Annotated in this window: 92 protein-coding genes and 1 pseudogene (2 of these 93 cut by a window edge); 57 read left to right on the top strand and 36 right to left on the bottom strand. The window is 69.3% G+C overall.

All coding sequences use genetic code 11. From position 1 onward, the window contains the following. The 10 genes and pseudogenes from ON41_RS22895 to ON41_RS22840 all read left to right on the top strand — a co-directional run. Nucleotides 1-341, top strand: the final stretch of a protein-coding gene (locus ON41_RS22895) for an ATP-binding cassette domain-containing protein (protein ID WP_218003544.1). It extends 676 nt beyond the left edge of the window; 341 of the gene's 1,017 nt are visible here — the last part of the coding sequence; its start codon lies off the left edge, out of view; the stop codon is at nucleotides 339-341. Continuing rightward, nucleotides 338-1,099, top strand: coding sequence for an ABC transporter permease (locus ON41_RS22890; RefSeq protein WP_040749738.1), 762 nt, complete (start codon nucleotides 338-340; stop codon nucleotides 1,097-1,099). Before ON41_RS22895 ends, ON41_RS22890 begins: the two co-directional genes overlap by 4 nt. Before the next feature lie 388 nt (nucleotides 1,100-1,487). Beyond that, a complete protein-coding gene (locus tag ON41_RS22885; protein ID WP_040749737.1) occupies nucleotides 1,488-2,312 on the top strand; it encodes a GNAT family N-acetyltransferase in 825 nt (274 codons plus the stop codon). 5 nt (nucleotides 2,313-2,317) lie between these two features. Then, nucleotides 2,318-3,280 carry a lysophospholipid acyltransferase family protein gene (locus ON41_RS22880; RefSeq protein ID WP_246460852.1) on the top strand — a complete coding sequence of 321 codons (963 nt, stop codon included), beginning with the start codon at nucleotides 2,318-2,320 and terminating at the stop codon, nucleotides 3,278-3,280. A 554-nt stretch (nucleotides 3,281-3,834) separates the two neighbouring features. Then, nucleotides 3,835-22,689, top strand: a pseudogene (locus ON41_RS43960) (SDR family NAD(P)-dependent oxidoreductase); the annotation flags it as partial. A gap of 85 nt (nucleotides 22,690-22,774) precedes the next feature. Further along, nucleotides 22,775-25,591, top strand: a complete 2,817-nt coding sequence (locus ON41_RS22860) for a thioester reductase domain-containing protein (protein ID WP_221332792.1) — start codon at nucleotides 22,775-22,777, stop codon at nucleotides 25,589-25,591. Further along, nucleotides 25,588-26,676 (top strand): alpha/beta hydrolase, encoded by a 1,089-nt coding sequence (locus ON41_RS22855; protein ID WP_051162208.1) that lies wholly within the window; start codon nucleotides 25,588-25,590, stop codon nucleotides 26,674-26,676. Before ON41_RS22860 ends, ON41_RS22855 begins: the two co-directional genes overlap by 4 nt. Next, nucleotides 26,673-27,581: an SDR family NAD(P)-dependent oxidoreductase gene (locus tag ON41_RS22850; RefSeq protein WP_040749735.1), complete on the top strand. Its 909-nt coding sequence runs from the start codon at nucleotides 26,673-26,675 to the stop codon at nucleotides 27,579-27,581. The genes ON41_RS22855 and ON41_RS22850 overlap by 4 nt, the downstream gene beginning before the upstream one ends. Before the next feature lie 284 nt (nucleotides 27,582-27,865). After that, a complete protein-coding gene (locus ON41_RS22845; protein ID WP_051162206.1) occupies nucleotides 27,866-28,687 on the top strand; it encodes an SAM-dependent methyltransferase in 822 nt (273 codons plus the stop codon). Nucleotides 28,688-28,886: 199 nt separating this feature from the next. Continuing rightward, nucleotides 28,887-29,798 carry an alpha/beta fold hydrolase gene (locus tag ON41_RS22840; protein WP_246829585.1) on the top strand — a complete coding sequence of 304 codons (912 nt, stop codon included), beginning with the start codon at nucleotides 28,887-28,889 and terminating at the stop codon, nucleotides 29,796-29,798. On the opposite strand, the gene ON41_RS22835 is transcribed toward ON41_RS22840, so the two are convergent. The 3 genes from ON41_RS22835 to ON41_RS22825 form a co-directional block, all read right to left on the bottom strand. Beyond that, nucleotides 29,724-31,319 carry an ABC-F family ATP-binding cassette domain-containing protein gene (locus ON41_RS22835; protein ID WP_040749734.1) on the bottom strand — a complete coding sequence of 532 codons (1,596 nt, stop codon included), beginning with the start codon at nucleotides 31,317-31,319 and terminating at the stop codon, nucleotides 29,724-29,726. The genes ON41_RS22840 and ON41_RS22835 overlap by 75 nt on opposite strands. 326 nt (nucleotides 31,320-31,645) lie before the next feature. Further along, entirely contained in the window at nucleotides 31,646-32,635 is a 990-nt protein-coding gene (locus ON41_RS22830) for a chemotaxis protein CheB (protein WP_040749733.1), read from the bottom strand. A gap of 96 nt (nucleotides 32,636-32,731) precedes the next feature. Beyond that, entirely contained in the window at nucleotides 32,732-33,067 is a 336-nt protein-coding gene (locus ON41_RS22825) for a hypothetical protein (protein WP_157185590.1), read from the bottom strand. Nucleotides 33,068-33,207: 140 nt separating this feature from the next. On the opposite strand from ON41_RS22825, the gene ON41_RS22820 reads away from it, so the two are divergent. The 7 genes from ON41_RS22820 (at nucleotide 33,208) to ON41_RS22790 (ending at nucleotide 41,701) form a co-directional block, all read left to right on the top strand. After that, a complete protein-coding gene (locus ON41_RS22820; RefSeq protein WP_051162204.1) occupies nucleotides 33,208-34,014 on the top strand; it encodes a class I SAM-dependent methyltransferase in 807 nt (268 codons plus the stop codon). A gap of 98 nt (nucleotides 34,015-34,112) precedes the next feature. Then, the gene (locus ON41_RS22815; RefSeq protein ID WP_051162201.1) at nucleotides 34,113-35,429 is read left to right on the top strand and encodes a PucR family transcriptional regulator; all 1,317 of its coding nucleotides are present in this window, start codon (nucleotides 34,113-34,115) and stop codon (nucleotides 35,427-35,429) included. Between the two features lie 227 nt (nucleotides 35,430-35,656). Then, nucleotides 35,657-36,862: a fatty acid desaturase family protein gene (locus ON41_RS22810; RefSeq protein ID WP_040749730.1), complete on the top strand. Its 1,206-nt coding sequence runs from the start codon at nucleotides 35,657-35,659 to the stop codon at nucleotides 36,860-36,862. A gap of 77 nt (nucleotides 36,863-36,939) precedes the next feature. Next, the gene (locus ON41_RS22805) at nucleotides 36,940-37,911 is read left to right on the top strand and encodes a patatin-like phospholipase family protein (protein ID WP_157185589.1); all 972 of its coding nucleotides are present in this window, start codon (nucleotides 36,940-36,942) and stop codon (nucleotides 37,909-37,911) included. A 77-nt stretch (nucleotides 37,912-37,988) separates the two neighbouring features. Further along, the gene (locus ON41_RS22800) at nucleotides 37,989-39,218 is read left to right on the top strand and encodes a cysteine desulfurase family protein (RefSeq protein ID WP_051162199.1); all 1,230 of its coding nucleotides are present in this window, start codon (nucleotides 37,989-37,991) and stop codon (nucleotides 39,216-39,218) included. Further along, a complete protein-coding gene (mnmA, locus tag ON41_RS22795; RefSeq protein WP_040749728.1) occupies nucleotides 39,215-40,336 on the top strand; it encodes a tRNA 2-thiouridine(34) synthase MnmA in 1,122 nt (373 codons plus the stop codon). Before ON41_RS22800 ends, mnmA begins: the two co-directional genes overlap by 4 nt. A gap of 303 nt (nucleotides 40,337-40,639) precedes the next feature. Next, the gene (locus ON41_RS22790) at nucleotides 40,640-41,701 is read left to right on the top strand and encodes a methionine synthase (RefSeq protein WP_040749727.1); all 1,062 of its coding nucleotides are present in this window, start codon (nucleotides 40,640-40,642) and stop codon (nucleotides 41,699-41,701) included. On the opposite strand, the gene ON41_RS22785 is transcribed toward ON41_RS22790, so the two are convergent. After that, a complete protein-coding gene (locus ON41_RS22785; RefSeq protein ID WP_040749825.1) occupies nucleotides 41,686-42,045 on the bottom strand; it encodes a hypothetical protein in 360 nt (119 codons plus the stop codon). The two genes, ON41_RS22790 and ON41_RS22785, sit on opposite strands and share 16 nt — an antisense overlap. Nucleotides 42,046-42,158: 113 nt before the next feature. After that, nucleotides 42,159-43,457, bottom strand: a complete 1,299-nt coding sequence (locus tag ON41_RS22780) for an AAA family ATPase (RefSeq protein ID WP_246460850.1) — start codon at nucleotides 43,455-43,457, stop codon at nucleotides 42,159-42,161. 62 nt (nucleotides 43,458-43,519) lie between these two features. On the opposite strand from ON41_RS22780, the gene ON41_RS22775 reads away from it, so the two are divergent. Next, nucleotides 43,520-44,311 carry an ArsR/SmtB family transcription factor gene (locus ON41_RS22775; protein WP_040749726.1) on the top strand — a complete coding sequence of 264 codons (792 nt, stop codon included), beginning with the start codon at nucleotides 43,520-43,522 and terminating at the stop codon, nucleotides 44,309-44,311. A 56-nt stretch (nucleotides 44,312-44,367) separates the two neighbouring features. Continuing rightward, nucleotides 44,368-44,670 (top strand): hypothetical protein, encoded by a 303-nt coding sequence (locus ON41_RS22770; RefSeq protein ID WP_157185588.1) that lies wholly within the window; start codon nucleotides 44,368-44,370, stop codon nucleotides 44,668-44,670. 64 nt (nucleotides 44,671-44,734) lie between these two features. On the opposite strand, the gene ON41_RS22765 is transcribed toward ON41_RS22770, so the two are convergent. Continuing rightward, nucleotides 44,735-45,055 carry a cupin domain-containing protein gene (locus ON41_RS22765; protein WP_040749724.1) on the bottom strand — a complete coding sequence of 107 codons (321 nt, stop codon included), beginning with the start codon at nucleotides 45,053-45,055 and terminating at the stop codon, nucleotides 44,735-44,737. Between the two features lie 63 nt (nucleotides 45,056-45,118). Here ON41_RS22765 and ON41_RS22760 point away from each other — a divergent pair, with 63 nt between their 5' ends. Continuing rightward, a complete protein-coding gene (locus ON41_RS22760; protein WP_040749723.1) occupies nucleotides 45,119-46,528 on the top strand; it encodes an aminotransferase-like domain-containing protein in 1,410 nt (469 codons plus the stop codon). Between the two features lie 94 nt (nucleotides 46,529-46,622). Here the strand turns inward: ON41_RS22760 and ON41_RS22755 are convergent, their stop codons facing one another. Both ON41_RS22755 and ON41_RS22750 read right to left on the bottom strand, forming a co-directional pair. After that, nucleotides 46,623-47,042 carry a PPOX class F420-dependent oxidoreductase gene (locus tag ON41_RS22755; protein WP_040749722.1) on the bottom strand — a complete coding sequence of 140 codons (420 nt, stop codon included), beginning with the start codon at nucleotides 47,040-47,042 and terminating at the stop codon, nucleotides 46,623-46,625. A 30-nt stretch (nucleotides 47,043-47,072) separates the two neighbouring features. Then, on the bottom strand, nucleotides 47,073-47,681 hold the full coding sequence (locus tag ON41_RS22750) for a TetR/AcrR family transcriptional regulator (RefSeq protein WP_040749721.1): 609 nt from the start codon (nucleotides 47,679-47,681) through the stop codon (nucleotides 47,073-47,075). Nucleotides 47,682-47,761: 80 nt separating this feature from the next. On the opposite strand from ON41_RS22750, the gene ON41_RS22745 reads away from it, so the two are divergent. The 3 genes from ON41_RS22745 to ON41_RS22735 are packed head-to-tail and all read left to right on the top strand — an operon-like array spanning nucleotide 47,762 to nucleotide 50,855. Next, complete coding sequence (locus ON41_RS22745; RefSeq protein WP_040749720.1) at nucleotides 47,762-48,166, top strand: DUF4345 domain-containing protein; 405 nt, start codon at nucleotides 47,762-47,764, stop codon at nucleotides 48,164-48,166. Between the two features lie 42 nt (nucleotides 48,167-48,208). Continuing rightward, nucleotides 48,209-50,317: an NAD-dependent DNA ligase LigA gene (gene ligA / locus ON41_RS22740; RefSeq protein WP_083905550.1), complete on the top strand. Its 2,109-nt coding sequence runs from the start codon at nucleotides 48,209-48,211 to the stop codon at nucleotides 50,315-50,317. 31 nt (nucleotides 50,318-50,348) lie between these two features. After that, entirely contained in the window at nucleotides 50,349-50,855 is a 507-nt protein-coding gene (locus ON41_RS22735) for a GNAT family N-acetyltransferase (RefSeq protein WP_246829584.1), read from the top strand. 55 nt (nucleotides 50,856-50,910) lie between these two features. Here the strand turns inward: ON41_RS22735 and ON41_RS22730 are convergent, their stop codons facing one another. Continuing rightward, nucleotides 50,911-51,561 (bottom strand): ACT domain-containing protein, encoded by a 651-nt coding sequence (locus tag ON41_RS22730; protein ID WP_040749719.1) that lies wholly within the window; start codon nucleotides 51,559-51,561, stop codon nucleotides 50,911-50,913. 382 nt (nucleotides 51,562-51,943) lie between these two features. Between ON41_RS22730 and gatC the strand changes: the two genes are divergently transcribed. Further along, entirely contained in the window at nucleotides 51,944-52,240 is a 297-nt protein-coding gene (gene gatC, locus ON41_RS22725; RefSeq protein WP_040749718.1) for an Asp-tRNA(Asn)/Glu-tRNA(Gln) amidotransferase subunit GatC, read from the top strand. A gap of 70 nt (nucleotides 52,241-52,310) precedes the next feature. Beyond that, entirely contained in the window at nucleotides 52,311-53,780 is a 1,470-nt protein-coding gene (gatA, locus tag ON41_RS22720) for an Asp-tRNA(Asn)/Glu-tRNA(Gln) amidotransferase subunit GatA (RefSeq protein WP_040749717.1), read from the top strand. A 263-nt stretch (nucleotides 53,781-54,043) separates the two neighbouring features. On the opposite strand, the gene ON41_RS22715 is transcribed toward gatA, so the two are convergent. The 3 genes from ON41_RS22715 to ON41_RS22705 form a co-directional block, all read right to left on the bottom strand. Then, nucleotides 54,044-54,493: a MarR family winged helix-turn-helix transcriptional regulator gene (locus ON41_RS22715; protein WP_040749821.1), complete on the bottom strand. Its 450-nt coding sequence runs from the start codon at nucleotides 54,491-54,493 to the stop codon at nucleotides 54,044-54,046. A gap of 131 nt (nucleotides 54,494-54,624) precedes the next feature. Then, the gene (locus tag ON41_RS22710) at nucleotides 54,625-56,061 is read right to left on the bottom strand and encodes an alpha/beta-hydrolase family protein (RefSeq protein ID WP_083905549.1); all 1,437 of its coding nucleotides are present in this window, start codon (nucleotides 56,059-56,061) and stop codon (nucleotides 54,625-54,627) included. Nucleotides 56,062-56,240: 179 nt separating this feature from the next. Continuing rightward, nucleotides 56,241-56,897: a phospholipase A2 family protein gene (locus tag ON41_RS22705; protein WP_157185587.1), complete on the bottom strand. Its 657-nt coding sequence runs from the start codon at nucleotides 56,895-56,897 to the stop codon at nucleotides 56,241-56,243. Nucleotides 56,898-57,246: 349 nt separating this feature from the next. Between ON41_RS22705 and ON41_RS22700 the strand changes: the two genes are divergently transcribed. The 5 genes from ON41_RS22700 to ON41_RS39265 all read left to right on the top strand — a co-directional run bounded on the left by ON41_RS22700 (nucleotide 57,247) and on the right by ON41_RS39265 (nucleotide 63,305). Next, nucleotides 57,247-58,488 (top strand): sensor histidine kinase, encoded by a 1,242-nt coding sequence (locus ON41_RS22700; protein WP_051162193.1) that lies wholly within the window; start codon nucleotides 57,247-57,249, stop codon nucleotides 58,486-58,488. A gap of 229 nt (nucleotides 58,489-58,717) precedes the next feature. Beyond that, complete coding sequence (locus ON41_RS22695; RefSeq protein WP_040749716.1) at nucleotides 58,718-59,656, top strand: undecaprenyl-diphosphate phosphatase; 939 nt, start codon at nucleotides 58,718-58,720, stop codon at nucleotides 59,654-59,656. A 64-nt stretch (nucleotides 59,657-59,720) separates the two neighbouring features. Next, nucleotides 59,721-60,659, top strand: a complete 939-nt coding sequence (locus tag ON41_RS22690) for an undecaprenyl-diphosphate phosphatase (RefSeq protein WP_040749715.1) — start codon at nucleotides 59,721-59,723, stop codon at nucleotides 60,657-60,659. Between the two features lie 11 nt (nucleotides 60,660-60,670). Further along, nucleotides 60,671-61,330 carry a response regulator gene (locus tag ON41_RS22685; RefSeq protein ID WP_040749714.1) on the top strand — a complete coding sequence of 220 codons (660 nt, stop codon included), beginning with the start codon at nucleotides 60,671-60,673 and terminating at the stop codon, nucleotides 61,328-61,330. Between the two features lie 49 nt (nucleotides 61,331-61,379). After that, the gene (locus ON41_RS39265) at nucleotides 61,380-63,305 is read left to right on the top strand and encodes a serine/threonine-protein kinase (protein WP_051162190.1); all 1,926 of its coding nucleotides are present in this window, start codon (nucleotides 61,380-61,382) and stop codon (nucleotides 63,303-63,305) included. A gap of 115 nt (nucleotides 63,306-63,420) precedes the next feature. Here the strand turns inward: ON41_RS39265 and ON41_RS42315 are convergent, their stop codons facing one another. The 7 genes from ON41_RS42315 to ON41_RS22645 form a co-directional block, all read right to left on the bottom strand. Further along, nucleotides 63,421-63,597, bottom strand: coding sequence for a hypothetical protein (locus ON41_RS42315; protein WP_169336504.1), 177 nt, complete (start codon nucleotides 63,595-63,597; stop codon nucleotides 63,421-63,423). Nucleotides 63,598-63,709: 112 nt separating this feature from the next. Then, nucleotides 63,710-64,741 (bottom strand): ATP-dependent 6-phosphofructokinase, encoded by a 1,032-nt coding sequence (locus ON41_RS22675; protein ID WP_040749816.1) that lies wholly within the window; start codon nucleotides 64,739-64,741, stop codon nucleotides 63,710-63,712. A gap of 80 nt (nucleotides 64,742-64,821) precedes the next feature. Beyond that, the gene (locus tag ON41_RS22670; protein ID WP_051162189.1) at nucleotides 64,822-65,703 is read right to left on the bottom strand and encodes a serine hydrolase; all 882 of its coding nucleotides are present in this window, start codon (nucleotides 65,701-65,703) and stop codon (nucleotides 64,822-64,824) included. A gap of 202 nt (nucleotides 65,704-65,905) precedes the next feature. After that, on the bottom strand, nucleotides 65,906-66,850 hold the full coding sequence (locus ON41_RS22665) for a serine hydrolase (protein WP_040749713.1): 945 nt from the start codon (nucleotides 66,848-66,850) through the stop codon (nucleotides 65,906-65,908). Then, nucleotides 66,840-70,163 carry a serine/threonine-protein kinase gene (locus ON41_RS43835; RefSeq protein ID WP_051162187.1) on the bottom strand — a complete coding sequence of 1,108 codons (3,324 nt, stop codon included), beginning with the start codon at nucleotides 70,161-70,163 and terminating at the stop codon, nucleotides 66,840-66,842. The genes ON41_RS22665 and ON41_RS43835 overlap by 11 nt, the downstream gene beginning before the upstream one ends. A 71-nt stretch (nucleotides 70,164-70,234) precedes the next feature. Beyond that, the gene (locus ON41_RS22650) at nucleotides 70,235-70,933 is read right to left on the bottom strand and encodes a response regulator (RefSeq protein ID WP_051162184.1); all 699 of its coding nucleotides are present in this window, start codon (nucleotides 70,931-70,933) and stop codon (nucleotides 70,235-70,237) included. Further along, nucleotides 70,930-72,288, bottom strand: a complete 1,359-nt coding sequence (locus tag ON41_RS22645) for a sensor histidine kinase (RefSeq protein WP_051162182.1) — start codon at nucleotides 72,286-72,288, stop codon at nucleotides 70,930-70,932. The genes ON41_RS22650 and ON41_RS22645 overlap by 4 nt, the downstream gene beginning before the upstream one ends. Nucleotides 72,289-72,415: 127 nt before the next feature. Between ON41_RS22645 and ON41_RS22640 the strand changes: the two genes are divergently transcribed. From ON41_RS22640 to gatB, 4 genes are all read left to right on the top strand, one after another. Next, a complete protein-coding gene (locus ON41_RS22640) occupies nucleotides 72,416-72,793 on the top strand; it encodes a hypothetical protein (protein ID WP_246460848.1) in 378 nt (125 codons plus the stop codon). Nucleotides 72,794-72,838: 45 nt separating this feature from the next. After that, nucleotides 72,839-73,561, top strand: a complete 723-nt coding sequence (locus ON41_RS22635) for an ABC transporter ATP-binding protein (RefSeq protein ID WP_040749712.1) — start codon at nucleotides 72,839-72,841, stop codon at nucleotides 73,559-73,561. Continuing rightward, nucleotides 73,558-76,050 (top strand): FtsX-like permease family protein, encoded by a 2,493-nt coding sequence (locus ON41_RS22630; protein ID WP_040749711.1) that lies wholly within the window; start codon nucleotides 73,558-73,560, stop codon nucleotides 76,048-76,050. Before ON41_RS22635 ends, ON41_RS22630 begins: the two co-directional genes overlap by 4 nt. A gap of 65 nt (nucleotides 76,051-76,115) precedes the next feature. Continuing rightward, nucleotides 76,116-77,627 (top strand): Asp-tRNA(Asn)/Glu-tRNA(Gln) amidotransferase subunit GatB, encoded by a 1,512-nt coding sequence (gene gatB, locus ON41_RS22625; protein ID WP_040749810.1) that lies wholly within the window; start codon nucleotides 76,116-76,118, stop codon nucleotides 77,625-77,627. Between the two features lie 51 nt (nucleotides 77,628-77,678). Here gatB and ON41_RS22620 read toward each other — a convergent pair whose 3' ends face one another. Continuing rightward, complete coding sequence (locus ON41_RS22620) at nucleotides 77,679-78,878, bottom strand: PQQ-dependent sugar dehydrogenase (protein ID WP_083905548.1); 1,200 nt, start codon at nucleotides 78,876-78,878, stop codon at nucleotides 77,679-77,681. Between the two features lie 125 nt (nucleotides 78,879-79,003). Between ON41_RS22620 and ON41_RS22615 the strand changes: the two genes are divergently transcribed. Next, nucleotides 79,004-79,855, top strand: coding sequence for a DoxX family protein (locus ON41_RS22615; RefSeq protein ID WP_040749710.1), 852 nt, complete (start codon nucleotides 79,004-79,006; stop codon nucleotides 79,853-79,855). A 187-nt stretch (nucleotides 79,856-80,042) separates the two neighbouring features. Here ON41_RS22615 and ilvD read toward each other — a convergent pair whose 3' ends face one another. Then, the gene (gene ilvD / locus ON41_RS22610; RefSeq protein ID WP_040749709.1) at nucleotides 80,043-81,884 is read right to left on the bottom strand and encodes a dihydroxy-acid dehydratase; all 1,842 of its coding nucleotides are present in this window, start codon (nucleotides 81,882-81,884) and stop codon (nucleotides 80,043-80,045) included. Between the two features lie 224 nt (nucleotides 81,885-82,108). Further along, nucleotides 82,109-82,561, bottom strand: a complete 453-nt coding sequence (locus ON41_RS22605; protein WP_083905547.1) for a PH domain-containing protein — start codon at nucleotides 82,559-82,561, stop codon at nucleotides 82,109-82,111. A 359-nt stretch (nucleotides 82,562-82,920) separates the two neighbouring features. Between ON41_RS22605 and ON41_RS22600 the strand changes: the two genes are divergently transcribed. The 3 genes from ON41_RS22600 (at nucleotide 82,921) to ilvC (ending at nucleotide 86,487) form a co-directional block, all read left to right on the top strand. Further along, nucleotides 82,921-84,843 carry an acetolactate synthase large subunit gene (locus ON41_RS22600; protein WP_040749708.1) on the top strand — a complete coding sequence of 641 codons (1,923 nt, stop codon included), beginning with the start codon at nucleotides 82,921-82,923 and terminating at the stop codon, nucleotides 84,841-84,843. Beyond that, nucleotides 84,840-85,343 (top strand): acetolactate synthase small subunit, encoded by a 504-nt coding sequence (ilvN, locus tag ON41_RS22595; RefSeq protein WP_040749707.1) that lies wholly within the window; start codon nucleotides 84,840-84,842, stop codon nucleotides 85,341-85,343. Before ON41_RS22600 ends, ilvN begins: the two co-directional genes overlap by 4 nt. 142 nt (nucleotides 85,344-85,485) lie before the next feature. After that, nucleotides 85,486-86,487 carry a ketol-acid reductoisomerase gene (ilvC, locus tag ON41_RS22590; RefSeq protein WP_174411351.1) on the top strand — a complete coding sequence of 334 codons (1,002 nt, stop codon included), beginning with the start codon at nucleotides 85,486-85,488 and terminating at the stop codon, nucleotides 86,485-86,487. A 57-nt stretch (nucleotides 86,488-86,544) separates the two neighbouring features. Here ilvC and ON41_RS39255 read toward each other — a convergent pair whose 3' ends face one another. Together ON41_RS39255 and ON41_RS22580 are read right to left on the bottom strand one after the other, a co-directional pair. Beyond that, nucleotides 86,545-87,294: a toll/interleukin-1 receptor domain-containing protein gene (locus ON41_RS39255; RefSeq protein WP_051162180.1), complete on the bottom strand. Its 750-nt coding sequence runs from the start codon at nucleotides 87,292-87,294 to the stop codon at nucleotides 86,545-86,547. A 73-nt stretch (nucleotides 87,295-87,367) separates the two neighbouring features. Further along, nucleotides 87,368-87,898 (bottom strand): SMI1/KNR4 family protein, encoded by a 531-nt coding sequence (locus tag ON41_RS22580; RefSeq protein WP_051162178.1) that lies wholly within the window; start codon nucleotides 87,896-87,898, stop codon nucleotides 87,368-87,370. 260 nt (nucleotides 87,899-88,158) lie between these two features. Here ON41_RS22580 and ON41_RS22575 point away from each other — a divergent pair, with 260 nt between their 5' ends. After that, complete coding sequence (locus ON41_RS22575) at nucleotides 88,159-89,133, top strand: acyl-CoA thioesterase (protein WP_373281359.1); 975 nt, start codon at nucleotides 88,159-88,161, stop codon at nucleotides 89,131-89,133. Between the two features lie 6 nt (nucleotides 89,134-89,139). Here ON41_RS22575 and ON41_RS22570 read toward each other — a convergent pair whose 3' ends face one another. From ON41_RS22570 to ON41_RS22560, 3 genes are all read right to left on the bottom strand, one after another. Continuing rightward, a complete protein-coding gene (locus tag ON41_RS22570) occupies nucleotides 89,140-89,829 on the bottom strand; it encodes a DUF899 domain-containing protein (protein WP_040749705.1) in 690 nt (229 codons plus the stop codon). Nucleotides 89,830-89,894: 65 nt separating this feature from the next. Further along, nucleotides 89,895-90,863 carry a hypothetical protein gene (locus ON41_RS22565; RefSeq protein ID WP_040749804.1) on the bottom strand — a complete coding sequence of 323 codons (969 nt, stop codon included), beginning with the start codon at nucleotides 90,861-90,863 and terminating at the stop codon, nucleotides 89,895-89,897. Nucleotides 90,864-91,590: 727 nt separating this feature from the next. Further along, nucleotides 91,591-92,013 (bottom strand): PPOX class F420-dependent oxidoreductase, encoded by a 423-nt coding sequence (locus tag ON41_RS22560; RefSeq protein ID WP_040749704.1) that lies wholly within the window; start codon nucleotides 92,011-92,013, stop codon nucleotides 91,591-91,593. Nucleotides 92,014-92,320: 307 nt separating this feature from the next. On the opposite strand from ON41_RS22560, the gene ON41_RS22555 reads away from it, so the two are divergent. Both ON41_RS22555 and ON41_RS40480 read left to right on the top strand, forming a co-directional pair. After that, on the top strand, nucleotides 92,321-93,493 hold the full coding sequence (locus tag ON41_RS22555; RefSeq protein ID WP_083905545.1) for an McrB family protein: 1,173 nt from the start codon (nucleotides 92,321-92,323) through the stop codon (nucleotides 93,491-93,493). Next, nucleotides 93,490-94,674 carry an McrC family protein gene (locus ON41_RS40480; RefSeq protein ID WP_083905544.1) on the top strand — a complete coding sequence of 395 codons (1,185 nt, stop codon included), beginning with the start codon at nucleotides 93,490-93,492 and terminating at the stop codon, nucleotides 94,672-94,674. Before ON41_RS22555 ends, ON41_RS40480 begins: the two co-directional genes overlap by 4 nt. Here ON41_RS40480 and ON41_RS22550 read toward each other — a convergent pair. Together ON41_RS22550 and ON41_RS22545 are read right to left on the bottom strand one after the other, a co-directional pair. Then, complete coding sequence (locus ON41_RS22550; protein WP_040749703.1) at nucleotides 94,659-95,240, bottom strand: GNAT family N-acetyltransferase; 582 nt, start codon at nucleotides 95,238-95,240, stop codon at nucleotides 94,659-94,661. The two genes, ON41_RS40480 and ON41_RS22550, sit on opposite strands and share 16 nt — an antisense overlap. Further along, nucleotides 95,237-96,565 (bottom strand): NsdA family TPR-like regulatory protein, encoded by a 1,329-nt coding sequence (locus ON41_RS22545; protein ID WP_040749702.1) that lies wholly within the window; start codon nucleotides 96,563-96,565, stop codon nucleotides 95,237-95,239. Before ON41_RS22545 ends, ON41_RS22550 begins: the two co-directional genes overlap by 4 nt. A gap of 224 nt (nucleotides 96,566-96,789) precedes the next feature. Here ON41_RS22545 and ON41_RS41775 point away from each other — a divergent pair, with 224 nt between their 5' ends. The 3 genes from ON41_RS41775 to ON41_RS22535 all read left to right on the top strand — a co-directional run bounded on the left by ON41_RS41775 (nucleotide 96,790) and on the right by ON41_RS22535 (nucleotide 99,748). Continuing rightward, the gene (locus ON41_RS41775) at nucleotides 96,790-97,206 is read left to right on the top strand and encodes a hypothetical protein (RefSeq protein WP_157185586.1); all 417 of its coding nucleotides are present in this window, start codon (nucleotides 96,790-96,792) and stop codon (nucleotides 97,204-97,206) included. 641 nt (nucleotides 97,207-97,847) lie between these two features. Continuing rightward, nucleotides 97,848-99,242 (top strand): NAD(P)/FAD-dependent oxidoreductase, encoded by a 1,395-nt coding sequence (locus tag ON41_RS22540; protein WP_157185585.1) that lies wholly within the window; start codon nucleotides 97,848-97,850, stop codon nucleotides 99,240-99,242. 59 nt (nucleotides 99,243-99,301) lie between these two features. Continuing rightward, nucleotides 99,302-99,748, top strand: coding sequence for a TIGR03618 family F420-dependent PPOX class oxidoreductase (locus tag ON41_RS22535; protein ID WP_040749700.1), 447 nt, complete (start codon nucleotides 99,302-99,304; stop codon nucleotides 99,746-99,748). 19 nt (nucleotides 99,749-99,767) lie between these two features. Here ON41_RS22535 and ON41_RS22530 read toward each other — a convergent pair whose 3' ends face one another. Continuing rightward, the gene (locus ON41_RS22530; RefSeq protein ID WP_040749699.1) at nucleotides 99,768-100,319 is read right to left on the bottom strand and encodes a TetR/AcrR family transcriptional regulator; all 552 of its coding nucleotides are present in this window, start codon (nucleotides 100,317-100,319) and stop codon (nucleotides 99,768-99,770) included. 93 nt (nucleotides 100,320-100,412) lie between these two features. On the opposite strand from ON41_RS22530, the gene ON41_RS22525 reads away from it, so the two are divergent. From ON41_RS22525 to ON41_RS22515, 3 genes are read left to right on the top strand one after another with little or no spacing between them, the layout of a single operon-like run. After that, nucleotides 100,413-100,892, top strand: a complete 480-nt coding sequence (locus ON41_RS22525; protein WP_040749698.1) for a nuclear transport factor 2 family protein — start codon at nucleotides 100,413-100,415, stop codon at nucleotides 100,890-100,892. Between the two features lie 21 nt (nucleotides 100,893-100,913). After that, a complete protein-coding gene (locus ON41_RS22520) occupies nucleotides 100,914-101,549 on the top strand; it encodes a LysE family translocator (protein ID WP_040749697.1) in 636 nt (211 codons plus the stop codon). A gap of 9 nt (nucleotides 101,550-101,558) precedes the next feature. After that, nucleotides 101,559-101,963, top strand: coding sequence for a VOC family protein (locus ON41_RS22515; protein ID WP_040749696.1), 405 nt, complete (start codon nucleotides 101,559-101,561; stop codon nucleotides 101,961-101,963). On the opposite strand, the gene ON41_RS22510 is transcribed toward ON41_RS22515, so the two are convergent. After that, nucleotides 101,948-102,532, bottom strand: a complete 585-nt coding sequence (locus tag ON41_RS22510; RefSeq protein WP_040749695.1) for a helix-turn-helix domain-containing protein — start codon at nucleotides 102,530-102,532, stop codon at nucleotides 101,948-101,950. The genes ON41_RS22515 and ON41_RS22510 overlap by 16 nt on opposite strands. 178 nt (nucleotides 102,533-102,710) lie before the next feature. Here ON41_RS22510 and ON41_RS22505 point away from each other — a divergent pair, with 178 nt between their 5' ends. The 3 genes from ON41_RS22505 to ON41_RS22495 all read left to right on the top strand — a co-directional run bounded on the left by ON41_RS22505 (nucleotide 102,711) and on the right by ON41_RS22495 (nucleotide 104,311). Then, the gene (locus ON41_RS22505) at nucleotides 102,711-103,094 is read left to right on the top strand and encodes a phosphopantetheine adenylyltransferase (protein ID WP_157185584.1); all 384 of its coding nucleotides are present in this window, start codon (nucleotides 102,711-102,713) and stop codon (nucleotides 103,092-103,094) included. Between the two features lie 85 nt (nucleotides 103,095-103,179). After that, on the top strand, nucleotides 103,180-103,545 hold the full coding sequence (locus tag ON41_RS22500; RefSeq protein ID WP_040749694.1) for a DUF4345 domain-containing protein: 366 nt from the start codon (nucleotides 103,180-103,182) through the stop codon (nucleotides 103,543-103,545). Nucleotides 103,546-103,561: 16 nt separating this feature from the next. Further along, the gene (locus tag ON41_RS22495) at nucleotides 103,562-104,311 is read left to right on the top strand and encodes an AraC family transcriptional regulator (RefSeq protein ID WP_040749801.1); all 750 of its coding nucleotides are present in this window, start codon (nucleotides 103,562-103,564) and stop codon (nucleotides 104,309-104,311) included. Here ON41_RS22495 and ON41_RS22490 read toward each other — a convergent pair. Then, complete coding sequence (locus ON41_RS22490; RefSeq protein ID WP_157185583.1) at nucleotides 104,308-104,613, bottom strand: hypothetical protein; 306 nt, start codon at nucleotides 104,611-104,613, stop codon at nucleotides 104,308-104,310. The genes ON41_RS22495 and ON41_RS22490 overlap by 4 nt on opposite strands. Nucleotides 104,614-104,759: 146 nt before the next feature. Between ON41_RS22490 and ON41_RS22485 the strand changes: the two genes are divergently transcribed. From ON41_RS22485 to ON41_RS22475, 4 genes are read left to right on the top strand one after another with little or no spacing between them, the layout of a single operon-like run. Beyond that, on the top strand, nucleotides 104,760-105,521 hold the full coding sequence (locus ON41_RS22485; protein WP_040749692.1) for a bestrophin-like domain: 762 nt from the start codon (nucleotides 104,760-104,762) through the stop codon (nucleotides 105,519-105,521). Between the two features lie 58 nt (nucleotides 105,522-105,579). Beyond that, nucleotides 105,580-106,443: a hypothetical protein gene (locus ON41_RS41770; protein ID WP_157185582.1), complete on the top strand. Its 864-nt coding sequence runs from the start codon at nucleotides 105,580-105,582 to the stop codon at nucleotides 106,441-106,443. Between the two features lie 38 nt (nucleotides 106,444-106,481). Then, entirely contained in the window at nucleotides 106,482-106,940 is a 459-nt protein-coding gene (locus ON41_RS22480) for a pyridoxamine 5'-phosphate oxidase family protein (RefSeq protein ID WP_040749691.1), read from the top strand. Between the two features lie 12 nt (nucleotides 106,941-106,952). Next, a complete protein-coding gene (locus tag ON41_RS22475) occupies nucleotides 106,953-107,756 on the top strand; it encodes an SAM-dependent methyltransferase (RefSeq protein WP_040749690.1) in 804 nt (267 codons plus the stop codon). A gap of 5 nt (nucleotides 107,757-107,761) precedes the next feature. Here the strand turns inward: ON41_RS22475 and ON41_RS22470 are convergent, their stop codons facing one another. Further along, nucleotides 107,762-108,130, bottom strand: coding sequence for an SRPBCC family protein (locus ON41_RS22470; protein WP_246460845.1), 369 nt, complete (start codon nucleotides 108,128-108,130; stop codon nucleotides 107,762-107,764). Between the two features lie 383 nt (nucleotides 108,131-108,513). On the opposite strand from ON41_RS22470, the gene ON41_RS22465 reads away from it, so the two are divergent. Together ON41_RS22465 and ON41_RS22460 are read left to right on the top strand one after the other, a co-directional pair. Next, nucleotides 108,514-110,109 carry a peptide ABC transporter substrate-binding protein gene (locus ON41_RS22465; RefSeq protein ID WP_040749689.1) on the top strand — a complete coding sequence of 532 codons (1,596 nt, stop codon included), beginning with the start codon at nucleotides 108,514-108,516 and terminating at the stop codon, nucleotides 110,107-110,109. Nucleotides 110,110-110,294: 185 nt separating this feature from the next. Continuing rightward, on the top strand, nucleotides 110,295-111,203 hold the full coding sequence (locus ON41_RS22460; RefSeq protein WP_040749688.1) for a M48 family metalloprotease: 909 nt from the start codon (nucleotides 110,295-110,297) through the stop codon (nucleotides 111,201-111,203). Nucleotides 111,204-111,362: 159 nt separating this feature from the next. On the opposite strand, the gene ON41_RS22455 is transcribed toward ON41_RS22460, so the two are convergent. The 3 genes from ON41_RS22455 to ON41_RS22445 all read right to left on the bottom strand — a co-directional run bounded on the left by ON41_RS22455 (nucleotide 111,363) and on the right by ON41_RS22445 (nucleotide 114,975). Further along, nucleotides 111,363-112,643, bottom strand: a complete 1,281-nt coding sequence (locus tag ON41_RS22455) for an alpha/beta fold hydrolase (RefSeq protein WP_157185581.1) — start codon at nucleotides 112,641-112,643, stop codon at nucleotides 111,363-111,365. Between the two features lie 276 nt (nucleotides 112,644-112,919). Next, entirely contained in the window at nucleotides 112,920-113,927 is a 1,008-nt protein-coding gene (locus ON41_RS22450; protein WP_040749686.1) for a Gfo/Idh/MocA family protein, read from the bottom strand. A gap of 43 nt (nucleotides 113,928-113,970) precedes the next feature. Beyond that, nucleotides 113,971-114,975 (bottom strand): LacI family DNA-binding transcriptional regulator, encoded by a 1,005-nt coding sequence (locus ON41_RS22445; RefSeq protein WP_040749685.1) that lies wholly within the window; start codon nucleotides 114,973-114,975, stop codon nucleotides 113,971-113,973. Nucleotides 114,976-115,246: 271 nt separating this feature from the next. Here ON41_RS22445 and ON41_RS22440 point away from each other — a divergent pair, with 271 nt between their 5' ends. Continuing rightward, on the top strand, nucleotides 115,247-115,343 hold the beginning of the coding sequence (locus tag ON41_RS22440; protein WP_040749684.1) for a TIM barrel protein. 818 nt of this gene lie beyond the right edge of the window; only the first 97 of its 915 coding nucleotides appear in the window; the start codon lies at nucleotides 115,247-115,249; its stop codon lies beyond the right edge, outside the window.

The following is a 115,343-nucleotide window of genomic DNA, read 5'->3' as shown; positions in this document are numbered from 1 at the left end:
GCCGCATCGTGGCCGAGGGCACGCCCGACGACCTCAAGCGCCGCATCTCCGGCGATGTCGTCAGCATCGAGATCGACAGCGCCCAAGCCGAACTCGCGCGCGAGGTCGCGGAGTCGGCGATCGAGGTGCGCTCGCTGCTGTGCGCCGAGCGGCCGGGCGCGGACGGGTCCGCCGTACTGCACCTGACGGTCGAACAGGGCGATGCGGCGGTGGCGCCGCTGCTGCGCGCCCTGGACGCGCGCGGTGTGGCCGCCGGATCGCTGACGGTCAAGCGTCCCAGCCTCGACGACGTCTTCCTCACCATCACCGGCCGTTCCCTGCGGGAGGCGAGCAACGCATGACATTTCTCCGCGATACCGGGCTGATCTTCTGGGCGCAGCTGCGGTCCAACCTGCGTAATCCGCTCTGGGTGCTGATCGGGCTGTCGCAGCCGGTGCTGTATCTGGTGCTGTTCGGCCCGCTGGTGAAGGGCATCGCCGCGGGCCTGGGTCCGGGCACCGATCCCTGGGAGTTGCTGACTCCGGCGCTGGTCATCCAGATCGGGCTGTTCGGCGCGATCTACGTGGGATTCGGCATCGTCATGGAACTGCGCGCCGGGGTGATCGAGCGGCAGCGGGTCACGCCCGCGAGCCGCGGCGCGCTGCTGCTCGGCCGCATCCTGAAGGATACGGTCGTGCTGATCGTGCAGGCGCTGATACTGGTGGGCGTCGCCGCGCTGGCGTTCGGCCTGCGGCCGGATCCGCTGGGCCTGGTGCTGTCGGTGCTGCTGATCGCGGTGATGGGCGCCGGACTGGCCGCCGCGTCCTACGCCCTGGGGCTGTGGGCGCGCTCGGAGGACACCCTCGCCTCGATCCTCAACAGCCTCTCGGTGCCGCTCATGCTGCTGTCGGGAATCCTGCTCCCGCTGAGCGTCGGGCCGACCTGGCTTCAGCGCATCGGCACCGCGAATCCCTTCTCCCACACGGTCGAGGCGGCCCGCGCCCTGTTCCGCGGCGACCTCGGCGCCTCGGAGGTCTACTGGGGCACCGGCCTCACCCTCGCGGTCGCGATTGTGCTCACGGTCCTCGGCGCCCGCAGCTTCGCCCGCGAGAACGCCTGAGGGACAACAGTTCTTATCCGCGTCCGGACGCACTCTACGGCCATGCCGTCGGTGCGTCCGGGCCCTCCCTATTTCCCGGCATGCTGCCTCCCCCTATTTCCCGGCATGCTTTTGGCCGGGATCTCGCGAGATCCCGGCCAAAAGCATGCCGGGAAATGAGTTGGTGGCTGCCTGGGGCATGAGTTGGTGGCTGTCGGGAATTTGTTGGACGGTGGCGAGCTAGGATGGACGCCGGTCGGCAGGGTGGGTGTGCGGCTGGGAAACTGGGCTAACCCGGTGTAGCGGCGCGGTGAACAGATGGTGTGACGGTCGTCTCGTTCACCCGACTGGCATCGGGAGGACACTCGGCGGTAGCCGCGAGTCCGATTCGGGCTGGCTTCATCGGGACATGACAACAATGTCCGTGCTGACAGCGCCGGCCCGCACGACGGACACGGGGGCGGAGCGGCCGCGGTACTCGCTGGTCGTGTCCTCCGACGCGGAGCACCGCCGCGCGGCTCAGCGGCTGCGGTACCAGGTGTTCGCCTCCGAGCCCGGATTCACGATCCCCGACAGCGCCGACGGCCTGGACGCCGACCGTTTCGACGAGCACTGCGACCACCTGCTGGTCCGCGACGACCGCACCGACCGCTTCGTGGGCTGCTACCGGATGCTGCCGCCGGACAAGGTCGCCGCGGCGGGCGGGTACTACACCGCCACCGAATTCGATTTGACCGCAATGGATCCCGAGGGGCAGCGCATCGTCGAGATGGGCCGCGCGTGCGTGGTCCCCGACCACCGCAACGGCTCCACGCTCACCCTGATGTGGGCGGGGATCCTGCACTACATCCAGCTCACCGGTTACGACTGGGTGATGGGCTGCGTCTCGGTGCCGATGCGCGACGACCCCGCCGACCCGGCCGGGGTGAACGTGCGCGGCGTGCGAGACCTGTTGCTGTCCAAGCACTCCGGCGATCCGGAGCGCCGCGTGCGGCCGTACCGCCCGGTGGTGGTCGACGGCCGCTCGCTCGACGACCTGGAACCGCCCGCGCGGCCCAAGCTGCCGCCGCTGCTGCGCGGATACCTGCGACTGGGCGCGGCGATCTGCGGCGAGCCGGCGCACGACCCGGACTTCGGTGTCGCGGACTTCGTGGCGCTGCTGGGTCTGGAAACCATCAACCGGCGCTACCTGGATCGGTTACAGAGCGCCGCGAACACCTTCGACGGACGGTGATACCGATGCCCGCCTTGGTCGCGCCCGGATCCGCGGGGCTGTCCTGCCCGCCCGCGCAGCAGGTCCACCCGTGGATGCCCGCCAGCCCGTGCGGGCCCGGCTGCGTCGACATCCCCGACGAGGCCGGGACGGCGCGCACGGTGGCGCGGATCGCCGGTGTCGCCGCGCTGTTCTCGAGCTTCCCGGTGATCAACCTGGCCACCCCGCGCGGCCGCCGCAAGCGCCTGCACCGGCGCTACGCGCGCGCCGTATTGCGGTGCTGTGGAATAGGTCTGCGTGTGGTCGACCAGCGCGGTACGGAGCCCGCCGCCGACACGGGCCGCGGACCACGGGCGGTCGATGAGGGACTGCTCGTGGTCGCCGGCCACGTCGGCTGGACCGATGTGCTCGCCCTCGCGGCCGTCGAGCCGATGGGCTTCGTGGCGCGCGCCGACCTGATCGAGTGGCCGGTGCTCGGCGGGCTGGCCCGCCTGATGCGGGTGATCCCGATCGAGCGCGAGCGCCTGCGGCAGCTGCCCGAGGTCATCGCCACCATCTCGGAGCGGCTGACGGCCGGCGAGCGGGTGGGCGCCTTCCCCGAGGGCACCACCTGGTGCGGCCGGGCGCACGGACGGTTGCGGCCGGCGCTGTTCCAGGCCGCCGTCGACACCGGCGCCGCGGTCCAGCCGATCCGGGTGCGGTATCTCGACCGCGACGGCGGCCTGTCGACGGTGCCCGGCTTCGTCGGCACCGACACGTTCCTCGATTCCGCCCGCCGCGTGCTGCGCTCGAAGGGCGTCGTCGCCGAGATCACCCTGCTGCCCGTCGAGCGGCCCGGCGACGATCGCCACGACCTGGCCCGCCGCTGCGAACGGGCCCTGCGCGGCCCGGAACAGATCGATATCGACGCGCACGCCACGGCCGTGGGCACCGGACCCACCCGCGATATCGTCCCGGCCCTGCCCGTCGTCACGGAACCCGCGCACTAGGCGGTATTACGTTCCCTCCATTGCTCCAGCTTCCGAAACCGTTGCGGCAGAGCGTGAACGTCGAGAGCGGGTTTCGCATCGGTAGCCCTTAGGTACCCGCGGTGCCTGCACCATGATCGGGACAGGAACCGCCGCAGCGGCCTCAGCGGAAATCCGACGCCGGGTGGTGGAACCAGCGTTGGCTCGGTAACCTCCCGCTTCGGGGAGGTGGTCACGGCGAATGATGCCGTACTCTGCGTTCCGGTGGTGTGACAGCTAACGCCGTTCGATCGTGCGACGGCGGGTATTCGCCTGTCACCGACAGCCTTACAGGACTCAACCCGGCATCGATGATGGAGGTCTCTTCGCGCGCTGAGGCGAGTCGAGCAAGGCAGAAGTGCCGCAAGGCGGCTGAACGTTGTGTGACCGGGTCGGGTGGCCGTGCGCCGATGGTGAATCGTACCAACGCACGGTGCATTCGGTTGCTCGAACCGGGCTGGTGAAGATTGGTGTTCCGGATGTATGGCTCTTTCCTCGACGTGCTGACCACCCGCGAATCGGTGCAGCCCCATACGATCGCCTACCGATTCCTGGAGACCGGGGACGTCGGCGGTCCGGCGACCGAACTGTCGTATGCGCAGGTGAACCGGCGCGCCCGCGCGATCGGCGCCCACCTCGGCGAGCGCGGTCTCGCGGGCGGCCGGGCGCTGCTGCTGTACCCGCCGGGACTGGAGTTCGTCTCCGGATTCCTCGGCTGCCTCGCGGGCGCGGTGGTGGCGGTGCCCGCGCCGCTGCCGCAGCCGCACGAGATGGATCGCGCGCTCCGGCGCCTGCGCGAGATGACGGCCGACGCCGGTATCGACGTGATTCTCGCGACCAGGCCGGTGCTGGACGCGATTTCCGCTGTGGCACAGCAGATCCCCGAACTACTGGCGGTGCCGTGGCTCGCCACCGAGGAGATTCCGGACGGGGACGCGCACGCGTGGCGGGAACCGGCGCTGGGCCCGGACTCCCTCGCGTTCCTGCAATACACCTCCGGCTCCACGAGCGCGCCGCGCGGCGTGATGGTCACGCACGGCAACCTGCTACACAATCAGCGGGCGATCGGCGAGGTCATGGACGATTCGCCCGAGAAGGTCGCCGACTGGGACGGCGCCGCGTTCTCGGTGAGCTGGCTGCCGATGTACCACGATATGGGGCTGATCGGCCCGGTACTGCACACGCTCTACGTCGGGGCGACCACGGTACTGCTGTCACCGCTGCACTTCCTGCAGCAGCCGCGGCGATGGCTCGACGCGGTCTCCGCGTACGGCGTGCACTCCAGCGGCGGGCCCAACTTCGGATACGAGCTGACCCTGCGCCGCGCGACGCCGGAATGGCGGGACTCCCTGGACCTGAGCCGGTGGCGGGTGGCGTTCAACGGCGCCGAGCCGGTACGCGCCGATACGCTGCGCCGGTTCGGAAACTTCTTCGCGGGGGCGGGATTTCGGTCCGAGGCGCTGCAACCGGTGTACGGGCTGGCCGAGGCCACCCTGCTGGTCTCCGGCACACCCGCGGGCCGGCTGCCCACGCTGGCCGACCATCCGGATGTCGCCGGAAAGGTCGTCGGCGCAGGGTATCCCGCGACGGGCGTCACCGTGGTGATCGCCGATGCCGAGCGCGCCACGGAACTCGCCGACGGGGAGATCGGCGAGATCTGGGTGGCCGGTGACAGTGTCGCCGCGGGCTATGTGGGCGACGAGGCCGAGACCGCCGAGGTCTTCGGTGCGAGCCTGGTCGACGGGCGCACCGGATTCCTCCGCACGGGCGACCTCGGATTCCGTTCCACCGGTGAGCTTTTCGTCGCCGGACGCAGCAAAGACCTGCTCGTCGTCGACGGCCGCAACCACTATCCGCAGGATCTGGAGCTGACCGCGGAGGAGGCGCACGACGCCGTCCGGCGCGGCTGCGTCGCCGCGTTCTCCGTCGACGAGGACGCGGGCGAGCGCGCGGTGATCGTCGCGGAGGTGCGCACCACCGACGCGGCGGCGCTCGAGGCCGTCGAGGACGCGGTGCGCGCCGCCGTCGGGCTCGAACACGGGCTGGCGGTGCGCGAGGTGGTCACGATCGCACCGCGCACCATTCCCAAGACCAGCAGCGGCAAGATCCAGCGACAGGCGTGCCGGAAGGCCTATCTCGCAGGAGAATTGGTCACCGTGGAGCGGACCGACGCCGCGCCGCGCGAGGGTTTCGGGGCCGCGCGCCGCGACGACGAGCTGACGCGGTGGCTGGTGGACACCGTCGCCGCCGCGACGAGCCTGGACACGTCGCGGATCGACACCGGGCGGCCACTGATGGAGTTCGGGCTCGGCTCGCGCGGTCTCGTGGAGCTGGCCGCGCAGCTCTCGGAACACCTGGGGCGGCAACTGGATCCGAGCGTCGTCTTCGACTATCCGACGATCGACCTCCTCACCGCCGCACTCGAGGCGGACGAGCCGGCGGTGCCGGAGGACGCGCCGGGCGCCGGGGACGACGCCGTGGCCATCGTCTCCATGGCCTGCCGATTCCCGGGCGGGGTGACCGATCCGGAGGAGCTGTGGCGGCTGCTCGCCGACGGCGTCGACGTCGTCTCCGGTCCGCCCGCGGGCCGCTGGGACACCGACGGGCTGCTGGATTCCGATCCCGACGCGATCGGCAAGGCGTACACGCTGCGCGGCGGATTCGTCGACGGCATCGACCTTTTCGACGCCGAGTTCTTCGGGATCGCGCCGAAGGAGGCGGCCGCCATGGATCCGCAGCAGCGGCTGCTGCTGCAGGCGAGCTGGGAGGCGATCGAGCGGTCCGGGCGCGACCCGCGGCAGCTGAACGGGACCTCGACCGGCGTCTACCTCGGCCTGTACAGCAGCGGTTATCTGGCCGGAGTCGGGCTGGGGGAGCTGAACGGCTACGTCGGCACCGGGACCGCGCCGAGCGTGGCCTCCGGCCGCATCTCCTACTCGCTCGGGCTGCGCGGGCCCGCGGTCACGGTCGATACCGCGTGCTCGTCGTCGCTGGTCGCGCTGCATCTGGCGGCGCAGGCGCTGCGGCTGGGCGAATGCGATGCCGCGCTGGCGGGCGGTGCGACGCTGCTGGTCTCGCCGAGCGCGCACGTGGAGTTCAGCCGGCTCGGGGTGCTGTCGAAGAGCGGCCGGTGCGCCCCCTTCGCCGCCGACGCCGACGGCGCGGTGTGGTCGGAGGGCTGCGGCGTGGTCCTGCTGAAACGCCTGGACGACGCGCTGCGCGACGGCGATCCCGTCCTCGCCGTCCTGCGCGGCTCCGCGATCAATCAGGACGGCCGCAGCCAGGGCCTGAGCGCGCCGAACGGCCCCGCGCAACAGCGGGTCGTGCGCGCCGCGCTGCGGGCCGCGGGTCTCGAACCCGGCGACGTGGACTACGTGGAGGCGCACGGCACCGGCACCGCCCTCGGTGATCCCATCGAATCACGCGCTCTGGCAGAGGTTTTCGGACCAGGCCGGGAGGCGGGCCGCCCCCTCGGAATCGGCTCGCTGAAATCCAATCTCGGGCACACCCAGGCCGCCGCGGGTATCGCGGGCGTCATCAAGACGGTGCTGTCGCTGCGGCACGGGATGCTGCCCGCCTCGCTGCACGCCGAGACGGTGAGCCCGCAGGTCGACTGGGAGCGCGCCGGCCTGCGCGTGCAGAACCACGCCACGCCCTGGCCGCCCGGTGCGCGGGTGCGTCGGGCCGGCGTGAGCGCCTTCGGCATCAGCGGCACCAACGCACACGTCGTGCTGGAGGAGGCGCCGCGGACAGAGTCTGCGCACGAGGCGTCCGGCGACATCGCACCGACGTTGTATCCGCTCTCCGCGCGCACACCGGCGTCGCTGCGGGGCCAGGCGGAGCGATTGCACGCGCTGGTCGATGGTGATGCCGAGCTTTCGCTGCCTGCGCTTGCGCGGTCGCTGGTTGTGCAGCGCGGTCATTTCGAGCGGCGTGCCGTCGTGCTTGCCGGGAACCGGGACGACCTGCTTGCCGGGCTGCGTGCGCTCGCGGATGGTCGGCCGCACGAGAGCGTCGTGGTGGGGCGGGACGCCGCGGTGCCATCGGGGAAGCTGGCTTTCGTTCACACCGGCTATCACCTCGGGCTGGCCGAATCGGCGCGGGCCTGGCGGGGGCGTGGCGTGGCGCCCGATTCGGTGGTCGAGGCCGCCGACTCCGTGGCCGCGACGATCGAGCGGTTGCGGGGCGACGGGTTCCGGTTCTTCGTGGAACTGGGCGAGGCGACGGCGTCGGATATCGACGGGGTCGTGGTCGTCGGCTCGCACGATATGGATCGCGCGCTGGCGGGACTGTACGCGGGCGGATGGGATGTCGACTGGTCCCGGCTGGTGCCCGCGCAAGGCCGCGTCGACCTGCCGACCTACGCCTGGGATCTGCGGTCGTTCTGGACCGAACCGGCCGGCGGCGGCGCGGATCGTCTCGGCCTGCGCCCGGCCGACCATCCCCTGCTGGCCGCCGTTGTGCCGCAGCCGGATTCGGGCGGCGTGACCCTGACCGGGCGGTTGTCGGTCGCGACCCAGCCGTGGCTGGGCGACCACGCGGTGGGATCGTCCGAGGACCGGACCGTCCTGCTGCCCGGTACCGGATTCGTCGAACTGGCCGTGCGGGCCGGGGACGAGGTGGACTGCCGCGAGATCACCGAACTGGTCGTCACCACCCCGCTGGTGCTGCCCGCGCACGGCGGGATCGATATCCAGGTCGTGGCCGGTGCGGCCGAGCCGTCGGGTGAGCGCGCCCTGTCGATCTACGCACGGGCGGACCATGATTCGGGCGAGTGGACGCTGCACGCGCGCGGCGCGCTGGCCCCCGGTGATGCCGCCGCGCCGTACCAGGGGGGCGACTGGCCGCCGGCCGGGGCCGTTGCCCTCGACGTGGACGATCTCTACGACCGATTCGCCGACAACGGCCTGGACTACGGCCCGGCGTTCCGTGGCCTGCGTGCGGCGTGGCGGGACGGCGACGACATCCTCGCCGAGGTGGCGCTGCCCGATGCCGCGGACGTCGGCCGCTACCGCCTGCACCCCGCCCTGCTCGACGCCGCGCTGCACGCCGTCGCATTGACCGGCGTCGCGGCCGAATCGGGCACGGTGGCCCTGCCGTTCCTCTGGAACGACGTCACGGTCCACGCCGTCGGGGCCTCGGTCCTGCGGGTGCGCCTGGCCAGGTCCGCCGACGACACCGTGCGCCTGATCGCTACCGACGAGGCGGGCGAGCCGGTAGCCGATATCGGCAGCCTCACCCTCCGCCCCATGTCCCTGTCGGAACTCGTTGCGCCGCACCCGGATTCACAGAATTCTCTTTACGCCGTCGACTGGGTATCCGTGCCGATCCCGGACCCGTCCTCGCCGCAACGACCCGCATCCCTCCTGCGCTGTGATGCCCTCGAATCGCCCGAGACCGTCGACCGGCCGTCGATTCCTGCCGACGAGACGGTCGAGGACGATGCCCTGAGTTACGGGCGGCACGCGCTGCGCACCGACGATGAGCCCGAGCCGAGCGCCGCCGAAATATCGGTGGGCACTGACGATTTCGTACTCGATGTGCGGGTCGAGGCCGAGCGGGTGCTGGCGCGAGTGCAGCAGTGGCTCGCGGGCGATCACGGCGATTCCCGATTGGTGATTCTCACGCACGGGGCCGTGGCTACCGAGCCCGCCGAGGACGTCTCGAATCTCCGGCACGCCCCGGCCTGGGGCCTGTTGCGCTCGGCGCAGACCGAGAATCCGGATCGCCTCGTCCTGGTCGATGTCGACGATCCCGCCGACACTGACACCGCATTCTTCGCGGCTCGCACCCTGGACGAGCCCCAGCTGGCGATGCGCGGCGGCGAGCTGCGGGTACCGAGGCTGGCTCGGGTCGAGCCCGAATCGGCACGGCCGGAATGGGATACGGACGGGACGGTCCTGATCTCCGGTGGCACCGGCGTGGTGGGTGGCGAGATCGCTCGCCATCTGGTGACCGCGCACGGCGTCGGGCATCTGGTGCTGCTCGGACGGCGCGGCCGTGACGCCGACGGCGCGGCCGCACTCGAAGACGACCTGCGCGGGCTGGGCGCGGAGGTCCGCATCGAGGCGTGCGACGCCGCCGACCGCGAGGCCCTGGCGGCCGTTCTGGCCGCGATCGGGCCGGACCACCCGCTGACCGCGGTCGTCCACGCCGCCGGGGCGCTGGACGACGCGGTGTTCTCCGCGCTCACACCCGACGCTCTCGACACGGTCTTCCGCCCCAAGGTCGACGCGGCCTGGAACCTGCACGAGCTGACCGCCGACGGGGACCTCTCGGCCTTCGTGCTGTTCTCGTCGGTCGCGGGCGTCCTCGGCGCGCCCGGCCAGGGCAACTACGCCGCCGCCAACTCCTTCCTCGACGCGCTGGCCCACCATCGCCGCGGCCGCGGCCTGCCCGCCACCTCGCTCGCCTGGGGCTGGTGGGAACGCGACACCGGGATGACCGGTCACCTCGACGAGGCCGACCGCGCCCGGCTCGGTCGCGGCGGCATCATCCCCCTGCCCTCGGAACGGGCTCTCGCGCAGTTCGATTCGGCGCTGGCAGCCGATCGCCCGCTGCTGGTTCCCGCGCGCATCGATACCGCCGCGATCGCCACACTCGACGAGATCCCGCCGCTGCTGCGTGGCATGGTCCGCACCCGGCGGCGCACGGCCGGAGCGTCCGGCGCGGCAGCACGCTTCGCCGCCCGCTTCGCGGGCCTCACCGTGCCCGAGCAGGAAGACCTGGTGCTGGCGGCGATTCGCGAGCACGCGGCGGCCGTACTCGGCCACGACGCCGGTCACACCCTCGACGCCGCGCACCCCTTCACGGAGGCGGGATTCGATTCCCTCGGTGCCGTGGACCTGCGCAACCGCCTGCACCGCGAGACCGGAATCCGGTTGCCCGCGACCGCCGTCTTCGACCACCCGACGCCGCAGGCGCTCGCCCGCCACCTGCACGCCGAACTCACGGGCGCGCAGGCGCCGGTCCTGGCGGCGGCTCCCGTCGCGACGACCGACGATCCCATCGTGATCGTCGGCACCGCATGCCGTTTCGGCGGCGGCATCGCCTCCCCGGAGGATCTCTGGGAAGTTCTGACCGACCGCCGCGACGTGCTCTCGGACTTCCCCGCCGATCGCGGCTGGGACATCGACGCGCTCTACGACCCGGACCCCGACAACCCCGGCACCACCTACACCCGCACCGGCGCGTTCATCGACGCCGTCGCCGATTTCGACGCCGGCCTGTTCCGCATCGGCCCGCGCGAGGCGGCGGCCATGGACCCCCAGCAGCGGCTGCTGCTCGAGGTGTCCTGGGAAGCTCTCGAACGATCGGGCATCGACCCGAACTCGTTGCGCGGCAGCACGACCGGCGTGTACGCGGGCGCCCTGTACCAGGACTACGTCTCGCGGCTGCGGGGCAGGATCCCCGCCGAGGCGCAGGGATATCTCGGCACCGGCAACGGCGGCAGCGTCCTGTCCGGGCGCATCGCGTATTCGCTGGGGCTGGAGGGGCCCGCGGTCACCGTGGATACTGCGTGCTCGTCGTCGCTGGTCGCCCTGCATCTCGCCGCGCAGGCGCTGCGGTCGGGGGAGTGCTCGATGGCGCTCGTCGGCGGCGTCACGGTGATGTCCTCGCCCGACGTCTTCATCGAATTCTCGCGCCAGCGCGCCATTTCCGTGGACGGGCGCTGCAAGGCCTTCGCCGACGGCGCCGATGGCACCGGCTGGGGCGAGGGCGTCGGCGTCCTGGTCCTGGAGCGGCAGTCCGACGCCGTCCGCAACGGGCACCGCCCGCTGGCCGTGGTCGCGGGTTCGGCGGTGAACCAGGACGGCGCGAGCAACGGCCTGTCTGCGCCGAACGGCCCCTCGCAGCAGCGCGTGATCACCCAGGCCCTGGCGAACGCGCACGTCGCGGCCACCGAGGTCGACGCCGTGGAGGCGCACGGCACCGGCACCGCACTCGGCGACCCCATCGAGGCACAGGCGCTGCTGGCCACCTACGGCCGCGACCGCCCGGCCGAGCGGCCGCTGCGGCTGGGTTCGGTGAAATCCAATATCGGGCACACCCAGGGCGCCGCCGGTGTCGCGGGCATCATCAAGATGATCGAGGCCATGCGCCGCGGGATACTCCCGGCGACACTGCACGTGGACGCGCCCAGCTCCCACGTGGATTGGACGTCCGGCGCGGTGGAACTGCTCACCGAAGAGCGAGAATGGCCCGCGCCGGGCCGTCCGCGCAGGGCGGGCGTGTCGTCCTTCGGGATCAGCGGCACCAACGCGCACGTCATCCTCGAGGAGGCCGCCGCGGTCGACCTCGAGCGGGCCGCGGCGATCGACGCCGAGCAGGCCGTGGTGAACGCCGCCGAATCGGCAGCGGCTACGCGCACGCTCGACACGGTGCCGTGGATACTGTCCGGTGCGACGCGAACCGCGGTGATCGCGCAGGCCGCGAAGCTCCTCGTGCATCTGGAGGAGCATCCCGACCTCGACATCGTCGATATCGGCTGGTCGCTGGCGACGAGCCGTGCCCGGCTGGACGAGACCGCAGTGATCGCGGGCGCGGACCGCGAGCAATTGGTAGACGGATTGCGCTCCCTGACAACAGAGTCCGCCGACGAGCGAGTGTGGGAACTCGCCACGACGGACTGGGCGGAGTTGCGACGAGACCCCGCCGCGGTCTTCGCCGGAACCGGTGCGCGCCGGATCGACCTGCCCACCTACGCATTTCAGCGCCGCCGTTACTGGCTCGAACCCTCCGAACCCGTCGTCGCCGCCGACCGGGTGCTCGCGGCCTATCCGCTCTCCGCGCCGACCGAGGCCGGGCTGCACGACGAGGCCGCCCGCCTGGCGCGCGTCCTGGAATCCGACCGCGCCGCCGATCTGCGCTCTCTCGCAAGCTCGTTGGCGCACCACCCGCACTCCGGCCACCGTGCCGTCGTGGTGACCCGGGACCGGGCCGGACTGCTCGCCGGACTGCGCGGCCTCGCCGCCGGGGAATCCGCGCCCGGACTGATCCGGTCGACCGGCGCCGCCGAACCGGGCAAGCTGGCGTTCGTCTTCCCGGGCCAGGGCGCGCAGTGGGTCGGGATGGCCCGCGATCTGCTCATCGAATCCCCGGCGTTCCGTGCCGAATTCGAGCGGTGCGACGCCGCGCTCTACCCGCTGACGGAGTGGTCGGTCGCGGCCGCCCTGCGCGGCGAGGACTCCGCGCCGTCGCTGGCGGATCTGATCGACCGCGAAGAAGTGGTCCAGCCGGTGCTGTTCGCGGTGATGGTGTCGCTGGCGGCGGTGTGGCGCGCCCACGGCGTCGAACCCGACGCGGTCGTCGGGCACAGCCAGGGTGAGATCGCCGCCGCGTATGTCGCGGGCGCGCTGAGCCTGGCCGATGCCGCCGCCGTCGTCGCCCTGCGCAGTCAGGCCATGGCGGCCAACGACGGCGCCGGGCTGATGGCCGTGATCGGATTGCCCAGGGCGGCAGTCGAATCGCGGCTCGAGGCGCTCGACGGCCGGGTGTCGGTGGCCGCCGTCAACAGCGGGCGGGCCACGGTCGTCTCCGGCGAGCCCGAACCGTTGCGCGCGCTGCTGGCCGAACTCGACCGTGAGCTGGTGTTCACCCGCAAACTCGCGATCCGGCGGCCGTCACACTGCCGCCAGGTGGAGCCCATCCGGGACCGGCTGCTGGCCGATCTCGCCGGTCTCGAACCCCGCCCGAGCGCGCTGGACTGGTACTCCACGGTGCTCGGTGAGCACATCGGCGATCGCGCGCCCGATGCCGAGTACTGGTATTCGAACCTGCGCCACACTGTCCGGTTCGCCGACACGGTCGACACGATGCTGGCCGACGGCGTCCGCTACTTCGTGGAGATGGGCGTCCATCCGTCGCTGCAACCCGCGGTCGACACCCTCGCGGAGGACGCCGGATACGACATCGTGTCGGCCGGCTCGCTGCGGCGCGGCGACCACGGCCCCACCTGCCTGTACGAAGGGCTCGCACAGCTGTACGCCGGTGGCCGCGATGTGGACTGGGGGCTGCTGCTGCCCGACGACGTCCGGCCCGAGACCGCCCCGGCGCTGGAGCATCTCGGCCTCCTCGATGCCGCCCATCCGTTCCTGAGTGCCGTTGTCCCGCATCATGATTCGGGCAGCCTACTGCTGGCGGGACGGCTGTCGCGGGCGGAGTGCCGGTGGCTGGCGGACCACAGCGTGGCGGCGGACGGCGCGTGGGTGCTGCTGCCCGGCGCCGGGCTGGTCGAACTCGCGCTGCGCGCCGGGCGGGAGGCGGGCTGCACCGCCGTCCGCGAACTGGTGCTGACCGCGCCGGTGGTGATCCCGGAACAGGGCGGGCTCGCGGTGCACGTGAGCGTCGGGGAACTCGACGACTCCGGCGAGCGGACCGTCTCGATCCACACCCGCCCCGAACCCGGCGGCGCCCTGCCGTGGACGCAGCACGCGCACGGCGTGCTCACCGCCGCGCCGCAGGACTGCCCGCCGGTCCACGACATGCAGACCTGGCCGCCGGAGGAGGCCGAGCCGCTCGACGTCGACGGGCTGTATCGCGAACTCGCCGCGCGCGGATACGTTTTCGGGCCCGCGTTCCGCGGGCTGCGGGCGGCGTGGCGGCGGGGCGACGATGTGTTCGCCGAGGTCGTCGCGCCCGAAGCGATCCAGGGCGAGACAGGGCTGTACGACCTGCATCCGGCCCTGATCGATGCCGCGCTGCACGCCCTCGGATTCGCCGAACGGGCCGTGGCCGAGGACAGCGTGCTGTTCCCGTTCTCCTGGTCGGGGGTGACGCTGCACGGTGCGGGCCCGGCCGCGCTGCGGGTGCGCCTGACTCCGGCGGGCGAGCGGCAGGTGCGCGTCGTCCTCGCCGACAGTGCCGGAGATCCGGTGGCGCACATCGAGTCGTTCGCCGTCCGGGAGGTGCCCGCGACACGGCTGGCGGCGCTGATCACCGCCGCGCGGCCGGCCCCCGCGCGGACCGCCGAGCAGCCGCGGATCCTCGCTCGTCTCACCGGCCTGCCCGAGGCCGACCGGCGGCGGATGCTGCTGACGGTCATCCGGGACCAGGCCGCCGAGGTGCTCGGCCACGACGGCGGTCATGCGGTCGAGCCCGAATCCACCTTCAAGGAACTCGGATTCGACTCGCTGGGCGCGGTCGAATTCCGCAACCGCCTCCGCCGTCTCACCGGCGTGAAGCTGCCCGCGACGACCGTCTTCGACTACCCGACACCGGCAGGGCTCGCCGATCACCTTCTGTCCGAACTGGGTTCGCCCGAGAAGCCTGCGCCGACCGCGCTGCCCGCACCCACCCTCGATCCCGCCGACGATCCGGTGGTGATCGTCGGAGTCGGCTGCCGGTATCCCGGCGGGGTGACATCGATGGACGATCTGTGGGACGTCGTCGCCGGTGGGCGCTCGGTGCAGTCGCCGTTCCCGGAGGACCGCGGGTGGGATCTGGACACCCTCTTCGATCCGGATCCCGACAAGTCCGGCACGACCTACACCCGCACCGGCGGATTCCTGCACGACGCGGCCGATTTCGACGCGGCGTTCTTCCGGATCAGCCCGCGCGAGGCGGCGGCCATGGATCCGCAGCAGCGGCTCATGCTGGAGATCTCGTGGGAGGCGCTGGAACGCTCCGGTATCGATCCGAAGACGTTGCGCGGCAGCCTGACCGGCGTCTACGCGGGTGTGTCCTATATCGACTACGTCTCCCGGCTCGCGGGCCGGGTGCCGGACGGCGCGGAAGCGTTCCTCGGCGAGAGCATCACCAGCAGTGTCGTTTCCGGCCGGGTCGCCTACAGCCTGGGTCTGGAGGGCCCGGCGGTCTCGGTGGACACCGCGTGCTCGTCGTCCCTGGTCGCTCTGCACCTGGCGGCGCGGGCGCTGCGGGCGGGCGAGTGCACGCTGGCGCTGGCGGGCGGCGTGACCGTCATGTCGACACCCAGTGTGTTCGTGGGGTTCTCCCGGCAGCGAGGTCTGGCGCCGGACGGTCGCGTGAAGGCGTTCGCCGACGCGGCCGATGGCACCGGATTCTCCGAGGGCGCGGGTGTCGTTGTACTGGAACGTCTTTCGGACGCGGTGCGCAACGGGCACCCGGTGCTCGCCGTGGTCCGGGGTTCGGCGGTGAACCAGGACGGTGCCAGTAACGGGATGGCCGCGCCCAACGGGCCGTCGCAGCGCCGCGTGATCACCCAGGCACTCGCCGACGCCCGGGTGTCGCCGGCCGACGTCGATGTCGTGGAAGCGCACGGCACCGGCACGACCCTCGGCGACCCCATCGAGGCGCAGGCTCTGCTGGCCACCTACGGGCAGGATCGTCCCGCGGGCAGGCCACTGCGGCTGGGCTCGCTCAAGTCCAATCTCGGTCACACGCAAGCGGCGTCCGGCGTCGGCGGCGTCATCAAGATGGTCGCGGCCATGCGGCACGGGCTCATGCCCGCCACGCTGCACGTCGACGTTCCGAGTACCCACGTCGACTGGTCGGCGGGCGAGGTCGAACTGCTGACCGAGGCCCACGAATGGCCCGCGCTCGACCGTCCGCGCCGAGCGGGCGTGTCGTCCTTCGGAATCAGCGGCACCAATGTGCACGTCATCCTCGAGCAAGCGGCAACGGTCGAACCGGTCACGACGACGGACACCGGCCCGGCAATTCAGATCTATACCGATCCGACTGCATCCCAGAGTGATCCCACAATCGATAGCGAGCTTGCGAGTTCAGGGGCGCGGCCAGGGATGTTCGATCGGCCGGTCGGTTCGGGAGAGCGCGTTGCCGTGTTGTCGCGGGTGCGGACGGCGGTGTTGCCGTACGTGCTGTCCGGCGTGACCGCGGAAGCCGTGTCGGCGCAGGCCGCGCGGCTGGTCGAGCATCTGGAACGGCATCCCGGCCTGCGTCCGGCCGATGTCGGCTGGTCGCTGGCGGCGACCCGGTCCACCTTCGACGTGCGAGCCGTCGTGCTCGGTGACTCCCGCGAGCGGCTGCTCGACGGATTGCGGTCGCTGGCGGCGGACGAGAAGTCCGACGATGTGGTGCGCGGGACCCGTTCCGGTACCGGCGATCCCGTCTTCGTCTTCGCCGGGAACGGCTCGCAATGGCAGGGCATGGCGCTCGAACTGCTCGAGTCGTCACCCGTCTTCGCCGACCGGCTGCGCGAATGCGCCGATGTGCTGAGCGAATTCGTCGACTGGTCGCTGCTCGACGTGCTGCGCGGCGCCGAGGACGCGCCCGAGATGGATCGGCTGGATGTGGTTCAGCCGGTGCTGTTCGCGGTATCGGTGTCGCTGGCGCGGCTCTGGGAATCGCTGGGCGTGCGCCCGGCGGCGGTGATCGGCCACTCGCAGGCCGAGATCGCCGCCGCCTGCGTGGCAGGTGCGCTGACGTTGCGCGAGGCCGCGGGCCTGGTGGCGCGGCGCGGGCAGGCGCTGACCGGCCTCGCGGGATCCGGGGCCATGGCGACGATCGCCGCCCCGGCCGACCGCGTGCGTGAACTGCTCGCGCCGTGGGACGGCCGCATCGAGGTCGGTGCGATCAACGGCCCCGCCTCGACCGTCGTATCGGGTGACCGCGCTGCCGTCGAGGAACTGCTCACGCAGTGCGAGGCCGAAGGCACCTGGGCCCGCCGCATCGCCGTCGACTACAGCTCGCACTCCCACCACGTGGAGCCCGCGCGCGACCGCCTGACGGAGGCATTCGCCGGCACGTCGGCCGTCGCCGCACCGGTCGCGTTCTTCTCCACCGTGCGCGGCGAACAGCTCGAGACGACCGAACTCGACGCGGACTACTGGTACCGGAACGTCCGGGGCACCGTGCGTTTCGAGCAGGCCGTCCGGGCCGCCTACGAGGCCGGATACCGGTCGTTCGTCGAGGTCGGGCCGCACCCGTTGCTCACCGTCGGAATCCAGGAAACCGTCGACGCGATCGATCCGTCGGCGAACGTCTATATCGGTTCGACGGTCCTGCGTGGTGACGGCGGCCTGCCCCGCATGCTGACCGCCGCCGCCCAGCTGCATGCCGCGGGCGGATCCGTCGACTGGGCGCGCTGCTACGCGGGCTCCAGCGCACGCCGGGTCGACCTGCCGACGTACGCGTTCCAGCGCCGCCGGTACTGGCTCGAACCGGCACGGCCCGCGAATTCCGCCGGGCTGGAATGGAATTCGAACAGTCATCCGTTCGTGGCGGCGGTCGTACCGCAACCCGCGTCGGAGCAGGTGTCGCTCATCGGCTCGGTCTCGCTGCGTGCCCTGCCCTGGCTCGCCGATCACGCGGTGTCGGGAACCGTACTGTTCCCCGGCGCGGGATTCGTGGAACTCGCCGTGCGCGCGGGGGACGAGGTCGGTTGCGGCACCGTCACCGAACTGGTCCTGGAAGCGCCTCTCGTAGTGCCGAACCGGGGGTCTGTCCAGATCCAGGCCCTGGTCGGCGATATGGACCCGGCGGGTGGTCGTCCGATCTCGATCTACTCGCGGCTCGAGGGCGACTCCGGCTCCTGGCAGCGTCACGCTCAGGGGACACTGTCGGCCGAGGAGGCGAAAGCGCCTGTCCTCGAGGAGTTCCCGTCCGCGTCTCCGCACACGGCGGAAGTAGCCGGCGTGGCCGTCGACAACTGGGTGGCAGCCTGGCCGCCCGAGGGCTCCGCCCCTGTGGAACTCGATGGCGCGTACGAACGACTGCGTGACCGTGGTTACGGGTACGGGCCTGCCTTCCAAGGGATTCGGGCGCTGTGGCAGCGGGGCGACGATCTCTTCGCCGATATCGCGCTGCCCGAGGCGGTCCGTGACGGGGCGGGTGACTACTGCGTGCATCCGGCACTGCTCGACGCCGCGCTGCATACCGCTCTGTTCACCGATACCGGTGACGACCGGGTGTATCTGCCGCTCGCCTGGAACGACGTGACCGTGTGGGCCTCCGGAGCGGCGTCGCTGCGTATCCGGCTGCGCCGGTCGGGAACCGGAGGCGCGAGCCTCGTCGCCGTCGATCCCGCCGGGCAACCGGTGCTGTCCGTATCGTCGGTGATCGCACGACCCGTAGCGCTCGACAAGCTCACCGCCGCAACGACTTCCGGTGCCCATCGTGATCTGTACCGGGTCGAATGGCATCCGGTTCAGCCTGCCGCGACATCGGTCGAACCACCCCCGGTCGAGGTGATCGAGAGCGTGCCCGGGACCGGTGCGGAGGAGGTGCACGCGGCTACCCGCCGGATACTGGAAGTCCTGCAGGACCGGCTCGGCGACGACCGGGACGCCGGTACGACGCTGGTCGTGCACACCCGCCGCGCCGTCGCCCTCCCCGGCGAGGACGTCCACGACCTCGCCGGGGCAGCCGTCTGGGGCCTGGTGCGGTCGGCGCAGACCGAGAATCCGGGTCGAATCCTGCTGGTGGACACCGACGGGCCGCTCGATGCCGCGGCGGCTTCGGCGGTCGGGGAACCTCAGGTGGTCGTCCGCGGGGAGACAGCCCACGTGGCCCGGCTCGCTCGCGTGCCCGCGGCCGATTCCGGCGGTGCTTCGCTGGAAGGCGAGACGGTGCTGGTCACCGGTGCGTTCGGCGGTATCGGGACGGAACTGGCTCGTCACCTGGTCCGTGAGCACGGCGTCGAGCGACTGCTGCTCGCCGGCCGGCGCGGGCCGGAGACCCCGGGCGCGGCGGAGCTGTGTGCGGAACTGACGGAACTCGGGGCCGAAGTCAGTGCCGCGCAGTGCGATCTGACCGATGCGGAGAGCGTCCGCGCTCTGGTGGCACGCACGACGCCGACCGCTGTCGTCCACGTCGCGGGCGTCCTGGACGACGGCATCCTCGGCGCGCTGACCCCGGACCGGCTGTCCGCGGTGCTCGCGCCGAAGGTCGACGCCGCACTGCACCTGCACGAGGCGACCGCGCACCTGGAGCTGTCCCGGTTCGTGCTGTTCTCCTCGGTGTCGGGCGTCGTCGGCTCGCCCGGTCAGGCGAATTACGCGGCGGCCAACGCGTTCCTGGACGCGCTCGCCGCCCACCGCGTCGCGAAGGGGTTGCCGGGGCAGTCGCTGGCCTGGGGCATGTGGTCGGCCGGTCTGGCCGATTCGCTCGCCGGAGCCGATCGTGATCGGGTACGCCGCGCCGGTGTCGCCCCGCTGGCGCCCGCGGACGGTCTGGCGTTGTTCGACACCGCGATTCGCCTGCCCGACCCGGCCGTCGTACCCGTGCGCCTCAAGACCTCGGCGTTCGGGCATGCGGTTCCGCCGTTGCTGCGCGGGCTGATTCGCGCGCCGCGACGGGCCGCGGCGGCCGAAGCGGCCGATCCCGCCGCCGGGCCCCGGTTCGCCGCGCGCCTGGCCGGTCTGCCCGAGGGCGAGGCCGTCGCGGTCGCGCTGGATATGGTCCGCGAGCGCACCGCCGCCGTGCTCGGGCACGACCGGGCCGCGGATATCGGGGCCGAGCAGTCGTTCCAGAACTTCGGCTTCGATTCCCTCACCGCGGTCGAACTGCGCAACGGCCTGCGGGACAGCACGGGTATCGCCATCCCGGTCGCCGCGATGTTCGACAATCCGACCCCGGCGGCGCTGGCCCGATATCTCGTGGCCACCGCCGGATCGACGGTCGAGGACCTTCCGGCGGCGGCCGAGCGGCCGGAGGCACTGCCCGACGTCGAAACGCGACCGGCGACCCGAGACATGCTGCGGCTGCTTCGCAGTGCGGGGCAGGGGGTTCCGTCCACCGCGCACACCGTGTCCATGGCGGTCCGGCTCGTCGCTCCCGTCACCGAGACCGAGTTGTCGGCCATGGTGAGCGGGCTGGCGGGACGGCACGCGGCGCTGCGCACCACGATCGAGCCGAGCGAGGAACACGGCCGGAGCCTGCGGGTGCACCGGGAACCGACCGGCGCGCTGGTGCGCACCGGCCGCGTGGACGACCTGACCGGCGACACCGTGTCCGAACGGCTGCGTGCCTTGCTGGAACCGCCGTTCGATCCGGCCACCGGCCCGCTGTGGCGCTTCGAACTGCTCGAAACCGCTTCCGGCGACCAGGCTTTGATCTTCGGCGCGCACCACAGCGTGTCCGATATCGCGTCGATGCTGCTGGTCGCGGCGGAGCTGGACGACGAACTGTCCGGCAGGCGGCCCGAGGACGCCGCGTCGAACCGCGATATCGACGACCTCGTCACCGCGCAGAATCATCGACCCGCACCCAGCGGAACGACGGACTGGCGCACCGAATTCGAGGGCGCGCGGCGGCTCGACCTGACCCTGGCCGCGCCGCGCCCGCCGGTCAGGACGTACCGATCCGGCGCCGTGGCGGTGGAACTGCCCGACGGGCTGCTGGAACAGGTCACCGACCGGGCCCGCGAACTCGCCATCACGCCGGCCGCGTTCTTCCTCGGCGGCCTCACCGTGCTGCTGGCGCGCCGGCAACACGTCGACAAGTTCGTGCTGGCCGTTCCCGTCGACACCCGGATCTACGCCGACGCCCCGCGCGGCATCGGCTACTTCGGCATCCCGATGCCGTACCCCGCCGCGGTCGACCCGCACGAGCCCGCGTCGGAGGTGCTGCGCCGCACCGGTTCCCGGCTCCGGACGCTGCTCACCCAGGGTGCGGGCTTCTCGGATGTGCTGACCCTGCTGGCCGCCGAGGGCCTGCACCGGGACAACGCGCCCCTGATCGAGGTCTACTTCAACTTCCTCCGCTCGGGTCCCGCATTCGAGCAGTTGGAGGTCATCCCTGCCACGGCCGGCAGCACCGACCTGGACCTCATGGTCACCGTCATGGCCGACCACGGCCGCCTCGCCCTGATCTTCAACCACGACATCATCGACGCCCCCGCCGCCGAGGCCCTGGCAACCCAGTACCTCACCCTCCTGACCGACCTGGCCCGAACCCCGGACCAACAAGCGGGAGTCGCCCCCGAAGATCAGGCAGGGACGGAAGTAGCGCGGGATTCGGCCGAGGCTCCCAGCGGATCGGCGGGGACCGTGGCGCTCGGGGCGACATTCGCGTTGGGAACGTTGACGCGGCTGTGTGAGCTGGCCTTCGACGGAGCAGCGGTCGAGGAAGCGCCGTATCACCATGTGCTGACCGGTCTGCGGGATCCGTCCGGGGTGTTCGCCACGGCGGCGATCGGGGTCGTGCTGGTGCGTGCTGCCGATCTGGAACGGTTCGGGCCGATCGATGACGAGGCGCTGGCTCGGCTCGCGGACGACTATCCCGCCGCGGTCCGGTCGCTGACCGAGCGCACGCGACGGCCGCTGGTGGTCGGATTCCTGCCCGCGCGGTCCACGCACGACCGGCTCGCGCGGTGGGAGGGGCAGGTCGCCGACGCGCTGCGCGAGATGCCGGGTGTCGCCGTCATCGATGGCGAGGCATGGGTGCGCGGTCACGATGTGGGCGAGTGGTTCGACGAGCGCACCGACGTCATGGCGCATCTGCCGTTCACCCCCGAATTCCAAGCGGCCGTCGCGCTTACGCTCGCCGAGGTCCGCGCCGCCGCCGTGGCGACGCCGCCGAAGGTGATCGCGGTGGACGGCGACGAAACACTGTGGGGCGGCGTCGCCGCGGAAGCGGGCCCCGAACACGTCGACCTCACCGGCCCCCGCGAGCGCCTGGCGCGACGGCTGCTCCACTGGCGGGACGCGGGCGCGCTGCTGGTCCTCATCAGCAATAACGACGAGGAGACGGTCCGAGCCGTACTGGACCGCCCGGACGCCGTCCTGCGCGCCGAACACTTCACCGTGATCTCGGCGGGCTGGCGGCCCAAACCGGAGCGGCTCGCCGAGGCCGCGCGCGAATTGCGGCTCGGGCTGGACAGTTTCGTCTTCCTCGACGACAACGCCGTCGAAATCGCCCGGGTGCGTAGCGAATTGCCCCAGGTGCTCAGTGTGACCTGCCCCGCCGCAAGCGAACTCGACGGGTTCCTCGCCAGACTGTGGCCCGTCGTACCGATCGCGGTCACCGCCGAGGACGCCGCCCGCGTGCGGTACTACGCCGAGGAGCGCGATCGCGAGGAGGCGCGCGGCCGGACCGAATTCGCCGAATTCCTCGCCCAGCTGGACCTGCGCGTCGACATCGCCGAACTCGGCGACGAGACCGCCGAACGTGCCGCGCAACTCGTGCGCCGCACCAACCAGTTCGCCCTGCACAAGACCGCCGAGGGTGAGTTCGACCGATGGCGGCGCGACGGGGAGGTCTGGACCGCCTCCGCCGCCGACCGTTTCGGCGACTACGGGCAGATCGGCGTGCTGGCCGTCCGGGCCACCGGCGATACGCTGACCGTCCTGGGCTGGCACCTGAGCTGCCGCGCCCTCGGCCGCGGCGTGGAGGAACGGCTGCTCACCTGGCTCGCCGACCGCGCCGAAACCCTGGGCTGCACCGAGGTGCGCCTCACCGCACACGACACCGGCCGCAACGTCCCCGCCCGCCGCCTGCTCGCCCGCCTGGGCGCCACCGACATCGACGTCCCAGCGCTGGACATCGTGGTCTCACCGGAGCACCTCCGCACCTTCCGCTCCTGGGACCACTGACATGAAAGGCATCCCCGTGGACCCCCACTCCCGCGCCGAATACATCGAAACCGGCACCCGCCCCACCACCTCCATCACCGACCTCCTAGCCCGAGCCCGCCCAACCCCCACCCCCGAACACCACCCTCCCACCGACCCCCCGACCAACACCGAGCCCCCCGCGGACATCGCTCCTCCCACCGCCGCCGAGCCTTCTGCGGACATCGAGCCCTCTGTCGAGGCCGAGCGCCTGAGCGATATCGAGCCTTCTGCGGACATCGAGCGCCGGGCCGAGGCCGAGCCCTCCGGCAACACCGGGCTCTCTGCCGATGCCGAGCGCCCGGCCGATGCCGAGCCTTCGGCCGACGCCGAGCCCTCCGTCGCCGCCGTGTGCTCTGGGGAGGGCGGGCACTCGGCCGACGCCGGGCCTCCTGCTGATGCCGTGCCCTTTGCGGAGGATGAGCGCCCAGCTACTGTCGAGCCTTCTGCCGATGCCGAAGCTTCTGCGGACATCAACCCCCCGGCCGACATTCAGACCTCTTCCCACGCCCAGTCTGCTGTCGCCACCGAGGATTCGGTGGATGCCGAAGTCGTGGCCGTGGATGAGGGTGCGGCGGATGGTGAGTCGGAGGTCGTGCCGGACTGGGCGACGAGTGTTCCGCTCGTATCCGCTGTCGAGAACATCCCTCGGCACCGCGTGGATTCCGGCTTCGAGTCCGCCGCCGCGGCCGACCCCGAGGCTGGTGCTGCCGTCGGGTGGACGGTGGAGGGGCTGGCTGCGGCGATTACGGAGGTGGCGAATCGGTTTCTCCCCGCGCCCATGACCTCGGAGACCGATTTCTTCGATGCCGGGGCGAATTCGGTGGCCGCCGTGGAGTTCGTCGCGGCAGTGGGGCGGGAACTCGGGGTCGAACTGGGGCTCGACGACGTGTTCGCCGACGCGCGCCCCCGGCGGCTGGCACAGCGCTGGCTGGCGGCGAACGGGGGAGAGGCGGGGGCCTCGCCGGTCGTCACGACCACCGTCGCCACCGACGACGAGGAGCTGCGGCGGATCATGGCGGATGTCGCCGGCGCCGACAGCCTGCCGTGGGTCGGCGCGCCGGAGAAGGTCGCGCCGCGCCGCATCCTGCTGACCGGGGCCACCGGATTTCTCGGCAGTCACCTGCTGCTGGACCTGTTGCGGCACAGCGACGCCCATGTCGCCTGCTTGATCCGCGCGGAGGACGACGAGGCGGCGCTGTCCCGGCTCGGGAATGCGCTGGCGAGCTTCCAGCTGCCCTGGTCGGCCGAGGTGCGGCGGCGAATCACCGTCCTGCCGGGTGACATTCGCCTCCCGCGGCTGGGCCTGTCCGACGAACGCTGGGAGGCGCTGGCCGCCGAGGTGGATGCCATCGTCAACGTGGCCGCGGCCGTCGACTTCCTGCGCGGCTACTCCTCACTGCGGCAGAGCAACGTGCTCGGCCCGCTGACCCTCGCGGAACTCGCCGCCACCGGCAAAGCCAAACCGCTGCACCACATCTCGTCGGTCGCGGTATTCAACGAACTAGGCATCGAGTCGATGGGCGAGGACGACCCGGTCGCGCACATCGACAAGCTGGGCGCCGGATACGACAAATCCAAATGGGCCGCCGAGGCAGCCCTGCGCCGCGCCCGTGAACACGGCCTGACCGTCACCCTCCTGCGCCCCGGCGGCATCGGCGGCAACACCACCACGGGCGCCTACAACCCGCACGATATGAGCAGCGCGTTCAGCGGCGCCTTCACCCGGTTCCGCACCGCGCCCGCGTTCACGTATCTCAATGTCGCCCCGGTCGACTGGGTCAGCCGCATCGCGGCGGCCATCGTGGGCGACCCCACCGCCTGGGGCTACAACTACCACCTGACCGGCGTACCCCGCACCCTCGACGACGTGGTCCGCGACATGTCGATCGCCGGAATGCCGCTGCGCGTGCAGCATTGGGACGACTGGCGAACGGAAACGTTGCACCGCATCAGGTCCGAGAACGTGCCCGCACTGGACTTCCTGGGCCGGATCCTGGAAAGCCCCACCGCCGTGCAACTCTGTGAGGCGACCGTCAGCACGCCCCCGGCGACTTGCGACCGCACCCGGGCCTTCGTCGCCAGGAACGGGCTCCCGCCTGTGCGGCCGTACGACTCCCGCGCCCAGCAGGCGACCCTGGAGAAGCTGGCCGCCGACGGCTTGGCCGTGCTGCCGCAACCTACCGACGCCCCGCATCTCTGGTTCTCCGAGACCATGGAGGGCACCGTCGGCGACGCGCCCTGCACGGTGGCCCTGACCCTCTCGATCGCCAGCATGTACCAGCTCATGACCGAGCGCCGCGTAGACGTCAGCGGCGAGATAACCTGCACCGCACTACATCCGGACCCATTGACGGTGGAGTCGGGCGCCATGACCGTGCGCCCGCAAGCGGGAATCCCGCGCCGCCACGGCCTGCGCCACCCGCTGATCAGCTACCGGCTGCGCCTGCGCGACGCGGACGGGCAGCCCTGGTGGCTGGACGGGCAGAAGACCGCCCTCGCCCGCCGCGACTGGTGGCGCCAGACCCGCGCCCTGACCGTCGAGATCGGCCGCGAGGGCGAACCCGCCACGGCGACAGGCGAAGTCGTCGTCCCCTCCGACAGCTACGTCTCCGAACAGATCGACGGCGTGCACACCAACCCCGACCTCACCGACCGCGAACGCCGGACGGCGAAACTGCTCTGGCACGGCTGGCTGTACTCGCAGGTCGGCCTCGGACTGGCGGAACCGGCCCTGCGCGCCGCCGCCGAACTGCTCGATCTGCGCAGCGACGCCCGACCGAAGGAACTCGACCGATGACGCTGTTCCCCTCCACCGAACTTCCGCCGGCGACCGAGATCCCGCTGCGCGCGACCGACGGCACGGTCCTGCGGCTGCGCCGGATCGACACCGGCGACGCCGGCCGTCCGGCCGTGCTGCTGCTGCACGGGCACTCCGCCTCCTCGGAGATGTTCCTGCTGCCCGAGATCCGGAACCTGGCCGCCGCCCTGGTCGACGCCGGTTACGAACCGTGGCTGCTGGATTGGCGCGGCAGCTGCGCGCTGCCCTACAACGAGCGCGGCGCGCGATTCACCTACGACGACGTCGCCGTCTACGACATCCCCGACGCCATCGCGCGGATCCGCGACGAGATCGGCGGGCGCCCGCTGTATGTCGTGGCCCAGTGCATCGGCGCGCTCACCCTCTCGATGAGCCTGGCCGCCGGGCTGGTGCCCGGCCTCGCGGGGGTGGTGGCCCAGGGCGTCTTCCTGACACCCAAGATGAGCGGCTCCGCCCGGCTGCGCGTGGCGATGGGCGGCGAGCTGCTGCGCACCCGAATCGACCACATTCCCACCGACTTTCGCAAGGTCGGGCTGTGGTCGCGGTACACGCCGCTGTACGCCGCGATGTCCCGCCGCGGCGAATGCCCCGATCCGACATGCCGTCTGGTCCACAAGAACTGGGGGATGGGCGGCGAGCTGTTCGTGCACCGCAACCTGCATCCCCGCACCCACGACCGGCTGGCGGAACTGTTCGGCCCGGTGCCGCTGTGGATCCTCCCGCATCTGCGGCGAGTCGAGCTGGCGCACACCATGGTTCGCTGGCACGAGCGCGACGACCGCTACCGCGCGCTGCCCGACAACGCCCTCGACCACGCCGACCGCATCGACTGCCCGGTCCTGCTGCTGGCGGGCAGCGAGAACAAGTTCTGGCAGGACTCCAACCGGCTCTGCCACGAGGTCCTGACCGCCCGCCACCCCGAACTCGACGTGACCTACGTCGAGATCCCCGGCTACGGTCACTTCGACACCTTCGCCGGCCGCGGCGCCGCCCTCGACGTCTTCGGCCATATCCTCGACTTCCTGGACACCCACCGCACCACCCACGCACTGGAGAGACGATGAGCGACCAGCGCACGGTCCTGATCACCGGCGGCACCGGCAGTCTCGGCTACCGCACGGCCGAGGCGATCCTCGCCGAGGATCCGGATGTGACGGTCGTCGTCTCCGGCCGCCGCGGGGTCGAGGACGCGGCCCTGGGCCTCGGTGATCGCGCGGTCGGGCGGCCGCTGGATCTCGCCTCGCTGGACGATGTGCGCCGCTTCGCCCGCGGCTTCGGCGATCTGGACGTCCCGCCGCTGCACGCGATCGTCTGCAATGCGGGTATCCAGGTCGTCTCGGGGAGCGTCGTCACCGCCGACGGGTTCGAGCAGACCTTCGCCGTGAATCATCTCGCCCACTTCCTGCTGGTCCGCGAACTGCTTCCGGCGGTCGCGGCGCCGGGGCGAATCGTCTTCGTCGCCAGCGACACTCACGACCCCACCAAGCCCACCGGCATGCCGAGCCCCCGGTACACGACCGCCCGGGAGCTGGCGCGTCCCGGCGAGTCCACCGAGAAGCCCGGCCCGCTCGGCCGCCGCCGCTACACCACCTCGAAACTCTGTAATGTCCTGGCCGCCTACGAATTCGCCCGCAGGCTGGACACCGGAGCCACGCCGCGGATCACCGTGAACGCCTTCGACCCGGGCCTGATGCCCGGCACCGGACTCGGCCGCGACTACCCCGGAATCCAGGGTCTGGCCTGGCGGTATCTGCTCCCGGCCCTGACCGTGGTCCCGGGCATCAACGTGCACACGGCCCGGCAGTCCGCGCGGGCCCTCGCCCGCCTGGTTCTCGACCCCGGCCTCGCCGACACCACCGGCCGGTACTTCTCCGGCCGCCGCGAAATCCGCTCCTCCGCCGACTCCTACGACACCGGCAAGGCCGCGGACCTGTGGGACACCAGCGTGGAACTGACCGAATCGGCGTAGCGCGGGCGACAGCTCAGATGCAGATGCTGATGCTTACCGGGCCGAGTGGGATGGTCACGCAGATCGATGCCGAGCCGAGGATGGGGGTGGGGAGATGGAACATGGGTGGTCCTCCGATGACGCGGGTTGCTCGGCGTCCACTCTTCGCCGACTTCCCGGGGAGCGCAACTGTGAACCGTCCCGAGTGCTGAACGTATTCGCGCACAGGTGATTTCAGTGCTGCCCTGACGTACCACACGCCCTACACTCACCCCCAGGGCCAGTAGGCGGAGAGTAGGAGAACCATGTCCGGCAAGTTCGAGTCCACCGACCCCGGCGAGATCCAGGTCCCGCTCGGTACGGCCACGGCCGCGCGCATGTACGACGAGGCGCTCGGCGGCAAGGACAACTACGACGTCGACCGCGCGGCCAATGCCCGCCTGTACGCCACGATCGGCGAGGACCGGGTCCGCTCCACGGCGATGGAGAACCGGCGGTTCCTCGGGCGGGCGGTGCGATTCCTGTCCCGCGAGTGCGGGGTGCGGCAGTTCCTCGACGTCGGGTCGGGGCTGCCGACGGTGCGTAATACGCACGAGATCGCCATGGAGGCCGATCCGCAGGCGCGGGTCGTCTACGTCGATATCGATCCGATCGTGGCCGCGCACGGTGCGGCGCTGCTCAGCGGCGGCAGCACCCGCGTCATCACCGCCGATATGCGCGAACCGGATTCGGTCCTCGACCATCCGGTGGTCGGGGAGATGCTCGACTTCGACAAACCGATCGCCGTGCTGTTCGTCGCCGTCTTCCACTTCGTCACCCCGGCGGAGGACCCGGCCCGGATCGTCTCGGCGTTCCGCGCCCGCCAGGCGCCCGGTTCCTACGTCGCCATCTCCCACCTGACCACCGACGGCATGTCCGACGACGAGCAAGCAGGCTGGCGCGCCGGATTCGACGGCGCCACCGTCCCCCTCGTCCTCCGCAGCAAAGCCGAGATCGGCGACCTGTTCGCCGGCTACGAACTGGTAGCCCCCGGCCTGGTCCGCCCCTGGCAATGGCAACCCTTCGGCGAAGACTCCCCCCGAACCACCTCCCTGTACGGCGGCGTCGGCGTCAGATCCGGATCCTGATGCGCTGGAGCCGGATTCGCTCGGCGTGCGGAAGGAGGGCACCCCCGGACGAAGGCCGCTGCCCGGCACGTGTTCCGCTGTACGCTGCTGACCGGTTGCCGGGCAGCGCATTCGGGTGGAGCGTCGCGAAGGAGGGAGCACGGTGCGGAAGGTCGATCCGGCGAGGTCAGGGGGGCACAGTCAGGGGGACGGTGTGTGGGTGACGACCTCCGACGGGCGTAGGTTGCACGCGATGGTGCTGCCGGGGCCGGAGGGGGCGCGGGGGCCGGCTGTCGTGTTCGAATCCGGTGCGGCGGTGAGCCGGTCGTTGTGGGCCTTGATCCAGCCGCTGGTCGGGGAGTGGTCGCGTACGATCGTGTACGACCGTTCCGGGCTCGGTCGTAGTGCGCCCGATCCGCGGTCGCGGACGCTGGAGAGGATGGCCGGGGACCTCGGGGAGGTGCTCGACCATTTCGGGGCGGGGCCTTATGTGCTGGTCGCGCACAGTGCGGGTGGGCCGATCGTGCGTGCCGTGGCCGCCGCGAAGCTCGAGCGTATCGCGGGGCTGGTGCTGGTCGACCCGACCGACGAAGGTCAGGACGCGTTGTTCACCAGTGCTTTTCGCAAATCGGAACGGCGGATGCTGAGCTTCCTGCGCATCGCGGCGCGGACGAAGGTGCTGCCCTACTTCTACCGGTCGACCCTCGCGGCGCTGCCCCCGGACGCGCGCCGGGATATGCGGCGCGAGGGCTTCACCGCCCAGGCCATGCGGACCTTCGCGGACCAGCAGCGCACCTACCTCGACGATGTCGCCGCCTACCGCGAGAATCCCCCCGCCCTGGGCGATCTCCCCGTCACGATCATCTCGGCGGGCCGCGCGGGCAGCGGCATCGGCGAGGACCTCCGCACCACCCTCAACGCCGCCCACGCCCGCAGCGCCTCCCGCTCTCCCCACGGCCGCCACGTCATCGCCGAACACTCCGACCACTACGTCCTGCTCAGCGAACCCGACCTCGTCGCCGACGAGATCCGCCGCCTCACCACCCCGCCCGTTCCGCTAGAGGGAGCCGCGCGGGAGCATGTGGCCGTCCGGATCGAGTTCCACGACGGTGTCGATGCCGATCCTGCGTAGGAACGGGTTGTCGTGGCTGACGACCAAAAGCGCGCCGCGGTAGGCGGCCAGGGCCTCGACGAGTTGTTCGACGCTGCCGATATCGAGGTTGTTGGTCGGCTCGTCGAGGATCAGCAATTGCGCCGGGGGTTCGGCGAGTAGTAGGCGCGCCAGCGAGACCCGGAAGCGCTCCCCGCCGGAGAGCGTCGAGACCGGACGCTCGACGCTGCTGCCGCGCAACAGCAACCGCGCCAGCTGATTTCGGATCGTGGCGGGCGGCGTGGTCGCGGCCACCGCGTGGACGTTCTCGAGTGCGCTGGCCTCTTCGTCCAGCCCGTCGAGGCGTTGCGGCAGATACCCCACGCGGTCGGTCAGCAGCGTGCCGCGGTCCGGATCGCGGCCGTGCAGCAGGTTCTCGATCAATGTCGACTTGCCCGCACCGTTGGGCCCCACCAGGGCGACCCGTTCCGGCCCCTGCACGACGATGTGCCGGTCACCGTCCCGCAGTTCCGCGATTCGCCTGCTGCGCGGCACATCCGGGTCCGGCAGTTCGAGATGGATGTGCTCCTCGCGGCGGACGCGAGACGAGGCGGCGTCCACAACCTCCTGTGCCGCACGCAGTTTCGCGTCGAGTGTGGTTCGCATCGCCCCGGCCGAGGCCTGCGCCTTACTGGCGCGATTGCCCGCGAGAATCCGCGGGATACCGCCGTTCTGCTGCGTGTTCCGGCCCGTGCGCTCGCGCCGGGCGAGTTTGGTCTCGGCCTCGACCCGCTGCCGCTTCTCGACCTTCAACGCCTGCTCAGCCGTCCGCGCTGCCTGCACGGCCGCCGCCTGTTCCTGCTCGACGTGCTGTTTCCAGGCGCTGTACGGGCCGCCGAACACCTCGAGCGTCGCGTCGTGCAGTTCCGCGGTGGCGTCCATATGCTCCAGCAGTTCGAGATCGTGGCTCACCACCACGAGCGTGCCCGGCCACGCGTCCACGAATCCGGCCAGCGTGGCGCGAGTTTCGCGATCGAGGTTGTTGGTGGGCTCGTCGAGCAGCGTGATCGGGGTCCGCCGGATTCGCAGGCCGGTGATCGCGACGAGGACGGCCTGCCCTCCGGAGATCTCGCCCACCTTGCGATCGAGATCGGCGGCGCCGAAACCGATCTCGTGCAGGGCCTCGTCGGCGCGGGCCTCGATATCCCAGTCGTCGCCGACGGCATCGAAGTGGTGCTCGCCGGTCTCGCCGGATTCGATCGCGCGCAGTGCGGCGAGTGTGTCCGCGACACCGAGCAACTGGGCGATGGTGTCGTCGTGGCCAAGGGTCAGGGTCTGCGGCAGGTAGCCGACCTCACCGGCCGTGTCGATGTGGCCGGAGGTCGGTGTCAGGATTCCGGCGATCAGGCGCAGCAGCGTCGATTTGCCGGCGCCGTTGCGGCCGACCAGGCCGGTGCGCCCGCCGGTGAACGCGCCGTCGAGCCCGGACAGCGCGACGGTCCCGTCGGGCCATTCGAACGACAGATTCCGCAGCGTGATCGCCGAGTTCGTGGATGTGGACATGGGGTGGCTCCTCCTGCTCGCGAACGAGCGCGCGAGGTACGGGACAGGACTCGAGGCAGCGAAGGCGGAACCCGGGGCACGACCTACCGCGGCGGGTGCACTCGGCACCCGCGCGGGGGAAATATGTGATGTGCGATATCCGGGGGAAGGCCGCCGTCGACCGGGCGGCTAGAGTCTGTCGACCTCGATGAGCACGCCCCCACACTAGCACCGCCCGCGACCCGGGATTCGCTACCTCAGCGCATGGCGCTCGGCGCGAAAGTCCGCGCGATATTCTCGCCGCGCACGGGCTGGAGGGTGGAGGTCACGGTGGCTGGTGCTACCAGTCACTGATCGGATTTGTACAGCAGGCGGCGCAGGACCTCGGCGGCCCGGCCGTGCTCGGCGCTCAGGTCGGCGTACTGCTGGGCGACTCGTTCCTGCCCGCGGCGGGTGGCATCGGCCGACATGCGCTCGGACAGCCGCTTCTTCTCCTCGAGCGCCCGGAGCGCGGTCCACAGCGACCGCTGGATCTCCAGATCCTGTTCGGCCAGCAGGGCGCGCACGGTCCAGGCGTGGCCGACGCGGCACCGGTACCGTTCGGGGTCTTCCGCCGCGATGAACAGGACGCCACCGCATTCGGGACACCCCAGCCCGGACGGCGGCATCAGCGTCGAGACCTCCTCGGATCCGCCCTGTTCGCCCGCGTCGATCCGAGCCTCGAGGCGGTCCGGGCCGGTGACGGGCGGGGCCGACACCGGCACCCGGTCGCGCATGGCCTCGTTCACCGCGATGCCGATCTTCCCGGCCGGCAGCACGTAATCGACCGCCGCGGTGGCGAGCGCGCTGTCGGGCATGACCCGGTAGTCGGCCTCCTCCGGATCCTGGACGACGCCGAGCCCGCCCCGCGCCTTGATCAGGCCCAGCCCCGCCGCGCCGTCGTCGAGGGATCCCGACAGCACCACGCCGGCGGCGCGCGGGCCCCATTCGATGGCGGTCGAACGGAACAGGGCGTCCACTCCCGGCCGATGCCGGTTCTCGGTGGGCCCGCGCGACAACCGGATCCGGCCGTCCGACACCAGCAGGTGATGGTCGGGAACGGCGGTGTAGACCGTCCCCTCGTCGAGCGCCGCACCCTCGCGGGCGTACACGGCGGGCAGCGGTCCCGCCCGGTCCAGGATCGCGGGCAACGCGCTGGTGCCGCTAGGCGGCATATGCAGCACGACCAGTACGGCCGCCGGTAGATCGACGGGCAGGCCGCCGACGAATTCACGCAGCGCCGCGACGCCGCCCGCCGACGCCCCGACCGCGATCACGTACAACGGCGGTCCAGTCATACCCGTCTCACCTCCCGCAGACGACTTTGGTCCGCGCGTACCCGCACAGCCGCGACACAATCACACCCGATGTCGGACGCCCGGCGGGGCGAGCGATCAGGGCACGACGGCGTACGCCCGCACCACGAATTCGTCCGTCGCGCCGGAGGGCTGAGAAATATAGAAACCGCGGTGCGACAACGACTTTCGCTCGCGAGGGATGGCCGTCCGCGAGCCGGAGACGATATTCGACAGGACCGGCCGGTCCAGATTGGCCCGCACATCCGCCATCACGCTGAATCTGATCCCCGCGCTGTCGGGTTCGGTGCGCCAGACGAGTTCCCGCGCGCCCTCCGGGATATCCGCCAGCACGAAGTTCTCGCTCGACCGACCCTGCTGTCCCGATCGGGGACGGCATTCCGATCGAACCTCGGCAACCACGACCTCAGCCATCCCTTGTCTCCCTCATGCGTGACAGACCGCTCAGCGGCTCGACTCTACCAACGGGCATCGACCCCAACAGGATTCCCGACATGCGGGGGAATGACCGCGGGACTGTAACACGGCCCAATGGGGGTGATTACGGTGCTCGTATGACACGCGACGCCGCACCCGAATATCCGCCCGGCCCTTGCGGCTTCGACGCCGAACTGCGATGGCATACCGAGGCGCTGCGCCGGGCGTGGGATATCCGGCCGAACGACGCGGTCCTCGATATCGGCTGCGGATCGGGGCAGACCAGCCGTCTGGCCGCGGGTGTCGCGGGCAGCGTGCTGGGGGTCGACATCTCCCCATCGGCCATCGAGCGGGCACGGGCGCTGGCGGCAGGGCTGGACAACGTCACGTTCGAACTGGCCGACGCGCAGGGCCACGACTTCCCGCGGCAGTGGTTCGACCTGGCGATCAGCAGGTTCGGCACGATGTTCTTCGCCGATCCGCGCGCCGCGTTCGCCAATATCGCCGGGGCACTGCGCCCGGCCGGACGCCTGGCGATGCTGGTCTGGCAGTCGCGCGAGCGGAACGAATGGGACGTCGCCATCCGCCGATCCCTGGGCGTGGACGGTCCGGACGCCGCGTACGACGGTCCGGACGCGTTCTCGTTCGGCGACCCGTCGGCCGTGGAGGAGATCCTGACGTCCGCCGGGTTCGCCGACATCGCCTTCGCGGATGTCCACGAACCCGTCTACTACGGACACGACGTGACCACCGCCCTCGAATGGGTCCACGGCTTCACCTACACCTCGGAGGTGCTGAAGCGGCTCGAACCCGACGACGCGGCCCGCGCGGACGAGCGCCTGCGCGAGACGCTCGCCGCCCACCGGACCGACCGAGGCGTCCTGTTCGATTCCCGCGCGTGGATCGTCACCGCTCACCTCGCCCGCCCCTCGATCGCTCGCTAACGTGAACATGTGCCCGATTTGTGCATTTTGCACCAAGCTTGCCGTCGATTCTGGCTCCGCGACCCATTCCAGCGCCGCGCAGCCCTGGTTAACCTCGGATGCGTGGCGAGGACGTACCGGCAACACTGGTCGGGCCGCGGGTGACGCTGGAGCCGACACCGTCCGAGGTGGCCGCCCTCGTCGTGGATATCGGTGCGGGGCTGCGTGCGCGGGATTCGGAGATCGCCGAGACGATGACCCGGCGGATCACCCACGAGATCACGCACACCCGTGGCGATCCGCGCCTGGCGAGCCTGCGCGCGGCCAGTATCCACGCCAACGTGTCGACCATGATCGAGATACTGGCCAACGACATCCCGCTCGGTCACCTGCAACCGCCGATGGCGGCGGCCGAATACGCGCGGCGCGTCGCGCAGCGGGAGATTCCGTCCAACTTCCTGGTGCGCTCGTACCACATGGGCCAGAACGCCATGATGCGTATCTGCTACGACGAGATCGGGCGGCGAGATCTGCCGACACTGTTGAGCCTGGCCGTTGTCGAACGGCTCACCGAAGTCGTCTACTCCTACGTCGACTGGATCGTCCTGTATGTCCTGGAAACCTATGAGGCCGAGCGCGCGCGGTGGGTGAACGCCCGCGGCACCGTGCACTCCGCTGCCGTGCACCCGTTGCTGTCGGCGACGCCGCCGGATCCGCTGGGGTTCGAGGCCGAGACCGGGTACGGGCTCGAACGGACGCATCTGGCGGTGATTCTGTGGTGTCTCGACGGCGATGACGCCGAGACGCTGAATCTGCTGGATTCGTGCGCCCGATCGCTGGCATTCGCGTCGAATACGGACGGGCCGCCCCTCGTGACCGCCATCGACCGGCGCACCATGTGGGCGTGGTTTCCGTTCGCCTCCCGGTCCACCGTCGATCCCGACGGCCTGCGGTCGGCCGCCGAGTTGCCGGAGGGAGCGCGACTGGCGATCGGGTTGCCGGGCTGTGGGCTCGACGGATTCCGTCGCTCCCATCAGCAGGCCGCCGCGGCCTATTTCGTGGCCACCGTCCCGGGCACCCCGTGCGATCACCGGACGATCGGATTCGGCGATCCCGGCGTGGCGGTGGTTTCGCTGCTGGCCAAGGATCTGGACGCCACTCGCGAATGGGTGCGTGAGGTACTGGGCGCGCTCGCCGACGACACCGATCAGGCCGCCACCCTGCGGGAAACCCTGGGCACCTTCTACGAGATCGGCGAAAGCCACGTGCACACGGCGCAGAAGATGATCCTGCACCGCAACACCGTCAAATACCGCATCACCAAGGCCCTCGCCGCCACCCGGACCAACGGGACCTCCCACGAGAAATTGGATATCGCCCTGGCCCTGCGGATCTGCCGCTTTCTCGGTGCCGCCGTGCTCCGTCCGCCCGCCTGACCGGAACCGTCTCGTATCGGCATTTCCGACACTTTATCCACGGCTCACATACGAGCGCACTTCCTTTGTTCTCGATGCACAATACCGTTTCCGGCGATACCGTCCGGTAGTTCCTCCCATTCCTGGAAAATCGACCGGGCGACGCTAAATTTCGATGCGTCGATCCCCGCGCCGGGACACAGTGGTCTTCAGGTCGACGAATGTTCCGACCAGTGCATAGGAATTGTGTGGCTATCACGGATATCAAGGAATTCGCCCATCTCACCGAAAACGACGTGGCGACCTTCGGCGCCGAGCTCGACGGTATCCGGCGAGATATCGAGCAGTCGCTCGGACAGCGCGACGCGGACTATATCCGGCGAGCGATCACGCTCCATCGCGGTCTCGAGGCGGCGGCGCGAGGGCTGTTGCTCGCCGGACGGTACCGGGCGCCGCGACTGGCCGGGACGGCGCTGCTGGCGGCGGCCAAGATCATCGAAATGATGGAGCTCGGCCACAACATCGGCCACGGTCAGTGGGATTGGATGAACGATCCGGAGATCCATTCCACGAGCTGGGAGTGGGATTTCGTCGGCCCGTCGGCCCACTGGCGGCGCGCGCACAACCACGTGCACCACACCTACACCAACGTCTACGGGATGGACGCGGATCTCGGTTTCGTGGTGATGCGAATGACCCGCGACGAGCCGTGGCGGCCGATTCATCTGATGCAGCCCGTGGCGAGTGTGGTCGTCGCGGCCGGATTCGAATGGGCCATCGCCGTGCACGACTGGGCGCTCGAGCGACGCCACACCGGTGTGTCGCGCCGCTCGTTGCGGTCGAAGCCGAATATCGAGTTCGCGCGCAAGATCGGTCGCCAGCTGGGGAAGGATCTGCTGCTGTTTCCGATGCTGAGTGGCCGCCGGGGTTTCCGGCATACGGTCGCGTCGAATGCGGCGTCGCTGCTGCTGCGGAATCTGTGGTCCTATCTGGTGATCATGTGCGGGCATTTCCCCGACGGCGCCGAGAAATTCACCGTCGAGCAACTGCGGAACGAAACCCGAGGTGAGTGGTATCTGCGGCAGGTGCTGGGGTCCGCGAACTTCACCGCGGGACCCGTGCTGGCCTTCATGAGCGGCAATCTCTGCTACCAAATCGAGCACCATCTGTTTCCGGATCTGCCCAGCAACCGATATCCGGAGATCGCCGAGCGGGTCCGCGGCCTGTGCGACGCCTACGACCTCCCCTACACCACCGGCTCGCTACCGGCGCAGTTCTGGCAGGCCGCCCGCACGGTGTGCACACTCGCGCTGCCCGACCGGCTGCTGCGCGGCACTCCGGACGACGCCCGGGAAACCAGATCGGAACGGAAATTCCGGAATGTGCCGGCCGGCCCGATCACCGGGGTCCGACGAGGGCTGCGCACCGCTCTCGCGGCCGCCGGCGAACGCTGACGCGGGGCGGAAGGACAATGACAGTGCACGAACAGTTTTCGGCTGAACACCGGCCCGTGGTCCGGATACTCGCCGGGGTGGCCGGACGCAGTCTCGGTGTCATGGCGGGGATGACGATCGGGGCGGTGGACGCCCTGACGGAACGGCGCGATCGAGCCATCGGGGAGCCGGTCGCTCCGCCGCAACCGATCGTCGCGGGTGTGAGCGGGGGCGCGATCGCCGCCGCGGTCGTCGCGGTGGGTATGACTCGTGCGGCGGCGCGGAGGATCGCACTCGAATTTCCCGAAGCGGCGGTGCTGGGCAGCAGGAGCTTCCGATCGCTGCTCACCCGACGCGCTCTCTACCCCCGGACCCGGATCCGCGAACTCGCTCACGCCGTCGTCGGTGACCGCACCTTCGCCGACTTCGTCCTCGATCCGGAACCGGGCCGGCACCCGCACCGGTCCGCGACATCGCTGGTCGTACCCGTCTACTCCGCCGAACACGGAACGCTGGTACTGCCCCGCGACCTACCCGTGCTGGGTCTGTCCGATCTGCCCGTGGTCGATGCTCTCGTCGCCGCGACCCGGATACCGGGGGCCTTGCCCGCGGCGCCCGGGCTCGAGAACGTCTTCGACGGCGGCTGTCACCACCGAGTACCCCGCGAGATCTTCGCTCCGCACCCCGCCCTGGTCCTGGACCTGTACGGGCCGCAGCCCTACGACAGCAGAGGCGGGCTCGTCTTCCCGCTGCTGCATCCGGCCTTGCCCGCCATCCGGAGCCGGCCACGGCCGTTCCACGACCCGGTCCTCCGCGAGGCGACGATTTTCGCCCACCGGCCGTACGGCGCCGCTCTGAAGACCCCCGCGCAGACGGCCGGAGAACTCTTCGACACCGGCTATCGCATCGCCTCGGCCTGGATCGACTCGAGGACCGACGAGCAACTCGGCCACGTCGTCGGACGGCGCTTTCTCGGCCGGCCGCACGCCGTCACCGGGCACTCGAACGGACTGCTCGACCCGGCTCCGGGAATATCCGAGGGCGGCCGCGGGGTTGTGGGTGCCGGGTAATTCGTAGGAATGTCGCGGAGGGGCAGGTGGATACCCCCAAGATGTGCAGGTCAGCGGTGGGATAGGCTTTATCGGTCATGAAGTTGGCTATTCCGGGTGCGGTCGGTTCGGTGCCCCAGACGGTCTACCTCGATCATGCGGCCACGACATCCATGTTCCCGGTCGCCGTCGAGGCGATGACGGCTGCGCTGACGGGGGCCGCCAACGCGTCGTCACTGCACGGGTCGGGGCGTACTGCCCGCCGGCGACTGGAGGAGGCGCGCGAGTCGATCGCCGCCGATCTGGGCGCGCGGCCGTCGGAGGTCATCTTCACCTCCGGCGGGACCGAGAGCGACAATCTCGCCGTCAAGGGGATCTACCGGGCGCGCCGTGAGGCCGATCCGGCGCGGACCCGCATCCTGGTCGGCGCGGTCGAGCATCACGCGGTGCTCGACGCGGTCGAGTGGCTGGAGGAGCACGAGGGCGCGCGGGTGACGCTGCTCGAGGTCGACGGCACGGGCACGGTGTCGCCGCGCACGCTGCGCGCCGCCCTGTCCGAGCATGCCGCCGAGACCGCGCTGGTCACCGTCATGTGGGCCAACAACGAGGTCGGCACCATCGAGCCGATCGGCGAACTCGCCGCCGTCGCACAGGAATTCGACGTCCCGATGCACAGCGACGCGGTGCAGGCCGCCGCGCAGCTGCCGATCGACTTCGGCGCGAGCGGGCTGTCCGCGGCGAGCCTGGCCGGTCACAAGCTCGGCGGGCCGCACGGGATCGGCGTGCTGCTGCTGGGGCGGCAGGTGCCCTGCGTGCCGCTGATCCACGGCGGCGGCCACGAACGCGACCTGCGCTCGGGTACCTCGGATGTGCCCGCGGCGCTGGGCCTGGCGGCCGCGCTGCGCGAGACCGTCCGCGGATTGCCCACGCGCACAGCCGAACTGACTCGCCTGCGCGACGAGCTGATCGCCGGTGTGCGCGAACGGATTCCGGACGCGATCCTCAACGGGCCCGTCGGCGAGCGGCGGCTGCCCGGCAACGCCCACTTCACCTTCCCCGGCTGCGAAGGCGATTCGCTGCTCATGCTGCTGGACGCGGCCGGGATCGAATGTTCCACGGGATCGGCCTGCAATGCCGGGGTCGCCGCGCCCAGCCACGTACTGCTGGCGATGGGCGTCGAGCCCCGGCAGGCGCGGGGCTCGCTGCGATTCTCGCTGGGGCACACCACGACCCGATACGACATCGACAGATTGCTGGAAGTGCTGCCGCCGGTAGTGGAGCGGGCCAAGGCGGCCGGGCTGGCCGGTGCGAAAGGAGGTACGGGATGAGAGTGCTCGCGGCGATGAGCGGCGGCGTGGATTCGGCCGTGGCCGCGGCGCGCGCGGTCGACGCCGGCCACGAGGTGGTCGGGGTGCATCTGGCGCTGTCGGCGACGCCCGGGACACTGCGTACCGGCGCGCGCGGCTGTTGCTCCAAGGAGGACGCCGGCGATGCCCGGCGCGCCGCCGACGTGCTCGGAATCCCGTTCTACGTCTGGGATTTCGCCGACCGCTTCAAGGAGGACGTCATCGACGATTTCGTCGCCGCCTACGCGGCCGGCGAGACGCCGAATCCGTGCCTGCGCTGCAACGAGAAGATCAAGTTCTCCGCACTCGCGGACCGGGCGGTGGCGCTCGGCTTCGACGCCGTCGTGACCGGCCACTACGCGCGGCTCGAGGACGGCGTGCTGCGCCGCGCCGTCGACGCCGAGAAGGACCAGTCCTACGTGCTGGCCGTGCTGACCGCCGACCAGCTCACCCGGGCCATGTTCCCGGTGGGCGACACCCCGAAGCCGCAGATCCGCGCCGAGGCCGCCGAGCGCGGCCTGGCCGTGGCGTCCAAGCCCGACTCGCACGACATCTGCTTCATCCCCTCCGGCGACACCCGCGCCTTCCTGGGCGCCAAGATCGGCATCCGGCCCGGCGCCATCGTCGACTCCGACGGGCAGCGCCTCGGCGAGCACGAGGGCGTCCACGGATTCACGATCGGCCAGCGCAAGGGACTCGGCCTGCCCGGGCCCGCGCCGGACGGGCGGCCGCGCTACGTCACCGACATCGATCCCGACTCCGGCACCGTCCGCGTCGGCGGCGCCGAGGAACTGGAGGTCTGGACCGTGCGCGCGGACCGGCCGATCTGGACCTCCGGCGTCGCGCCGGACGGGCCGATCGAGTGCGTCGCCCAGGTGCGCGCGCACGGCGGCACCGCGCCCGCGATCGCCGAGGCGGTCGACGGCGGGCTCGAGGTGCGGCTGCGCGAGCCGCTGACCGGCGTCGCCCGCGGCCAGGCCGTGGTGCTGTACCGCCCGGACGGGGCGGGGGACGAGGTGCTCGGCAGCGGCACCATCAGCGGCACCGGGCGGGCCCGGGTCGCGGAGACCGCGGGGTCGGTGCCGGATACCGCCCGGTGAGCTTGCCGCCCGGCCGATCCCTGGGGCACTCTGGTCGGTATACGATGTCCGTTTTGACCGGTACGGGGTATGCCCGGCCGGAGCGGGTACCCGGACGTCGTGAGGCGCGGGTCGGTGCCGACCCTGCCGCCGTCACCGCGAATCGTGCCCTTCACCGTCGAAGTCCTGCTCCCGGCGAGTACAGCGCGCCGGCGCCGCGGGCCGTCGCGGTGGTCGGACATCCGTCCGGAAGTGGGCCAGGCGCCGCCTGGGGTACGGGCGAGCGCGCGGCCGAGCAAGGTCGAGGGAAAGGGATGGTGCACGATGACGTCGAGTGAGAATGCGGTGTTGCGCGGCGGGATCGCCACCGGGGTCGGATCATGGCCCGGAACGAATGCGCGCGAGGCGGCCGCGACCATCGTCGGCGAGCTGCCGGACCTGCCTCACCTGGTCGAATTGCCCGGGCGCGCAACGGGTTCGGATATGATCGGCCGTGCCTCGGCGCTGCTGGTGGACATGCTGTTCGAGATCACCCCGCGCGGTTACCGGGTGGCGCCCGGCCCCGGTGCGGTGTCCCGGCGGGCCTTCGACCTGATCCGCGTCGACCTGGACGCGCTCGAAGAGGCTTGGGAGACAGCGGGTCTCGCGGGGACCGGGCGCACGGTGAAGGTGCAGGCCGCGGGCCCGCTCACGCTGGCCGCGCAGGTCGAGCTGGCCGGTGGGCATCGGATGCTCACCGATCGCGGTGCGCTGCGCGATCTTTCGGAATCGCTGGCCGAGGGGCTGTCCCAGCACGCCGCGGAGGTCGGCAAGCGGCTCGGCGCGAAAGTCGTGGTGCAGCTGGACGAACCGTCGCTCACCTCGGTTCTCGACGGGTCGATCCGCGGGGCCAGCGTGCTGCACACGGTGCGGGCGCTGCCCGGGCCCGAGGCGCTCGCGGTGCTCGATACCGTCGTGGCCGCGCTGGAGCAGCCGGTCCTGGTGCACACCTGCGCCGAATCGCCCGCGCTCGGGCTGCTGCGCGGCAGTGCGGCGGCCGCGGTCGGATTCGATATCGCCGCCATCGGCAAGCGCGATCTCGACGGTATCGGCGAATTGCTCGACAGCGGAAAGCATCTGGCGCTCGGGCTGGTGCCGACCGTGGCCCCGGCCGGACGCGTGACCTGGCGCGATATCGCCGAGCCCGCGGTCCGGCTGATGGACCGGCTGGGCTTCTCGCGCCGTCTGCTCGCCGAGCGCGTCATCGTCACCCCGGCCTGCGGCCTGGCGGGCGCCTCGCAGGACTGGGCCCGCCGAGCCCTGGAGCTGGCCACCGAGACGGCCCGCGTCTTCACCGACGAACCGGAGTCGATCGACGTCGACCCGCAGTCTCAGCCCCCGAAGTAGGGCCGGGCGCCCGGGTGGCCGAGTTGCCAGTTCTGGGGCTTGCCGGGCGGGTAGGCGACGGGGATCTGGTCGCCGGGGGAGGGCCACTGGTTGACGTCCCAGGCGAAGCGCCCGTAGACCGTCTCGCCCCCGACCGAGGGACCTGTGATGGTGCCCGTGATGGTCACGTACTGGTTGCCCTGGGCGGCGGGACGCGGGCTCACGCCGGTCACGTACAGCGTGCCGGACTCGGGCTCCGCGCGGTTCCAGCTCGGCCCGGCCCCCGCCCCGCGGCCGCGGCGGTAGGTGATGACCAGCGCGACCAGCACGACGACGGCGGTCACGAGGAACGCGATCTCCAGCATGCCCACCATGCTATGCGTCCCCCGGATGCGGGCATTCCGCCATGCCCGCCACCTGTGCGCCCCTGGACGCGGGTTTCAGCACGCCCGCCAGCCGGTTGTACTCCCGGACCGGCTCAGTGCGCGGCGAGTTCGCTGGCCCCCTCGGGGGTGCGGCGCAGCGTCCAGACGGTGGTGCGGCGCGACTGGGAGCGGCCGTTGCCCCGGTCCACCAGCGTGCGGTTGCGCGTGGTGAAGATCAGCTGCGCGCCCCGGGCGTTGGTCTCCGGATTCTGGAACAGCTGGATCAGGCGGTCGGCCGCGTCGCCGGTGAGATGGGTGTCGATATCGTCGACGGCCAGCACCCGGCCGGTGTCGAGCGCGTCCAGCACGGGCGGCAGCAGGCGCAGCAGGGCCAGGGTCGCGGTGGACTCGTCGGCGATGTCGAAGGCGGCGTCGATGCCCTCGTGCACCAGGCCGAGGCCGACGCCGCGGCGGGCCACCATGCGCGCGTAGAGGGTGTCGCGGGCCGCGCGCAGGTTGCCGAGTTCGCGCTCGAGCCCGACCGGCGTGAGCCCGTGGGTCTGCTGCAACTGCTCGGCGCGCGCGGGCGAGGCGACGCAGGCGTCGAGTTCGGTTGCGGCGCCGGCGATATCGCTGTCCAGATCGCGCAGGTAGTCGGCGTACATCGGATCGTTCTCGGCGATCAGCAGATCCTCGATGCCCAGATCGGCCGACCGCAACAGGGTGAGCAGGCGGGCGGCGTTGTCGGCGGAGCGCGAGATGTGACTGCCGAGCTGATGCGCGATGGTCTCCGGATCCTGCTGTCCGCGTTGCACATCCAGCTGCGCGGCGAACCAGCGGTAGGCGGGGACCAGGGCCTCGGCGTACATCTGCCCGGTCAGGCTGAGCAGCAACGCGTTCGGGCGCACCAGCGGCGCCAGCGCGCCGATGCCGTAGCGCACCGGCTCGAACATCGGCCCGATCCGGACGTTCTCGCCCTCGCGCTCGAACACCACGCGCTTGCGGCTGCGCGGATGGCTGTGCAGCCACTCGGCGGTGACATCGGCGTTGTCGAGCCGGAACCCGTAGGTGTAGGGGATTCCCTCGGCCACGAAGGTGGCGACGAATTCCGAAGGGCGATCGGCACATCCGAGATGCGGCGCCCGCACGGGCCCGGCATAGGGGTCCCACCCGGTGACCGAGTGCAGGACCGCGTCGCGCATATGGCCCAGCGCGTCGACGAGGCTGGACTTGCCGGACGCGGCGGTGCCGTGCACGGCGGTCACGGGTGCGGGCAGCGCCCCCGCTCGGCTGCCGACCAGGCGCAGTTCCTGCGTCCCGGCCAGCGATCTGTGGTTCGTCACCTGAAAACTGCGCAGCACCCGTGACATCCTGCCGTCCGGCCGCGCGCGCCGCGACACCGGTGTTGACATGCAACCGAACGGATGCCTATTGTGAAAGAGCAACCAAATGGTTGCGTATGCGAGGTGATCGAGTGGACGAGGTGTTCAAGGCGCTGGCCGATCCGAGTCGGCGCCTGCTCCTGGACAGCCTGAACGCGGACAACGGGCAGACGCTGCGCCAACTCTGCGCGGGGCTGGATATGACCAGGCAGGCGGTGAGCAAGCATCTCGCCGTGCTGGCGGCGGCGAATCTGGTGACCACGCGCCGCCGCGGCCGGGAGAAGCTGCACTACCTGAACGCCGAGCCCATCAACGCCATCGCCGACCGATGGATCAACCGCTACGAGCGCGGCCGGGTGCACGCGCTCGCCGACCTCAAGACCGCATTGGAGAGTGCGACCATGGGCAACGAATTCGTCTACACCACGTACATCAAGACCACGGACCGTCAGCTGTGGCAGGCGCTGACCGACCCCGCGTTCACGAAGCGCTACTGGGGCGCGACCTTCGACACCGACTGGCGCAAGGGGTCGGAAATGGTCTGGCACCAGCAGGATTGGTCCAGCAAGGATCCCGAGCAGGTCGTGCTGGCGGCCGACCCGTACCGGACGCTGTCCTACACCTGGCACACCTTCGACTCGACCTTCGCCGAGAAGATGGGCATGCCCTCGGACGAGGTGGCGGCCTGGGGCGCCGAGCCCCGGTCGAAGGTCACCTTCGAGATCGAGCCGATGGGCGAGACGGTGAAGCTCACGGTCGTTCACGACGGCTTCGGGCCGGACAGCGGTGTGCTGGCGGGCATCAGCCAGGGCTGGCCGTCCATTCTCGCCAACCTCAAGACGCTGCTGGAAACCGGCGAGACCCTGCCCGAGCCGCAGTCCTAGGCGGCCGCTCGCGATCATGGGTGAAAAAGGACCGTGACTCCAATAGATTGGCATTCGTGACCAGTGGCTTACGGTTCGTTTCGACGGTGGCGGAACTCGACGCGCTCCCGCTGATGGCGGTGATCATGGCGGCCAAACCGGCGCGCTCGGTCTACCAGAAGTGGCTGGGCCAGCAGGGCGGGACGCCGACCTGGGTGCGCATCAGGAGCGACGATCGCTACACGTCCGAGGAGTTGGCCGTCGGCCCGTTCCCGCTGTCCTCGCCGCAGCGGTTCTGGTTCGTGGTGCTCTACGACCCCTCCGCCCACGGCCACCCGAACGACTGGGAGATCGCCGATTCGGTGGCCCCCGCCAAGTGATCGCGGGGGCATCGGGTGGTGATCGCGGGGGCATCGGGTGGTGATCGCGGGGGCGGACCGCCGGTCAGTTGCCGTACTGCTTCGTCTCCGGGCGTTCGATCATCACGCCGTGCGCGGGTTCGTCGGCGACCGGGCGGTGCTCGATCCCGCGCGGGACGACGACGATGTCGCCGCGGTGCAGGGTGATCGGGTCGCGGTCGCGCATCTCCAGGCGGAAACTGCCGTCCCAGCACAGGAACAGCTCGTCCTCGTCGTGGTGATGCCAGGGGAAGGCGCCGTGGAAGCGGGCGACGCGGACCACGGCGTCGTTGGCGATCGCCAGATCCCGCGGCTGCCAGGGCTCGGTCATCTCGGCGACGGTATCGGTGAGGGAAATCTTGCTCATGACTCCATCGTCGGATCGGCGCGGTGGCGAACCTAGAGCCAATCGGACACAATTGGTTCGCATATGGAACCAATCGAGGTGGCCGACCGGCTCGGCCGGTGGTCCGCGGGCCGGGGCCCGCTGTATCTGCTGCTGGCCGGGCGGTTGCGCACGCTGATCGAGGACGGGGAGCTATCGCCCGGCACGGACCTGCCGCCGGATCGCGCGCTGGCGAAGGCGCTCGCCGTGGGCCGCGGCACGGTGGTCGCCGCCTACGACCAGCTGAGCGTCGAGGGCCGGGTGGTGCGGCGGCAGGGCAGCGGCACCCGGGTCGCCGGGACGGCCGTGACCACCACGCCGGAGACCACGCATTCCCCGGCCTTCCTGCAACTGCTGGAACCGGACGCGGATGTCGTCGCGCTCGCCTGCGCGGCCCCGCAGCGCCCGCCGCCCGAGGTCGTGGCCGCCTACGAGCGCATCCTGCCGCGGCTGGCGGCGATGGACGGCGACATCGGCTATCACCCGAACGGGCATCCGATACTGCGCGAGGCGATCGCCGCCCGGTATCGCGCCCGCGGCGTGCCGACCGATCCGGCGCAGATCCTGGTCACGGGCGGCGGGCAGCAGGCACTGTCGTTCCTCGCGCGCGGGCTGCTGCGGCCGGGTGATCGAGTTCTGGTCGAGGCCCCCACGTATCCCGGTGCGCTGGAGGTGTTCCGCGAGGTGGACGCGGTGGTCGAGGGACGGCCGATCGGGCTCGGCCCGGTGGGCTCGGCGGCGCTCGCCTACATCGTCGCCACTTGGCAGAATCCCACGGGCACAGTGCTTTCCACTCTCGAGCGGCGGTCGCTGGCGGAATCCGCAGCGGCGCACGGGGTCCCGCTCGTCGACGACGAGGTGCTGGCCGATCTCGGCTTCCCGGGAACCGATCCGCCGCCGCCCCCGCTGGCCGCCTTCGGCGAGGGCGTGCTGTCCGTGGGGTCGCTGAGCAAGATCCTCTGGGGCGGGCTGCGGGTCGGGTGGGTGCGCGGGCCGGTCGCGGTGATCGATCGGCTCGCGCGCCTGCGGGCCGTGCACGATCTCGGCGGCAATATCCCCGCCCAGCTCGCCGCCGCCGACCTGCTGCCGGATCTCGACCTGCTGCGCGAGCGAATCGTCCGGCAGCGCAAGGACTGTCACGATCTGCTGGTCGCCGAGCTGGCGGCGCGGGTGCCCGAGTGGGAGGTGGCGCCGGTGCACGGCGGGCAGACCCTGTGGGTGCGGCTCCCGCGCGGTGACGGCGCCTCCTTCGCGCAGCGGGCGCTGCGGCACGGCACCGCGATCCTGCCGGGCATCGGGCTGGACGCACGCGGCGGGAGTGCCGACCACGTGCGGATCAGTTTCGTTGCCTCGGAAGAGGATCTGCGCACCGCGGCGCGCAGGCTGGCGGAGGCGTGGCGCGCCTACGAACCACCCGCGCGCCGAGCGCCCGCCGCGCCTCCGCTCGCCGTCTGAACTACCCCGGCCGCGCTGTCCACTACGAATCGACGCGGTACGGAAGACGTTCGGGGACTGGGGTATTCGCCGCCAGGCGTTGTCCCGCGGAGCCTCAGGGGAGCATGCCGTAGGCGCGGGTGGGCTGGACGCGGGCGAGGACGCGGCGTTCGGCGACCATGGCGCGGCGGTAGTCGTCCCAGTCGGGGTGTTCGCCGCTGGCGTCGCGGTAGTAGGTCACCAGGTCCTCGACCGTCTCGTCGTGCGGATCGGCGGCGACCCGCGTCATCGTCACATCGCCCTCGATCACCGCGTAGGCCCAGAAGTCGTCCCTGGTCACGTGGAGTGCCGCCCACGGCTCGCGGCGGAGGTTGACGTACTTGGCGCGGTCGGCCGTCAGCGATATGCGGATCACGCCGTCGTCGCCCGCCAGGTGCAGCACATTGGACAGCTGCGGCCGCCCGTTGCGGCGGATCGTCGTGAGCACCGATCGGCGGTGCGTGCGGGCGAAGTCGAGCGCTGTGTCGAGTTCCATGGGTCTCCAACCTTTTTCGGATCACCACGATCATCTATCGCCGTCCGGCGGATGTCGACGCGAGGGATCCGGCTCGCCGAGCGCGCCCAGCAGCGCCCCGATGCAGGTGTCCCGTAGCTCCGCGCGGGAAAAGTCCTGCCGCTCCAGCCATTCCAGGCTCATCACCTGCACGAAGACCAGCCAGCTCAGCAGCACCGACGGGAGCGGCCGGCGGGGAGCGCCCTGCGGGGCGGCCGAGGCGAGCAGACGGTCGCGCAGCACCGCCATCTCCTCGGAGATGATCGCCTGGATCACCGGGTCGCCCGCCAGCGTGCGGTTGGCGGCGAGCACCGTATTGCGGTTGGCGGCGAAGTAGTCGATATGGGCGTCGAGGCCCATCGCCAGCTGGGTCGGGAACGGATCGGCCGGATCGAGTTCCGAGGCGACCAGCAGCCGGTCGGCGGCTTGGCGGTAGACCGCGGCGAACAGGTCGCGCTTACCCGGGAAATGCCGGTACAGCAGCGCGCGGGAGACGCCCGCGCGGGCCGCGACCTGATCCATCTGCACCTGCTCGTACGGCAGTTCGGCGAACAGCGTGGCGCCGACCTCCAGCAGTTGTTCACGGCGCTGGTCCGGGGTCAGCCGGCGTCGGGTGGGCATCCCGAGATTCTAGTTGACGCGTGTCTACTAGCATCCTATGGTCCGTAGTAGACACATGTCGACTAGCGGAGGTGGGCGGGATGGTCAGGGCGCTGAAGTGGCTGGTGGTGGCGATGGGCGCGGCGTGTGTCGCGATCGGGGTGTTCCATTTCGCGCTCGGCATCGACTCCGTGCCGGGGGAGGGCTCCGCGGGCGCGACCGTCGACGGGCGCGAGCGGTTCTACGGCGCGCTCTTCCTCGGCTACGGGCTGATCTGGCTGTGGGCGGCCCGGCAGTCGCCGATCCCCGCGACCGCGGTGCGATGGCTGGCCGGAATCTTCCTGCTGGGCGGATTCGGGCGGCTGCTGTCGATGGCGATCCACGGTGCGCCGCACTGGTTTCAGATCGTGCTGACGGTGCTGGAGCTCGGCCTGCCACCCGTGTACTTCCTGCTCGCCGACGCCGACGAGAAGCGCGTCGCCGTCGTGCCCGCCGCCACCCCGTGATCCCGCGCGGGCACGCCCGACGTGCCCGAATGTGCCGCGGGGATGTCGGGGTACTCCGCTAATCTGCGTTTCGTGAGCGAATCCGATGTGGAGGACGCCGCCGCGACGGCGGACGAGCGGACGGAGTGGCAGCAGCTGGCGGAGCAGGTGCGCGAGCACCAGTTCCGCTACTACGTGCGCGATGCGCCGATCATCTCCGACGGCGAGTTCGACGCGCTGTTCCAGCGACTGCTGGCGCTGGAGGAGGCGCATCCCGACCTGCGCACCCCCGATTCGCCGACGCAGCTGGTCGGCGGCGGTTTCGCGACCGACTTCACCGCGGTCGACCACCTCGAGCGCATGCTCTCGCTGGACAACGTGTTCGACGAGGACGAGATGCGGGTTTGGGTCAGCCGCGTGGAGGCCGAGACCGGTCCGGACATCCACTACGTGTGCGAGGTGAAGATCGACGGCGTCGCCCTCAACCTCGTCTACGAGGACGGGCGGCTGACCCGCGCGGCCACCCGCGGCGACGGCCGCACCGGTGAGGACGTCACGCTCAACGCCCGCACCATCGACGACATCCCGGTGCAACTCGCCGCCGACACCGAGTTCCCGATTCCGAAGCTGCTCGAGGTGCGCGGCGAGGTCTACTTCCGCCTGGAGGATTTCGAGAACCTCAATGCCGCGATCGTCGCGGAGGGCAAGGCGCCGTACGCCAATCCGCGCAATACCGCCGCGGGGTCGCTGCGGCAGAAGGATCCGGCGGTCACGTCCCGGCGGCGGCTGCGGATGATCTGCCACGGCTTCGGGCGGATGGAAGGCTTCACCCCGGCGTCGCAGTACGAGGCGTACCGCGCGCTGGCGGCGTGGGGGCTGCCGGTATCGGCGCACACCGTCCGGGTGCAGGGCGCCGACGCCATCATCGAGCGCATCCGGTACTGGGGCGAGCACCGCCACGACATCGAGCACGAGATCGACGGCCAGGTGATCAAGGTCGACGAGGTGGTGCTGCAGCGCCGGCTCGGGGCCACCTCGCGCGCCCCGCGCTGGGCCATCGCCTACAAGTACCCGCCGGAGGAGGTCACCACCAAGCTGCTCGACATCCAGGTCAACGTCGGGCGCACCGGCCGGGTCACGCCGTTCGCGGTGATGCAGCCCGTCACCGTCGCGGGGTCGACGGTCTCGATGGCCACGCTGCACAATGCCGCCGAGGTCGGGCGCAAGGGCGTGCTGATCGGCGATACGGTCACCATCCGCAAGGCGGGCGATGTCATCCCCGAGGTGCTCGGCCCGGTGGTGGACGTGCGCGACGGCTCCGAGCGCGCCTTCGTCATGCCCACCCGGTGCCCCGAATGCGGCACCGAACTCGCGCCCGAGAAGGAGAGCGACGCCGATATCCGCTGCCCCAACCAGCGGTACTGCCCGGCCCAGTTGCGGGAGCGGGTGTTCCACATGTCCGGGCGCGGCGCGTTCGACATCGAGGCGCTGGGCTACGAGGCCGCGGTGGACCTGCTGAAGTCGGGCGTCATCGCCGACGAGGGCGACCTGTTCGACCTCGACGAGGAGAAGCTGCTCAGCACAACGCTTTTCGTCAACAAGAACGGCAGCCTGTCGGCCAACGGCAAACGCCTGCTGCAGAATCTCGACGCGGCGAAACAACAGCCCCTGTGGCGGGTGCTGGTCGCGCTGTCGATCCGGCACGTGGGCCCGACCGCCGCCCGCGCGCTGGCCTCCGAACTGGGCAGTATGCGGCGCATCGAGGAGTCCACGGTCGAGGAGCTGGCCGCCGTGGACGGCGTGGGTCCCACCATCGCCGCCGCGGTGAAGGAATGGTTCGCCGTCGACTGGCATCGCGCCATCGTCGAGAAGTGGAGCGCGGCCGGGGTCCGCATGGCCGACGAGCGCGACGAGTCCATCGAGCGCACCCTCGAGGGCCTGTCGATCGTCGTCACCGGCTCGCTGCAGTCCTTCTCGCGCGACGAGGCCAAGGAGGCGATCCTGAGCCGCGGCGGTAAGGCCGCGGGTTCGGTGTCGAAGAAGACCGCGTACGTGGTGATCGGCGATTCGCCCGGAACCAAGGCCGCCAAGGCCGAGGAGCTGGGCGTGCCCATCCTGGACGAGGACGGGTTCCGGCGATTACTGGAGGGCGGGCCGTCGGCGTTCGAATGAGCGGCGAGCGGGAACGAGCTAGTGGAAGAGGGTGACGGTGGACGAGCCGGGGTTCGAGATCCGCGCGGCGCGGCCGGAGGAATTCGCGACGGTCGGGGCGCTGACCATCGAGGTCTATGTCGGCGAGGGACATGTCTCCGCCGAAAGTCCCTACGTCGGAGAGCTTTTCGATACCGCGCGGCGGGCGGAGGCGGCCGAGGTGCTGGTGGCGGTGCGCGAGGGTGAGGTGCTCGGCTCGCTCACCGTCGCCCATCCCGGCACCGAATACGCCGATATCGCCCGGCCCGACGAACTGGAGTTCCGGATGCTCGCGGTCGCGAAGCGCTCGCGCGGATCGGGCGTGGGCACCGCCCTGGTGCACGCGGTCGTCGACGAGGCCCGCCGCGCCGAACTCCCCGCGGTCGTCCTGACCACCATGCCGACCATGGGCGACGCCCGCCGCATCTACGAACGCCTCGGCTTCACCCATGTCCCCGAACGGGATTGGGCAACGGAGAAGGGTCTGCCGCTGACGGTTATGCGACTATCGGTGTCCTAGACCATGCTTTCCGGCATGCCCCTAGCTCGCTTTTCCGGCACGCTTTTGGCCGGAATCAGCCCAGAACCGTGGCGATGATCCCGCTGAGGTAGCCCAGGCGGGCGATCTCGGAGGGGCGGAACTCGGGCCCGCCCGGGCGGCCGAGCAGGACGACCTTGCCGGTGTTGCCCAGCGGGGCCGCGGCCAGCTTGGTGTCCATGTCTTTCCAGATCTGCGGAACCCAGTCGGCCTCAGGGTCGAGCGCGGTCGGCTTCTCCAGCGGCATCCACGGGGCCGAGGCGGCCTGCGTCTCCGGGGCGCTCGGGCTGCCGACGACCCGGTACGCGCCCTGGGGGCCCGTATCGATCACCGTGCTCCACCCCACGCGCAGCACTCGTGGCACGCCGTCCACGAGCACCTGTAATCGGTCGTCGCGGGCGCCGGCCACCTGGTCGATCAGCTCCAGCTCCCGATGGGTGTCGAGGATTCCGGAGTACGGGCGCAGCGAATCGACCCGCACGTCGGCCAGCGATTCGGCCGCCGTGATCAACGTGTCGGGTAGCGCGCCGGAGGGCACCTCCACCACCAGATCGTCGATCGCGTAGCCGGCGCCGCGTTCGACCACATCCAACGAGAGGATGTCGGCGCCGACGGAGCCCAGCGCGACGGCGAGTGAACCGAGACTTCCTGGGCGATCCGGGAGTTGCACGCGAAGCAGGAATGACACGTGCGTTCCTTTCCTGTGCGACCGAGACTTTCGGACGTATACCCGAGTCAGGCAATACTTACACCCTGAGGTTTCGGGTAGCCGGTTCGATGCTCGCGGAGTGACGTAGACCACTTCTCATTGTGAGACGTGTCCGGCCCGCGGTGCCAGAGCTGCCGGACGTCGACTCGTGATCGTTGCAAGGAGTCCACAATCGGGGGTTGCTTCTGTGCTGTCTATTGTTTGCCCTGCGCACGGTGTTGTAGACGATGCTCCTGAGGGCGGCCGATCGAGTTTGCATAGACTCTATGAGCGAGATTGTCTTCTAGGCTGTCTCGTCCCGCCCCCCGCGCAGACCCGCGTACGGGGAGATCAGCTCGAACCTGCCGAAAGGGGTCCCGCGGTGCCCGCCATCTCCCGCGACGAGGTCGCACACCTCGCCCGGTTGTCCCGGCTCGCCCTGACCGATGAAGAGCTCGACCGATATGCCGGTCAGCTGGATTCGATCCTGAGTCACGTGCAGGTCATCTCGGAAGTCGCTGCCGATGTGCCCGCCACCGCGTCGCCGAATCCGATGACGAACGTGACGCGCCCCGACACCGTGGTGCCCTGCCTGACGCCGGAGCAGGCGCTGTCGGGCGCACCGGCCGTCGAGGAGCAGCGGTTCATGGTTCCGCAGATCTTGGGGGAGGGCGAATGAGTGGTCAGGGCCGGAGGCGGCAGCGGAGCGTAACCACGCAGGCCCCCACTCATTCGCGAGGAGGCGCAGCATGACCGACCTGACCAAGCTGTCCGCGGCCGAGCTGGCGGAGAAGGTGCACGCGCGCGAGGTGTCCTCCGTGGAGGTCACCGAGGCGCATCTGCGCCGCATCGCCGAGGTGGACGGCGAACTCAACGCCTTCCTGCACGTGGCCGGCGAGCAGGCCCTGGAGACCGCCGCCGAGGTGGACCGCGCGATCGCCGCGGGCACGGTGGCCTCGCCGCTGGCGGGAGTTCCGTTGGCGCTCAAGGACGTTTTCACCACCACCGATATGCCGACCACCTGCGGGTCGAAGATTCTCGAGGGCTGGGTCCCGCCGTACGACGCGACGGTGACCGCCAAGCTGCGCGACGCGGGGATCCCGATCCTCGGCAAGACCAATATGGACGAGTTCGCGATGGGCTCGTCGACGGAGAACTCGGCCTACGGCCCGACCCTGAATCCCTGGGACACCCAGCGGATTCCGGGTGGTTCGGGCGGGGGTTCGGCGACGGCGCTGGCCGCGTTCGAGGCGCCGCTGTCCATCGGCACCGACACCGGCGGCTCCATCCGGCAGCCGGCCTCGATGACCGGCACCGTCGGCACCAAGCCGACCTACGGCACCGTCTCGCGCTACGGCCTGGTCGCGTGCGCGTCCTCGCTGGACCAGGGCGGTCCGTGCGGACGGACGGTCCTGGACACCGCGCTGCTGCACGAGGTCATCGCCGGATACGACCCCCGGGATTCGACCTCCCGCAACGCCCCGGTGGCCCCCGTGGTCGAGGCGGCGCGGCAGGGTGCGCAGGGCGATCTGCGCGGCGTGAAGGTCGGCGTGGTGAAGGAGTTGCACTCCGACAGTTACCAGTCGGGCGTCATCGCCTCCTTCGACGCGGCCGTGGCGGCGCTGAAGGACCTGGGCGCCGAGGTGATCGAGGTGTCCTGCCCGCACTTCGAATACGCGCTGCCCGCGTACTACCTGATCCTGCCCAGCGAGGTCTCGTCGAACCTGGCCCGCTTCGACGCCATGCGCTACGGCCTGCGCGTGAGCGACGACGGTCAGCACAGCGCCGAGCAGGTGATGGCCGCGACCCGCGAGGCCGGATTCGGCCCGGAGGTCAAGCGCCGCATCATGATCGGCACCTACGCGCTGTCCGCGGGCTACTACGACGCCTACTACGGCCAGGCGCTGAAGGTGCGCACGCTGATCGCCCAGGACTTCGACCGCGCCTACGAGCAGGTCGACGTGCTGGTCTCGCCGACCAGCCCGTTCACCGCCTGGAAGCTGGGCGAGAAGGTCGACGACCCGCTGTCGATGTACCTGTCCGACCTCTGCACGCTCCCGTCCAACCTGGCCGGCTACTGCGGCATGTCGGTCCCCTCGGGCCTGAGCAAGGACGACGGCATGCCCGTCGGCCTCCAGATCATGGCCCCCGCCCTCGCCGACGACCGCCTCTACCGAGTAGGCGCCGCCTACGAACAGGCCCGCGGCCCGATCGCCTGATCCCGGCCAAAAGCATGCCGGGAACGAGAGGTAGACGCAGGCCGGGAAGCGAGAGGTAGACGCAGGCCGGGAAGCGAGAGGTAGACGCAGGCCGGGAAGCGAGAGGTAGACGCAGGCCGGGAAGCGAGAGGTAAACGCAGGCCGGGAAAACGAGAGGTGTACGGCGCGCTCCGTCATCATTTCCCGGCATGCTCTTGGCCGGGATCCATTGCCGCGGCAGTGGGTTCCGGCCAAAAGCGTGCCGGAAAACGGGGTGTGGGTGGTCAGGGGCGGGGCCAGGGGCGGCCGTCTATGCGCTCGATATCGGTGTTGAGGCGTTGGAGGTAGCCGGCGAAGGCGGCTACGTCGGCGGCGGACCAGTCCGTCATCACCCGTTCCAGGCCGTCGACGTTGGCCTTGCGTTCGGTGGAGAGGCTGTGCTCGCCCTTGTCGGTGATCCGGAACTTGCGGGCCATACCGCCGTCCGGATCGGGGATGCGCTCGACCAGGCCGGCGCGCAGCAGGGCCGCGGTCTGGCGGTTGAGGGTGGAGGCGTCGAGTCCGAACGCGTCGCTGAGCTGGCCGATCGACATCGGCCCGTCGATGCACAGGCGGCTGAGCAGGAGATAGGCGCTGCGCTCCAGGCGCGTGCCGTCCCGCCGGTACCGCGGGTTCAGCGTGTAGCGGCCGAGCAGCATGGTCTCGAACTCGACCAGGTCCGTGGGCTTGTCCATGCCGTCCTTCCACCTGTTCGCGCTGCCGAACCGCGAGAACCGGTATAGCACAGGTCCCGATCCACGAGCCGACGATGTGCACGATACATATAGTATGTGCCGTGCATATCGCCGGGGTTCGGATCGCGAGTTCAGCAGGACCCCAGGGCCGTACCCTGGTCGGTCCCGTAGCGGTGCCCGTGGCCGGGCGGCGCGTCGAGCGCGGACAGCAGGTCGGCCGTGGTCTGCACGAAACCGAGGACCGGGAGCCAGGGCGGCCGCGGCGCATCGGACCGCGTCCCGGCGGGATCCGGTGCGCGCCACAGCAGTTCGGGGGACCACTGCACGACCGGGTCGGAGGCGTTGGCGAGGATCGTGGCCCCGTCGTGGTGGACGCGCCCGGCCGGCGGCCCGGCCCACAGGGTGGCGCAGGCGCGCCGCCGCTGATCCGCGTCGTCGGCGAAGATCGCGCTGCCGGCGGTGGCGCCGAGGCTCTGGCCGTAGACGTACAGGCGCGGCCGGTGCGTCAGCGCGGCGATCCGGTCCTCGACGGCGGTGAACAGGGCGCGGGCGGACCGTTCCGCGGCATCCCGGCCGAACACGAAGGTAGCCCAGCTCGGCGCCTCCGAATACTGGAGTCCGACGAGCGCGACATCGCCGCCGAACCGCTCGTCCAGCCCCTCGGCGGCGCGGGCGTCGATCCACCCGGACCCGGTGGGCACCACCACGACGACGTGGGATCGGTTCAATCCGCCCGACCGTTCCAGCTCGCGGATCGCCAGGGCGACACGGGAATCCAGATCGGGAGCCGATTCCAGGCCGACGTAGGTCCGAATCGCGCGCGAGGGGGTTCCGGCGACGAACTTGCGTCCCTCCGCGCCGAGCGACTCCCAGCTCACCACCGAGCCGGCGCTGCCCGAGCGGGTCGCCGAGATCGGTTGCACGACGGTGGGATCCAGGGTGGCGTTCGCGGCGGCGTAGGCGGACCGCTGCTGATCCACCACGCTCGGCAGCAGCACCACCTGCGTGGCCAGCGCCGCCACCACGGCCAGCCCGGCGCCGCGCCTGCGCCCCAGCTTCGTGGCGAGCCATCGCACGCTCCGCGCGATTCCGGTCAGGAGCACCACGATCAGCGTGGCGGCGAGCGCGCAGGCCGCCCAGTGACCGCCGGTGACGGCGGGCGCGCCCATCGCGGCGCGCAGCCGGTTCTGCCACTCGTGCGCGCCGAGGAGCGCGCCGATCACGAGTACCGCTCCCGTCAGCGCGACCGGCAGGCGGACGCCCGGGAAGCGGCGATTGATATCGAATCTCCGGCGCCGCAGGATCGTTCGCGTCGTGCCCGAGACGGCCAGTCCCACCGTCACCAGCAGGCCGGTCAGGATCGCCTGGGCCGCGGCGGTGCGCGGGAGAAGTCCGGGGGACAGCGAGGCGGTGGCGCCCAGCGCCACGGCGAGACTGGTGCCGATGCGGGGCGGGGTGCGCAGTGCGAGCGGAAGGCGGAACGGCCGGCGCGGAGCGGGTTCGTCCGCCGGCGGGTGGAGCACGATCCGCCCGGGGCGGCGCGCGGCCCCGGCAAGGGTTGTAGACATGCGAAATCCTCAGTGCTGTAACGACATTCGTGGACGCGGCGGAGGGCCGCGCGAAACGGCGCCGGACGGCGTCCGGTGCGTGGTCGGCCGATGCTGCCGACGTCTCGGCCCTCGTGAGCGGCCGGTGCTCACGAGTGAGGTGGACCGGGGGCGCGAGTGCGTCCCGGAGTCGCCCGCGGTCAGTACGCAATGCGAGGCTCCCGGCGCAGGAACATCGCGCCCGCGAATCCGCGGCGGCGTACCCGCCGGATCCCCAGGAGCAGAGCGATCAGGGCGACGACGCCGCCGGCCGCCGGGGCCGCCACCTGACGTCCCAGCGCGGTGCCGGACAACTCGGTGCCGAAGACGTACTCCGGAACCGGCGTCGCGTAGTTCTGGCGGCGGGAGTTCAGGTCCACCGCGGTCGTCGCGACTCCGGCCAGCACCTCGCAGCGCGTGCGGACGAGGGGCTCGGTGTGCGCGGAGCACGCGGCGTACATGCGCTGCTCCAGCGCGGCGTCGACGGCCTGGCGGGCCCACGGTCCCAGCGGCCGGTGCTCCCGTTCGGCGTAGCGGAGCATGTCGTAGCCGAGGTCGTGGGCCTTACAGGCGTTGTCGAAGTCCAGGGGCAGCGGGATCGGCGACGAGCAGCCGCCGCGCGGATCCACCAGCAATCCGTCGGCCACGACCGGGCGGTAGCCCTGCCGGCTCTGGAAATCGTCGGGGATCGCCGCCTCCCACGGGTGGTCGCCGGTCAGTTCGGCGACTGCGGTCCGCGCCGCGGCGCTCTCGGTGTCCGGATGCGAGATCACGGCGGCCGCCGCCGGGGCGAACGCAACGGTCGAACCTGCCACCATCGCCATCACGGCGGCGGCGCCCGCCAGCCGTAGCCGTCCGGATCTACCGTCCGGCCCCGAGACAGGCTTCCGACCTGCCCCGATTCCCTCCGACGGTGCATCCGCACCCCGCGCAACGGACGAGCCGGCGATCGACTCGGCGCGGGATGGGTGGTCCTGCGTTGCATCGCTCATGACAGCCAAGGTTATGAACCCCCACCCCGACGGTCCTCACCCCGGGGATCGATTTGCCGTCAGGAGCCGTGGGGTAGGGCGGTGGGGGACTCGTACCGGGGTAGGGGGTGCGAATTCACCCAGAGGTATGACGACGCAGGTCGCGCGGATTTCTAGGGTCGTAGTCATGGCTCGGATGGCGCGCACGGCGCGCAAGGTGACTGGGACGGTGCGCGACGGCGAGCGGATGCGGATGGCATTCGACGGATTCACCGCGCTGGTCGTCGTGACCCTCTTCGCGGTCGGGTGGCCGACGCTGCACCTGACCCATCAGGTTCCGGTCGCCGCGCAGCCGTTCATCGCCGGGCTGGCGGTGTTGCCGTTCGCGCTGATCCGGGTGAACCCGGCCCTCGGCTGGGCCATCTCCGCGGGATCGGCGCTGCTGATCGCGCTGGCGATCCCCAATCAGCCGGGTAACGACCTGCCGTTCCAGGTCGTGCACATTCTGACCCTCTTCTCTCTGCTGTTCGCGGTGGCGATCCGGGCGCAGATGCAGATCGTGCTGCTGGCGTGGGTCTTCTCGTCGCTGTTGTTCGCCACCACGATGGAGCGCGGCGGCGGCGTGGCCGAATCCGCGGCGTTCGGGTGGCCCATCGCCATGACCGGTCTGGTGGTCTTCGGCCTGCTGGTGCGGTGGCTGGCGCTCTCGCGCAAGCAGCTGGTCCGGCAGGAGGAGCAGAACGAACTCGAGCGCGCGCGCCGCGCGATCCTGGAGGAGAAGGCCCGCATCGCCCGCGACCTGCACGACGTGGTCGCCCACCACATGTCGATGGTGGTGGTGCAGGCGCAGACCGCGCCCTACCGGGTCGCCGACGTATCGCCCGCGGCGCAGGCCGAATTCGAGTCGATCGGGGCCTCCGCGCGCGAGGCGCTCAACGAGATCCGCAGCATGCTCGGGGTCCTGCGCAGCGACGGCCAGCTGCCCGAGCACGCCCCGCAGCCCGCCGCCGTCGACGTCCTCGGCGTGCTGGACGGCGCTCGCCGGGCCGGCGTCTCCATCGACTGGACGATCGACGGCGACCTGGCGGCCGTTCCGGACACCGCGGGCCTGGCGCTGTACCGGATCGTGCAGGAGTCGCTGTCCAACGCCTCCCGCCACGCCCCCGGCGCCGCGGTGCGCGTCACCCTCGCCGTCGCCCCCGACTCCGTCGAGGCGGTCATCGGCAACGCCCCCGGCACGACCACAACCACCGGCACCCCCGGAACCGGCATCGCGGGCATGCAGGCCCGCGCGGCCGCCATCGGCGGCGCCCTCACCGCGGGCCGCCGCCCCGACGGCGGCTTCGAGGTCCACGCAAACCTCCCCTTCACCACAGCCGCCCTCGCCTCCTTCCCCGCAGAGGTTCTGGGCGCAGGCTCGCCGACCGACGCGCCCTGACGTCCGCCGCCTAGCCCCTGAAGCACGCCTCGGTCCCCCGAAGGACCAACTCTCGCGACCCGGCGTGCCAACTCTTGATCCCAGCGTGCCAACTCTTGACCCCGGCGTGCCAACTCTCGACCCCGGCGTGCCAACTCTCTTATCCCGGCACGCTTTTGGCCGGGAGCCCGCTGGTGGAAAGCGAATACCGGTGGGGCGGTGTCGATCTGGACATGCCACACTCTTCGCGATGCTCACCTACTTTCAAGCGACCGTCATCGGGACCGTGCAGGGTGTCACCGAGTTGTTCCCGATCTCGAGCCTCGGGCATTCGGTACTGGTGGCGTCCTGGCTGGGAGGTAGCTGGCGGGCCATGGCGCTGTCGGAGGAGACCGCCTCGGCCGCACCGTATCTGGCGTTCGTGGTCGCGCTGCACGTCGCGACGGCCGTGGCGTTGCTGGCCTACTACCGGCGCGACTGGTACGTCCTCGCGACCGGATTCGTGTCCAGCGTGCGCACCAGACGCGTCGAGACCGTGCCGCAGCGGATGGCCTGGCTGCTGGTGATCGCCACGATCCCGGTCGCCGTGCTCGGGCCGCTGCTCGACCATCCGCTGCACTTCCTGTTCTCCGCGCCGATCTACGCGAGCGTCTTCCTGACCCTCAACGGCGTGGTGCTGATCGTCGGCGAGGGCCTGCGCCGCCGCACCGAGCCCACCCTCGCCGACTACGGCCGCCGGTTCGCGCGGCGACAGGCGAGCGGCAGCGTGCTCACCGCGGAGGTCGAGGCCCGCCGCCAGACCGACCGGCCGATCGCCGCGCTCGGCGTGCGGGACGCCGTCGGCGTCGGACTGGCCCAGGCCGGTGCGCTGCTGACCGGATTCAGCCGCTCGGGTCTCACCATGGTCGGCGGTCTGTATCGCGGTCTCGGGCACGAGCACGCGGCCAAATTCGCGTTCCTGCTCGCCACCCCGGTCATTCTCGGCGCCGGACTCGTGGAGATGCCCGAACTGGCCGGGCCCGAGACCGTCGGCATCCGTGGCCCGATCCTGGCCGGCGCCCTCGCGTCCGGAGTGTCGTCGTGGCTGGCGGTGCGCTTCCTGGAGCGATACTTCCGGACCCGCACGCTGCTGCCGTTCGCGATGTACTGCCTGGTCGCGGGGCTGCTCTCGGTCGCGCGATTCGCCTGACCGCCGGCCCGGCCACCCGCTACGCCGGCAGGTGCGGCGGTTTCCGCCCGCTCGTGCGAGACTCGTGGCGATGCTGACCTACCTTCAAGCGATCGTCATCGGCGCGTTACAGGGTGTCACCGAGCTGTTCCCGATCTCGAGCCTCGGGCATTCGGTGCTGGTTCCGGCATGGCTCGGGGGCAGCTGGGCGCGACTGGTGACCGACGGCGATTCCGATTCGGGTACGCCGTATCTGGCATTCGTGGTCGCGCTGCACGTGGCGACCGCGCTGGCGCTCCTGGGGTACTACTGGCGCGATTGGCGGGATCTGGCGATCGGATTCGTCACCACGTTGCGCACCCGCCGCGTCGAGACCTCCACGCAGCGGCTGGCCTGGCTGATCGTGATCGCCACCGTCCCGGTCGGCGTCCTCGGCCTGCTGCTCGAGCATCCGCTGCGCACCCTCTTCGCGACCCCGATCTACGCGAGCGTCTTCCTGACGCTGAACGGCGTGGTGCTGATCGTCGGCGAGGGCCTGCGCCGGCGCAACGCACCGACCCTCGCCGACTACGGCCGCCGGTTCGCCGAGGAGGAGTCGCACGGGAGCGTCGCCCTCGCGGAGAGCACCCGCCGCGAATCCGAGCGGCTGGCCGGGCTGAGCGTGCGCGACGCCCTCGGCGTCGGCGTCGCCCAATCCGGCGCGCTGCTGGCCGGATTCAGCCGGTCCGGCCTGACCATGGTCGGCGGCCTGCTGCGCGGTCTCGACCACGAGGACACCGCGAAGTTCGCCTTCCTGCTCGCCACACCGGTGATCCTGGCCGCCGGTGTGCTGAAACTGCCCGACCTCGCCGGTCCGCAGGCGGCGGGAATCCACGGGCAGGCCCTGGTCGGCGCGATCGTGGCCGGGGTGTCGGCCTGGCTGGCGGTGCGGTTCCTGGAGCGGTTCTTCAAGACCCGCACGCTGCTACCGTTCGCGGTGTACTGCCTGATCGCCGGCGCGTTCTCGATCGTCCGATTCAGCTGAGGTCTCGTCTCGTGCCCATAACCGTGTTGATCGCCGACGATCAGGCGATGGTGCGGCAGGGCTTCGGCGCCCTGCTCGCCGCCCAGTCCGATATCAGTGTCATCGGTGACGCGTCCAACGGCAAACTCGCCGTCGAGGAGGCCAAGCGGTTGCGCCCCGACGTCGTGCTGATGGATGTGCGCATGCCGGAGATGAACGGCCTCGACGCCGCCCGCGCCATCCTGGCCGCGCATTTCGACCCGCCCGTGCGGGTGCTCATGCTCACCACCTTCGACATCGACGACTACGTGTACGAGGCACTGAGCCTGGGCGCCAGCGGATTCCTGCTCAAGGATGCCCCAGCCGAAGAGCTGGTGCGCGCGGTGCGAGTCGTGGCCGACGGCCAGGCGCTGCTGGCGCCGACGGTGACGCGACGGCTGATCGCCGACGTCACCCGCCGCCGGGCCCGCCCCCGCCCCGCGCCCGCCCTGGACGCGCTCACCCCACGCGAGCGTGAGGTGCTCGAACTCATCGCGAAGGGCATGTCCAACACCGAGATCGCGGAGGCCCTGTTCGTCGCCGAGCAGACCGTGAAAACCCATGTCTCCAAGGTCTTCTCCAAACTGGAATTGCGCGATCGCGCCCAGGCGGTGGTGCTGGCCTACGAATCCGGCCTGGTCACACCGGGCTGACCGGCCGGGTAGGATCCGACTTCGACCTCGCCGGAAAGGAGGATCGCAGGTGTTCAGCAGCGGTGACGTGTTCGCCGGATTCTCCATCGAGCGCCTGCTCGGGCAGGGCGGGATGGGATCGGTCTATCTCGCGCGACACCCGCGCCTGCAACGCCAGACGGCCCTGAAACTACTCAACCGGGAGCTGTTCGCCGACGCCGAGATTCGCGCGCGGTTCGAGCGCGAGGCGGATCTGGCCGCGCAGCTGGACCATCCGAATATCGTGGCCGTCTACGACCGCGGCGTCGAGGACGATCTGCTGTGGATCAGCATGCAGTACGTCGACGGCGTGGACGGGGCCACCGTGAACCCGCACACCCTGCCGCCGGAGCGGGCGGTGCAGATCATCGAGGGCGTCGGCGCCGCACTGGATTACGCGCACGGCAACGGTGTCCTGCACCGGGACGTGAAGCCGGCCAACATCATGCTGGCCCGGTCCGGGAGCGGTAAGGGCGAACGCGTCTACCTCACCGATTTCGGCATCGCGCGGCTGCGGGAGGACTCCCAGCATCTGACGCAGGACGGAATGTTCACGGCGACACTGGCATACGCCTCGCCGGAGCAGATGATGGGCGCCGAACTCGACCACGGATCGGACCAGTACTCGCTGGCTTGCGCGCTCTACTGGCTGCTGACCGCCACCGGTCCCTTCGATTCCGAGGACCCGTCCGAGGTGATCCACGGCCACCTCCAACTGCCCGTGCCACCGGCCAGCGCGCGGCGTCCCGGGCTGTCACCGGCCATGGATCTGGTGATCGCCCGGGCGATGGCCAAGCGACCGGCCGACCGATTCCCCTCCTGCGCCGACTTCGCCGCCGCCGCCCGCAAGGCGCTCTCCGGCCCCGTCGGCCCGACCACCGGCCAGATGCCCGCGGTTCCGGGGATGGTGCCCGCCAACCCTCTTGGCGGCCACGGTTATCCGGCCGCGGTGGGCGCGACTCCCGGAGCGCCGTTGGGGGCCGGGCCCGCATCCGGCGGTGCGCCCGCTCCGCTGGGTAGTGCGCCGGCGCCCCCTGGTGTCCCCGGACGGCTGGGCAACGCACCGGTATCACCCGGAGGCGCGCCCGCTCCGCTGGGTAGTGCGCCTGGAGGCGCACCCGTTCCGATGGCTGGTGCGCCGGGAGGCTCCGGGCAGCCGGTGCCTGTGCCCGCGGGCGTTTCCGGGCAGCCGCGCGGCGCCGCGGTGGCGGCTTCGCATCAGCCTGCCGCTCCGGCGTATTCGGCGGCGCATCCGCCCGGACCGGCCGCGTACTCCCCGCCGCCGGCGTCGTACTCGCGACGCTCGTCGAGTCTCGCGGGCTGGCTCATCGCCGGGACGGTGCTCCTGGTGGCGGTGCTGGCCGTCGTCATCGGGATGGTGGCGTACAGCGACGACGATTCGGACGACGAGAGTTTCGGTACCACCACGCCCGCGCGGGCCGCCGACCCCGTGGCGGATCTGCGGGCCATGCACGCCGCCTTCCCGGCATTGGCCCCCGAACTGGCGAGCGACGAGGGCACCGGCAACGGCCCGGGTTTCGGCGGTAAGACGTGCTACGCGACGAAGGCGGGCAACCCGCTGGTGCAGCACAACGAGGGCCAGCCGTCGCTCGGCAACTGGGTCGCGGCCTGGGATTGCTGGGCGGGTGCGACGGGCCAGCCGGACTACGCGCTGCTCGCCTACGGGTCTCCGGCCGACGTGCACACGGTGCTGGCCCGCCTGCCCCCCAATCGAAAAGCCGTGGAGCAGAACGACGGCAGCCCCTACACCACCCACCGCTGGAACACCGCGGAGAACGAGCCCCGCACCACGTACTACTCGACGACCTCCTTCGAGAACGACCCCACCCGAGCGCACTACCTCCTGTACTGCACCGACGACTACTGGCCGTCGGCGCAGCGCGGCCTCCCCGGTCCCGCCTTCGCGGAGTGGTGGAAGACCCTCCCGCTGAGGTAGTCCCGGGCAGTTGGGTGCCTCCCGGAGGCGCACCGGGCGTAGCACGAGGAATCGCAGGGGCAGCGCGAGGAAGGTCGAGGGCGCAGCGGGAGGTAGCCCGGGGAGCGCGAGGTGTTCAGGGGGCGGCGCGCTCGTCCAGCACCATGTGCCCGGCGTCTACGAGGATCTGCCGTGCGCGCCTGCGGACCTCGCAGTCCTCCACCGTGCAGCACATGTGGAGCTGCATCGCCGCGTGGGCCTGATCGGGGGTCAGCGAACCGGGGTCGACCGTGCAGTCGAAGAGAAGCATCATGGTGACTACCAGCGTTCTTCGCGGGGATGCCGGAACGGGAACCAACCCGACCAAGCCTATCCAGGTTCCCGGTTATGCGTGGTCGGTATAAGCAATCCCGAATAGTCGGGGGTCACCCGAAGAACGCCGCCGCTTCTTCGTACCGGTTGGCCGGCACCAGCTTCAGCTGTTTGGTCGCCTCCGCGAGCGGGACCAGCTCGATCTCGGTGCCTTGCAGCGCCACCATCTGCCCGAACTGCCCGTCGTGCACCGCCTCGGTGGCGTGCACGCCGAAGCGGGTCGCCAGCGCGCGGTCGAACGCGGTCGGCTTGCCGCCGCGTTGCACGTGCCCGAGCACGGTGGTGCGCACCTCCTTGCCGATGCGCCGCTCGATCTCCACGCCCAGCTGATGGGCGACACCGGTGAACCGCTCGTGCCCGTACTCGTCGATACCGCCCTCACGCAGGTGGAACGAACCCTCGACGGGCTTGGCGCCCTCGGCCACCACGCAGATGAAATGCGAATCACCGCGCTGGAAGCGACGTTTGATCATGGTGCACACCTCGTCCACGTCGAACGTCACCTCGGGGACGAGGGTGAGGTGCGCGCCGGAGGCGATACCGGAATTCATGGCGATCCACCCGGCGTGCCGGCCCATCACCTCCACCAGCATGACGCGCTGATGCGATTCGGCGGTGGTGTGCAGCCGGTCGATCGCGTCGGTGGCGATGGTGACGGCCGTGTCGTGGCCGAAGGTGGTGTCGGTGCAGTCGATGTCGTTATCGATCGTCTTCGGCACGCCGACCACCGGCACGCCCTCGTCGGCCAGCCAGCTGGCGGCCGTCAGCGTGCCCTCGCCGCCGATCGGGATGAGCGCCTCGATGCCGTTGTCGTCGAGGGTTCGTTTGACCTGGCCGAGCCCGGCGCGCAGCACGTCGGGATTGGTGCGCGCGGTGCCGAGCATCGTGCCGCCCTTGGTGAGCAGGCGATCGGTGCGGTCGTCGTTCTGGATCTGTATCTTGCGATCCTCGAGTAGTCCGCGCCATCCGTCCTGAAAGCCGACGATCGCGTCCCCGTAGCGGCCGTTCGCCGTGCGAACGACCGCCCGGATGACAGCGTTCAAGCCTGGGCAGTCCCCGCCTCCGGTCAAGACTCCGATGCGCATGCCCGCTATCTTGCCGGGCGCGGCCCGGGTGCGCAGCCCCGACCCCGTGAACCCTGAGTAACGGTGACCGGCCGGACCGGTCAGCCGCCGACGGGACACTGCCCGGCGGGCAGCTCGGCGAGATGCTTGCCGACCAGGTCCGCCAATTTGTTCAGGATCTGGGTACCGGCGTCGAAACCACCCGAATTGGCCTGTGCGGCAAGGGCGATCGCCATCTTCCCGGTGGGCGTGTCGACCAGCCCGAACTGCCTGACCAGGTAGTTCCCGTTCGGATCCGGCCCCCAGCCGCCCTTGTACTCGGCACCCTCGAGACGTCCGACACCCCACTGCTGACCCCACACCACCTTGCCCATCAGGTCCACGACGGTGCCGGCGTCGGCCAGACAGGGCAGCCGCGAGGCGAACCGCACCTGATCGGCCAGCGACCAGTCGGCCTGCCCGAAGGCGGAATAGTCCGAACGGCTCCGGGTCGCGGGCACCTTGGTGGTGCTGTCGCCGCCCTCCTTCAGCACGTCCTCGACGGCCTGGGCCGCGCGGTCCGGGGCGCCGAGCGACTGCCACAGGCCGTCGGCCGCCGTGTTGTCGGACTCGGTGATGGCCGCCGACATCTGATACGTGCCGACATTGCCGTTCGCGCGCAGCACGGCCAGCGTCAGCGGCACCTTCATCGTCGACCAGGCCGGACCGGCGGTCCAATCGCCCAGCGTGGTCATCCGCTCGCCGCCGACGGGCATGATCGCCAGTCCGGCGCGGCCGCCCAGCGTCGGTTGCAGATCCTTGAAGTCGGCGGCCAGCGTGCCGGGCAGCGCGATCATCGCGCCGATCGTCGGGTTGACCGGCCGCGCGGCGGTGGTGATCGGACCGCTGTCGATCTCGGCGGAACAGGCCGCACCGGACAGCACCAGCGCGCCACACAGCGCCACCGCCAGCCGCCGGATCCGCGTGCGGCCGCGCGCGGTCATTCCCTCGGTGCGCGGCCGTGAGCGCCTCGCGGCCGGTCCGGATCGGTCGTCCGGCCGCCGGCATGGTGCGTCCAACCGCTCACCTCCCACGTCTTGGGGTGGCTCGCGGCCGTACCACCCGTCAGTCGAGGAATTCTGTGCCGTCGGGGCGCGGTGGTCAAATGGCGTAACTCGCGGTGTCGCATATGAGACGGGGTCGGCCTCACTTGGTGCATTCGCCTCCGCCCAGCTCATGGACATGGTTGGCGAGCAGGGCGGCCATCTTGTCGAGCATCGCGGTGGCGTCCTCGAACGTGCCCGAATCGGGTTGTGCGGCAATGGCCACCGCCAGCTGACCCGACCAGGTGGGGACGAGGCCGAACTGGCGGACCAGGTAGGCGCCGGTCTCGTCGTCGGGTCCCCAGCCGCCCTTGTACTCGGCGCCGACGAAGGCGCCCAGGCCCCATGCCTGGCTGGAGGTGATCTCGCCCATCAGGTTCACCACGCGCGCCGCGTAGCGCAGGCAGGGCAGCCGGCTGGCGAAGCGGGCCTGATTGACCAGCGTCCACACGGTGGAGCCGAAGGCCAGCGGATCGTCGACCGTCTCGCGGGCCTCCGGATTGTGCCGGTCGGCGACATCGGTTGTAGTGTCACCGGTTTCGCGCAGGATCGCCTCGACGGCATCGGCGGCCTTCTCGCCGCCGCCGAGCGCGTCCCACAGCTGTTGGGCCGCGTCGTTGTCGGAGGCGGTGATGGCCGCCGACGCGGTGTCGAACAGCCCGTCCGGGTCCTGGCGCAGCGCCGCCAGGGCCAGTGGCACCTTGATCGTCGACCAGGCGATGCCGGTGGTCCAGTTGCCGAGCGTGATGATGCGGTCGCCGCCGACCGGCATCACCGCCATTCCCATGGTGCCGGGCAATTCCGCTTGGAGCGCGGCGAATTCGGTGGCCAGCGATCCGGGGACGGCGAGGCTGTCGCCCCGGTCACGGTCGTCCGGGGGTAACGCGGCATTCGCGGTCGGAGCCGCGGCGGCCGGTAGGACGATGTCCTCCGCGGGAACGGGCGTACCGGCGCTGACGGTGCAGGCCGATACCGTCACCGTCATCGTCGCCGTGATGAGCCCCCACCGAAAACCCTTGCGCCGGTCACACTTCACCTCAGTAGACATACACCACCGCGTTCTCACCACCGGTACAGGTGACGATCCGACCGGACGCGGAGCAGTTCATCGTGTACGAGCGTCCGGTTACCGGGCTCACCGCGACCACGGACGACGGTGTGCTCGAACCGCTTTCGGCCTCCTGCGCATAGGCCTCGCGCACCGCCTCGGCGAAGGCGCACGAGGTCACCGAGGTGCCCGTCGCGGCCTTGCCGTATTTGCCCTGGCTCGCGGTCGCGCCCTGGCATTCGGTGGCGCCGGCCGGGATGCCGGTGGGCGTGGTCGTCGGCGCGGTACTCGATGCGGAGGACCGTGCGGGCGGGCCGGACGTCGCGGGCGCGCCGTTCGTCGGCGGGCCGGACGCCACCGTCGGGGAGGTGCCTACGGGTTTGCTCAGAACATGCAAGCCCAGGGTGATGGCCACCGCCGCCACCGCGACCACGAGGACGCCGAGCACGATCGGCCAGACGATCGACCGCTTGCGCGAGCGCTCCTCGTAATCGGTTGGCTCGGCGTCGTATTCGGCAGGCGCCCCGAAGGCGTAGCCGTATTCGTCGCTGTCGGCGTCGTACCCGCGTGCCCGCCCGTACTCGTCGGAGTCCTCGTACTCGCCGTAACCCCGGGGCTGGTCGTACCCGCCGGGTTCGTCGTATCCGGTGGGCTCGTCGTATCCGCCGGGCTGGTCGTAGCCGTTTGGCTTGTTGTACCCCCGGACGTCGTCGTATGCGCGGGGCCGTCCGTACCCATCGGACTCTTCGTACCCGTCGGATGCGCTGTACGCCCGGGTCTCCGCAGCAGAATCATCCCCGTACTCGCGGGATTCTCCGTACCGATCGGCTCCCCTGTACCCGGCCTGGTATCCATCGGACCTGCTGTACGCGTGGGTTTCCGCGGCACCGTCTGGTTCGCCGTATCCGCGGGACTGCTCGTATTCGCTGGATGCGCTGTACGCGTGGGTTTCCGCGGAACTGTCGGGTTCGCCGTATGCGCGGGGCTCCTCGTATTCGCTGGATGCGCTGTACGCGTGGGTTTCCGCGGAACTGTCGGGTTCGCCGTATGCGCGGGGCTCCTCGTACTCGCTGGATGCGCTGTACGCGCGGGGCTCTGCATGGGGGTCAGATTCCCTGTGCCCGCGGGATTCCGCGTAGTGGTCGGACTCTCCGTAGCCGCTGGGCTCCCCGTGGCGGTCGGATGTCGCGTAGCCGCCGGACTTTCCGTAGCCGGTGGGCTTCTCGTATCCGGCGTCGGCAGGCTCGTTGCTGACCGGGTATCCGTATGCGCCTTCCCGTCCGGCGTAGTCGCTCCGGGTTTGCTCCGGATCGTTCACGAGGCCGGGGGCGAGGAGTTCCGTATGAGGTTCGTGGGAGCGGTGTGCCTCCGCGGGCGGATCGAAACGAAATTCGTCCGGCCGCACGACTGTCGGGTCCGAGGGACGGATCACGGGGAGATGCCCGGTGGTGTCACGCTCCTCATCCGGGTCGGCGGGCGGGATGATCCGCAGCGAACCGGTCGTCGTGTATTCGCGGGCCGGCTTCGGTGCGGCGTTCTCCGTGCGCCCACCGCGCGCGGCGGCCGGATCCTCGGGTGACGGGACCGGACCGGTCGGCGCCTCCGCACCGGGCCGCGTCGCGGAGACGGGCTGTCCGGTGGGCGGGGTGTCGTCGCCGCCCGTCGGCTCCGAGGCGGGGCCGCGGGGTGGGAAGCGAGCGGGAATGGTGGGCCCTTCGGGACCGAAGGGCTGGAAGGAATTCGGATCGGACCCCGGCCCCGCGGACTCGGGACCTGTTCCCCCGGGCCCGGATTCGGCCGGGGGAGCCCCAGCGCCCACGCGCATGACGGTCGTCGGCTCGGCAGGCGCACGGCTCGCGCCGGATTCCGGCCGGGGTGCGTCGGAACTGCCCAGCAGGCGGCCACGCATCGTCTCCGCCGCCGTCCGGTTGGGATCGAACGCCATGATCGGGGTGGAATCGGAGGGCGCCTGCGGCTCGAACTTCGAGGTCTGCGCGCCGAAACCGCTGGCGGGTGTCGCGGGGGCGGATGCGGCGGTAGGACTCTGCGCGCGGACAGTGGTGCCGGGAACCTGTGCGTCCGGATCAGCACCGGGAGCGTGCGGGCCGCCGGTGGCTTCAGGCGTTCGTTGGCGGGAGGCGGCGGCCGATGTCTGCGGGCCGAAATCGGTATCGGATGTTTTCGATCCGGCGGCGGCCGCTCCCAGCGCGGCGGAGGTTGCGGCCGCCTGTGCGCCCGATCCTGCGGCAGCCGGGCTGGACCCGACCAGGAAGCGGGGCGGGGTCTTGGGAGGCGAGACCTCGGCTTCGACGGGGGTGCGGTCGGAGTCGTCCTCGGCGGCGGGGTCGAGGGCGAATTGGCCGGTGTCCTCGGTGAACCGGATCGGCTCCGCTTCCTCGAACATGTCGGCATCGCCGTAGTCGGTGTAGTCCGCCGCCTCGATCGTCCCGGATTCGGCCGGGCTGTAGCCGTATCCGACCGACAGGCCGAGGGCAGCGCGCGCGGCTCCGGCGAATTCTCCGGCCGTCGCGTAGCGATCCCCGGGGGCCTTCGCCATCGCGTGCGCGATCACCGCGTCCAGGGCGGGCGGGACGTCCGAGCGCTGCAGGCTGGGCCGCGGCGGCGGATCCGACAGATGGGCACGGATCAGCGCGCTCACGCCGTCTACCGGGAACGGAGTTGTGCCCGTGAGGCATTCGTGCAGTACGCAGGCCAGCGAGTAGATATCGGCACGGGCGGTCACCGGGCCGACGTCGAATCGTTCCGGAGCCATGTACGTGTAGTTTCCGGCCCCCACCCCGATGAGGGTGACGCTGGCGTCGCTCTCGCTGCGCGCGATGCCGAAATCGGCCAGGTACGCGAAATCGGCGGGCGTGACGAGAATGTTGGCGGGCTTGACATCGCGATGCACCAAACCGGCGGTATGCGCGGCATCGAGCGCCGCGGCGATCTGCTCGATGAGGTCGACCGAACGATCCGGGTCCAGGGGACTGTGACGCCGCAGCAACGTACGCAGGTTGTCCCCGTGCACCAGCCGCATATCGAGGTAGAGAACACCGTCGACCTCGCCCCACCCGTGGATGGGAATGACGTGCGGCTGCGAGAGCCCCGCCGCGGCCTCCGATTCGCGGCGGAAGCGATCCCGGTAGCCGGGATCGTCCGCCAGCTCCTCGGACAGGAGTTTGAGCGCGACAACCCGTTCCTTGTTGGTGTCGTAGGCCTCGTAGACCTCGCCCATGCCGCCTCTGCCCAGCAGCGAGCGCAGCTCGTACGGGCCGAATCTCGCGCCGACCCGCGACCGCGGTGCGTCCACCGGTGAAACCTCCACATCCTGGGCAGGGTGCGAAACCCGTGCCCGGTGATCACCGGGGTTGTGCCTGCCCCTCAGACTGCCGATTCTCCGGGTGCGACCACGCCGTGGTCAAACGCGTAGACGATAGCCGCCGCGCGATCGCGTAACCCCAGCTTCCCGAAAATATGCCCTACGTGGCTCTTTACCGTCACCTCGGAGATACCTAGTTCGTCGGCGATTTCCCCGTTGACATGGCCGCGGCCGATCAGGCGCAGCACCTCGAATTCGCGTGCCGTCAGATCGTCGAGCCGGTTCTGGGCGCGGGAGGGCGCCGGGCGTACCGACCGGTAGGCCGACAGCACCCGCCCGGTGACCGACGGATCCAGCCAGGACCCGCCCGCGGCGACCGTGCGGACGGCCCGGATGAGATCCTCCGCCGGAGAGTCCTTCAGCAGGAATCCGGCCGCGCCCGCCCGGAGCGCATCGGAGAGCAGCTGGTCGTCGTCGAAGGTGGTGAGCACCAGCACCGGCGGCGCATCGGTGCGGGCGCGGAGCAGGCGGGTGGCGTCGATACCGCCGATGCGCTTCATCCGCAGATCCATCAGGACCACGTCGGGGCGCTGCGCCGAGACCGCCGAGGGCACCTCGTCGCCGTCGGAGCATTCGCTGACCACGAATCCGTCGCGGCGGCGCAGGATGCGGCGCAGCCCGCCGCGCACCAGCTCCTGGTCGTCGACGACGAGGACCGCGACGGTCTCGGCCTCGGCGGCGGTATCCGATCCCGAGATCACATGCCCTCCTGCGGTTTCCGGGTGATCGAGGTGAAGGCGTCGCGCACCATGCGCAGCGGTACGTCGGTCCCGGCCGGGCACGCGGTGCCCGCGGACTTGCCGGCGGCGACGGGGATGCGGGCCCGCACGTGCCACGAGTCCTGCTGCGGACCCGCGGTCAGCGTGCCGCCGAGTGCGGTGGCGCGCTGGCGCATTCCGGTGATGCCCATGCCGCGGCCGCGGAATACCGTCCAGCCGGGCAGCGTGTTGGTTACCGTGACTGTCACCTCGTCGGCGCGCACCGCGATACCGAGGACGACCTCCGAACCGGACGCGTGCTTGGCGACATTGGCCAGCGACTCCTGGGTGATCCGGAACAGCGCCAGGCCCGTCGCCGGCGACAACCCGGTGGTGTCGCCGATGAGCGTGTAGTCGACCGGCAGGCCCGCGCGGACGAAATCGTCGACCAGCCCGGCGATGTCGTCGACTCCGGGTTCGGGCGACGTGCTGGCCGGGCGCGTGTCGAGCAGCCCGACGGTGCGACGGATATCCGACATGGCCTGGCGGCCGAGGCGTTCGGCGTCGGTGAGCGCGTCCACCGCCTCGTCGACATCGCGGTCGGTCTCCAGCGAGTGGCGCGCGGCCGTCAGATGCAGCAGGGTGACGCTGAGCGAGTGCGCGATCACGTCGTGCACCTCGCGGGCGATGCGGCGGCGCTCGTCGTCGGCCGCCCGGACCTCCCGGATCTCCTGATTCTCCCGCTCCTGATAGAGGAAGCGGCGCTGGTACTGCAGCATCAGCCCGACCATCCAGCCCAGGATGACCGCCGACAGGTACATGGGCATGCCGTCGTCGACGTTGCCCACGGCGTAGAAGACGAAGATCTCGACGATCGCCGCCAGAGCCCAGAAGGCGCTGACCCGTTTCGGAGCGATGGCGGCGATCATGCCCACCATGACCGTCAGGACCAGCGGCGAGCTGTCCGGTGACACGGGTTGCATCAGGAATATGCCCTGGGCCGTGAGGCTCGCGAGGCCGAAGACGGCCGGTCGGGGCTGGACGTCCAGGAAGAAGAACAGGGGATAGCACAGGACGAGCAGCGCCACCGCCAGGAACGGCAGCACCGAGGGGAAGTACGCGTGACGCAGCGCGGCGGCCGAGACGGCCGTGATGACCATGGCCAGGTCCGCGATGGCGACCACGGACGGCGGATAGTCGAACGATATCTCCTCGACCCGGCGGACTATCGCGCCCAGCGGGTCCTGGGCGAGGTCGCGGCAGCGGGCCCGGATCCGCCCGAGTACACCCCGCGAGGGTGCGACGGAACCGGCCGGCCCGGTCTCGCTCGTCTGCCCGGTGGCGTCGATCACACCCATTCTGCAAGGCTAGCCGCAGGAACGGTCCCGCGACATCGTCCCGCGAACGCATCGCCCCTCATACCACGGTAGGACCAGAAGTCTCGTCCGCGGCACGAAGACGCCAGGGGCCGGTGACCGTAGCGTGATGGTCACAGTGCCCGGTGGTGAGGACGCGGGCACCTGGACGGAGGAGGTGGGTGCGTTGACGTGGAAGGACCTGCACGCTCGTACCGAAATCCTGCACGAGGTACTCGCCCGCGCGGCCGCCGATCCGGCCAATCCCGGATTGTTCTACGGCCTCCCGGAGTGCGACAGGCTCTTCGGCGGCCCCGCCGGCGTCCTGGCCGCACTGCAGTACCAGTGGGACAACCACATGCGCGCAAAGTTGGATCAGGCTCTGGTGGAGGGGCTGACGGCCGCCGACGCCTACGCGGAACTGGCCTCCGAGCAGCCCGTACTCCGGGCGGTACTCGACGCTCAGGACGTCCGCCGCTGGCAGGACTCCCGGGTCCTGGCCTCCTGATCCGGCACAGACAGCCGCATCGACGACAGAGAAGGCGGGACCGCCGTGTTGGAACTGACCGACATCAGTAAGGAATACCGGGTGGGAGGCCAGCAGGTGCGCGCCCTCGACGGCGTCGGCCTGCGGATCGAGGCGGGAGAGTTCACCGCGATCATCGGCCCCTCCGGATCCGGTAAGAGCACCCTGCTGCATCTGCTGGGCGCGCTGGACAGTCCCAGCTCCGGGTCGATCATGTTCCAGGGCGAGGAGATCGGCTCGCTCGACGACAACCGCCAGTCCGAATTCCGCCGCCACCGCGTGGGTTTCGTCTTCCAGTTCTTCAATCTGCTGCCCACGCTCTCGGCATGGGAGAACGTGGCCATCCCGAAGCTGCTGGACGGCACCGGATTACGCAAGGCCAAGCCACGAGCCCTGGAGCTGCTGCGCCTCGTCGGCCTGGAGGACCGCGCCGAACATCGTCCGGCCGAGCTGTCCGGAGGGCAGATGCAGCGGGTGGCGGTGGCGCGGGCCCTGATCATGGACCCGCCGCTGATCCTGGCCGACGAGCCCACGGGCAACCTGGATTCCAAGACCGGTGCGGCCATCCTCGAACTGCTGGGGGAGATCACCACGACCGGCAACTCGGTGGTCATGGTCACCCACGACATGGGCGCGGTGCAGTACTGCGACCGAGTGATCACGCTGCGCGACGGGCGAATCGGCTCGAACGACAAGGTCGAGCGCGGGCGCGCCGATGCCGCCGAGATCGAGAAGGCGGTGCGCGCGTGATCCGTGCGGCCTGGGATCGGCTGCGGCTGTTCAATATCAAGGAGTTGCTGGTGCACCGCGGCCGCACCCTGATGTCGATGGCCGTGATGGCAGTGTCCGCGGCCCTGCTGGTGGCGGTCCTGAGCATCGCCGGCTCGGTGACGGGTTCGGTGGACAAGCTGACCCACGCGCTGGGCGGCAAGGCGGCCCTGGAGATCACTGGCGTCACGGAGTCCGGCTTCGATCAGCAACTGCTGCAACAGGTCCGGGCGGTGCCGGGCGTCGAGGCGGCGGTCCCGATGCTGCGCACCCGGGTCGGCAACTACGCCGACCGCACGCTCCTGGTGGGCGCCGATGCCAGCGTCGCGTCGCTGGGCAGCGATCTGGGCGGCCCGATGGGCGGCCAGGCGGCGAAGCTGCTCACGGTGCCCAATGGCGTGCTGGTCGGCGCGGCGCTGGGTCATACCGAGGGGGAGAAGTTCCGGCTCGGGTCGAGCGATGTCACGGTGGCGGGCGTCATCGACGAGGCCACGTCGAAGGACCTCAACGGGGGCCATATCGTGGTCGCCCCGCTGCCGGTGGCGCAGAAGATCGTCGGCCGCACCGGCATGCTGGACTCGATCGAGATCGTGCCCGCCCCGGGCGCCGATGTGGGACAGCTGCGTTCGACGCTGACCGGCATCGTCGAGGGCCGCGCGGTGGTGGCCGATCCGAGCCTGCGGTCCGCTCAGGCGGGCGGCGCCATCCAGCTGGTGCGTTTCTCCACCACGATGGCCTCCGCCGCGGCCCTCATCGTGTCGGCCTTCCTCATCTACAACGCGATGAGTATGGCCGTGGCGCAACGACGTCCGCAGCTGTCGCTGCTGCGAGCCATCGGCGGGCGGCGCGGGCCCATGGTGCGCGACCTGATCGCCGAGGCCGCGCTGCTCGGCGTGGTGGGCGGGGCCATCGGCGCGGTGATCGGCATGTACGCCGGGCGCGGTGCGATCGATAAGATCCCGTCCGCCATGATGTCGGCGGTCGAGAGCCGCACCCAGTACATGGTGCCCTGGTACGCCATCCCGGTCGCGGTGGCGGCGTGCGTCCTGGCCAGCGTGGCGGCCGCGTCGATCGCGGCCCGGCAGATCTACAAGGTGGAGCCGATCGAGGCGCTGGCCCCGGTCGGAGTGTCGAAGGCCGACCGGATTCCCCCGTGGCTGCGGTGGCTCGCCCTGGTCGGCAGTATCGGGCAGATCGTGGCGGCGGTGTTCATCGCCGAGGCCAAGCTGGGCCGGTTGTCGCTGGCCTCGATCTCGCTGTCCATCTCGGGCGCGGTGCTGCTGTGTTTCGCCGCGACCGGACCGATCATCCGCATGACCGCCGGTATCGCGCGGCTGTTCGGGGCGCCCGGCGCGCTGGGCGCCACCAATATCGAGCGCTCACCGCGGCGCGTGTGGGCGACCACCATCACCGTCATGATCGGCGTCACCGCGACCGTCGCCATGGGCGGCGCGTCGCGCAATCTGGTCGACTCGGCGGCCGCCTCGTTCCAGGATCTCGCCGAACGCGACGCCTACGTGAGTCCCTCCTCGCTCGCCGAATTCCCCACGGGCCCCTTACTTCCGGCCGACCTGAAGGAGCGCATCCGCGCGGTGCCGGGCGTCTCGGATGTCGGCGCGGCGCAGATGGCCTTCGCCACCCTGGGCCGCGACCGGGTGATGCTGCAGGCGTACGAGAACGGCGTGCGCCCCATGCTGATCGGCGAGATGAATGCCACCGTGCGCCAACAGATGGCGTCCGGCGAGGGCGTGGTGCTCTCGCGCGACGTCGCGAAATCCATGGGCGTACAGGAGGGGTCGTCGGTGGACATGCCCACCCCGACCGGCATCCACACGGTGAAGGTCCTCCAGGTCATCCCGTACTTCTCGGCCGTCTCCGGCATCGTGCTGATGGATATCGGCGTCCTGCGGCAGTGGTACGAGCGCCCAGGGGAAACCATTCTGGGCGTGGACTTCGCACCGGGCACCGACAAGTCCGCGGCGATGGCCGCGATCCGCGACGTCGCCGGACCGGACCTGTCCGTCGATACGGGCGACCAGGCGGTGGCCGCGGTATCCCAAGGCGTGCAACAAGGTACGTCGCTGTCGGGGTCCATCCTGTGGATCGTGGTGCTGGTCTCCACGGCGGCCCTGCTCAATACGCTGATGCTGTCGGTGCTGGAGCGCCGCCGCGAACTCGGGGTGCTGCGCGCGATGGGCACCAGCCGCCGCTTCCTGTTGCGGACCGTCCTGGCCGAGGCCGCGGGCATCGGATTGGCCGGCGCCGTCATCGGTCTGGTCGCGGGTGCGGCCGTGCAGTATCTCGCCACCCTCGCCATGGCCCAGGCCATGACCATCGACGTGGTCTACCGGGCGAGCCCTATGCTGCTCGTCTACGGTGCCGCCGCCCTGTTCCTGGCGCTGCTGGGTTCGATTCCACCGGCCTTCCGGGCCGCCAGAATGCCGATCATCGAGGCCATCGCCACCGATTGATCGGGAGTGGAGGGGAACCCTCACCCGGCTCGGGCGGGTGAGGGTCTCCCCATAGACTGATGAGCATGACTGCACCCACGGTGGACTTGATGGACTATGCCGACGTCGTGGACCGGTACGAGCCGGTGCTGGGCATGGAGGTTCACGTCGAGCTGGGCACCGCGACGAAGATGTTCTGCGGGTGCCCGACCACGTTCGGCGCCGAGCCGAATACGCAGGTGTGCCCGGTGTGCCTGGGCCTGCCCGGTTCGCTGCCCGTGGTGAACCAGAAGGCCGTCGAGGCGGCCATCCGCATCGGCCTGGCGCTCAACTGCTCGATCACCCCGTGGGGCCGGTTCGCCCGGAAGAACTACTTCTACCCGGACCAGCCGAAGAACTACCAGATCAGCCAGTACGACGAGCCGATCGCCACCGACGGCCACCTGGACGTGCCCCTCGACGACGGCACCACCTTCCGCGTCGAGATCGAGCGCGCCCACATGGAGGAGGACACCGGCAAGTCGGTGCACGTGGGCGGCGCCACCGGCCGCATCCACGGCGCGAGCCACTCGCTGCTGGACTACAACCGCGCCGGGGTGCCGCTGATCGAGATCGTCACTAAACCCGTCACCGGTGCCGGCGACCGCGCGCCCGAGGTGGCCCGCGCCTACGTCACCGCGCTGCGCGAGGTGCTGAAGTCGCTCGACGTCTCCGACGTGAAGATGGAGCAGGGCTCGCTGCGCTGCGACGCCAACGTCTCGCTGATGCCCAAGGGCGCCAAGGAATTCGGCACCCGCACCGAGACCAAGAACGTCAACTCGCTGCGGAGCGTCGAGGTCGCGGTGCGCTACGAGATGCGCCGCCAGGCCGCCGTGCTCGCCTCGGGCGGCACCATCACCATGGAGACCCGCCACTTCCACGAGACCGACGGCAGCACCTCGCCCGGCCGCCCCAAGGAGACCGCCGAGGACTACCGCTACTTCCCCGAGCCGGATCTGGAGCCCGTCGCCCCCGACGCCGCCTGGGTCGAGGAACTGCGCGGCACCATCCCCGAGTACCCGTGGCTGCGCCGCGCCCGCATCCAGGCCGACTGGGGCCTGTCCGACGAGGTCTTCCGCGACCTGATCAACGCGGGCGCCCTCGACCTGATCATCGCCACCGTCGACGCGGGCACCTCGGTCGACGCCGCCCGCGCCTGGTGGGTGAACTCGCTGACCGAGAAGGCGAAGGACCGCAACGTCACCCTCGAAGAGCTGCCGATCACCCCGAAGCAGGTCGCCGAGATCGTCGCCCTGGTCGACGCCAAGACCATCAACAGCAAGGTCGCCCGCCAGGTGGTCGACTTCGTCCTCGCGGGCGAGGGCGACCCGGGCCAGATCGTCGAGTCCAAGGGCCTCGGCATGGTCTCCGACGACTCGGCCCTCCAGACCGAGGTCGACAAGGCCCTCGCCGCCAACCCCGACATCGCCGACAAGATCCGCTCCGGCAAGGTCCAGGCCGCCGGCAAGATCGTCGGCGACGTCATGAAGGCCACCCGAGGCCAAGCCGACGCCGCCCGAGTCCGAGAGTTGGTCCTCGCCGCCTGCGGCGCGGCCTGACAACCCCTAGCACCCCCGGGCCATCAGGCTTCGACGGCCTGGCCCGCCGACCTAGTCCGGACCGCCGCCCGCCCCACCCTGCGGCGCGATCACAACTACCCGATCGTCGTTGGGGGTGGGCTGGCCGCCGACCTTGTTGGCGGTGCTGGCCCAGATGAGGCCGTTGGCGCCGGGGGCGAGGTCGTTGAGACGGCCCCACTTGTCCTGATACATCAGGGCGGGGGCGGTGGTGATGGCGTGGGTGTCCTTCTCCACCTTGGCCATGGCCATGGCCTTCGCGTCGGACATGGCGACGGCGACGAAGTCGTCGCCCGCCACGCAGCCGGCCGCGCCGGGATGGTCCTGCCAGTTCCAGGCCGTGGTCACCGCGCCGTTCGGGGACAGCCGCTGCAACCGGTCGGCGACGGCGGTGCGGTCGGTGAACCAGATCTCGCCGTCGGCATCCGGGCAGATGCCGCCGGCGGTCCCGATTCCGGACGCCAGCACGTCGGGCGAGTTGCTGCCGGGGATCGGATTGGTGATCCGCAGCAGCTTGCCGGCGAGGGATCCCTGATCGGCGGCCGCCCCCGGATTACCCGCGTCACCGGTCAGCACCAGCATCTTGTCCGCCGCGACGAATTCGATCGAGCCGTGATTTCCGCTGTCGCTCTTGGGAATTCCGGTGAGGATCGGCTTGGCGACCCCGTCGGCGCCGATGCGGACCACACGGTTGTCGCTGCCGGTGGTGATGTAGGCGTAGAGCAGCCGGTCCTGCGCATAGGTGGGGGACAGGGTGATGTCGAGCAGCCCGCCGTCGCCCGCGGCGTCCACATCCACCTGCGCGATCTGCTTCAGGTAGTACGGCCACGGGCCGGGATCCTGGGTATCGATGAGGAAGACCTTGCCGGTCGAGCGCTCGGCGACGATACCGTTCACCCCGTCCGGCATGCCGATGACACCCGTGGACTCGTTCACGCACCCGGCGACGACGGCCGGATCGCCGTCCTCGCACGGGCCGGGCGGCCGCTTCTGCTTACTGGGCGGCTGCGGAGTGGTCGGCTCGATCCCCTCCGGCCGGACGGTCGGCGCGGGGGTGAACGGATCGGACGCGGATTCGTCGAACCGCGCACAGCCGGCCAGCAGTCCGGCGGTGACGGCCAGGCTCAGCGCGACACGGCTGTATCTGATGCGGCCTGGACGGGGGCCCTGCGTGGTTACGCAGGCTGCCTCCTCCGGGCCCTGACCGCTCAGGCCGGCGACAACCACACTCATGGCCCAGACGTTACGGAAATACCGCCGGATGCGCTCACACGGGGGTTGGCGCGCGGCGGCGGGTGCGTCGGGACACGCCGCTGTCGCACAGCGCTCGGACCCCCGACCCGTCATACTCTGACCCCGTGACGGACAAGCCGAATCAGACACCGGAGTCGAACGAGCCGCCCGCGAAGGCCGGCCCCGACGCATTGGGGGCCGCGGCAACCGGTCCGACGGCCAGCAGTCCCTACGACAATCCCACGGGTGAGTTTCCGCCGGTCCAGCCGGCGACGGGCAAGGATGTGCCGCGCACCGACGACGATCTCGGCTTGGATCCGGAGGTTCCGGCCGCCGGCGCGACGGAGCAGAGCGCACCGGCGGCGTCCGCCGACGCGGACAGTTCGACCTACGCCTTCGCCACCATCCCGCCCGCACCGGCCACCGCCGAGACCGGACGCCTCCGCCGCCGGGACACGCGGCGGGGCACACTGGATCTCGGCCTGCTCGCCCTGCGCTGGATCGTCGGCGTCACCTTCCTCTACCACGGCACGCAGAAGCTGGCGGGCTGGTTCCACGGCCCGGGCCTCGACGGCACCAAACATATGCTGGAGCAGGGCGGCTGGAAGCACATCGACCTGTCGACGGCCATGCTCGTGGTCTCCGAGGTGGGCGGCGGCGCACTGCTCGTCCTGGGCCTCGCCACCCCGCTGGCCGCAGGCGCCGTCCTGGCCTCGATCATCGACGCCTGGCTCTGGAAACAGGGCATGGCCCCCGGATTCCAGTACAAGACCACGGAATTGGAGGCGATCCTCGCGGGCCTCGCCGCGACCATCATCCTCACCGGCCCCGGCCGCCTGTCCTTCGACCGCAACCGCGGCTGGGCCACCCGCCCCGCCTGGGGCTCCTTCGTGGTCCTGATCCTCGCCATCGCCGCCGCCATCGGAGGCTGGCTGGTCCTCCACGGCGGCAACCCCTTCGTCGGCACCATCGACTAGACCGACCGCCACGCACCATCCAGCACGCGCCCCTCACCATTTTCCGGCGTGCTTTTGGCCGGAATCCATCTGGAGATTCCGGCCAAAAGCACGCCGGAAAACGAGAGGCGGTCTGCCTAGGACGTGCGTGGGACACAGAAAGCCGGGACCCCTTGCGAGGTCCCGGCTTTCGCGTCTCGGAAACTGCTTACGGCACCCGGCGGACGGCGCCCTTGTCGGCCGAGGTGGCCAGGGCGGCGTAGGCGCGCAGGGCGGTGGTGACGGGGCGGTCGCGGCCGACGGGCTGCCAAGGCCGTTCGGACGCTTCCATTTTCGCGCGCCGCTCGGCGAGAACCTCGTCGGGAACCAGCAATTCGAGGGCGCGGGTGTGCACGTCGACGCGGATGCGGTCGCCGTTCTCGATCAGGCCGATGGTGCCACCCGAGGCGGCCTCGGGGGAGATGTGGCCGATCGACAGGCCGGAGGTGCCGCCGGAGAAGCGGCCGTCGGTGATCAGCGCGCACTGCTTACCCAGGCCCAGACCCTTCAGGAACGAGGTCGGGTGCAGCATCTCCTGCATGCCCGGCCCGCCGGAGGGACCCTCGTAGCGGACCACGACCACATCGCCCGGCTTGATCTCCTTGCCGAGGATGGCCGACACCGCCGCCTCCTGGGACTCGACCACCACGGCCGGACCCTCGAAGGTGAACAGGTCCTCATCGATACCCGCGGTCTTGAGGATCGCGCCGTCCGGAGCGATATTGCCGCGCAGCACGCACAGGCCGCCCTCGACCGTGTACGCGTGCTCGAGGTCGCGGATGCATCCGCCCGCGGCGTCGGTGTCCAGCGACGACCACCGGTTGTCGGTGGAGAACGGCGTGGTGGTGCGCACCCCGCCCGGCGCGGCGTGGAACAGCTCCAGGGCCTCTTCGGAAGCCTTGCCGGAGCGGATGTCCCACGTGTCCAGCCACTCGTCGATGGTCGGAGTGTGCACGGTGCTGACCTCGGTCTCCAGCAGCCCCGCGCGGCGCAGCTCGCCGAGGATCGCGGGGATGCCGCCGGCGCGGTGCACGTCCTCCATGTGATAGTCGGAGTTGGGCGAGACCTTCGACAGGCACGGCACGCGGCGCGAGATCTCGTCGATGGTGTCGAGGGTGAAGTCGATCTCGCCCTCCTGCGCGGCGGCGAGCGTGTGCAGCACCGTGTTGGTGGAGCCGCCCATCGCCACGTCCAGCGCCATCGCGTTGCGGAAAGCCTTCTCGTTCGCGATATTTCGCGGCAGCACCGACTCGTCGTCGTCGCGGTAGTAGCGGGTGGCGATATCGACGATGGTGGCTCCGGCCCGCTCGAACAGCGCCCGGCGCGCGGAATGCGTGGCCAGGGTCGAGCCGTTGCCCGGCAGCGCGAGACCCAGCGCCTCGGTGAGGCAGTTCATCGAGTTCGCGGTGAACATGCCCGAACAGGACCCGCAGGTCGGGCACGCGCTGCGCTCGACCTCGGACAGGCCGTCGTCGGTGACATTGCTCGAGGCGCTGGCCGAGATGGCGGTGATCAGGTCGGTGGGCGCCTGCGCGACACCGCCGACGACCACGGCCTTCCCGGCCTCCATCGGACCACCCGACACGAACACGGCCGGGATGTTGAGCCGCATGGCGGCGTTCAGCATGCCCGGGGTGATCTTGTCGCAGTTGGAGATGCACACCAGCGCGTCGGCGGTGTGCGCGTTGGCCATGTACTCCACCGAATCGGCGATGATCTCGCGGCTGGGCAGCGAGTACAGCATGCCGCCGTGCCCCATGGCGATCCCGTCGTCCACCGCGATGGTGTGGAATTCGCGCGGCACGCCACCCGCGGCCCGTACCGCGTCGGCCACGATCTCACCGACGTCCTTCAGGTGCACGTGTCCCGGCACGAACTGCGTGTAGGAGTTCGCGATGGCGACGATCGGCTTACCGAAGTCGGAGTCGGTGAGGCCGGTCGCCCGCCAGAGCGCGCGAGCGCCCGCGGCATTGCGTCCGGCTGTGGTGGTTCGTGAACGAAGCGGTGGCATCTGTATCGGTCCTCGGTCGGTCGGCTGGTCGGCACTGCCGTGCTCGGGGGAGGCGTGCATAGTGCCGGGTACGGAATCGCCAGGGCTGGTGGCGAGGGTGTCGCGGCGGCGATTCCACGGTACTCCCGCGCGAAGTGGGCAGATGCGCCGGTAGGCGGCTCGCCCGAGGGGAGAGTCTCGGTACCAGGGTCAGCACTCGACGTGCTCGGATTGTTCCCGGGCTACTACTCGGCCTTCGTGTCGCCTTCGGGCTCTCCGCCGTCCTCGCCCTCGGCCTTCTCACTGGTCGGGACCGGCACCGTCTCATCGGTCTCCGGCTGGGCGAAGGGATCGGGGATGCGGCCGCTGGAGTACTCCACCAGCTGGCGCAGCCGGTCGTAACTCACCGCGGGCAACGCGATCTCGGACTCGTCGACCAGGTGCGCTCGCACGAATCCCCGCTTGGGGATGCGCAATCCCTTGACCTGCGACCAGTCCAGATGCCGCGACCCGACGAGCGTCCGCAGATCCAGCCCGCTATCGGACACCGTGGTCCGCGTCCGCTCGATCCACAGCGCCACCACCGCCGGAATCGCGAACAGAATCCACAGCACCGCCGGCCACCCGAAGAAGGGGAACGCCGCACAGAACAGCAGCATGAGAACGCCCACATGGCCGAGCCGGGGGATTCTGATCACATGACCCGTATCCGATCCTCCCTCGGCGGTGTGGGACGATCGAGCAGGTGGCACGGATTGATGTGGCGATGACACACCCCCATCCTCGCATCACGGTAGACAGACAGACGAAACCGCCCCGTCTCACATAATGGGACACCTGATGTCAAGGAATTTGACTCATCGGCTCTCGCGCGCATACCGTCGTGCGCGTGAATCGAATCGAGCTTCTCGTAATCGGCCGGCGCGTCCAGCGCTGAGCCTGACAACGTCAAGCTCGCAGCTGCGACGCGCCACCCTCGATCAGCTTCGGCTGTCGGGGGCTTTTTTATGTTCAGGCAAGTTCTGTGACCAGAACGACAAGCAGTAAGGAAAAGACGGTGAGCGCACCTACCGCACGGCCCGGGCCCTCGGCTCGCAGGCCCGCGCCTTCGGCCAACCAGCCGACACCGGCGGCATCCGGAATCCGCCGCCAGGTCCCGCCCGAGAAGGTGACCGGCGCGCAGTCGGTCGTCCGGTCCCTCGAGGAGCTCGGTGTCGACACGATCTTCGGTATTCCGGGGGGTGCGGTACTCCCGGTCTACGATCCGCTGTTCGATTCCACCAAGGTGCGTCACGTCCTCGTCCGGCACGAGCAGGGCGCGGGTCACGCCGCGACCGGATACGCGCAGGCCACCGGCAAGGTCGGCGTCTGCATGGCGACGTCCGGTCCGGGCGCGACCAACCTGGTCACCCCGATCGCCGACGCCCAGATGGACTCGGTGCCGCTGGTGGCCATCACCGGTCAGGTCGCGCGCTCGCTCATCGGTACGGACGGTTTCCAGGAGGCCGACATCTCCGGCATCACCATGCCGGTCACGAAGCACAACTTCCTGGTCAACGACCCGATCGACATCCCGCGCATGATCGCCGAGGCATTCCACCTGGCCTCCACCGGACGTCCGGGCGCGGTGCTCGTCGACATCCCGAAGGATGTGCTGCAGGCGCAGACCACCTTCACCTGGCCGCCGGAGATGCGGCTGCCCGGCTACCGTCCGGTCACCAAGCCGCACGGTAAGCAGGTGCGCGAGGCCGCCCGCATGATCATGGAGTCGAAGTCCCCCGTGCTCTACGTCGGCGGCGGCGTGATCAAGGCGGACGCCTCCAAGGAGCTGCTGGAACTGGCCGAGATGACCGGCATCCCGGTGGTCACCACCCTGATGGCCCGCGGCTCGTTCCCCGACAGCCACCAGCTGAACATGGGCATGCCCGGTATGCACGGCACGGTGGGAGCCGTTGCGGCGCTGCAGAAGTCGGACCTGCTGATCACTCTCGGCGCGCGCTTCGACGACCGCGTCACCGGTCAGCTCGACTCGTTCGCCCCGCACGCCCGGGTCATCCACGCCGATATCGATCCCGCCGAGATCGGCAAGAACCGGCACGCCGACGTGCCGATCGTGGGCGACTGCCGCGAGGTCATCGCGGAGCTGATAGAAACCTTGAAGTCCGATCCCGCTGCCAAAGGTGCGCCGCTGCTGGAACTCTCGGAGTGGTGGACCTACCTCGACGGTGTCCGCAAGCAGTACCCGCTGGGCTGGACCCCGTCGAGCGACGGTTCGCTGTCGCCCGAGTTCGTCATCGAGAAGTTGGGCGAACTGGCCGGACCGGACGCGGTGTACGTCGCGGGCGTGGGCCAGCACCAGATGTGGGCCGCGCAGTTCATCAAGTACGAGAAGCCGCGCACCTGGCTGAATTCCGGTGGTCTGGGCACCATGGGCTACGCCGTCCCAGCGGCCATGGGCGCCAAGATGGGCGCGCCCGAGAAGGAGGTCTGGGCGGTCGACGGCGACGGCTGCTTCCAGATGACCAACCAGGAGCTGGCCACCTGTGCCGTCGAGGGCGTGCCGATCAAGGTCGCGCTGATCAACAACGGCAACCTCGGCATGGTCCGCCAGTGGCAGACCCTGTTCTACGAGCAGCGCTACTCCAACACCGATCTGGGCACCCACACCCTGCGCATCCCCGACTTCGTGAAGCTCGCGGAGGCCCTGGGCTGCCACGGTATCCGGGTGGAGAAGGAAGAGGACGTCGAGGCCGCCATCCGCGAGGCGCAGTCCATCAACGACCGCCCCGTGGTGATCGACTTCATCGTCGGCAAGGACGCGCAGGTGTGGCCGATGGTCGCCGCCGGCACCTCCAACGACGAGATCATGGCCGCCCGCGGCATCCGTCCGCTGTTCGACGACGACGAGGCCGTGGCCGAGCCCGCCGTGATCCACGAGGCCATGTCCCACGAAAAGGCCCAGAAGGGGACCGAACAGTGAGTACAACCCACACCCTGAGCGTGCTCGTGGAGGACAAGCCGGGCGTGCTGGCCCGCGTGGCGAGCCTGTTCTCCCGGCGCGGCTTCAATATCGAATCGCTCGCGGTCGGCGGCACCGAGGTGAAGGACATCTCGCGCATGACCATCGTCGTGACGGTCGAGGACCTGCCGCTCGAGCAGGTCACCAAGCAGCTGAACAAGCTGGTCAACGTCATCAAGATCGTGGAGCAGGACGCCGACAGCTCGGTGGCCCGCGAACTGATCCTGGTGAAGGTGCGGGCCGACGCGAGCGTGCGCACCCAGGTGATCGAATCGGTGAACCTGTTCCGGGCTAAGGTCATCGACGTGTCGCCCGACGCGCTCACCATCGAGGCGACCGGCACCCGGTCGAAGCTCGACGCACTGCTCCGAATGCTGGAACCGTACGGGATCCGGGAGATCGTGCAGTCCGGCGTCGTGGCCGTCGGACGTGGACCCAAGTCCATCACGGCGACGCGCTGAACCGAACGTGTTCTCCCAGCGACGCGCTGAGCTGAACATGTTTTCCCGGCACGCCGGGGCTCGTTTCCCGGCACGCTTTTGGCCGGGAACCACAACGCTTATACAGAGAAATCCGAGAAGGGATAGCAAATTGGCAGTCGAGATGTTCTATGACGACGATGCCGACCTGTCGATCATCCAGGGTCGCAAGGTCGCCGTCATCGGCTACGGCTCCCAGGGTCACGCGCACTCGCTGAGCCTGCGCGACTCGGGTGTCGACGTGCGTATCGGCCTCAAGGAGGGTTCGAAGTCGCGGGAGAAGGCCGAGGAGGCGGGTCTCACCGTCGGCACCCCCGCCGAGGTCTCGGAGTGGGCCGACGTCATCATGGTGCTCGCCCCCGACACCGCGCAGGCGTCGATCTTCAAGGAGGAGATCGAGCCGAACCTGAAGGACGGCGACGCGCTGTTCTTCGGCCACGGCCTGAACATCCACTTCGGCCTGATCAAGGCGCCGGGCAACGTCACGGTCGGCATGGTCGCCCCGAAGGGCCCGGGCCACCTGGTCCGCCGCCAGTTCATCGACGGCAAGGGCGTTCCGGCCCTGATCGCCATCGACCAGGACCCGAAGGGCGAGGGCCAGGCCCTGGCTCTGTCCTGGGCCAAGGGCATCGGCGGCACCCGCGCCGGCGTCATCAAGACCACCTTCAAGGAAGAGACCGAGACCGACCTCTTCGGCGAGCAGGCCGTGCTCTGCGGCGGCACCGAGGAACTGGTCAAGACCGGTTTCGAGGTCATGGTCGAGGCCGGCTACGCGCCGGAGATGGCCTACTTCGAGGTGCTGCACGAGCTGAAGCTGATCGTGGACCTCATGTACGAGGGCGGCATCGCCCGCATGAACTACTCGGTCTCCGACACCGCCGAATTCGGCGGCTACCTGTCGGGCCCGCGCGTCATCGACGCCGACACCAAGCAGCGCATGCGCGACATCCTGAAGGACATCCAGGACGGCACCTTCGTCAAGCGCCTCGTCGCCAACGTCGAAGGCGGCAACAAGGAACTCGAGTCCCTGCGCAAGCAGAACGCCGAGCACCCCATCGAGGTCACCGGCGCCAAGCTCCGCGGCCTGATGAGCTGGGTCGACCGCCCCATCACCGAGACCGCCTGAGTCTCAGCGATATTCGAAGGGCCGCTGCTGTCCCCAGCAGTGGCCCTTCGGGCTTTCTCAGCGAATCGCGTCCAGGATCTGCTCCAGCCCGCTGCGGTACGCACTCCTGAAATCGGCGTACTTCTTCGTTCTGAGCAGCGTGGGGATCTCGCAGTCCTTCAGGAGCGCGGGAACGACTGCGACGGCCCCGTTTTCCACCTCGGTCCAGTACTTGGCGGACCACTCCCGCTCCACCCATCCGGATTTCACGGAGTTCGGGCTGAGCATGAGGACTAGATAGTCGCAGTGATCGATCCCTTCCGAGATCTTCAGGGGGATGGACTCTCCGGCTCGTATCTCCCATTCGTCGAGCCACGGCCGGTGTCCTTGGTTCGCGAGATCGACTGACAGCCAGAGCGCGAGGTCCTTGTCGAGGGAGGAGTGCGAGATGAATATCTGTCTGCCGCCTGGCTTGCCCTCGTTGAGTCGTGCGTTGGCCATCCGATTGACCAGCTGTGAGTTGATGTACGAATACTCCAGTGTCAGCTCGTACCGGCGTCTATGGTTCCATTCGCCCTCACGGGCGGCTCTACCGAGGATTCGAGAAATCGCTTGGCGCCGAGTCAACAGCGAATCCGTGTCGATCGGAAAGACGTGCTCGTAGTCTACGAACTTGAACATCGTCGCGTGCATGAGCCCGGGCTCACAATAGTAGATGACGGCCTGATCGCGGCCGTCGACGTATTCGTCATCGTCGTAGTAGCCGATTCGGGCGCTTCTTCCGGGTAGGTGTACGACAACAGGGCCACCGTAGGACGGATCGATCATTGTCTTCCCATGCTGAGGCCGACGACAAAAGGACCTTCCAGTATGCCGCGACCTCAGCCAGGGACGCTACGCCTCAGTTGACCGGCACGACCTTGTGCACCGGGAGGGGAAACTGCTTCTCCGACAACAGAACCGGGCGCAGGTCTCCGGCGAGCGCGGCGGCGAGGAACTGGGTGCAGGAGTGGGGGATGTGCTCCCACTGTGGCCCGCGGCCCTCGTTGATCATGACGGTCCACTCCTCGGGCCGCTTCCCCGGCCGGATCAGCCAGTAGAGCATCTCGCCGTTGTCGGTGGTCGCCCAGGGAACGATGCGGGTGCCCGCCTCCTGCAATTCGGCCGGCCTCGGCTCGACCGCCCACAGGTCCTCCATCGCCTCGGTCTGCCAGTCCTTCCAGGCGAAGAGGTCGTAGCGGTCGTTGGGGCAGCCCGGAGCCATGACGTGGAGGTAGTCCTCCCAGCGGCTGCTCCCGTAGGTATCGATGAACTCCTTGTAATCCGTGGGCAACGGGAACCCCAGCGCACGCTCCACGGTGCGCCAATCCGTATCCGGAGCTGGCGAGGGAGGCGGGACGAGTTTCCGGATCCGATCCAGGGGCGAAGTCACCGCACCGATTCTCCATGACATCCGGCGATCGCTCGGCAAAACACCGAACGAATCACTTTCGGCGAGGGAGAGATTCGGCACAAAGCGGTCACCGGCACCGGGAAGGCCTACTCGCCCGTACTACTTCCGGTTGTCTATGGTCGCTGGCGACAACGGTGTCGGAGCCCCAATACTCTGCTCGAACGGATTGTGAAACCTTGCCCTCGACACCTCAACTCACCGTCCCGAGCCCGGCCTCGGCCGGCCGCCGCTCCGAAGCGATTCACCGCTTTCTCGTCAAACCCGCCGACGCCGGTGTCGTCGGATCCGTCGACGGCGGCAAACTTCTCGAATGGGTCGACAAGGTCGCCTACGCCGCGGCCGCCCAGTGGAGCGGAACCTATTGCGTCACCGCCTATGTCGGAAATATCCATTTGGACCGTCCGATCGCCGTCGGCGAACTGGTCGAACTGCACGCAAGCCTCGTCCACACCGGACGAACCAGCATGCACATCCTCGTCACCGTCTATTCGACCGATCCCACGCGGGTGAAGCCGGTGCAATCCGCTCAGTGCCTGACGATCTTCGTCGCGATCGATGACGACAAACGCCCCGTCGAAGTCCCGCAATGGCAACCGGTCACAACCCTGGAGCGGGAACGGCACGGGCAGGCGCACGCCCGGATCGCGGTGCGCAAACGCATCGAAGAGGCGATGGCCGCCCAGCACTACACAGCCGCGGGCACCGCACCGAGCGCGACCCTGCGTTTCCTGGCCGCGCCGTCGGATATCAATTGGGGCGGCAAGGTGCACGGCGGCCGCACCATGGGATGGATCGACGAGGCCGCCTGCGTCTGCGGCGCGGATTGGGCCGGGCGGCACGTCATCACGTCCTATTTCGGCGGAATCCGTTTCTACCGCCCGATTCTCATCGGCCACGCCGTCGAGATCACCGCGCGCCTCATCCACACGGGCCCGCGCAGTATGCACATGAGCGTGCACGTGACCTCCACCGAGGCGCATTCCGACGAGCCCGAGCTCGCCGCCCACGGATTGGCGGTGGTCGTCGCCCTCGACGAGAACGGCAAGGCGCGGCCGGTGCGCGAGTGGACGGCGGTCTCCGAGGAGGACCGCGCACTGGACGCGCACGCCCGGCACCTCATCGAATTGCGGACTCTCGTCGAGCCTTTCACTCCGGCGGACGCGGTCCCGGACGACGCGGAACCCAATCACTTCCGCGCCCCGAGCGTGCGTTAGAAGCGGTCACGCCTCCGGTTCGCCGTAGAGCTCGGCGATCTTCTCGGAGGAACTCCACCGGCTGTAGGTCGGGGACTGCGGCCAGCCCTCCGGCACGTCCTGCCACACTTCCTGACGCCCGTACGGCAAGACGTCGATCAGCGCGAAGCTGTGGCTGAGCTGCTCGGTGCCGCGGCCGTTGGTGTGCCAGGTGCGGTAGACGGTGTCGCCGTCGCGCAGGAAGACATTGACGGCGAATCCGGCTCCAGGTGGCGCCCCGACATCGCTACCGAAGGAACTGTTCGCCGTCGAATACCAGGTCATCCGATTGCCGACCCGCCGCTTGTAGGCGAGTGCCTGATCGATCGGCCCCTGGGTCACGATGACGAACCGGGCATCCCAGTTGTCCAGGAAATCCAGCCGGGTGTACTGCGAGGTAAACCCGGTGCAACCCGGGCACTGCCACTTCTCGTCCGGAAACCACATGTGGTTGTAGACGATCAGCTGCGATTTGCCGTCGAAAACGTCCGCCAGCCGGACCGGCCCGTCTTCGCCTTCGAGGGTGTAATCCGGCATCTCGACCATCGGCAGCCGGCGGCGCTCCGCGGCGATGGCGTCGAGTTCGCGGGTCGCGGCCTTCTCCCGCACCCGCAGCGCGTCGAGCTGCTTCTGCCAGGTCTCGGCGTCGACGACGGGCGGTAATGCGTTGGTGCTCATGAAAACCTCACTGATGACGTTCGGAACACGGGTTCTGACGTATGGACTCCCCGTGGTCGTCGAATTCATCGGTGGCGTCGTCCTGAATCCCACCAGTTCAGCACCCGAGTGCCGTACAGCGTCAGCCATTTGGACGGCTCACCCGGCGGCGCGTCGACCTCGAACCACACACGGCCCGGTTGCCTGCGGGCCTGGAGCCAGGTGCCGTCGGGTTGCCGGGCGGCGCGGAGGAGTTCGATCGCCTCGGCCATCCGATGATCCGGCCGTCCATTGTCGAGCAGCGCCGCCTGGCGGAAGTACTCGGCCGCGTTGAGAACGCTGTAGGTCCAGCGGAACGGATAGGCGAAGCGATCCACCCATGGACCCACCCGCTCGCCCGTCGACAGCCGGCGAAAGAGACTGCGCCGCAGAAGATATTCCTCACCTCGACGCCGAGCTGTCCGGGTCGCGTCGGTTCCCCCGGTCGCGATGTCGAAGGCGAGCAGGCCCTTCAGCGAATTGAGCGTCGAATGGAACGAGGACCGCGTCGAGCCCTCCACCCACTCGCAATTCCACCCACCGTCCCCGAGCTGATGCGCGAGGAACCAATCGACGAGACCGGAGATATCCGCGCCGAGCCACAGCCCGTTCGCGACCGTCCACGCGTTGATACAGCAGTCGACTTCGCCACCCCAATACGGCAGATCGTCGTATTCCCACCGGCTGTTCTCGGCGAGCAATTCGGCCGTCCGCCGCTCGCGCAAGACCGTGGGATCCAGACCCCACTCCCGCAGGCTGTTGAGTGTCCACGTGGTCGCCGTCCACGGCTGCCCCGCACCCGGAGCGGCCTCGGGACCGTGAAAATCGAAGTCCGCGGGAAAGAACGCCCCGCCGGCCCACTGCCTATCGTCGCCCTGCAACTGCAGCAGCCGCGCCCCGAACCCTTCGCTCGCAATCCTCGCGCGAGTCGCCTCCCACACCTCTTCCGGCTCACCCAGCAGATCCCGCTCCACCTGCCACCGCAGCGCCGGATCGGAATCCAGCAACCACCCCATCAGGTCCACGCGCCGACTCTAGCGAGCAATAAGGATGGCCACCCCTCGGCAGACCGCAGGCCATCCTTTGCCCGTACACACAACGACGGCCCGCTACCGGCCAACCGCCGCCCGGCCCGCACAACAAAATCCATTGCCCGGCCCGCACAACGACGGCCCGTACCGGCCATCCATTGCCCGGCTCCGCACAACGACGGCCCGTACCGACCATCCATTGCCCGGCTCCGCACAAACAACGGCCCGGCACCCCGTGCGGTGCCGGGCCGTCGCGTAGCCAGGATCAGCTGCTTCCGAGCCAGCCCGGAGGCACAGCCTGCCGCCACCCATTTCCCGGATGGCCGTGGCGGCGGTCCCGCCCGTCGCAGTCGTCATCCCAGCGCCCATGGCGATCCCGGTCGTTATCCCACAACCCCGGCAGGTCCCACGGCGGCTTCCCGTGCCCGTGCACCTCGGTGGTGATCTCGTCGCCGACCGTATCGGCCTGCGCCGGAATCGCAAGTACAGCAAGCGGAGCCGCCACAAGGGCCCCCGCAACAGCCACCCGCGCAACAGTGCGCGAAGCCGCATGTTTGGTTATCGACATCAAGGTCAATCCTTCCAACTCAACTGCGTCGCCAGCAGTCTCACCCATCCCGGCCAGAAGGTCACGGGGGTTGGCACCACTATGGGGAACAAATACAACCCGGGGATGAGGGGGAGTGGGGAAAGACCCTGATCCTTCTCCCGATCAGGCTCCCGACACGTTACGCGATTCCCCATCAGGATTGGCAGGATCGATGTGCCAGCTGTGGATTCGGGTGGGGTGGATGCGAATCACCTCGTTGCAGAACCAGTCGGGGGAGACGGGGATGTCCTCGACGGTCACGATTTCCGCCGTTCCCCGGATCTCGACGCCCCGACCCCATCCCGGCTTCACCTCGTTGGGGTCGTCCGGGGTCATGTCATCCACTACGAAGCTGACGTTCGGGTTCTTGCGGACGTTGCGGTAGCGCTGGGCGTTGGGGCTGGGTCCGCCGATGTCGATCGTGTTGTCGGGGTTGAGGCGGAAGCCGACGGGGACCTGGTTGGGGATGTTGGACGAGGTGACGGTGGCCAGGCGTCCGAGGTGCTGGGTGCTGAGGTAGGCGAGTTCGGCATCGGTGAAGGGCATGGATGCAACCCTAAAAGCTTGAGTGAGGTTGAGGTCAACTATGCGCTTGCTTAAGAACCGTCGCCATCGGCCGCGCCTGCTTCGAAGAGTGCGAATACGAGGCTAGTCTGATTCACATGGAGTCCGGCGCTGGTCCGAGTGGCAGACAAGTCTGCCCGGCGCATGTTCCTTCTCCGCTGTGGAGGTTGTATCAGCGGGAGCCCGAGGGCCCTTGACGGACCGGTTATCGCGTGACGCTGCGTGACACGTCAGGCGAAGTCTGGGACATCCGTGCATTTCAGAGATTGTTGTAGGGGAGTTCTAATCGATGGCCCGTATTCTGAGAATCGTTCCGAGTAGTCAAACGAGAATCAGGCCGCACAAGCTCGACCAGGGCGTAACTTGTGAGTACAAGGTGCTTGAGACGGATGACGGGGAGACGTTGGTTCACCTGTCCACCTTCGGATCCAACCAGCGTGAGTCCGACCCGAAGAGTAGTCAATCCATGCAGTTCGACAGAGAGCATGCAGCAGAACTCATTGAGCTACTGACGAAAGCCTTCGACAGCGATATTGACGTTGATGACGACGAGGATTCTGATATCGAGCCAGAGGTCCCCGACGCATCGGAAAAACTTGCCAAAGATCTATTCGTGCCTCAAAGTTGGCTACAGCAGTGTATCGATCTTTTGCGGGATAGGCCTCAGCTTATCTTCTACGGACCGCCTGGGACGGGCAAGACCTACATAGCCAAGGCGATAGCTGAACACCTATCCGGACCGGGTCACGTGAAAGTCGTTCAGTTCCATCCGTCGTACTCCTATGAAGATTTCTTCGAGGGATTTCGGCCGAGTAGATCGGTCGATGGGAAGATCACGTACGAAGTCCACTTCGGTCCGCTCCGGCAGTTGGCTCGAGAGGCTAGGGAAAACCCCGATAAACTGTATACTCTGGTTATCGATGAAATCAACCGAGGAAATGTAGCAAAAATCTTCGGCGAACTTTATTTTCTTCTTGAGTACCGCGACTCTCGGCTGAGCCTGATGTATTCGTCCAAGCCGAAATCTACGTTTAAATTACCGAAGAATCTGGTGATTATCGGCACCATGAATACGGCGGACAGATCTATTGCCCTGCTCGATTCGGCTATGCGTCGGCGGTTCGCTTTCGTGTCGCTGCACCCTTCGGAGGAGCCGACAAAGAACGTGCTTCGGCAATGGCTGTCCAGCAAGGGGTACGATAGTGAAGCTGCTGACATAATGGATAACCTGAACTCGGTTATCGAAGACGAAGATTTCAAGATCGGCCCGTCGTACTTCATGAGACCCGCTGCGCTAACCCCGGCCGGTATTGAAATGACATGGCGTACTTCCATTATTCCTCTCTTGGAGGAGTATCACTTCGGGGACTCCAATGTCAGTGTTCGGGAGAAATATTCTCTGAAAAAGATTCGTAACGGCGTGAACGGTGTCACGGGCTCGGATGAGGATGCATCGGAATGAGACCGGCGATTGATCTGGTGGAATGGGGTAAACCTCAGGTTCTTGATCTTACCGACGAGGAGTACGAAACGCTGTCGGCGCTGGATCTGGTTACTGTCAGCCGCAAGTCACCGCATGGGTTCGCGGTCAAACCGGGACGTAAGGTAGGTTCGGTCAGGGCGGGCGGCATGCAGGTGAACGTCAGGCCGAAGGTGGCGGATATAAAACGTCTCCTGTTTTTCATCGGATACTGTTCGAATCCCTCGATGTGGCGTGACGAGTTCGTTCGCCTGGAAAAGGCAGAAGGGCTGTTTCCTGCTGTAGCGGAGTCATTCGTACGACTCGCTTCTCGGGCGGTCGAGCAAGGATTGCTGCAAGGGTACACGACCAGAGCGGACAGACTTTCCGTAATTCGAGGTCGAGTGCATTTCAGGGATCAGTTGACCAAGAACTTCGGCTTGCCTCTTCCCGTAGCTGTTGAGTTCGACGATTTTACAACTGATACTACGGAGAACAGTATCGTCCTATTGGCAGCACTTCGGCTGTTGAGTATGCCGGATATTGGCGTGAACGCACGACAGCGCCTCAGTCGTATCCGCCTACTCATGGACGACATAACGGTACCGTCGAAGTCGATTGGGAGACCTAAATGGCGGCCGAACCGCTTGAATGTCAGATACCATGACGTTCTCAGGCTATCCGAGGTCATCCTGGACAACAGTTCGTTCGATCAAAGAAATGGCCCTCTCGCGGTCTCCGGCTTCATGTTCGATATGTGGCGAGTCTACGAAGATTTCGTTACGGGTTCTATCAGCATGGCGATGCGGCAGTTCGGTGGCCATGCGGAGACTCAATCCGAGCATTTTGTCGACAAAGCTTCCAGGATACGATTCCGTCCCGATCTTGTATGGCGTGACAATAATGGTTCCCCAGTGGCCGTTGTCGATGCAAAATACAAGGCGGAGAGGCCGAAAGGGTTTCCAGAGGCGGATCTGTATCAGATGCTAACCTACTGCTCGGTGCTGAATCTGAAGGAAGGGCATCTGGTCTACGCAAAGGGCAACGAGCCTGCAAGAGTCCACGAGATCAGAAATTGCGGTATAACTATCCACTGTCACGCTCTGGATCTTGGGCTCCCGCCGAGGGAACTGCTGCAGACGATCGATTCGTTGGCTGGTGCCATTCTTCACAAAACTCCGTGATCCGACGCCCGAACCAAGGCGTCGAATTGCGGAGCGTTGGGCCAGTCCGGCTTCAACACCCCGATCCGATGCCAGCCCCATCGCAGGTACGTGGCGTAGGCGCGACGGTTATCAGGGCGGACGAGAAGTGTTGCTCGCTGCTCTGATCGACTGTCGAGTAGTTCGTCGTGCAGCGCGCGAGCAATGCCTCTGCCGGTGAAGGCTTTTCGGACCATGATCTCGCTGAGAGCGAATGTGCGAACACCGGTTTCTGCGGTAAACGCGGTGGGATCGCCGTCATCGAGTTGTAGGCCATCCCACCAGTGGGTGCCGGAGGTGAGGGGCCACCCCCATGCCTGTCCGATCGGCTCGCCGTCGATTCGTGCCATGACCAACTCGAATCCGGCTGGGCGGTTGGGGTCGGTGTAGGTGTCGAAGCGGGTCATGAAGGCTTCGGGGGACTCGAAGGGTTCGCCGGATTCGATGGTGTCGATGTAGGAGCCGCGGAAGATGTCTTCTACGTCGGGGCGTAGTTCTCGGGCCTGGGCGGCGGTGTAGTGCTCGAAGTTGATGTCTTTGGTGGTCATACGCCGCTGGTCACCTTTCGTTTCAGGTTGTCGAAACGAATCCGGAATTCGTTGTCCGGCTTGGTGTCCACTGTGGAGCGGACGGGGGCGAGCAGTCGGAGTGTGCGTGTGGACGAGACGGAGTTCTCCAGGTCGTCCAGCACGGAAAGTCCTTGGGTGACGGCTCCGTCGGTGTCACCGATGTCGGCGAGTGTGGCGGCCCATGCGGCGCGGTAGTTGGCCGCGTTTCGAGTGCCTGCCTGTTCCAATTCGGCACCGGCGGCCAGGAGGTCGGCGGATTTTCTCGAATCGCCGAGGTCTCCGAAACCCTTTGCCTCGTGGGATCGGACTTCGGTGGGATTGACGAATCGGAGCCATCGCGGGCAGTCGTTCAGGGGCTCGTGGTCGAGGGCGAAATCCAGTTCTCGCCAGGCTGTTGCGATGGAACGGCCGAATCCGCTGCGATCGCCGAGGAGTGCATGGGAAAGCGCTTCGCGGGTGGCGATCAGCGCGTGGATTCGTCCGGGGCGGCGGCCGATGGTGAGGTCTCGGGCGCGGTTGAGGTGTCCGAGGGCTCGGTGTGGGTTGCCCTCTCCGGTACGACTCAACGCGATCGACTGGTGTGCGGCATTCAGGCAGACATGCACGGTCAGGTCGTTGTCGCCTGCTTGGTTGGCCAGTGCGAACGCATCGGCGTAACAGCGGCGCGCTAGCGGGTGCAGGTCGGCGTCGTAGGCGAGCCAGCCGGCGATGGTCGCGAGTTCACCTGCCGCGCTCATGAAGGCTCGGCCGGCTGGGTCGGTGAAGGTGCACGTTTCCAGCAGAGCCTTGGCTCGCTCCAGTTCTTCCACAGCGGTCATGACGAGCGTGACCCCGCCGATCGCCTGCTCGCGCTGGGCGAAATCGGTGACACTCTCCGAGAGTCGTCGAGCGTCGTCTATTCCGATTCTGTTGAGTGCCAGAGAGGAATCGCCGCCCGCTGCGATGAACGCGGCGCCCAGCAGAATCCCGAACTCGCGGCGCTTCACCTCGTCCTCGACTTCCTGGTCGATGTCTCGAGTACTCACCGCCAGGCTATCGCTTCGTTCGGTAACGAGTTGTCGATCGGCCTGCTCGTCCATTGCCGTTCGGAACCGTGCGCGTTGTTCCGCATCGAGCCGGGCCAGCTCTGTGTCGAGGGCCTGCGCCGACTCGCCTCGAACCGGGCGGGCGTGGGTGGCCTTCTCCCATTTACGGACGGTCGGCGGCTGATATCCGAGCCGCTCGGCGAACTGTTCCTGCGTCAGACGTAGGGCCGTCGTGCGAAGTGCTCTGACCTCCACGCCTGTCCACGTGCTGACGATCATCCCCTGCCCCCGATCCGTAGCCACGGTTAATATCGAAAGCGTATTACTTCGGTGCTGTTCTGTGGCTGGGATCGAAACAGCTGGTCGATGAGGCTTGAACCGGCCTCGCTACCGGGTGACGCGAAGTCCTGGTACAGCGATCAGCCCGGTCGGTGTCCGTCCTCGAACCGGCTGACGCTCCCCGGTAGCGAGTGCTTTCCACCGCCTTCGGAGAGGAATCACTCGTGAACGACCACTGCTCGGCAGCTTCGGCGCAAGTCCTCGAACTCGGGACTGTGGTGTCGACGCGGAAGCCGCTCGAACTCGCGACGGATCGACCGACCATCCGTCCCAGAGCAATTGCTTACGTCAACAGCGCGTTGCCGGGTTGGCCCGAGAACGAGTCTCTCGTCTGCCAGCACGCCCTGAAGCTCGGTTACACGATTGCCCGGTTGGTCATCTTCTATGCGGTCATGGTGGAGGTTCCCGTCACGCGGTTGCTCGAGACGGTTCGTGCACACGGTGCGGTAGTCGTTGTCGTTCCCGACCTCGGTCATCTCGGCGGGGATCCGGCTCGGGTATGTGAAGTGTGCGATGTCGAAACCGTTTGTCCGCCTGCCACTTACGCGCGGGTCGGTGAGGTTGTCGAAGGTACGGCATGAGTTGCCGAATCGGGGAGCATGTCGGCGACGGCTCGGTGGCGGTATGGCACACGATGTGGCTGGTGTTCGTGATCGTTGGGATGGCGGCTGTCGTCGCTGTTCTGGCGGCGTGCTTGTGGCCGGGTATGCCTCGGTGTGCGGGTGGGCCGGTCGAGAGCGGTAGCTCATCGAAATCTGTTGTGTATCAAGCCTCCGGATCAACGCATGGGCCGCGACTTCCGGCGACTCGTGCCCAGGCCCAGCGCGAGATGCAACTGCACCTGGAATGCCATCCCCGCGATTGCCCGCGCAAGGCGGCGGCGATGCGGGTGCTCGATGCGGCCGGCTGTCGCGTGCCTGATCGGTCGTGGCGGTTGTGACAGTCGGTTCCGAAGTCCGAGTCACGGCTCGTCGTCCTCGAAGCAGTCCAAGGTGACTGCGGGGCCTGCAATAACCCTCGACATCTTGCGAAAGCGCTGGAAGGGCTTTGTGATAGCTAGTTCACAGGATGGTTAGCGGTGAAATCACGCCATCCGACCCTGCGAATCGGCCGAGGCTTCCGTGTGACGTGACGGTGTTATACGGAGTAAGGTCCGCCGTGCTCTGCCCGACAGCTCGGGTATCTACGCGAACCGAGGCTGCGGCACCGCGAGGAGGACACCGTGACACGGACGAACGGATGCGCCGGGGATCATGCGGTGGTTCTCGGCGGTGGGATGGCGGGGCTGTTCGCGGCGCGGGTCCTGGCCGACCACTACACGGAAGTGACTGTGGTAGAGCGGGATCGTTTGGCGTCCACGGGTACAGCGCGGCGCGGGGTTCCGCAGGGGAGGCATTCGCACGGCCTGTTGATGCGGGCGGCGGAGATCGCCGAGAAGCGGTTCCCCGGTCTGATCGATGAGCTGATCATGGACGGGGCCAAGGCATTCAGCGCCTTCGACAACTTCCGGGCGGTCTTCTTCGGCAACGTGCTGCATCGGTCGGCGACGGGACGGAGTTCGGTTGCCGCCAGCCGGCCGTTCCTGGAATCACATGTGCGGAAGAGGGTTTCAGCGCTGGCTAACGTGGCCATCTGGGACGATGCCGCCGTCGCCGGGCTCGTTGCCGCTGATAACGGCGTCGGTGGGGTGCGGGTGTTGCGCAGGGAGACCGGTGACGAGGCGCGGACCGTTCACGCTGATCTGGTGGTCGACGCCATGGGGCGTGGAACCAGGACCGGTACGTGGTTGGAGTCGCTCGGGTACCCGCGGCCGCGGGAGGATCAGGTGCCCGTCGATATCGCCTATGCCACTTGCCATTTCCGATTGCCCCTGGATGCCGTCGGTGGTGATCGGGTCGTTCTGGTCGGGCCGATGCCCAGCCGGCCGCGCGGGTTCGGGTTCGCGGCGCAGGAGGGGGACGAGTGGGTATTGTCGGCGTTCGGCGTCGGGAAGGAGCATCACCCGCCCTCGGAACCCGATGCGCTGCGGGAGTTCGCCGCCGCGTTCGCGCCCGCCGATGTCGCCGGCGTGCTGCACGACGCGACACCCGTCGACGACGTGGCGACCTACCGGTACAAGACGGCGGTCTGGCGTCGATACGAACTGCTGGACCGGGTGCCCGCCGGGATCCTGTCGATCGGCGACGCGATGTGCTGTTTCAACCCCATCTACGGCAGCGGGATGACCGTCGCGGCGATCTCCGCCGACGTCCTCGACGCGGTTCTGCGCCAGGGCGCCGAGGATCTGCCGCGCCGCTACTACCGCCGCATGGGTCGCATGCTGCGTACGCCGTGGTGGCTGACGAAGCTCAGCGACGTCACCCTGCCCTCGGTTCCGCTCGGCTCGGGCGGGGTGAAGGCCGTTCTGCACGCGGGGATGAACCAGGTGTTCCGAGCCGCGTCCGGTGATCCGGTGGCCGCGTCGACGTTCCTGGACGTGCTGAACATGAACAAGACGCCCTTCCACATGATGCGGCCGCGGGTGGCTGTGGCGATCGGGCTGGCGCGTGTCCGGGGTCGTCGACCGCCGGATCCTGGGGTGCTGCCGGAGAGGCGCTGTCTGGCGAGGAGACGGTAGGTCACCCGCGTTCCGATCGCCGATATGCTGAGGCGTCGGCGCGTCAGGAGGAGAGGACCATGCCCGATCTGAAGACCTTCGCGGAGCTGGCGGCCCAGGACCACGGACTCTGCGTCGTCGTCACCCTCCGCCCCGACGGGACCCCGCAGGCGACGGTGGTCAACGCCGGTGTCCTGCCGCATCCGCTGACCGGTGCGGACGTCGTCGGATTCGTGGCGCGGGGCGGGACCGCGAAACTTGCCTACCTGCGCGCGAATCCGACCATCGCGATCACCGTCCGCAGCGGATGGCAGTGGGTCACTGTCGAAAGCTCCGCCCAGCTGATCGGCCCCGACGATCCCCACCCCGAGGTCGACGGCGAGCGGCTGCGGGTCATGCTCCGGGACGTCTTCACGGCCGCCGGTGGGACACACGACGATTGGGATACCTACGACCGGGTGATGCACGCCGAGCGCCGGGCGGTCGTGCTGGTCACGCCGACCCGCGTCTACTCGAACCCGTCCTGATCGCGGGCTGGCGAGTCGGCTACGGCGGCTCCGCCCGAATCCCCGCGAGCACGATATCGATTGCGCGGCCGAGGGTTTCGGGGTTCGCAGGCTGGGTTGCGGATACCTGGGACAAGCCCCGGATCAGGAGATAGATCTCGTCGACGGTGACCGAGGGGCGGACCTGTCCAGCCTCCCGGGCGCGGGACAGGACGGTGTCGACGGTGGTGCGCACGTCGTGGGATGCGGAGCGCACGGACTCCGGTACCCGGCCATCCGTGCCCAACAGTGAGATCAGCGTGAGTTTGGTGGCGCCCGATTCGATCATCACGCGGATCAGGGTGCGGAGGGCTTCGAACGGATCCCGTTCCGCGGCAAGGGTTTCGGCGCGGACGTGCAGGGTGGCGAAATGGGACAGAACGGTGGCCTCGAGCAGGTCGGTCTTCGTGGGGAAGTGACGGAACACCGTCGCGACGCCCACTCCGGCCCGGCGGGCCACCTCCTCGGTGGAGCCGGCCGCGCCCTGCTCGCCGAAGACCGCTTCGGCCGCAGCGAGGATCCGCTCGCGGTTCTGCCGCGCGTCCTGTCGCACCCCTGGTCGTCCTTTCGTTGTCGATGACCACTTTAACCGGAGTCGAGACTTCGCTACAGTAAGCGGAGTCTGGACTTCGTTTAGGAGAGCGCCATGAGTACACCCGCCGATGTCGTCGCCGCTGTCACCGCCGGCGTGAGCCGCCTCGTCGCGGGTGGTCTCGACGAGCCGCGGCGGGCCGCGCTGCTGGACGAACTCGCCGGCTACTACGCCGAGAGCACCGATGTGCGCCACCCGTTCGCGCCGCTGGGGGATACGCCTCTGCGCACGCGTGCCGAGCTTCGCGAGCACTTCGCCGGAGGTCCGGGCCGGACGGCGGGCGTCACCGAGTTCGGGCCGCACGGCGTGGTCGTGCACGAGACGGCCGATCCCGAGGTGGTGATCGTCGAATTCGCGTATCGCGGTGCGGCGCACGGCCGATCGTTCGAGGTCCCGTGCATTTTCGTGGTAAAGGTGCGTGATGGGGTGATCGTGGAATCGCGCGATTACGCGGACCATGTGGGGATGGCTCGCGCCTTCGGCAGGCTCGGTGATCTCGCCACCGCTCTCGCGGACGAGGCCCGGCGCGCCTGATTCGCGGCTACTCTCCGAGGGATGGTCCCGCTCTCCCATATCGCGGCCTTCGCCGTCGCCGCGTTGATCATCATCGTCATTCCGGGTCCCAACGTGCTGTTCGCCATCGGCCGAGCCCTGACGCTGGGGCGGCGGTCCGCGGTTCTGTCGGTCGTCGGCGGGGTCGCCGGATCGTTCGTGCCGCTGGTCGCGGTGTCGGTCGGCCTCGGTGCGGTGCTGATGGCCTCGGCGACGCTCTTCCTGATCTTGAAAATCGTCGGGGCCGCGTATCTGATTTATCTGGGCGTCACGGCGATCCGGCAGCGGAAGAAGCTGGCGGAGGCCCTGCGGTCGAAGGTCCCGAGTGCCGGCGGCGGCCTCGTGATCAGGCAGGGATTCATCGTCGGCGCCACCAACCCCAAGACGATCGTGTTCTTCGGCGCGGTCCTTCCGCAGTTCGCGGTGCCGGACCAGGGAGCCCTGCCTGCGCAATTCCTGACCCTGGGCACCGTCTTCCTTGCTATCCAAGCGCTGTCGGACGGCACGTGGGCGCTACTGGCGGCGACGGCCCGGTCCTGGTTCGTCCGTTCGCCCCGCCGCCTCGAAACTGTCGGCGGCACGGGCGGGTTGATGATCATCGGTGTCGGAGCCGGAATGGCTCTGTCCGGCCCCAACTAGGCTCACGGAGTGCATCTGGAGCTGATTACGATCATCGTCGAGGACTACGACTCCGCCCTCGAGTTCTTTGTCGGCACACTCGGTTTCGACCTGATCGAGGACTCGCCGTCGCTCACCAACGACGGCCGCCCCAAACGGTGGGTCGTGGTGCGCCCGCCCGCCGCGGTCACCGGAATCCTGCTCGCCCGAGCGGACGGCGAGGGCCAGCGCGCCGCCATCGGAAATCAGGCCGCCGGGCGAGTGGGCTTCTTCCTCCGCGTCACCGACTTCGAGCGCACGTATCACCGACTGGTCGGCGCGGGCGTCCAATTCGTCACCGAACCGCGCACCGAGCCTTACGGCCGCGTCGCCGTCTTCCTCGACATCTCCGGAAACCGGTGGGACCTGCTCGGGCCATCTCACACAGGTGTGTAGCGGGCTCTGGTTCTGAGGCGTCTGCCCTGGGGGCCGAGGATGCTCAGGAACTCGACCGGGTGTGTGTCGGCGTTGCCGAACCAATGGGGGAGGTGGGTGTCGAATTCGGCGACCTCGCCCGCGGAAAGGATGAGGTCTTGGTCGCCGAGTATCGCGCGGAGGCGGCCGCTGAGGACGTACAGCCAGTGGTATCCGTCGTGGGAGCGGGGTTCGGGGGCGCGATCGTCCGGGTCGGCGGGGAGGACCTGTTTGAACACCTGTAGCCCGCCGGGGTTGCGGGCCAGCGGAATGACGGTCATGCCGTTGCGGCTGAACGGCTGGGGATATATCCGAGGATCGCCGCTCGCGGGGGCTCCGACGAGTTCGTCGAGCGGTATCCGGTAGACCTTCGCCAGTCGTAACAGCAGGCCCAGGCTGGGGTTGCGCTGCCCGGACTCGAGTCGTGACAGGGTGCTGATCGGGATGCCCGTGTTCTCCGACAGGGCGGTCAGCGTCGTGCCGGTACGGCGTCGTAAAGCGCGCAGTCGTGGCCCGACCTCGGCCAGCACGGCGTCGAACTCGTCATCCATACGGTTACTGTGCCCACGATTCGCAGGTTCGACAAAGCAACTTTGCCGGATTGTCAAAAGGTAGGCGCGCTCTCGTCCTGACGGCAGCAGCAGGTTTTCGGAAGCGAGGGCGCGTCGACCGCGCGAGTATCGCCTGGTGACTATGAGAAGGGCCGTGGGGATTCGGCGGGGCGGGCAGGTGTTGCTCGCTGTTGCGGGGTTGATCAATGCCGTGCCGGTGGGTGGTGCGGTGGCGATCGAGAAAGCGTATGCGGCGTATGGCATTTCGCCCGGTGGGGCGGATGTCGAGGTGTTGTTGCGGCATCGTGGGGTGCTGTTCGGCATTCTCGGGGCCGGGCTGCTCGTTGCTGCCTTCCGGCCCGGGATTCGGTCCGCGATGGTGGTGGCCAATGCGGTCAGCTTCGGTGGGTTTCTGGTGGTGATGGCCGCCGAGCGGCCGGTGAATCCGGCGTTGTGGCGGGTGGCTTGGTTCGATGTCGCCGGGTTGGTGGCGTTGGCCGGTGGCGCCCTGTTGCTCGAGTGGGACGGGCGATCTTCCGGCCGTGAGCAGGGCAAGCGATGAAAAGCGCGCGTCCCTGTGCGCGGTGTCCGGAAGCGGTGGCGTCGGCCCGGTATCGGCGGACCGAGCACGATAACGGAGGTGCGTGATGAGAGTCGTTGTGCTGGTCGCGGCGGGAATCTTCTTCGCCGGCATGGGGATCTATGCCCTGGCCGCGCCCGCGGCGTTGGTGCGGCCGTTTCGCTTGACGCCCGATGCTGCCGAGAGCCGGTCCGAGGTGCGGGCGGTGTACGGCGGGTTCGGGCTGGCGGTGGCGGGGGTGCTGTGGTGGGCTGCGTCCGGGACCGATGATCTGCGCAGCGGGGCCGCGCTGACCGTGGGGGTGGCGCTGGCGGGGATGGCGGCCGGGCGGGTGATCTCGCGGGTGCTGGATGCCGGGACGGCGTTCTATCCGATCTGGTTCTACTGCCTGGTCGAGGTCGTCGGCGCGGCGCTGGTGCTGGCCGTGGCGTGATGTGATCATGCTTGTCATGGCATCGGTGCCCGCCGCGCGGACGGTCTGGTTGTGGGCGGGGCACGCGGCGTATCTGGGGCCGTCGTTCCAGCTGGACGCGCACTCGACGCCGGTGCAGTGCTTCGCGCTCGGCGTGGACGCGCCGTTCACCGTCACGGTCGGCGAGCGGACGTGGTCCCGGCGCAGCGCGCTGATCCCCGCACGCACCGTCCATCGGCTCGACGCGGGGGCGGGACGAATGCTGTTCTGCTACACCGATCCTCGCTCGGTGCACGCGGACCTGCTGCGTTCCGCCATGCGCGACACCGCCCCGATCGCGGGCGACCACCGGAACGAACAGGCGCTGATCGATAGGTTGCGCGATGGGGAGATCGGCCCCGATGAACTCGACCGGCTGCTGTTGGCCGGGGGAGCACCTCGCGATATCGACCCGCGCATCCGGCAGGCCATGGACGCGATCATCGGCGATCCGGCCGAGTTCGGGGCCGAGCGGCTGGCGGCCGACGCGGGCCTGTCCACCTCTCGGTTCCTGCATCTGTTCTCGGCCGGCGCCGGGACCAGCTTCCGTCGCTATCGGCTGTGGGCGCGGATGCTGTCGGTGGCGGCCGCGGTCTCCGAAAGCCGCGACCTCACCGACGCCGCCGTCGACGCCGGATTCGCCTCACCCAGCCACTTCAGCGATGCCTTCCGCACCATGTTCGGGCTCACCGCGACCACCCTGCTGGCGCAGGGCACCACCGTCATCGTCGGAGGGTCGCAGTCCTAGTCCTCGTCGGGATACCGCCACGAGAACTCTGTGCGGGCGGCCGGTTCGACGTGCTCGGCCGCCGCGGCGACCTTTCCCTCGAAATACGGTCGCCAGAAACGGCTTCGCGAGATACCCAGCGGCCACCTGGTCTCGCCGGAAATGAAGATCTCGCCATCGAGCACGGCGTGTCCGACCCCCACCCCCTGGTCGTAGATGTTTTCTTCCTCCATGATCGCGGCGACGGCGGCGACGACCTGCTCCGCTCGCTCGGTCGTCGTGAAACCGGTGATGGTGAAGTCGAACTCGACATTGGTTGACACGGTCACACCCTAGCGACACCCGGCGCGGGCGGAGAGTGATCGGCCGGAGTCCCATCCGCCCCTCGTGCTGCCACGAATACTGTTCGACCGCAGATGGTTTCGGTACCGCGTGGTCGCTGTTGTCCGGTTTGTCGGAGGGCGGAGGCATGGTTCCGGAAGTACTCGTAGCGGTAGCGGCCGCCCTGGTGGCGGTGGCGGTCTTCGTGGTCGGTACGCGGTTGCGACCGAAGTCGTGGCAGCAGACCGAGGAGCACGCGGCGGGCGAGCTGGTGCTCGACCTGGTGAAGAACTTCTTCGTCGCGGTGGTCGCGTTCGTCGTGGTGCTGTGCTGGCAGCAGTACGACAATGCGCAGACCCATACAATCGCCGAGGCCAAGGGGCTGGTCGACACGTATTGGGCGGCGCACGGGATGCCCGCGCCCGACCATCAGCGGATTCAGGGCCTGGTGCGGGAATACACCGAGGAGGTCACCGGTCCCGAGTGGGCGGCGATGCATCACGACGGGCGTCTCAGCGAGGCGGCGCAGGAGAAACTCGATGCGCTCCGCGACGCGGTGCAGGGGATGCAGCCTGTCGACCCCGACGTCGCCGATCTACGCACCAAGGCGCTCGACAGTCTCGACGACGTCGCCGCCGCCCGGTCCGATCGCGAGGTGGACGTCCGGCGCAGCGTGCCCGGATTCCTCGGTATCGCACTGCTTTTCGGCACCGTCCTGCTGTTGCTGAGCCCCGTGTACTCGGGTGTCAGGGTGACGGTGAGCAGTGTGCTGATGGTCGCCCTGCTCGGGCTGGTGGTCGGTTCGATCCTGCTCCAGATCCGCAACCTCGACCGCCCGTTCTCCGGTGCGACCGTCGTCCCGAGGGACGCCTACGACCTGGCCGTGTCCCGTTACGGGCATATCGATTAGCGGCGGGGATCGAGGTTCACCGATGAGCGTCGAAATATTCAGGTGCACAGGGAATGTGATGGTGTCGACAGTGCTGCTGTCCGCGCTGTTCGGTGGCGTCGCGGTCGCCGATCCGATCGAATTACCGCCGCCCGCAGGCGAAGTGGCGAGCGGCAGCGCCGTACCCGGTAGCGCGGGCCTCGAGCCGAGCGGTGGAGGTGATGCCGAAATCCCGTTGGCGCTGGGCCCGCCGAGCCCGTGGGCAGGCCCGTCCCTATTACCTGAGTCCGGCCTGGCGGGACAGCTCGATTCGGGTTCGTCGAGCGAGCCGCCGCCAGGCCTGCCAGGTTTACCCGAAGTGGGTCTGCTGAGTCCGCCCGTTTCGGAGACAACGACCCCCGCGCAGATGCTCGGCCTGGCACCGGGCAGTGTCGAGACGGCGTGTGCCGGTAGTGCCGTGGCCGCCGGGGCGACTCTGCTGCTCGGGTCGGCGACGGGAGCCGTGGGGTCGGCGGCGGGAAGTAGCCTCGTGCCCGGGCTGATCGGCACCGGCTCGGGTGGTTCGGGGCTGGGGAGCGCGGCGTTGGGGAGTGTGGCGGTAGGCAGTGCTGCCACGGGAAGTGCCCTGTTGACGTGCCTGCTCCTCATCCCCGCGAATGTGCCGCCCGCGGGGGAACTCCCGCTCGGGCTGGCACCTCCCGCGGCCGTACCCGCGAGTCCGCCCGCCATGCCGCCCGTCGCGCCCGTCGCGGCTGCGGAGTCCCCCGCGATGCCCGGGACCGAACCTGTATCGGCTCGGCCGGTGCCGCCGGGAGCGTCGACCGCGGAGCCGTCCGAGGAGCACGATGCCTGGACCACAGCGATGTTCGCGACACTCCTGGTGATCGCCGCGCTGGCGGGATCGCGGGGACGGTGGACCGGCCGCCGCTCGTTCCGCCTGTAAGCCGAGCGGTTCGCCTCGACCACGCTAGGGTTCCTGGGGTGCGCGAGCGGGAGTTGCTGGAGGCCTATGTCGCCGAGGCGAAGTTGATGCAGTTGTCGACGGTGTGTGGTGATGGCACGCCGGCGGTGTGTTCGGTCTGGTATGTGCCGACCTTCCGGCCGGATCGACTGCGCTTCGTCTCGCGGACGGATCGGGAGCATTCGCGGAATATTCGACGCACTCCGGCGGTCGCTGGGGGCATACTCGATAAGCCGCCCGTCGAACTCGGTCTGACGGGGCGCGGGGTCTCGTTCGCCGGGCGGGCGGTGGAACTTCCCGGTACCGGGATCGAGGCGGAGAAAGAAGCGTTCGCGGCACGGTGGCCGCGAGCGGCCGGACTGCTCGCCGCCATGCCCGATGCCGCCTCGCGCCTGTACGAGGTCGCCGTCGAGCGGTGGGTGCTGTTCGACGAGGAGAACTTTCCCGGCAGTCCGCGCCGGGAGATCGCGGGAGAGTAGCGAGGAGGTCGCGTGGAGCGCACGCCCGACTGGTCGCCCGACGATATCGATCCGTCCGTACCCAGTTCCGCCCGGATGTACGACTACGTCCTCGGCGGATTCAACAATTTCGCGGTCGACCGCACACTCGCGGACTGGGTCGCCGAGACGATGCCGGAGGTCGCGCAGGGCGCCCGGGACAATCGCGCGTTCCTGCGCCGGCTGGTCACCTACCTCGTGCGGGAGGCGGGGATCCGGCAGTTCCTCGATCTGGGCTCCGGCATTCCGACCGCCGGGAATGTGCACGAGATCGCGCAGCGGCTCGAGCCCGGGACGCGGGTCGCGTACGTCGATATCGATCCGGTCGCCGTGACCGTGAGCCGGAGGCTGCTCGCCGGCAACCCCGACGCTACCGCCGTCCGGGGTGATCTCACCGACGTGGAGTCGATTCTCGGCGATCCGGAGATCCGCGCGCTGCTCGACTTCACCCGCCCGATAGCGGTGCTGCTGGTGTCGGTGTTGCATTTCGTTCCCGAGAGTGCCGAGCCGCGCGCCATCATCGCCCGGCTGCGAAAAGCCTTGGCGCCGGGCAGCTTTCTGGCGATCTCGCACTTCACTCAGGACGGCAGGGAGGCCGAGGCCCAGCGGATCGTCGCTATGTCGCGGCAGACGCCGACCGTGACCACACCCCGCACGTACGCGCAGGTCGAGCGACTGTTCGAGGGATTGACCCTGGTCGAGCCTGGTTTGGTGGACGTTTCCGAATGGCGGCCGGAAGAGCCCGGGGAACAGGTCACCGGATCCGGGTGGTACGGCGGCGCAGGAAAGGTGTGCTGACCAGGTCAGCGGCCTCCGACGGCGGCGCGCAGGGCGCGTACCAGGGGGCTCCACCGCGCGGGGTTCCGTACCGATCCGGTCACCGCCTCCTCCGCGCGGTCGAGGCAGTCCTCCAGCAAAGCGTCATGTAGCCAGCGGAAAGCCAGGGGCCAGGTCAGTCGGGCCGGGCCGTGTGGGCGCAGGGTGAGTAGGTGCCGTAGTTCGACGGTTCCGTCCGGGGCCGGATGCACGGTGAACTCGTGGAAGCCGTCGAAGCCGCGAGGGCCGGTGAACCGGAGCCGGATCCAGTGCCCTGGCAGGTACTCCTCGACGGTGTAGCGGACCGGGCCGTGACCGCCGACCGCGCCGACGCCGAGCGGGCGATCGAAGCGCATCGGCGGCCAGTGATGCTCGGGCCAGAGCCGATCCTGTTCTCCCGCAAGGCCATCGATGAGCGCGCCGACCTCGGTTTCGGTCCCGGGAAAGCGCCGGGAATGAATGTTGGTGACTGGTCGCCGGGAATGAATGTTGGTGACTGGTCGGCGGGAAAGAATGTTGATTACGGCCATCGTCGGTCTCCTCGTCGGTCGCGCTCCCTTATAGAAGGATCGCTCTAAAACGAATTAGAACATACCCTCTACAACGAGGGAAGGGGTGCGCGCGGCGGGTCCGATCCGCTGACAAGTGGGCTACACGGGGCTAATGTCCGAAAGATTCCGAGGTGATCGGGCTGCCGGGCCGGATCTCTCGGGTTGTCTTGGGAAGAACGGAGAGGGCGTTGAGATTCCTACGATTCGGTGCCGTGGCCGCCGCCGCGGTACTCGCCACCAGCCTGGCGCTGACGGCGTGTTCGTCGAGTGACAGCAGTACGGACCTGGTGACCGTGAACGGTGCGGAGCCGCAGAACCCGTTGGTGCCCACCAACACCAACGAGAACATGGGCGGCCGCGTGGTCGACCGGCTGTTCGCCGGGCTGAAGTACTACGACGCGGACGGCAAGGCGTACAACGAGGTCGCGCAGTCGATCGATACGCCGGACCGCCAGCACTACAAGATCACGATCAAGCCGGACTGGAAGTTCGTCGACGGCACTCCCGTCACCGCGAAATCCTTTGTGGACGCGTGGAACTACGGCGCGCTCGCCACCAACGGCCAGAACCAGAACTGGGTCTTCGCCACGATCGCCGGCTACGACGACGTCTCGGCGGAACCCGCCAAGGCACAGACGATGTCGGGCCTGAAGGTCGTCGACGACCACACCTTCACCGTCGACCTGACGCATCCGTCGATCGACTTCGAACTCTCTCTCGGCTTCGCGCCGTTCTATCCGCTGCCCGATGTGGCGTTCAAGGATATGAAGGCGTTCGGCGAGAATCCGATCGGCAACGGGCCCTACAAGCTCACGACCTGGGACCACAACGTCAAGATCGACCTGGCGCCGAATCCGGACTATCACGGTGGCCGCACGCCGAAGAACAAGGGCCTGCGGTTCGCGATGTATCAGTCCTACGACACCGCCTACGCCGATCTGCTCGCCGGCAACCTGGACGCGCTGGACACCATGCCGTCGAGCGCGCTGTCGACCTACAAGAAGGACCTCGGCGACCGCGCCATCAGCAAGCCGACCGCGCAGAACGAGCACCTCGGCATCCAGCCGAACCTGCCGCACTTCGGCGGTCAGGAGGGACTGCTGCGGCGCAAGGCGATCTCCATGTCGATCAACCGCCAGCAGATCTGCGACACCATCTGGAACGGCACCAAGATCCCGGCGACCGACTACACCGCCTCCACGCTGCCCGGATTCCGCGAGAACCTGCCCGGTGCGGACGGTTTGAAGTACAACCCCGACGAGGCGAAGAAGGTGTGGGCGCAGGCCGACGCGATCTCGCCGTGGTCGGGCAAGTTCGAGATCGCCTACAACTCCGACGGCGGGCATCAGGCCTGGCTGGAGGCGGTCGCGAACAATATCAAGAACACGCTCGGGATCGAGGCGGTCGCGACGCCGTATCCGACCTTCAAGCAGATCCGTGACCTGGTGCATTCGCACACCATCGGCAAGGCGTTCCGGTACGGGTGGCAGGGCGACTATCCGTCGATGCTCGAGTTCCTGACCTCGCAGTATCTGACCGGTTCGGAGACCAACGACGTCGACTACGCCAACCCGGAGTTCGACAAGCTGATCGGCGCTGCCCAGGCCGCGGCGACTCCGGAGGCGTCGTACGAGCAGATCGCGCAGGCGCAGACCGTGCTCATCCGCGATGTGGCCGACGTGCCGATTCTCAACTACATCTCCAATGCGGGGCGGTCGGAGAATGTGAAGCAGGCTCCGCTCACCTGGAGCGGGCTGTTCGATTTCGAGAACATCGAGAAGTAGTTCGGCACCCCCTGCTCCGGTGAGCCTGTTCACAGGGCAGCGCTCCGGAGTAGGGGGTTTCGGCGGCGGGGTGCGAATTCGCTGTACCGTCGTGCATGACCTCCGAAGTGATCGCTGAAGCGAACCACCCCGGCGGGACAGCAGTCACCCGGTGCACGCCCGTGTATCGGGCGCGGGCGTGGGCTGTGTTGCTGTTGGCCGCGTTGCCGTCGGCGGCGTTGATGACGGTGCTGCTCTACGGGCTGGGGATGGCGATGGGATTCACCGTCCCCGCAGCCTTGCCGGTCGCATGGTTCCTGGTGTGCGCGGCCTGGGGCGCGCTGAGTTTTCTGAGTGCGGAGCGCCGGTGGGTGCTCTGGCTGTCGGGCCTGCGGGCTCCCGACGGCGACGAATTCCCTCGGCTGTCCGCGGCGTGGGGGAACGTCGCGCGACAGGCCGGTGTCCCCGTGACGGCGTATTCGCTGTGGGTGCGGAAGGCCGACCGCGGCGGCGCGCTGCCGGACCGGATGATCGCGGTGACGCCTGAGGCCGTGCGGTGGCTCGGGCCACGGGAGCTGGAAGCGGTGCTGGGCCACGAGCTGGGGTGCCGGCTGCGGGGGCGAGCGGCGTTCGGGCAGTTCGTCTTTCGCCACTTCAACGCGCCTGTGGTGTGGGTGGAGCGGACGCTGATGTCGGGGCTGCTCGTCGTCGGTGATTTCTTCGCGCAGCGGATGCCCGTCCGGGCATCGCGAGGATTCCTCCTCGGCTGGACCACGATCAGCAGGCTGCTGGCGGCGTGCCCGATCATCGCGATGCTCACGGTGATCATCGGCCTCCCCGCCGCCGTCCTGCTACGCCTCGTACCGGAGCTGGCGGCCCTCATCCTGGTATCCCTCGCCCGCCGCACGGAATACCGCGCCGACCGCCGGGTGGTCGACTGGGGATACGGCCCCGACCTCTGCGTCGTCCTGCGCTACCGCCACGTCCCCGAGTCCTGGACCCCGGCCCCCGACCCGATGTCGGTCTCCGCCGTCGTGCCGGAGATTTCTCCCGACGACCGCATCGGGCGGATGCGGGACCGCCTGGACGAGCTGGCGAGGTCGGCGTATCGGTGATCGTCGTTGTTTCCGGCCAAAAGCGTGCCGGAAACAAGCAAGGAATTGGCGCTCGCGAAAAGGAGGAGGTTGGCGCTCGCCTTCTTCGTTCCCCGGCACGCTCTTTCTCTGTTTCCCCGGCACGCTTTTGGCCGGGGTCCGTCGGAACGTGCGCTTCTTTCACGGGCTGGCCGGACAGGAGAGGGTGGGGTGGGCGGTCGGGTCGAGAAGGTAGTTGTCGGTGGCGTGGGTGGTGCAGGGGGTTCGGGAGTAGACGCCGTGGCCCCAGCCTTCGTAGGTGAGGAGGGTGGCGTTCGGGGTGTTGGCGGTGACGTGGGTGGCCCATTCGTGCGGGGTGGCGGGGTCGTGTTTCGAGGTGGTGATGAGAATCGGTGGGGCGCTGGTGATTCGGGGGCGGTGGGGCGGGTTCGGGGCAGGTGGCCAGAAGGAGCAGATGCTTCCGGCGACCCAGGCGAAGTGGGCGCGGAGGGTGCCCGCGTTCCGGTTCTGCTCCCGCCAGAGCGATTCCCAGCGGGACTGGTCGGGGATGTCGAAGGACCAGTCGGAGCAGGCGATCAGCTCCGGTGCGGCGACGGGCTCCCCGCGGCGCCGCGGAACGGGTGCGGGAGCGGGGCCCGGCGGCTGGTCGTCCATGGACCGCAGGAGTTCGGCCTCCTTCGGCCAATCGGGTTCGTACAGCGGTTGCAGAGCGGTCCGGCCCAGGTCCAGCGGGCTCAGCGGAGTTCCGGCCGGGCTCGACAGCTCGCCGCGCACCGCGCGCTCGTAGAGGCGATCGAACAGGGCGGGAACGTTCCGGCCGTGCAGGACGCAGGCGGTTTCCCGATCGCACCAGGAGACGAACTCGGCGAATGTGTCCTGGGCGGCGCGGGCCTCCGTGGCGAGGAATTCTGGGCCGTCGAGACTGTGGTCGTCGACGCCGTCGAGCACCATCGCCCGGACGCGCCGCGGGAACTGTTCCAGGTACGACTGGCCCGGCATGGTCCCGTACGAGGGGCCGTAGAAGCTGAGAGTGTTCTCGCCCAGCATCTTTCGCAGTTCCTCGACATCCCGCGCGACGCTGGCGCTGTCGAGGTGGTCGGCCAGCGGCCCCGTGTACTCCCGGCAGCTCGCCGCGAGATCCGTTGCGTACGAGGCGACCTCGCTGAACTGTGCACCTGTGTCCGGAACGAGGTTCGGGCGCGCCGCCGCGAGACCGGAGTCGCACCGCAACGGGTGACTACGTTTCACGCCTCGTGGATCCACACTGACGATGTCGAACTTTTCGTGCAGTGCGGGCGAGAACCGATCATGCCGCAGCAGTTCGTCCACACCAGAGGTGCCGGGGCCACCGGGCAGAAAGACCAGCGTGCCGATCCGCCCGGGACCGGAGGCTCGCTTGCGCGCCACCGCCATGTCGATGGACGCCCCAGCAGGATCCGCCCAGTCCACCGGCACGGCCACCGTCGCACACTCGACCGCCGCGTTTTCGGCGCACGGCCGCCAATTCGGACTCGGCGCACGACTTTCCGCCGTCGAACAGGCCACCACCCCGGCACCCGCACTCACCAGAACCAGAACAACGGACAGCAATCTGCGGCGCAAAAGCATGCCCGAACCCTCTCCCGCCCAGGTCCCGGACCACATCACCACTCAGAGCTATCCCACCCTCACCCTCCGGTACGGGGTCCCCGGCCAAAAGCATGCCGGGGACATGAGCGGGAGGGGCGGCGGTATCGGTCAGCGGCGGACCTCGGTGAGGGCGACGGGGCGGTGTTGGCGGCGGGAGAGTTCGCAGGCCTCGGCGATGTAGAAGGCTTCGAGGGCTTCTCTTGGGCCGCAGGGGTTTTGGGCCTCGCCCGCGACTACTTTCGTGAAGGCGGATAGTTCTTCGGTGTAGGCGCGGCGGAAGCGGTCCATGAAGCCGGGGTAGGCGGGGTAGGGGGAGGCGGGGTAGTCGGGTTCGACCGAGCGGAGGGGGACGCGGTCGTCCAGGCCGACTATGGCGTTGCCCTTGGAGCCCAGGGCCTCGAGGCGGACGTCGTAGCCGGCGCCGTTGTAGCGGCCCAGCGAGACCGTGGCCAGGGCGCCGTCGTCCAGGCGCATCAGGACCGCGGCGGTGTCCACGTCGTCGGCATCGGCGAAGAATCGCTCGCCCCGGTTGGCGCCCTGGACGAAGACCTCGGTGACCTCGCGGCCGGTGACCCAGCGGATGATGTCGAAATCGTGGACGCCGCAGTCCCGGAACAGGCCGCCGGAGCGCGGAATGTATTCGGCCGGAGGCGGTGTCGGGTCGAGGGTGGTGGCGCGCAGCGTGTGCAGCCAGCCGAGTTCGCCGGAGGCGACGGCGGCGCGGGCGGCGGTGTACCCGGCGTCGAAGCGCCGCTGGAACCCGATCTGCACAGGGACGGAGGAACTTTCGACGTGGTCGATGACCGCGAGGGTGCCGGCGATATCGGCGGCGACCGGCTTCTCGCAGAATACGGGGATGCCGCGGTCCACGGCGCGGGCGATGAGTTCCGGATGGGAATCGGTCGCGGTGGCGATCACGAGCCCGGAAATGCCGGAGCCGAGCAGGGTTTCGATATCGGGGGCGAAATCGACGCCCAGCTTGGTGGCGGTCGCGCGGGCGCGTTCGGTATCGGCGTCCGCGACGACGACTCCGCCGACGCGCGGGAGGGTCTTGAGGGTTTCGGCGTGCGAGGTGCCGATGCGGCCCGTGCCCGCGAGGCCCAGCCTGAGGGTCATGTTCGCGCTCCTGTCGGTGAGGGTCGTTGGGGCATAGGCGATGTCAGGTGCGGGGTGCGGCGGTGGTCGCCCGCACCACCAGCGCGGGCGGCACCCGCCGGCGCACCGGCGTGGTCCGCCCCTCGCGCAGGCGTTCTGCCAGCGCCGCCACCGCCAGGCGGCCGATCTCGACGCGCGGCTGGTCGATGGTCGTCAGGGAGACGTGCCGCAGCGCCGCCAGCGAGGAGTTGTCGTAGCCGACGAGGGACACGTCCTGCGGGACGCGCAGGCCCGCCTCCGCCAGCGCCGACATCGCGCCGACCGCGTTGAAATCGTTCCCGCAGACCAGCGCGGTGGGAAAGGTGCTGGGGGAGAACACCTTCAACAGCTTCTGCACCGCCGCGATACCGGCCGCGTCGGTGTGCTCGCTCGGGATGACCATGGGCTCGAGCCCGTGGCGGTCCATCGCCGTCAGATATCCCCGCCGCCGGGGCGCCGCCGTGAACGCCGCACCGCCGTCGAAATGCACGATGCGCCTGTGCCCGAGCGACACCAGGTGGTCGACGGCCAGCGCGACGCCGGTCTCGCCGTCGTCGTTGACCGTATCGATCGTGGACACCGACGAACTCCGCGACACCAGCACCACCGGGCACTGATATGCCGCCTCCCGGATCGCCGCCGCGGGCAGCACCGGCGAGAGCAGGATGATCCCGCCGGGCCGGAATGCCTCGAGACTCTCCAACGCCGTTCGTTCGCGAGCGGCGCTGCGGCGGCCGGTGTTCAGGATGAGTTCCAGCCCCGCCTGCCGTGCCGCGGTGTCCATCCCCTCCACCACATCGGCGAAGAACGGGTTCCGCAGATCCGACACCATGACGCCGACGATGTCGGACGTGCGGCTGGCCAATGAGCGGGCCATCGCGTGCGGCTGGTAGCCGAGGTCCTTCGCCGCGGCCAGCACCGCGCGGCGGCGGTGCTCGCTGACCTTCGGCGATCCGCGCATGACCAGCGAGACCAGCGCGCGGGAGACACCGGCCTTGGCGGCGACGTCCTCCATCGTGGGCCGCGTCATCACGGATGACCTCCTGGGGTGGATCGAACGCGCGAACCCGGGCGCGTGCGCTGAAGATTACAGGCTCCCCGGTAGGCGATCAATAGAGCGCTCCAACGGACAGCGCAACCGATCCGGGTAATGCCCGAGCCAGCCATTTCGCACTGTATTGCCAGGTAGAAGCGCCATTGCCCGCCGGTGCGGCCCCTTGACACAACAGTGATCCAGGTTACATAGTTGGAGCGCTCCAATGTCCGGAGCGCTCCTACTCGTCCGTCGAGGAGAAGCCCCGATGACCGAACCGACGCACCCGCTGCGCATCGCCGCCGCACCGATCTCCTGGGGAGTCTGCGAGGTACCCGGCTGGGGCCACGTGCTCGACGCGGGCA

The sequence above is a fragment of the Nocardia transvalensis NBRC 15921 genome, assembly GCF_000308875.1.
Lineage (GTDB): Bacteria > Actinomycetota > Actinomycetes > Mycobacteriales > Mycobacteriaceae > Nocardia > Nocardia transvalensis.
Note: the sequence above shows the minus strand (reverse complement) of the source record. Positions and strands in the feature narration are given on the sequence as shown.

What these genes read in the sequence shown, in the direction of transcription:
- ON41_RS22545 (WP_040749702.1), bottom strand. Translation starts at nt 96,565, where the DNA reads ATGATCGTCAGCACGTGGACAGGCGTGGAGGTCAGAGCACTTCGCACG.
- ON41_RS22525 (WP_040749698.1), top strand. Translation starts at nt 100,413, where the DNA reads ATGAGTACACCCGCCGATGTCGTCGCCGCTGTCACCGCCGGCGTGAGC.
- gatB (WP_040749810.1), top strand. Translation starts at nt 76,116, where the DNA reads ATGACTGCACCCACGGTGGACTTGATGGACTATGCCGACGTCGTGGAC.
- ON41_RS22710 (WP_083905549.1), bottom strand. Translation starts at nt 56,061, where the DNA reads ATGTCTACAACCCTTGCCGGGGCCGCGCGCCGCCCCGGGCGGATCGTG.
- ON41_RS22845 (WP_051162206.1), top strand. Translation starts at nt 27,866, where the DNA reads ATGTCCGGCAAGTTCGAGTCCACCGACCCCGGCGAGATCCAGGTCCCG.
- ON41_RS40480 (WP_083905544.1), top strand. Translation starts at nt 93,490, where the DNA reads ATGAGACCGGCGATTGATCTGGTGGAATGGGGTAAACCTCAGGTTCTT.
- gatA (WP_040749717.1), top strand. Translation starts at nt 52,311, where the DNA reads ATGACCGACCTGACCAAGCTGTCCGCGGCCGAGCTGGCGGAGAAGGTG.
- ilvC (WP_174411351.1), top strand. Translation starts at nt 85,486, where the DNA reads ATGTTCTATGACGACGATGCCGACCTGTCGATCATCCAGGGTCGCAAG.
- ON41_RS22820 (WP_051162204.1), top strand. Translation starts at nt 33,208, where the DNA reads ATGACACGCGACGCCGCACCCGAATATCCGCCCGGCCCTTGCGGCTTC.
- ilvD (WP_040749709.1), bottom strand. Translation starts at nt 81,884, where the DNA reads ATGCCACCGCTTCGTTCACGAACCACCACAGCCGGACGCAATGCCGCG.
- ON41_RS22825 (WP_157185590.1), bottom strand. Translation starts at nt 33,067, where the DNA reads ATGGCTGAGGTCGTGGTTGCCGAGGTTCGATCGGAATGCCGTCCCCGA.
- ON41_RS22695 (WP_040749716.1), top strand. Translation starts at nt 58,718, where the DNA reads ATGCTCACCTACTTTCAAGCGACCGTCATCGGGACCGTGCAGGGTGTC.
- ON41_RS22765 (WP_040749724.1), bottom strand. Translation starts at nt 45,055, where the DNA reads ATGAGCAAGATTTCCCTCACCGATACCGTCGCCGAGATGACCGAGCCC.
- ON41_RS22500 (WP_040749694.1), top strand. Translation starts at nt 103,180, where the DNA reads ATGAGAGTCGTTGTGCTGGTCGCGGCGGGAATCTTCTTCGCCGGCATG.
- ON41_RS22780 (WP_246460850.1), bottom strand. Translation starts at nt 43,457, where the DNA reads ATGTCAACACCGGTGTCGCGGCGCGCGCGGCCGGACGGCAGGATGTCA.
- ON41_RS22495 (WP_040749801.1), top strand. Translation starts at nt 103,562, where the DNA reads ATGGCATCGGTGCCCGCCGCGCGGACGGTCTGGTTGTGGGCGGGGCAC.
- ON41_RS22750 (WP_040749721.1), bottom strand. Translation starts at nt 47,681, where the DNA reads ATGCCCACCCGACGCCGGCTGACCCCGGACCAGCGCCGTGAACAACTG.
- ON41_RS22645 (WP_051162182.1), bottom strand. Translation starts at nt 72,288, where the DNA reads ATGGGTGTGATCGACGCCACCGGGCAGACGAGCGAGACCGGGCCGGCC.
- ON41_RS22450 (WP_040749686.1), bottom strand. Translation starts at nt 113,927, where the DNA reads ATGACCCTCAGGCTGGGCCTCGCGGGCACGGGCCGCATCGGCACCTCG.
- ON41_RS22670 (WP_051162189.1), bottom strand. Translation starts at nt 65,703, where the DNA reads ATGACCGCGCGCGGCCGCACGCGGATCCGGCGGCTGGCGGTGGCGCTG.
- ON41_RS22790 (WP_040749727.1), top strand. Translation starts at nt 40,640, where the DNA reads ATGACGTCGAGTGAGAATGCGGTGTTGCGCGGCGGGATCGCCACCGGG.
- ON41_RS22880 (WP_246460852.1), top strand. Translation starts at nt 2,318, where the DNA reads ATGCCCGCCTTGGTCGCGCCCGGATCCGCGGGGCTGTCCTGCCCGCCC.
- ON41_RS39255 (WP_051162180.1), bottom strand. Translation starts at nt 87,294, where the DNA reads ATGATCGATCCGTCCTACGGTGGCCCTGTTGTCGTACACCTACCCGGA.
- ON41_RS22715 (WP_040749821.1), bottom strand. Translation starts at nt 54,493, where the DNA reads ATGGACAAGCCCACGGACCTGGTCGAGTTCGAGACCATGCTGCTCGGC.
- ON41_RS22550 (WP_040749703.1), bottom strand. Translation starts at nt 95,240, where the DNA reads ATGACCACCAAAGACATCAACTTCGAGCACTACACCGCCGCCCAGGCC.
- ON41_RS22565 (WP_040749804.1), bottom strand. Translation starts at nt 90,863, where the DNA reads ATGGGGTGGTTGCTGGATTCCGATCCGGCGCTGCGGTGGCAGGTGGAG.
- ON41_RS22445 (WP_040749685.1), bottom strand. Translation starts at nt 114,975, where the DNA reads ATGACGCGGCCCACGATGGAGGACGTCGCCGCCAAGGCCGGTGTCTCC.
- ON41_RS22535 (WP_040749700.1), top strand. Translation starts at nt 99,302, where the DNA reads ATGCCCGATCTGAAGACCTTCGCGGAGCTGGCGGCCCAGGACCACGGA.
- ON41_RS22755 (WP_040749722.1), bottom strand. Translation starts at nt 47,042, where the DNA reads ATGGAACTCGACACAGCGCTCGACTTCGCCCGCACGCACCGCCGATCG.
- ON41_RS22745 (WP_040749720.1), top strand. Translation starts at nt 47,762, where the DNA reads ATGGTCAGGGCGCTGAAGTGGCTGGTGGTGGCGATGGGCGCGGCGTGT.
- ON41_RS22570 (WP_040749705.1), bottom strand. Translation starts at nt 89,829, where the DNA reads ATGAGCACCAACGCATTACCGCCCGTCGTCGACGCCGAGACCTGGCAG.
- ON41_RS22640 (WP_246460848.1), top strand. Translation starts at nt 72,416, where the DNA reads ATGGTCACAGTGCCCGGTGGTGAGGACGCGGGCACCTGGACGGAGGAG.
- ON41_RS22850 (WP_040749735.1), top strand. Translation starts at nt 26,673, where the DNA reads ATGAGCGACCAGCGCACGGTCCTGATCACCGGCGGCACCGGCAGTCTC.
- ligA (WP_083905550.1), top strand. Translation starts at nt 48,209, where the DNA reads ATGTCGGGGTACTCCGCTAATCTGCGTTTCGTGAGCGAATCCGATGTG.
- ON41_RS22785 (WP_040749825.1), bottom strand. Translation starts at nt 42,045, where the DNA reads ATGCTGGAGATCGCGTTCCTCGTGACCGCCGTCGTCGTGCTGGTCGCG.
- ON41_RS22675 (WP_040749816.1), bottom strand. Translation starts at nt 64,741, where the DNA reads ATGCGCATCGGAGTCTTGACCGGAGGCGGGGACTGCCCAGGCTTGAAC.
- ON41_RS22470 (WP_246460845.1), bottom strand. Translation starts at nt 108,130, where the DNA reads ATGCGCTTCGATCGCCCGCTCGGCGTCGGCGCGGTCGGCGGTCACGGC.
- ON41_RS22885 (WP_040749737.1), top strand. Translation starts at nt 1,488, where the DNA reads ATGACAACAATGTCCGTGCTGACAGCGCCGGCCCGCACGACGGACACG.
- ON41_RS22815 (WP_051162201.1), top strand. Translation starts at nt 34,113, where the DNA reads ATGCGTGGCGAGGACGTACCGGCAACACTGGTCGGGCCGCGGGTGACG.
- ON41_RS22620 (WP_083905548.1), bottom strand. Translation starts at nt 78,878, where the DNA reads ATGAGTGTGGTTGTCGCCGGCCTGAGCGGTCAGGGCCCGGAGGAGGCA.
- ON41_RS22485 (WP_040749692.1), top strand. Translation starts at nt 104,760, where the DNA reads ATGGTTCCGGAAGTACTCGTAGCGGTAGCGGCCGCCCTGGTGGCGGTG.
- ON41_RS22705 (WP_157185587.1), bottom strand. Translation starts at nt 56,897, where the DNA reads ATGGTGGCAGGTTCGACCGTTGCGTTCGCCCCGGCGGCGGCCGCCGTG.
- ON41_RS41770 (WP_157185582.1), top strand. Translation starts at nt 105,580, where the DNA reads ATGGTGTCGACAGTGCTGCTGTCCGCGCTGTTCGGTGGCGTCGCGGTC.
- ON41_RS22855 (WP_051162208.1), top strand. Translation starts at nt 25,588, where the DNA reads ATGACGCTGTTCCCCTCCACCGAACTTCCGCCGGCGACCGAGATCCCG.
- ON41_RS22520 (WP_040749697.1), top strand. Translation starts at nt 100,914, where the DNA reads ATGGTCCCGCTCTCCCATATCGCGGCCTTCGCCGTCGCCGCGTTGATC.
- ON41_RS22760 (WP_040749723.1), top strand. Translation starts at nt 45,119, where the DNA reads ATGGAACCAATCGAGGTGGCCGACCGGCTCGGCCGGTGGTCCGCGGGC.
- ON41_RS22860 (WP_221332792.1), top strand. Translation starts at nt 22,775, where the DNA reads ATGAAAGGCATCCCCGTGGACCCCCACTCCCGCGCCGAATACATCGAA.
- ON41_RS22835 (WP_040749734.1), bottom strand. Translation starts at nt 31,319, where the DNA reads ATGTCCACATCCACGAACTCGGCGATCACGCTGCGGAATCTGTCGTTC.
- ON41_RS42315 (WP_169336504.1), bottom strand. Translation starts at nt 63,597, where the DNA reads ATGATGCTTCTCTTCGACTGCACGGTCGACCCCGGTTCGCTGACCCCC.
- ON41_RS22665 (WP_040749713.1), bottom strand. Translation starts at nt 66,850, where the DNA reads ATGTCTACTGAGGTGAAGTGTGACCGGCGCAAGGGTTTTCGGTGGGGG.
- ON41_RS22510 (WP_040749695.1), bottom strand. Translation starts at nt 102,532, where the DNA reads ATGGATGACGAGTTCGACGCCGTGCTGGCCGAGGTCGGGCCACGACTG.
- mnmA (WP_040749728.1), top strand. Translation starts at nt 39,215, where the DNA reads ATGAGAGTGCTCGCGGCGATGAGCGGCGGCGTGGATTCGGCCGTGGCC.
- ON41_RS22830 (WP_040749733.1), bottom strand. Translation starts at nt 32,635, where the DNA reads ATGACTGGACCGCCGTTGTACGTGATCGCGGTCGGGGCGTCGGCGGGC.
- ON41_RS22890 (WP_040749738.1), top strand. Translation starts at nt 338, where the DNA reads ATGACATTTCTCCGCGATACCGGGCTGATCTTCTGGGCGCAGCTGCGG.
- ON41_RS22560 (WP_040749704.1), bottom strand. Translation starts at nt 92,013, where the DNA reads ATGCCCTTCACCGATGCCGAACTCGCCTACCTCAGCACCCAGCACCTC.
- ON41_RS22700 (WP_051162193.1), top strand. Translation starts at nt 57,247, where the DNA reads ATGGCGCGCACGGCGCGCAAGGTGACTGGGACGGTGCGCGACGGCGAG.
- ON41_RS22800 (WP_051162199.1), top strand. Translation starts at nt 37,989, where the DNA reads ATGAAGTTGGCTATTCCGGGTGCGGTCGGTTCGGTGCCCCAGACGGTC.
- ON41_RS22555 (WP_083905545.1), top strand. Translation starts at nt 92,321, where the DNA reads ATGGCCCGTATTCTGAGAATCGTTCCGAGTAGTCAAACGAGAATCAGG.